The sequence below is a fragment of the Enterobacter sp. NFIX58 genome, assembly GCF_900110475.1.
GTDB classification, from domain to species: domain Bacteria; phylum Pseudomonadota; class Gammaproteobacteria; order Enterobacterales; family Enterobacteriaceae; genus Enterobacter; species Enterobacter quasiroggenkampii.
On record NZ_FODW01000003.1, the window covers coordinates 115,344 to 230,686 of the forward strand.

At 54.0% G+C, this 115,343-nt stretch carries 103 protein-coding genes, 2 tRNA genes, 1 pseudogene, 1 riboswitch and 1 other annotated feature (1 of these 108 only partly in view); of the genes and pseudogenes, 40 read left to right on the plus strand and 66 right to left on the minus strand.

Features of this window, described 5'->3' with window-relative positions:
- Positions 1-23: 23 nt before the first annotated feature.
- From BMW97_RS13955 to BMW97_RS24425, 3 genes are all read right to left on the minus strand, one after another.
- Positions 24-99: transfer RNA gene (locus tag BMW97_RS13955), tRNA-Asn, on the minus strand.
- A gap of 103 nt (positions 100-202) precedes the next feature.
- The gene (emmdR, locus tag BMW97_RS13960; RefSeq protein WP_139177208.1) at positions 203-1,657 is read right to left on the minus strand and encodes a multidrug efflux MATE transporter EmmdR; all 1,455 of its coding nucleotides are present in this window, start codon (positions 1,655-1,657) and stop codon (positions 203-205) included.
- Between the two features lie 62 nt (positions 1,658-1,719).
- Positions 1,720-1,812: a DUF5951 family protein gene (locus BMW97_RS24425; protein WP_222424321.1), complete on the minus strand. Its 93-nt coding sequence runs from the start codon at positions 1,810-1,812 to the stop codon at positions 1,720-1,722.
- Between the two features lie 6 nt (positions 1,813-1,818).
- Here BMW97_RS24425 and BMW97_RS13965 point away from each other — a divergent pair.
- A tRNA-Asn gene (locus BMW97_RS13965) sits at positions 1,819-1,894 on the plus strand.
- Between the two features lie 53 nt (positions 1,895-1,947).
- On the plus strand, positions 1,948-2,283 hold the full coding sequence (locus BMW97_RS13970; protein WP_045908594.1) for a gamma-glutamylcyclotransferase family protein: 336 nt from the start codon (positions 1,948-1,950) through the stop codon (positions 2,281-2,283).
- Positions 2,284-2,330: 47 nt separating this feature from the next.
- Here the strand turns inward: BMW97_RS13970 and BMW97_RS13975 are convergent, their stop codons facing one another.
- The 4 genes from BMW97_RS13975 to dacD all read right to left on the minus strand — a co-directional run bounded on the left by BMW97_RS13975 (position 2,331) and on the right by dacD (position 5,735).
- Entirely contained in the window at positions 2,331-2,666 is a 336-nt protein-coding gene (locus BMW97_RS13975) for a DUF496 family protein (RefSeq protein WP_008499467.1), read from the minus strand.
- A gap of 158 nt (positions 2,667-2,824) precedes the next feature.
- Positions 2,825-3,883: an FUSC family protein gene (locus tag BMW97_RS13980; protein ID WP_045908595.1), complete on the minus strand. Its 1,059-nt coding sequence runs from the start codon at positions 3,881-3,883 to the stop codon at positions 2,825-2,827.
- 92 nt (positions 3,884-3,975) lie between these two features.
- Entirely contained in the window at positions 3,976-4,449 is a 474-nt protein-coding gene (gene sbmC, locus BMW97_RS13985; protein WP_045908596.1) for a DNA gyrase inhibitor SbmC, read from the minus strand.
- A 119-nt stretch (positions 4,450-4,568) separates the two neighbouring features.
- Positions 4,569-5,735, minus strand: coding sequence for a serine-type D-Ala-D-Ala carboxypeptidase DacD (dacD, locus tag BMW97_RS13990; RefSeq protein WP_032646438.1), 1,167 nt, complete (start codon positions 5,733-5,735; stop codon positions 4,569-4,571).
- A gap of 207 nt (positions 5,736-5,942) precedes the next feature.
- Here dacD and sbcB point away from each other — a divergent pair, with 207 nt between their 5' ends.
- On the plus strand, positions 5,943-7,370 hold the full coding sequence (gene sbcB / locus BMW97_RS13995; protein ID WP_175481447.1) for an exodeoxyribonuclease I: 1,428 nt from the start codon (positions 5,943-5,945) through the stop codon (positions 7,368-7,370).
- 127 nt (positions 7,371-7,497) lie between these two features.
- Here the strand turns inward: sbcB and plaP are convergent, their stop codons facing one another.
- The 4 genes from plaP to BMW97_RS14010 all read right to left on the minus strand — a co-directional run bounded on the left by plaP (position 7,498) and on the right by BMW97_RS14010 (position 10,923).
- Positions 7,498-8,856 carry a putrescine/proton symporter PlaP gene (plaP, locus tag BMW97_RS14000; protein ID WP_008499462.1) on the minus strand — a complete coding sequence of 453 codons (1,359 nt, stop codon included), beginning with the start codon at positions 8,854-8,856 and terminating at the stop codon, positions 7,498-7,500.
- Positions 8,846-8,908 (minus strand): membrane protein YoeI, encoded by a 63-nt coding sequence (yoeI, locus tag BMW97_RS24430; RefSeq protein ID WP_139177212.1) that lies wholly within the window; start codon positions 8,906-8,908, stop codon positions 8,846-8,848. The genes plaP and yoeI overlap by 11 nt, the downstream gene beginning before the upstream one ends.
- 219 nt (positions 8,909-9,127) lie before the next feature.
- Positions 9,128-10,057, minus strand: a complete 930-nt coding sequence (locus tag BMW97_RS14005) for a LysR substrate-binding domain-containing protein (protein WP_045908598.1) — start codon at positions 10,055-10,057, stop codon at positions 9,128-9,130.
- 41 nt (positions 10,058-10,098) lie between these two features.
- The gene (locus BMW97_RS14010; RefSeq protein WP_045908599.1) at positions 10,099-10,923 is read right to left on the minus strand and encodes an SDR family oxidoreductase; all 825 of its coding nucleotides are present in this window, start codon (positions 10,921-10,923) and stop codon (positions 10,099-10,101) included.
- Between the two features lie 175 nt (positions 10,924-11,098).
- Between BMW97_RS14010 and hisL the strand changes: the two genes are divergently transcribed.
- The 10 genes from hisL (at position 11,099) to BMW97_RS14055 (ending at position 19,462) form a co-directional block, all read left to right on the plus strand.
- Complete coding sequence (hisL, locus tag BMW97_RS23920) at positions 11,099-11,149, plus strand: his operon leader peptide (RefSeq protein WP_001364200.1); 51 nt, start codon at positions 11,099-11,101, stop codon at positions 11,147-11,149.
- Positions 11,125-11,248: a sequence feature (His leader region), on the plus strand. Its footprint overlaps the gene before it by 25 nt.
- Positions 11,249-11,293: 45 nt before the next feature.
- Positions 11,294-12,193: an ATP phosphoribosyltransferase gene (gene hisG / locus BMW97_RS14015; protein WP_000886595.1), complete on the plus strand. Its 900-nt coding sequence runs from the start codon at positions 11,294-11,296 to the stop codon at positions 12,191-12,193.
- Between the two features lie 5 nt (positions 12,194-12,198).
- Complete coding sequence (gene hisD, locus BMW97_RS14020; protein ID WP_045908762.1) at positions 12,199-13,503, plus strand: histidinol dehydrogenase; 1,305 nt, start codon at positions 12,199-12,201, stop codon at positions 13,501-13,503.
- On the plus strand, positions 13,500-14,561 hold the full coding sequence (gene hisC, locus BMW97_RS14025; protein ID WP_021241431.1) for a histidinol-phosphate transaminase: 1,062 nt from the start codon (positions 13,500-13,502) through the stop codon (positions 14,559-14,561). The genes hisD and hisC overlap by 4 nt, the downstream gene beginning before the upstream one ends.
- A complete protein-coding gene (gene hisB, locus BMW97_RS14030) occupies positions 14,558-15,625 on the plus strand; it encodes a bifunctional histidinol-phosphatase/imidazoleglycerol-phosphate dehydratase HisB (protein ID WP_045908600.1) in 1,068 nt (355 codons plus the stop codon). The genes hisC and hisB overlap by 4 nt, the downstream gene beginning before the upstream one ends.
- The gene (gene hisH, locus BMW97_RS14035) at positions 15,625-16,215 is read left to right on the plus strand and encodes an imidazole glycerol phosphate synthase subunit HisH (protein ID WP_045908601.1); all 591 of its coding nucleotides are present in this window, start codon (positions 15,625-15,627) and stop codon (positions 16,213-16,215) included. Before hisB ends, hisH begins: the two co-directional genes overlap by 1 nt.
- Positions 16,215-16,952, plus strand: a complete 738-nt coding sequence (hisA, locus tag BMW97_RS14040; RefSeq protein WP_023616231.1) for a 1-(5-phosphoribosyl)-5-[(5-phosphoribosylamino)methylideneamino]imidazole-4-carboxamide isomerase — start codon at positions 16,215-16,217, stop codon at positions 16,950-16,952. Before hisH ends, hisA begins: the two co-directional genes overlap by 1 nt.
- Positions 16,934-17,710 (plus strand): imidazole glycerol phosphate synthase subunit HisF, encoded by a 777-nt coding sequence (gene hisF / locus BMW97_RS14045; protein ID WP_045908602.1) that lies wholly within the window; start codon positions 16,934-16,936, stop codon positions 17,708-17,710. Before hisA ends, hisF begins: the two co-directional genes overlap by 19 nt.
- Positions 17,704-18,315: a bifunctional phosphoribosyl-AMP cyclohydrolase/phosphoribosyl-ATP diphosphatase HisIE gene (gene hisIE / locus BMW97_RS14050; RefSeq protein WP_045908603.1), complete on the plus strand. Its 612-nt coding sequence runs from the start codon at positions 17,704-17,706 to the stop codon at positions 18,313-18,315. Before hisF ends, hisIE begins: the two co-directional genes overlap by 7 nt.
- A gap of 142 nt (positions 18,316-18,457) precedes the next feature.
- The gene (locus BMW97_RS14055; protein WP_045908604.1) at positions 18,458-19,462 is read left to right on the plus strand and encodes an NAD-dependent epimerase; all 1,005 of its coding nucleotides are present in this window, start codon (positions 18,458-18,460) and stop codon (positions 19,460-19,462) included.
- A 258-nt stretch (positions 19,463-19,720) separates the two neighbouring features.
- Here the strand turns inward: BMW97_RS14055 and BMW97_RS14060 are convergent, their stop codons facing one another.
- The 34 genes from BMW97_RS14060 to BMW97_RS14225 form a co-directional block, all read right to left on the minus strand.
- Positions 19,721-20,794: an acyltransferase family protein gene (locus tag BMW97_RS14060; protein ID WP_090392952.1), complete on the minus strand. Its 1,074-nt coding sequence runs from the start codon at positions 20,792-20,794 to the stop codon at positions 19,721-19,723.
- 185 nt (positions 20,795-20,979) lie between these two features.
- The gene (ugd, locus tag BMW97_RS14065) at positions 20,980-22,146 is read right to left on the minus strand and encodes a UDP-glucose 6-dehydrogenase (protein ID WP_045908606.1); all 1,167 of its coding nucleotides are present in this window, start codon (positions 22,144-22,146) and stop codon (positions 20,980-20,982) included.
- 231 nt (positions 22,147-22,377) lie between these two features.
- On the minus strand, positions 22,378-23,784 hold the full coding sequence (gene gndA / locus BMW97_RS14070) for an NADP-dependent phosphogluconate dehydrogenase (RefSeq protein ID WP_045908607.1): 1,407 nt from the start codon (positions 23,782-23,784) through the stop codon (positions 22,378-22,380).
- A gap of 240 nt (positions 23,785-24,024) precedes the next feature.
- A complete protein-coding gene (locus tag BMW97_RS14075; protein ID WP_045908608.1) occupies positions 24,025-24,798 on the minus strand; it encodes a glycosyltransferase in 774 nt (257 codons plus the stop codon).
- The gene (locus tag BMW97_RS14080) at positions 24,795-25,703 is read right to left on the minus strand and encodes a glycosyltransferase family 2 protein (protein ID WP_045908609.1); all 909 of its coding nucleotides are present in this window, start codon (positions 25,701-25,703) and stop codon (positions 24,795-24,797) included. Before BMW97_RS14080 ends, BMW97_RS14075 begins: the two co-directional genes overlap by 4 nt.
- On the minus strand, positions 25,687-26,541 hold the full coding sequence (locus BMW97_RS14085) for an NAD-dependent epimerase/dehydratase family protein (protein WP_045908610.1): 855 nt from the start codon (positions 26,539-26,541) through the stop codon (positions 25,687-25,689). Before BMW97_RS14085 ends, BMW97_RS14080 begins: the two co-directional genes overlap by 17 nt.
- Positions 26,542-26,543: 2 nt before the next feature.
- Positions 26,544-28,460 (minus strand): rhamnan synthesis F family protein, encoded by a 1,917-nt coding sequence (locus tag BMW97_RS14090; RefSeq protein WP_045908611.1) that lies wholly within the window; start codon positions 28,458-28,460, stop codon positions 26,544-26,546.
- Between the two features lie 13 nt (positions 28,461-28,473).
- On the minus strand, positions 28,474-29,208 hold the full coding sequence (locus BMW97_RS14095; RefSeq protein ID WP_045908612.1) for an ABC transporter ATP-binding protein: 735 nt from the start codon (positions 29,206-29,208) through the stop codon (positions 28,474-28,476).
- Between the two features lie 2 nt (positions 29,209-29,210).
- Complete coding sequence (locus tag BMW97_RS14100; RefSeq protein ID WP_045908613.1) at positions 29,211-29,987, minus strand: ABC transporter permease; 777 nt, start codon at positions 29,985-29,987, stop codon at positions 29,211-29,213.
- A complete protein-coding gene (rfbD, locus tag BMW97_RS14105) occupies positions 29,984-30,847 on the minus strand; it encodes a dTDP-4-dehydrorhamnose reductase (protein WP_045908614.1) in 864 nt (287 codons plus the stop codon). Before rfbD ends, BMW97_RS14100 begins: the two co-directional genes overlap by 4 nt.
- Positions 30,844-31,380 carry a dTDP-4-dehydrorhamnose 3,5-epimerase gene (rfbC, locus tag BMW97_RS14110; protein ID WP_039266714.1) on the minus strand — a complete coding sequence of 179 codons (537 nt, stop codon included), beginning with the start codon at positions 31,378-31,380 and terminating at the stop codon, positions 30,844-30,846. The genes rfbD and rfbC overlap by 4 nt, the downstream gene beginning before the upstream one ends.
- Positions 31,381-31,610: 230 nt before the next feature.
- Positions 31,611-32,477: a glucose-1-phosphate thymidylyltransferase RfbA gene (gene rfbA, locus BMW97_RS14115; RefSeq protein ID WP_090392954.1), complete on the minus strand. Its 867-nt coding sequence runs from the start codon at positions 32,475-32,477 to the stop codon at positions 31,611-31,613.
- 14 nt (positions 32,478-32,491) lie between these two features.
- On the minus strand, positions 32,492-33,580 hold the full coding sequence (rfbB, locus tag BMW97_RS14120) for a dTDP-glucose 4,6-dehydratase (RefSeq protein ID WP_045908615.1): 1,089 nt from the start codon (positions 33,578-33,580) through the stop codon (positions 32,492-32,494).
- Between the two features lie 386 nt (positions 33,581-33,966).
- Positions 33,967-34,860 (minus strand): GalU regulator GalF, encoded by an 894-nt coding sequence (gene galF / locus BMW97_RS14125; protein ID WP_039266717.1) that lies wholly within the window; start codon positions 34,858-34,860, stop codon positions 33,967-33,969.
- 176 nt (positions 34,861-35,036) lie between these two features.
- A complete protein-coding gene (gene wcaM, locus BMW97_RS14130) occupies positions 35,037-36,428 on the minus strand; it encodes a colanic acid biosynthesis protein WcaM (protein ID WP_045908616.1) in 1,392 nt (463 codons plus the stop codon).
- A gap of 12 nt (positions 36,429-36,440) precedes the next feature.
- Positions 36,441-37,661 carry a colanic acid biosynthesis glycosyltransferase WcaL gene (gene wcaL / locus BMW97_RS14135; RefSeq protein WP_045908617.1) on the minus strand — a complete coding sequence of 407 codons (1,221 nt, stop codon included), beginning with the start codon at positions 37,659-37,661 and terminating at the stop codon, positions 36,441-36,443.
- Positions 37,658-38,938, minus strand: coding sequence for a colanic acid biosynthesis pyruvyl transferase WcaK (gene wcaK, locus BMW97_RS14140; RefSeq protein ID WP_045908618.1), 1,281 nt, complete (start codon positions 38,936-38,938; stop codon positions 37,658-37,660). The genes wcaL and wcaK overlap by 4 nt, the downstream gene beginning before the upstream one ends.
- A 17-nt stretch (positions 38,939-38,955) precedes the next feature.
- Entirely contained in the window at positions 38,956-40,434 is a 1,479-nt protein-coding gene (wzxC, locus tag BMW97_RS14145) for a colanic acid undecaprenyl disphosphate flippase WzxC (protein ID WP_032646471.1), read from the minus strand.
- Position 40,435: 1 nt separating this feature from the next.
- Entirely contained in the window at positions 40,436-41,830 is a 1,395-nt protein-coding gene (gene wcaJ / locus BMW97_RS14150; RefSeq protein ID WP_045908619.1) for an undecaprenyl-phosphate glucose phosphotransferase, read from the minus strand.
- A 46-nt stretch (positions 41,831-41,876) separates the two neighbouring features.
- Positions 41,877-43,247: a colanic acid biosynthesis phosphomannomutase CpsG gene (cpsG, locus tag BMW97_RS14155; protein ID WP_029742028.1), complete on the minus strand. Its 1,371-nt coding sequence runs from the start codon at positions 43,245-43,247 to the stop codon at positions 41,877-41,879.
- A gap of 111 nt (positions 43,248-43,358) precedes the next feature.
- The gene (cpsB, locus tag BMW97_RS14160; RefSeq protein WP_045908620.1) at positions 43,359-44,795 is read right to left on the minus strand and encodes a mannose-1-phosphate guanyltransferase; all 1,437 of its coding nucleotides are present in this window, start codon (positions 44,793-44,795) and stop codon (positions 43,359-43,361) included.
- A gap of 3 nt (positions 44,796-44,798) precedes the next feature.
- On the minus strand, positions 44,799-46,022 hold the full coding sequence (wcaI, locus tag BMW97_RS14165) for a colanic acid biosynthesis fucosyltransferase WcaI (RefSeq protein WP_045908621.1): 1,224 nt from the start codon (positions 46,020-46,022) through the stop codon (positions 44,799-44,801).
- The gene (locus BMW97_RS14170) at positions 46,019-46,498 is read right to left on the minus strand and encodes a GDP-mannose mannosyl hydrolase (RefSeq protein WP_045908763.1); all 480 of its coding nucleotides are present in this window, start codon (positions 46,496-46,498) and stop codon (positions 46,019-46,021) included. The genes wcaI and BMW97_RS14170 overlap by 4 nt, the downstream gene beginning before the upstream one ends.
- Positions 46,499-46,500: 2 nt before the next feature.
- Complete coding sequence (locus BMW97_RS14175) at positions 46,501-47,466, minus strand: GDP-L-fucose synthase (RefSeq protein WP_045908622.1); 966 nt, start codon at positions 47,464-47,466, stop codon at positions 46,501-46,503.
- A gap of 2 nt (positions 47,467-47,468) precedes the next feature.
- The gene (gene gmd, locus BMW97_RS14180; RefSeq protein WP_003863514.1) at positions 47,469-48,590 is read right to left on the minus strand and encodes a GDP-mannose 4,6-dehydratase; all 1,122 of its coding nucleotides are present in this window, start codon (positions 48,588-48,590) and stop codon (positions 47,469-47,471) included.
- A 24-nt stretch (positions 48,591-48,614) separates the two neighbouring features.
- Entirely contained in the window at positions 48,615-49,163 is a 549-nt protein-coding gene (gene wcaF, locus BMW97_RS14185; protein WP_045908623.1) for a colanic acid biosynthesis acetyltransferase WcaF, read from the minus strand.
- Positions 49,164-49,178: 15 nt separating this feature from the next.
- Positions 49,179-49,925 carry a colanic acid biosynthesis glycosyltransferase WcaE gene (gene wcaE, locus BMW97_RS14190; protein ID WP_008499420.1) on the minus strand — a complete coding sequence of 249 codons (747 nt, stop codon included), beginning with the start codon at positions 49,923-49,925 and terminating at the stop codon, positions 49,179-49,181.
- 16 nt (positions 49,926-49,941) lie between these two features.
- Positions 49,942-51,162: a colanic acid polymerase WcaD gene (gene wcaD, locus BMW97_RS14195; RefSeq protein WP_045908624.1), complete on the minus strand. Its 1,221-nt coding sequence runs from the start codon at positions 51,160-51,162 to the stop codon at positions 49,942-49,944.
- Entirely contained in the window at positions 51,137-52,354 is a 1,218-nt protein-coding gene (wcaC, locus tag BMW97_RS14200) for a colanic acid biosynthesis glycosyltransferase WcaC (protein ID WP_045908625.1), read from the minus strand. Before wcaC ends, wcaD begins: the two co-directional genes overlap by 26 nt.
- Complete coding sequence (wcaB, locus tag BMW97_RS14205; protein ID WP_039025009.1) at positions 52,351-52,842, minus strand: colanic acid biosynthesis acetyltransferase WcaB; 492 nt, start codon at positions 52,840-52,842, stop codon at positions 52,351-52,353. The genes wcaC and wcaB overlap by 4 nt, the downstream gene beginning before the upstream one ends.
- Positions 52,842-53,684 (minus strand): colanic acid biosynthesis glycosyltransferase WcaA, encoded by an 843-nt coding sequence (gene wcaA, locus BMW97_RS14210; protein ID WP_045908626.1) that lies wholly within the window; start codon positions 53,682-53,684, stop codon positions 52,842-52,844. Before wcaA ends, wcaB begins: the two co-directional genes overlap by 1 nt.
- Positions 53,685-53,833: 149 nt before the next feature.
- Entirely contained in the window at positions 53,834-55,996 is a 2,163-nt protein-coding gene (gene wzc, locus BMW97_RS14215; RefSeq protein WP_045908627.1) for a tyrosine-protein kinase Wzc, read from the minus strand.
- A 2-nt stretch (positions 55,997-55,998) separates the two neighbouring features.
- Positions 55,999-56,442 carry a low molecular weight protein-tyrosine-phosphatase Wzb gene (gene wzb / locus BMW97_RS14220; protein ID WP_045908628.1) on the minus strand — a complete coding sequence of 148 codons (444 nt, stop codon included), beginning with the start codon at positions 56,440-56,442 and terminating at the stop codon, positions 55,999-56,001.
- Positions 56,443-56,448: 6 nt separating this feature from the next.
- Positions 56,449-57,588, minus strand: a complete 1,140-nt coding sequence (locus tag BMW97_RS14225) for a polysaccharide export protein (protein ID WP_008499413.1) — start codon at positions 57,586-57,588, stop codon at positions 56,449-56,451.
- A gap of 684 nt (positions 57,589-58,272) precedes the next feature.
- On the opposite strand from BMW97_RS14225, the gene BMW97_RS14230 reads away from it, so the two are divergent.
- Positions 58,273-59,856 (plus strand): TerC family protein, encoded by a 1,584-nt coding sequence (locus BMW97_RS14230; protein WP_045908629.1) that lies wholly within the window; start codon positions 58,273-58,275, stop codon positions 59,854-59,856.
- Positions 59,857-59,931: 75 nt separating this feature from the next.
- On the opposite strand, the gene asmA is transcribed toward BMW97_RS14230, so the two are convergent.
- The 3 genes from asmA to udk all read right to left on the minus strand — a co-directional run bounded on the left by asmA (position 59,932) and on the right by udk (position 63,119).
- Positions 59,932-61,782, minus strand: a complete 1,851-nt coding sequence (gene asmA, locus BMW97_RS14235) for an outer membrane assembly protein AsmA (protein WP_045908630.1) — start codon at positions 61,780-61,782, stop codon at positions 59,932-59,934.
- Between the two features lie 22 nt (positions 61,783-61,804).
- Positions 61,805-62,386: a dCTP deaminase gene (dcd, locus tag BMW97_RS14240; protein WP_024908111.1), complete on the minus strand. Its 582-nt coding sequence runs from the start codon at positions 62,384-62,386 to the stop codon at positions 61,805-61,807.
- A 91-nt stretch (positions 62,387-62,477) separates the two neighbouring features.
- Entirely contained in the window at positions 62,478-63,119 is a 642-nt protein-coding gene (gene udk, locus BMW97_RS14245; RefSeq protein ID WP_008500855.1) for a uridine kinase, read from the minus strand.
- A 343-nt stretch (positions 63,120-63,462) separates the two neighbouring features.
- Here udk and BMW97_RS14250 point away from each other — a divergent pair, with 343 nt between their 5' ends.
- Complete coding sequence (locus BMW97_RS14250) at positions 63,463-66,792, plus strand: diguanylate cyclase (RefSeq protein WP_045908631.1); 3,330 nt, start codon at positions 63,463-63,465, stop codon at positions 66,790-66,792.
- On the opposite strand, the gene alkA is transcribed toward BMW97_RS14250, so the two are convergent.
- Positions 66,751-67,629, minus strand: a complete 879-nt coding sequence (alkA, locus tag BMW97_RS14255) for a DNA-3-methyladenine glycosylase 2 (protein WP_045908632.1) — start codon at positions 67,627-67,629, stop codon at positions 66,751-66,753. The two genes, BMW97_RS14250 and alkA, sit on opposite strands and share 42 nt — an antisense overlap.
- A gap of 130 nt (positions 67,630-67,759) precedes the next feature.
- On the opposite strand from alkA, the gene yegD reads away from it, so the two are divergent.
- The 8 genes from yegD (at position 67,760) to yegQ (ending at position 81,848) form a co-directional block, all read left to right on the plus strand.
- Positions 67,760-69,112: a molecular chaperone gene (yegD, locus tag BMW97_RS14260; protein WP_045908633.1), complete on the plus strand. Its 1,353-nt coding sequence runs from the start codon at positions 67,760-67,762 to the stop codon at positions 69,110-69,112.
- Between the two features lie 268 nt (positions 69,113-69,380).
- Positions 69,381-70,583, plus strand: a complete 1,203-nt coding sequence (locus tag BMW97_RS14265; protein WP_045908634.1) for an MdtA/MuxA family multidrug efflux RND transporter periplasmic adaptor subunit — start codon at positions 69,381-69,383, stop codon at positions 70,581-70,583.
- The gene (locus tag BMW97_RS14270; protein ID WP_045908635.1) at positions 70,583-73,705 is read left to right on the plus strand and encodes an MdtB/MuxB family multidrug efflux RND transporter permease subunit; all 3,123 of its coding nucleotides are present in this window, start codon (positions 70,583-70,585) and stop codon (positions 73,703-73,705) included. The genes BMW97_RS14265 and BMW97_RS14270 overlap by 1 nt, the downstream gene beginning before the upstream one ends.
- Complete coding sequence (gene mdtC, locus BMW97_RS14275; protein ID WP_045908636.1) at positions 73,706-76,783, plus strand: multidrug efflux RND transporter permease subunit MdtC; 3,078 nt, start codon at positions 73,706-73,708, stop codon at positions 76,781-76,783.
- The gene (locus tag BMW97_RS14280; protein WP_045908637.1) at positions 76,784-78,199 is read left to right on the plus strand and encodes an MFS transporter; all 1,416 of its coding nucleotides are present in this window, start codon (positions 76,784-76,786) and stop codon (positions 78,197-78,199) included.
- The gene (gene baeS / locus BMW97_RS14285; RefSeq protein ID WP_039025016.1) at positions 78,196-79,599 is read left to right on the plus strand and encodes an envelope stress sensor histidine kinase BaeS; all 1,404 of its coding nucleotides are present in this window, start codon (positions 78,196-78,198) and stop codon (positions 79,597-79,599) included. Before BMW97_RS14280 ends, baeS begins: the two co-directional genes overlap by 4 nt.
- Positions 79,596-80,318, plus strand: coding sequence for an envelope stress response regulator BaeR (baeR, locus tag BMW97_RS14290; RefSeq protein ID WP_024908120.1), 723 nt, complete (start codon positions 79,596-79,598; stop codon positions 80,316-80,318). Before baeS ends, baeR begins: the two co-directional genes overlap by 4 nt.
- A 168-nt stretch (positions 80,319-80,486) precedes the next feature.
- Positions 80,487-81,848, plus strand: a complete 1,362-nt coding sequence (yegQ, locus tag BMW97_RS14295) for a prephenate-dependent tRNA uridine(34) hydroxylase TrhP (RefSeq protein ID WP_008500866.1) — start codon at positions 80,487-80,489, stop codon at positions 81,846-81,848.
- A gap of 161 nt (positions 81,849-82,009) precedes the next feature.
- On the opposite strand, the gene BMW97_RS14300 is transcribed toward yegQ, so the two are convergent.
- On the minus strand, positions 82,010-82,510 hold the full coding sequence (locus BMW97_RS14300; RefSeq protein WP_045908638.1) for a 2-thiouracil desulfurase family protein: 501 nt from the start codon (positions 82,508-82,510) through the stop codon (positions 82,010-82,012).
- Between the two features lie 141 nt (positions 82,511-82,651).
- On the opposite strand from BMW97_RS14300, the gene yegS reads away from it, so the two are divergent.
- The gene (gene yegS, locus BMW97_RS14305) at positions 82,652-83,551 is read left to right on the plus strand and encodes a lipid kinase YegS (RefSeq protein ID WP_045908639.1); all 900 of its coding nucleotides are present in this window, start codon (positions 82,652-82,654) and stop codon (positions 83,549-83,551) included.
- A gap of 53 nt (positions 83,552-83,604) precedes the next feature.
- Here the strand turns inward: yegS and fbaB are convergent, their stop codons facing one another.
- The gene (fbaB, locus tag BMW97_RS14310; protein ID WP_008500869.1) at positions 83,605-84,657 is read right to left on the minus strand and encodes a class I fructose-bisphosphate aldolase; all 1,053 of its coding nucleotides are present in this window, start codon (positions 84,655-84,657) and stop codon (positions 83,605-83,607) included.
- Between the two features lie 250 nt (positions 84,658-84,907).
- Here fbaB and BMW97_RS14315 point away from each other — a divergent pair, with 250 nt between their 5' ends.
- The 3 genes from BMW97_RS14315 to BMW97_RS14325 are packed head-to-tail and all read left to right on the plus strand — an operon-like array spanning position 84,908 to position 88,136.
- Complete coding sequence (locus BMW97_RS14315; protein ID WP_045908640.1) at positions 84,908-86,185, plus strand: nucleoside permease; 1,278 nt, start codon at positions 84,908-84,910, stop codon at positions 86,183-86,185.
- Complete coding sequence (locus BMW97_RS14320; protein ID WP_045908641.1) at positions 86,182-87,186, plus strand: ADP-ribosylglycohydrolase family protein; 1,005 nt, start codon at positions 86,182-86,184, stop codon at positions 87,184-87,186. The genes BMW97_RS14315 and BMW97_RS14320 overlap by 4 nt, the downstream gene beginning before the upstream one ends.
- Positions 87,183-88,136 carry a PfkB family carbohydrate kinase gene (locus tag BMW97_RS14325; protein WP_045908642.1) on the plus strand — a complete coding sequence of 318 codons (954 nt, stop codon included), beginning with the start codon at positions 87,183-87,185 and terminating at the stop codon, positions 88,134-88,136. Before BMW97_RS14320 ends, BMW97_RS14325 begins: the two co-directional genes overlap by 4 nt.
- Here BMW97_RS14325 and BMW97_RS14330 read toward each other — a convergent pair.
- The 3 genes from BMW97_RS14330 to thiM are packed head-to-tail and all read right to left on the minus strand — an operon-like array spanning position 88,110 to position 90,466.
- Complete coding sequence (locus tag BMW97_RS14330; protein WP_045908643.1) at positions 88,110-88,856, minus strand: GntR family transcriptional regulator; 747 nt, start codon at positions 88,854-88,856, stop codon at positions 88,110-88,112. The two genes, BMW97_RS14325 and BMW97_RS14330, sit on opposite strands and share 27 nt — an antisense overlap.
- 42 nt (positions 88,857-88,898) lie before the next feature.
- Complete coding sequence (thiD, locus tag BMW97_RS14335; RefSeq protein ID WP_045908644.1) at positions 88,899-89,699, minus strand: bifunctional hydroxymethylpyrimidine kinase/phosphomethylpyrimidine kinase; 801 nt, start codon at positions 89,697-89,699, stop codon at positions 88,899-88,901.
- The gene (gene thiM / locus BMW97_RS14340) at positions 89,696-90,466 is read right to left on the minus strand and encodes a hydroxyethylthiazole kinase (protein WP_045908645.1); all 771 of its coding nucleotides are present in this window, start codon (positions 90,464-90,466) and stop codon (positions 89,696-89,698) included. The genes thiD and thiM overlap by 4 nt, the downstream gene beginning before the upstream one ends.
- Positions 90,467-90,501: 35 nt before the next feature.
- Positions 90,502-90,598: riboswitch (TPP riboswitch) on the minus strand.
- A 344-nt stretch (positions 90,599-90,942) separates the two neighbouring features.
- Between thiM and BMW97_RS14345 the strand changes: the two genes are divergently transcribed.
- The 5 genes from BMW97_RS14345 (at position 90,943) to BMW97_RS24125 (ending at position 94,501) form a co-directional block, all read left to right on the plus strand.
- Positions 90,943-91,407 carry an STM2901 family protein gene (locus BMW97_RS14345; protein WP_072052267.1) on the plus strand — a complete coding sequence of 155 codons (465 nt, stop codon included), beginning with the start codon at positions 90,943-90,945 and terminating at the stop codon, positions 91,405-91,407.
- The gene (locus BMW97_RS14350) at positions 91,401-91,727 is read left to right on the plus strand and encodes a DUF1493 family protein (RefSeq protein WP_072052268.1); all 327 of its coding nucleotides are present in this window, start codon (positions 91,401-91,403) and stop codon (positions 91,725-91,727) included. The genes BMW97_RS14345 and BMW97_RS14350 overlap by 7 nt, the downstream gene beginning before the upstream one ends.
- Before the next feature lie 18 nt (positions 91,728-91,745).
- Positions 91,746-92,231: an Hcp family type VI secretion system effector gene (locus BMW97_RS14355; RefSeq protein WP_045908646.1), complete on the plus strand. Its 486-nt coding sequence runs from the start codon at positions 91,746-91,748 to the stop codon at positions 92,229-92,231.
- 588 nt (positions 92,232-92,819) lie between these two features.
- Complete coding sequence (locus tag BMW97_RS14360) at positions 92,820-93,827, plus strand: YadA C-terminal domain-containing protein (protein WP_082087742.1); 1,008 nt, start codon at positions 92,820-92,822, stop codon at positions 93,825-93,827.
- A 443-nt stretch (positions 93,828-94,270) separates the two neighbouring features.
- On the plus strand, positions 94,271-94,501 hold the full coding sequence (locus tag BMW97_RS24125) for a hypothetical protein (protein WP_045908648.1): 231 nt from the start codon (positions 94,271-94,273) through the stop codon (positions 94,499-94,501).
- An 84-nt stretch (positions 94,502-94,585) separates the two neighbouring features.
- Here the strand turns inward: BMW97_RS24125 and BMW97_RS14365 are convergent, their stop codons facing one another.
- Together BMW97_RS14365 and BMW97_RS14370 are read right to left on the minus strand one after the other, a co-directional pair.
- Positions 94,586-96,019: a glycoside hydrolase family 32 protein gene (locus tag BMW97_RS14365; protein ID WP_045908649.1), complete on the minus strand. Its 1,434-nt coding sequence runs from the start codon at positions 96,017-96,019 to the stop codon at positions 94,586-94,588.
- A gap of 15 nt (positions 96,020-96,034) precedes the next feature.
- Positions 96,035-97,276 carry an MFS transporter gene (locus BMW97_RS14370; RefSeq protein ID WP_045908650.1) on the minus strand — a complete coding sequence of 414 codons (1,242 nt, stop codon included), beginning with the start codon at positions 97,274-97,276 and terminating at the stop codon, positions 96,035-96,037.
- Positions 97,277-97,514: 238 nt separating this feature from the next.
- Here BMW97_RS14370 and BMW97_RS14375 point away from each other — a divergent pair, with 238 nt between their 5' ends.
- The 3 genes from BMW97_RS14375 (at position 97,515) to BMW97_RS14385 (ending at position 101,717) form a co-directional block, all read left to right on the plus strand.
- Positions 97,515-98,522, plus strand: a complete 1,008-nt coding sequence (locus BMW97_RS14375) for a LacI family DNA-binding transcriptional regulator (RefSeq protein ID WP_045908651.1) — start codon at positions 97,515-97,517, stop codon at positions 98,520-98,522.
- A gap of 333 nt (positions 98,523-98,855) precedes the next feature.
- Entirely contained in the window at positions 98,856-100,232 is a 1,377-nt protein-coding gene (locus BMW97_RS14380; protein WP_014884533.1) for a diaminobutyrate--2-oxoglutarate transaminase, read from the plus strand.
- An 18-nt stretch (positions 100,233-100,250) separates the two neighbouring features.
- Positions 100,251-101,717 (plus strand): pyridoxal phosphate-dependent decarboxylase family protein, encoded by a 1,467-nt coding sequence (locus tag BMW97_RS14385; protein ID WP_090392956.1) that lies wholly within the window; start codon positions 100,251-100,253, stop codon positions 101,715-101,717.
- A 36-nt stretch (positions 101,718-101,753) separates the two neighbouring features.
- On the opposite strand, the pseudogene BMW97_RS14390 reads toward BMW97_RS14385, so the two are convergent.
- The 4 genes and pseudogenes from BMW97_RS14390 to BMW97_RS14400 all read right to left on the minus strand — a co-directional run bounded on the left by BMW97_RS14390 (position 101,754) and on the right by BMW97_RS14400 (position 105,793).
- Positions 101,754-102,262: pseudogene (locus BMW97_RS14390) on the minus strand (protein disulfide oxidoreductase).
- 75 nt (positions 102,263-102,337) lie between these two features.
- Entirely contained in the window at positions 102,338-104,518 is a 2,181-nt protein-coding gene (locus BMW97_RS14395) for a polysaccharide biosynthesis tyrosine autokinase (RefSeq protein ID WP_045908653.1), read from the minus strand.
- A 22-nt stretch (positions 104,519-104,540) separates the two neighbouring features.
- A complete protein-coding gene (locus BMW97_RS24435; RefSeq protein ID WP_205246186.1) occupies positions 104,541-104,654 on the minus strand; it encodes an arsenate reductase/protein-tyrosine-phosphatase family protein in 114 nt (37 codons plus the stop codon).
- Positions 104,654-105,793 (minus strand): polysaccharide export protein, encoded by a 1,140-nt coding sequence (locus BMW97_RS14400; RefSeq protein ID WP_045908654.1) that lies wholly within the window; start codon positions 105,791-105,793, stop codon positions 104,654-104,656. The genes BMW97_RS24435 and BMW97_RS14400 overlap by 1 nt, the downstream gene beginning before the upstream one ends.
- 488 nt (positions 105,794-106,281) lie before the next feature.
- Between BMW97_RS14400 and BMW97_RS14405 the strand changes: the two genes are divergently transcribed.
- Positions 106,282-106,614: an RcnB family protein gene (locus BMW97_RS14405; RefSeq protein WP_008500887.1), complete on the plus strand. Its 333-nt coding sequence runs from the start codon at positions 106,282-106,284 to the stop codon at positions 106,612-106,614.
- Positions 106,565-107,044, plus strand: coding sequence for a GNAT family N-acetyltransferase (locus BMW97_RS14410; RefSeq protein WP_045908655.1), 480 nt, complete (start codon positions 106,565-106,567; stop codon positions 107,042-107,044). The genes BMW97_RS14405 and BMW97_RS14410 overlap by 50 nt, the downstream gene beginning before the upstream one ends.
- 95 nt (positions 107,045-107,139) lie before the next feature.
- Here the strand turns inward: BMW97_RS14410 and apbC are convergent, their stop codons facing one another.
- The gene (apbC, locus tag BMW97_RS14415; protein WP_045908656.1) at positions 107,140-108,249 is read right to left on the minus strand and encodes an iron-sulfur cluster carrier protein ApbC; all 1,110 of its coding nucleotides are present in this window, start codon (positions 108,247-108,249) and stop codon (positions 107,140-107,142) included.
- Positions 108,250-108,386: 137 nt separating this feature from the next.
- Between apbC and metG the strand changes: the two genes are divergently transcribed.
- The gene (gene metG, locus BMW97_RS14420; protein WP_045908657.1) at positions 108,387-110,420 is read left to right on the plus strand and encodes a methionine--tRNA ligase; all 2,034 of its coding nucleotides are present in this window, start codon (positions 108,387-108,389) and stop codon (positions 110,418-110,420) included.
- A gap of 105 nt (positions 110,421-110,525) precedes the next feature.
- Here metG and BMW97_RS14425 read toward each other — a convergent pair whose 3' ends face one another.
- Genes BMW97_RS14425 through BMW97_RS14435 form a run of 3 tightly spaced genes read right to left on the minus strand, consistent with a single transcriptional unit; the run spans position 110,526 to position 113,441 of the window.
- Entirely contained in the window at positions 110,526-110,996 is a 471-nt protein-coding gene (locus BMW97_RS14425) for a YehS family protein (protein WP_045908658.1), read from the minus strand.
- A 46-nt stretch (positions 110,997-111,042) separates the two neighbouring features.
- Positions 111,043-111,762: a two-component system response regulator BtsR gene (btsR, locus tag BMW97_RS14430; RefSeq protein WP_045908659.1), complete on the minus strand. Its 720-nt coding sequence runs from the start codon at positions 111,760-111,762 to the stop codon at positions 111,043-111,045.
- Positions 111,756-113,441 carry a sensor histidine kinase gene (locus BMW97_RS14435; protein WP_024908145.1) on the minus strand — a complete coding sequence of 562 codons (1,686 nt, stop codon included), beginning with the start codon at positions 113,439-113,441 and terminating at the stop codon, positions 111,756-111,758. The genes btsR and BMW97_RS14435 overlap by 7 nt, the downstream gene beginning before the upstream one ends.
- Before the next feature lie 217 nt (positions 113,442-113,658).
- On the opposite strand from BMW97_RS14435, the gene mlrA reads away from it, so the two are divergent.
- Together mlrA and BMW97_RS14445 are read left to right on the plus strand one after the other, a co-directional pair.
- Complete coding sequence (gene mlrA / locus BMW97_RS14440) at positions 113,659-114,399, plus strand: HTH-type transcriptional regulator MlrA (RefSeq protein WP_045908660.1); 741 nt, start codon at positions 113,659-113,661, stop codon at positions 114,397-114,399.
- Between the two features lie 69 nt (positions 114,400-114,468).
- Positions 114,469-114,582: a protein YohO gene (locus BMW97_RS14445; protein WP_008500895.1), complete on the plus strand. Its 114-nt coding sequence runs from the start codon at positions 114,469-114,471 to the stop codon at positions 114,580-114,582.
- Here the strand turns inward: BMW97_RS14445 and BMW97_RS14450 are convergent.
- Both BMW97_RS14450 and BMW97_RS14455 read right to left on the minus strand, forming a co-directional pair.
- Positions 114,557-115,294 (minus strand): ABC transporter permease, encoded by a 738-nt coding sequence (locus BMW97_RS14450; RefSeq protein WP_045908661.1) that lies wholly within the window; start codon positions 115,292-115,294, stop codon positions 114,557-114,559. The genes BMW97_RS14445 and BMW97_RS14450 overlap by 26 nt on opposite strands.
- Positions 115,278-115,343 carry the 3' portion of an ABC transporter ATP-binding protein gene (locus BMW97_RS14455; protein ID WP_045908662.1) on the minus strand. Its footprint extends 885 nt past the window's final position, so the window shows 66 of its 951 coding nt (coding positions 886-951); its start codon lies off the right edge, out of view; its stop codon occupies positions 115,278-115,280. Before BMW97_RS14455 ends, BMW97_RS14450 begins: the two co-directional genes overlap by 17 nt.

Sequence of the window (115,343 nt, forward strand, 5' to 3'; positions counted from 1 at the left end):
TTTAAAAGCAGGCTTTTCAAATTTGGCTCCTCTGACTGGACTCGAACCAGTGACATACGGATTAACAGTCCGCCGTTCTACCGACTGAACTACAGAGGAATCGTGTGAACGGGGCGCATATTATCGATGCGCTCCCGGGATGTCAAAGGCAGAATGCATATTTCCGATCGTTTGACGATTTATTCTCCACTTCGCACAATTGTCAGGCATTTTGTCGCGGATATTTCCACAGCCAGCGCCCGCTGACCATACGCCAGTAGAACAGCCCGCCCCGCACGGCCCAGTCCAGGAACATCCCCAGCCAGACGCCGATCACACCCCATCCAAGCATTACACCAAGCGTATACCCCGCCACGACGCGACATCCCCACATGCCAAGCATCGACACCCACATCGCAAAGCGGGCGTCGCGCGCGCCCTTCAGCCCGGCAGGCAGTACCCATGAGGCCGCCCAGATAGGCATAAAAGCCGCATTGAGCCAGATGAGGACTTTTACAACCTCTTTAACGTCGTCTTCATGGGTATAGAACGAGGCCATCAGCCCGGCAAACGGCGCGGTTCCCCAGGCAATCATGGTCAGTCCAATGGTCGACAGCCAGAAAACGTGGCGCAGCTGTCGCTCAGCCTGGCCGATCTGCCCTTTCCCGAGCCGTTTGCCGGTGATAATGGTCGATGCAGAGCCCAGCGCGTTACCCGGCAGGTTAATCAGCGAGGCAATGGAGAAGGCGATGAAGTTACCGGCGATCACGTCGGTGCCCATCCCGGCGACAAACATCTGCGTCAGCAATTTCCCGCCGTTAAATAGCACCGACTCAATGCTTGCGGGAATGCCGATCCCCATCACTTCCCAGATAATGGCGAAATTAAAGGGGCGGAAATAGCTCTTCAGCGTGAGGCGCAGCGAGGGGGTGATCCCCGCCATCAGCACGCCGATAATCGCCGCCGCACCGATATAGCGTGAAATGGTTAGCCCCAGTCCTGCACCGACGAAGCCCAGCCCGCCCCACGAGAACACGCCGTAGATCAGCACGCTGCTGATGATAATATTCAGGATATTCATTCCGCCGTTGATCAGCAGCGGAATTTTAGTATTCCCTGCCCCGCGCAGCGCGCCGCTGCCAATCAGGGCGATGGCCGCCGCCGGATAGCTGATGACGGTCATCTCCAGATAGGTCAGCGCCAGGTCCTTAACCTCGTTCGTGGCCTCCCCGGCGACAAAATCGATGATCTCTTTGCCGAAATAGTGGATCACCGCCGCCAGAACGGCCGAAAAGACAGTCATGATCATCAGCGACTGGCGTGCCGCCTCACGCGCACGTTTGGGATCCAGCTTGCCGAGGCTAAAGGCCACCACCACCGTCGTGCCGAGGTCAATGGCGGCAAAGAATGAGATCACCACCATGTTAAAGCTGTCCGCCAGACCAACCCCCGCCATCGCCTCTTTTCCCAACCAGCTCACCAGGAAGGTGCTCAGCACCCCCATCAGCAGAACGCAGGTATTTTCCAGGAAGATAGGCACGGCAAGAGGGGTGATTTCACGCCAGAAGAGAACCCGATAGCTTTTACGTTTTGCATACCATGGCGTGCGCGCGATCGCCTGGCGTAAGGAGGCAGTGACGTTCAAAATGGACCTTAGCGAGAAAAGTTGAAACTCCATTTCAAATAATGGGGGAGAAATGCTCATCCTGCAAAGTATTTTCCGGAAAAAGATGTGTGGATTTACAACAAACTGACGACAGAATCAGCAATCAGTCGCTTTTCCCTAAGATCAGGTTTGACAAAAGTTTTTTCGCCGCTAAGATAAGCCTCCACAACGATTCCTCTGTAGTTCAGTCGGTAGAACGGCGGACTGTTAATCCGTATGTCACTGGTTCGAGTCCAGTCAGAGGAGCCAAATTTGAAAAGCCTGCTTTTAAAGCAGGCTTTTTGCTTTGCGGATGAGGGAAAATGAACGCTCTGTTTGTCTACGGCACGCTGCGCCCGGGCCACTCAAATGCGCATATTCTTGAAAACATTGGCGGCGAATGGCTGGCCGGTTTCGTATCCGGTACGTTTTACGAACGCGGCTGGGGCGCTGCGGCGGACTTCCCGGGGATCGTACTCCACCCCGATGGCCCCCGCGTCGAAGGCTATCTGTTTATCTCTGATCACCTTGCCGCACACTGGTCAATGCTGGATGAGTTTGAAGACGGCTACGATCGGGTTGAGGTCACGGTGACCACCTCTGAAGGCGAGCAGGTTCAAGCCTGGATTTACCAGCTACAGCCGCGTTCTGAACCATAAAAAAAGGCTCTCTGTCACCAGAGAGCCTTTTTCACTATTCGCTGCGATTACTCGCTTTTTGCTTCGCCGTTTTTGATTTCGCCCATCACTTTCAGCTTTTTAGAGATGTCACGACGCTCTTTGGACAGCTCAGCATTTTTGATGATGTAGTCATCAACACGGTCTTCATAGTCGCTCTTCATGCTGGCGATGATGCCCTGAATAGCTTCAACGCTCATGCCTGGCTTGATGTAGTCGCTCAGGTTGTCGAGCAGCAGAACACGTTTCTGGTTGTCACGGATCTTCTTCTCAACGTCCTGGATTTCACGCTGCAGTTTGTTTTTGCGGCGGAACAGGCGGACGAATTCCAGAACATCCTGGAACGAAGGCTTGGTAGTTTCCATTTTTACACCCCTGATAATGTGAGATTCGGATTCGTTAAAGCAACCGTTGTAACAATAACCTTACTGACAGCGGCCGCGAATGACAATGAGTATATCGTTTAAAGCTATCATAACCCCAATTGCTGCTGAATCGAAGCAGCAGGCGTCACATACGCCTTTTATTTGCGCAGCGCCCGGCAAATCAGGTGCGATAACAGCTCAAGCTGCCGCGCCAGTTCCATGCTCAGCCAGACGTAGCCATGAATAGGCGTTTCCGCCACGTTATCGCTCTGGCGCTCATTGATTAACTGCTTCAGTTCCGCGACGATCTCATTCAGACGTTCGCTGTTGGCCAGGATCGGCTGCGGGTTACCTTCGTAGAGCGCATGGGCGATGGTCAACAGCGTTTGCTGCGTCATCTGCTGGGTCTCTTTGAGAGTCTGCGCGTTAAGCATCAACAGATGGCTGGGTCGCGTGGCCCAGTGTGCGTTGATTTGCAGTTCAAGCATGCAGACCAGATTGCGGCTCACCGTCTGAATAGCTTCGAAAATTGATTTCTGAATATGGGTTTCTTTGCTGGCTGGCGTGATCAAGCCGCGCATTTTGACCACGTCGTTAAGAATGGTTTGCAGGTGCTTTTCCAGGCGCGGGCGCTCAACCAGATTCGGGGAAAAACCGGCCTGATAGACGCGGTTAAACGCGGTGACGTAGCTAGCCATCTGAATACGCCAGTGCAGAAAAGCGCGCTGCGGCCAGATACCGGTGAAGAGCATCGCCAGCAGTGAACCCAGGATGACATCCCCGCTTCGCCAAAGCGCCGTGGTCATATCCCCGGCGGGTGCACCGACCACCACCGCGAGAGTAATACCGATCAGCAGCGCCTGATACGGTTTTTTACCCAACGCCAGCCAGCCGCACAGGAACATGGCGGCACCGCACCATGCCAGCATGACCGGGAACGAGATGAGCTCCAGCTTCAGGGCAATAAGCCCCAGGGCCGAACCTAACACGGTCCCGCCAATACGCTCCAGAGCGCGCGGGACAACGTTGCCCCAAAACGAGATGGGCCCCATCACCACCACCAGCGTGATCAGCGGCCACGTTCCTTCCGGAACCTCCAGCAAACGCACCAGGACAAACGTCAACACGAACGCCAGCGCGATGCGACACCCGTGCACCACGCGGTAGTGTTTGTACAACCGAATTTCAAAAGGGGTTAATGATTTGTCGGGACGCACACCCGCTCTCCAGCTACACGGCAAAGCACAATTGTACTGTGTTTTCAGCCGGGCGGATCGCTCCCGGCTGAAAAACCCTTCATTTAGCAGGCTTAAACCGTTTTGTGCTCGACGGCGATATACATTTCGATATCCCAGTAGCCGTCCGCATTGCCGTCATTGAGATAGCGCTCGAAGCAGGGTTTGAGCGCCATCTGGTACTTATTGTCCTGCAGCAGGGAATTGAAGAACTGATACCACGGCGTGGCGAAGTCGTAGTTTTCCACGCGCGCCGTCGCTACGGCATAATCCCCGGCCGCGATTTCCGTCATCATGACGCCTTCGCTGTTTTCCGGGATGACGAAATCATCCGGTACCGTCACGGCCGTATCACAGCGTAGTTTTTCTGCCGGGACTTCATCCGGGTTATCGTAATAGACCGCCACCCACTCCAGCGGCTCAATGTGACGCCCGTCGACCCACATGACCAGCTGTTCAAAGCCCTGTTTTACCGTGTGTTCCCACGGGCCGACCAAATGAAAACCGGCAATCTTACGTTTCTGTTGCTGCGTAATGCTGTAGTCCATACTGCCTCCGCTCATCACTGTATATTTATACACTATAAAACGGGATTATGATTATCAGCAAACGAGGAGTGTTTATTATGTGAGCAGACTCGCAACCCTGCCAGTCTGCTCATCTGCCGTTAGAGCGTGTGGTGCAGATAATCGCTCAGACGAGAGAACAGGCCGCCTTTATCAACGGCTTCCAGCGTGACCAGCGGCCAGTGGGCTACCACCTTGTCGCGGTCATAGAGCTGAATCTCCCCGACCCGCTGATGCGCAGCAATCGGCGCTTCCAGTTCTTTCTTATCCAGCACGTACTTGGCTTTGATGTTGGGAACCTCTGCTTTCGGCAAGGCCAGCCAGAAGTCCTGATCGGTGCCCAGTTTCACCTGCTCCTTATCGCCATACCAGATGCGCTCTGTCCCCACTTTTTTACCGCTATGCAGGATCTGCACCGTATCGAAATTCTGCTGCCCCCAGTGCAGCAGTTTCCGGGCCTGGTCTTCGCGCCCTTTCGGACTGTCCGCCCCCATCACCACCGCGATTAACCGGCGCTGGCCGTCTACGGCAGACGCAATCAGGTTAAAACCGGCCCCTGAGGTATGCCCCGTTTTCAACCCGTCCACGTTCATGGTCTTATCCCACAGCAGGCCGTTACGGTTTTGCTGGGTGATTCCGTTCCAGGTCAGGCTCTTTTCGCTGTACATATGATAAAACTCAGGCTCGCCGTGGATGATGGCCCGGGAGAGAACGGCCAGGTCATACGCCGAGCTGTGCTGGCCGGGCGCGTCCAGCCCGTGGACGGTTTCAAAATGCGTATCGCGAAGGTTCAGCTTCTGCACGTAGTCGTTCATCATCTTCACAAACTGCGGCTGCCCACCCGCCACGTGATCGGCCAGCGCCACGCAGGCGTCGTTGCCGGAATCGACAATCAGGCCGCGGCTCAGATCGCGCACGGAGACGCGATCGCCCTCCTTCAGGAACATCAGCGATGAACCGTCAAACACCGGGTTCCCTTTTGCCCAGGCATCACGTCCTACGGTGACGATGTCATCCGGGGTAATGCGGTGGCTATCAATGGCCCGATCCACCACATAGCCCGTCATCAGCTTGGTCAGGCTCGCCGGATTACGTTGTTGATGTTCGTTGCCCGCCGTTAAAATCTGACCAGTCGTGTAATCCATCAGCACCCAGGAGCCAGCCTGAATGGCCGGAGGCTGCGGCGAAAAATCCAGTGGTTCGGCCGCAAAAGCAGATGAGACACTCGAAGCGAGTAAAGAAACAGCAATAAACAGACGGCGTTTCAACGGTATATCCTCAAGTCATTAAAAATCGATGACCTTTTTACGGGAGTTCTGATGTCGTTACCTGGCTTAATTGCAAAAAAATGTGACAGAACGCAGATTTTTCTCTGAAGCTGGCGCGCAAATTTGCGACGCGGCGGTGCTTTTTATTCGGTCTGACCCGCACGATCGTTTACCATAGTGACGTCATTTTTTAACAGGATGGTATTACTGGTGTCTGACTCTGCCGCTCGCCCGACTTTTTTGTTCCACGATTACGAAACCTTTGGCACGCACCCGGCGCTGGACCGACCGGCGCAGTTTGCCGCCATCCGTACCGACGACGAATTCAACATCATTGGCGAGCCCGAGGTCTTTTACTGCAAGCCTGCGGATGACTATCTGCCGCAGCCCGGCGCGGTCATGGTCACCGGGATCACCCCTCAGGAAGCGCGGGAAAAAGGCGTTAACGAGGCAGAATTCGCCCGACGCATCCACGACTTGTTTACCGTCCCCAACACCTGCGTGGTCGGTTACAACAACATCCGCTTCGATGACGAAGTGACGCGCAACATCTTTTATCGTAACTTCTACGATCCCTATGCCTGGAGCTGGCAGAACCGCAATTCGCGCTGGGATTTGCTCGACATCATGCGCGCCTGCTACGCCCTGCGTCCTGAGGGCATTCACTGGCCAAAAAATGAGGAAGGGCTGACCAGCTTCCGGCTGGAACACCTGACGCGCGCCAACGGCATTGAGCACAGCAATGCCCACGACGCGATGGCGGACGTCTATGCCACCATTGCCATGGCGAAGCTGGTGAAAAGCGCACAGCCCCGGCTGTTTGAGTATCTGCTGAGCCATCGCAGCAAGCAGAAGCTAATGACCCTTATCGACGTACCGCAGATGAAACCCCTGGTGCATATTTCCGGCATGTTTGGCGCATGGCGCGGCAATACCAGCTGGGTCGCGCCGCTGGCCTGGCATCCGGACAACCGTAATGCGGTCATCATGGTGGACCTGGCGGGCGATATTTCGCCGCTGCTGGAGCTCGACAGCGATACCCTGCGTGAACGGCTGTACACGCCGAAGAATGAACTCGGCGATCTGCCTGCGGTGCCGGTCAAACTGGTGCATATCAATAAATGTCCGGTCCTGGCGCAGGCGAATACGCTACGCCCGGAAGATGCTGACAGGCTGGGCATTAACCGCCAGCACTGCCTCGATAATCTCAAAGTGCTGCGTGAAAATCCGCAGGTGCGCGAGAAAGTCGTGGCCATTTTTGCCGAAGCCGAGCCGTTCGTGCCGTCTGAAAACGTGGACGCCCAGCTCTATAACGGTTTCTTCAGTGATGCCGATCGCGCGGCCATGAATATCGTTCTGCAAACCGAGCCGCGCAACTTACCGGCGCTGGATATCACCTTCGCTGATAAGCGCATCGAAAAGCTGATGTTTAATTACCGCGCGCGTAATTACCCGGGAACCCTGGATGAAGCAGAGCAGGAACGCTGGCTGCAGCACCGTCGTAACGTGTTTACGCCAGAATATCTGCACAGCTACGCCCAGGAGCTGGAAATGCTTTATGGCCAGTATGAAGGGAATGCTGAGAAACAGGCACTGCTGAAATCCCTGTACCAGTACGCGCAAGAGATAGTTTGATCGATGGGTATAAAAAAGCCGGAGGCGATCGATGTCTCCGGCTTTTTTTTTGCCCGGTGGCGCTGCGCTTACGCGGGCCTACGGGGTATGTAGGTCGGGTAAGGCGTAGCCGCCACCCGACACAGTCTTACGCGACGTCTTCGTACTGAGGAACCGGGTTACGGAAGCTCTTCGTGACGCAGGCCAGATAAACCAGGCCGATACCCGCCCAAATAAGGCCAAGCACCATCGAGCTCTCTTCCAGGTTAACCCACAGCGCGCCCACGGTCAGGGCACCACACATCGGCAGGAACAGATACTGGAAGTGATCTTTCAGCGTCTTGTTACGCTTTTCACGGATCCAGAACTGAGAGATAACCGACAGGTTAACAAAGGTGAACGCCACCAGCGCACCGAAGTTAATCAGCGCCGTTGCCATCACCAGGTCAAAGTTAATCGCCAGAAGCGCGATCGCACCGACCAGGATAATGTTCATCGCCGGGGTACGCCAGGTTGGATGCACGTAGCCGAAGAAGCTTTTCGGGAATACGCCATCGCGGCCCATTACGTACATCAGACGCGCAACGCCTGCATGCGCGGCCATACCGGACGCCAGTACGGTGATGGTGGAGAAGATCAGCGCGCCGACCTGGAACGCTTTACCCGCCACATACAGCATGATTTCCGGCTGAGACGCATCCGGATCCTTGAAGCGAGAGATATCCGGGAAGTACAGCTGCAGGAAATAGGTCGAGAAAATAAAGATCAGACCGCCAATCAGCGCCGTCAGGAAGATGGCACGCGGGATCACGCGCTCTGCATCTTTCGTTTCTTCAGACAGGTTGCTGATCCCGTCAAAACCGGTAAAGGAGAAGCACAGAATGGTTGCCCCGGTAATCATCGGGATCACATGCGCATCACCAGACCAGAACGGTTTGCTGCTCGCCAGGGTGCCCGCGCCTTCGCCGTGGAATACGCCGTAAATAACCATGCCAAGAATAACCGCAATCAGCACAACCTGAAGCACAACGATAACAGAGTTAAAGTTGGCAACGGACTTGATGCTGCGCAGGTTAAAGGCCGTCATAAAGGCCACCAGCGCCACGACGAACATCCACGAGGGAATCGATGGCACCAGCGCTTCAAAATAGATTTTTGCCAGCAGAATGTTGATCATCGGCGCGAACAGATAGTCGAGCAGCGAAGACCAGCCCACCATAAAGCCAACCGTCGGGCTGATGGATTTCTGGGCATAGGTGTAGGCGGAACCCGCAGACGGATAGCGACGCACCAGTTTACCGTAGCTCAGCGCGGTAAAGAGGATCGCAATCAGCGCGAAGCCGTAAGCCGTCGGCACATGACCGTCGGTGAGGCCCGATACGATACCGAATGTATCGAACAGCGTCATCGGTTGCATATAGGCCAGGCCCATCATAACAACCGGAATCAACGTAAGCGTTTTACGTAATTCCACGCGAGAGGTGTTTGGAGTTGCGTTATGCGACATAGTTAATCTCCTTTAAGGTGATAACCGCCACGTAAGCGAAAAATTGCCCCATTTCTTTCTTCCTCAGCGACAACAACTGTCGGATTTTAGTAAATATCTATCCGGTACGAAGCCCGGCCTCTTGGTTTTTAGTTTCGTTTCGTACATGCAAAAAAAAATAACCGACGCCTTTTATATCGTCGATTATTCATTTGGTTGCAGCGGCCGCATTTTGCCCCACATCGGATACAAAAGGCAATACTTTGCAACGCAGCGGGTAATTTTCTTTTTTCTAACTGGCTGATTTCTCGGCACTGCCCTGAGCATATACAGCAGCGATAGCACTATTTGCTAAAATTTCGTCCCGCCACCAGGCGCTGGCGAGCCCGGCGGTCTGTTCATTCCAGCCCACCCATACCGATTCATGGCTGTTTTGAGCAAGTACCTGTTTTTCAACAAGCGCACCGCTGTCAATGTACCGCTGTGCCAGATAGCGGGGCAAATAACCGCAGCCCAGACCGCTGATTTGCAGCTCCAGCTTGGTTTTAAAGTCGAAAACGGTGATGGCCTCCTGCTCGTCGAGCAGCTGCGAGGAAACCGCACATTCCGGGCGAGAGCTGTCCCCGACCACGATGGCGCGGTAGCCTTTAATCACGCGGCGGTTAAGCGGCTCAGCTTCCTGAGCCAGCGGATGATGGGGCGCTACGGCGAACACCTGCTCCAGCACGCCCAGACGCGCAAAGCCAAACTCACTCAACTGGGGAGGCTCGTGGAGTGCACCGACAAAAATATCCGCCCTGCCCTGGGTTAGGGCATCCCAGGAGCCCCCCAGCACGCCGTTGATAAAGATCAGCCGCGTCACGCTGTGGTGTTGATAGAAGGCCTCAATCAGCGGCGTCAGGAGAGAAAACGGGAAAGTGTCATCCACGCCAATCACCAGCTCGTTTTCCCATCCCTGGTGAAGTTTGACGGCCTGTTTTTCGAGTTCACGAACGGTATGGAGGACTTCACGGCCTTTTTCCAGCAGCATCTGTCCGGTGCGGGTAAAACGGGCGCGATGCCCGGAGCGATCGAGGATCTGGATATTGAGGTCGCTTTCCAGTTTTTGGACGGTATAGCTCAGGGCCGAAGGGGTTTTGTAGAGCTTTGCCGACGCAGCGGCAAAGCTTCCCTCTTTTTCCAGTGCATCCAGAATAATAAGAACATCCAGCAGCGGTTTCATGCTCGCCCCCTTTCGGTGTGCGACGGTCTCCGCTGCGGGATTTATTCCATGGGCATCACCAGCGGATCGGGATACTGATACTCAAACCCCAGCTCATGACAAATGCGATTGCCATCAACAATTTTGCCTTTACTGCCATCCTTTGCCTCACCAAAGACCGGCGGAGCCAAGCCCAGCTGACGTGCCATCAGCGGGTAAAACGTGCTGCGCGCCGGATGAGACGGTGCACATATATTATAGATGTGTCCGCCTTTCGGAGCCTGTAAGAGTAGCTCAATCGCGCCAACCACATCATCAAGATGCACAAGGTTGACAACATGTTGGCCATCTGGCGCCGACTTCCCGGCAAAAAAGCGTCCCGGATGACGACCCGGGCCTACCAGCCCCGCCAGACGTACGATATCAACCTGAGTGCCGGGAAGATGATGCAGCCAGTCTTCCAGCTCTTTCAGAACCTGACCGCTCGCTGTAACGGGACGGCGCTCGGAAGTCTCTTTTACCACGCCCTCAACCTCACCATACACCGACGTCGAACTGGTAAAAATAATGCGCGGAACATGATGCGCCAGCGCGCTGTCGACGATCTCCTGCATCGCCTGCAGGTAAAATGATTCGCCCGGGCCGCTGCGCCGCGCGGGTAGCGTAATCACCAGCGCATCGACGTTCATCAGGGTGTCCAGATCGTCCGCATCACACACCAGTTCCGGCTCCAGACGCAGTTCAACGCCATCAATACCGCACATGCGCGCCGCTTCGACCCCATCTCGGGTGGTCTTGCTCCCGGTCACCTGCCAGCCTTTCGCGGCTAATGACATCGCCAGCGGCATTCCCAGCCATCCTAAACCGACAATCGCGACCTTTTTCATGCGAATTCTCCTGACTCTTACTCGTCTTTCATAAGGCTACGCCAGCCCGGCAGAACACACAATTCATAGCATCAATATGAAATGAATTAATGATCAAAAAAAGCCCTTGCAATATGTCGCACAACTGGTTTAGGTTAAAAGACATCAAATGAATAAGCATTCATCGAGAATTTATATGACACGCGTTCAATTTAAACACCACCATCATCACCATCATCCTGACTAGTCTTTCAGGCGATGTGTGCTGGAAGACGTTTGGATCTTCCAGTGGTGCATGAACGCATGAAAAAGCCCCCGGAAGATCTTCTTCCGGGGGCTTTTTTTTGGACCGCTTTCAGACAGGTTAAAACAGGTTAACGAGGAATAAAGAATGTTAGATAACTCACGTTTACGCATAGCTATTCAAAAATCAGGCCGTTTGAGTGACGATTCACGCGAACTGCTGGCCCGCTGCGGGATTAAAATTAACCTGCACACCCAGCGCCTGATTGCTCTGGCTGAAAACATGCCCATCGACATTCTGCGCGTGCGTGATGACGATATTCCCGGCCTGGTCATGGATGGCGTCGTTGACCTCGGCATCATCGGCGAAAACGTGCTGGAAGAAGAGCTGCTAACCCGCCGCGCGCAGGGCGAAGACCCGCGTTACTTCACCCTGCGTCGTCTGGACTTCGGCGGCTGCCGCCTGTCGCTGGCAACGCCGGTTGATGAAGCGTGGGACGGCCCGGCCGCGCTGAACGGCAAACGTATCGCCACCTCCTACCCTCACCTGTTAAAGCGCTATCTGGATCAGAAAGGCGTGCAGTTTAAATCCTGTCTGCTGAACGGTTCTGTTGAAGTGGCGCCGCGTGCGGGTCTCGCGGACGCCATCTGTGACCTGGTCTCTACCGGCGCGACGCTGGAAGCAAACGGTCTGCGCGAAGTGGAGGTGATCTACCGCTCCAAAGCGTGCCTGATTCAGCGTGACGGCGAGATGGCCGACGCTAAGCAGCAGCTGATCGACAAACTGCTGACCCGTATTCAGGGCGTCATTCAGGCGCGTGAATCCAAATACATCATGATGCACGCCCCAACCGAGCGTCTGGATGAAGTCATTGCCCTGCTGCCGGGCGCCGAGCGCCCAACCATCCTGCCGCTGGCGGGCGATCAGCAGCGCGTGGCGATGCACATGGTGAGCAGCGAAACCCTGTTCTGGGAAACCATGGAAAAACTGAAGGCGCTGGGCGCAAGCTCCATCCTGGTGCTGCCGATTGAGAAGATGATGGAGTAATGGCCATGAGCTTTAACACAATCATCGACTGGAATACCTGTAGCGACGCACAGCAGCGCGAGCTGCTGATGCGCCCGGCGATTTCCGCCTCTGAAAGCATCTCGCGCACCGTGGCGGAGATCCTGGATAACGTCAAAGCCCGCGGCGATGACGCGCTGCGTGAATACAGTGCAAAGTTTGATAAGACGGAAGTTGGCGCATTACAGGTTACCGAGCAGGAAATGACTGATGCCAGCAATCGTCTGGGAGATGACATCAAACAGGCGATGGCCGTTGCGGTGAAAAACATTGATACTTTCCACACCGCGCAAAAGCTGCAGACCGTAGATGTGGAAACCCTGCCCGGCGTGCGTTGCCAGCAGGTGACCCGCCCGGTTGCCTCCGTCGGCCTCTATATTCCTGGCGGCTCTGCCCCGCTTTTCTCCACCGTACTGATGCTGGCGACACCCGCGCGCATTGCCGGGTGTCAGAAAGTGGTGCTGTGCTCGCCGCCACCGATAGCCGACGAGATCCTGTATGCGGCGAAGCTGTGCGGCGTGCAGGCGGTCTATAAAGTGGGCGGCGCGCAGGCGATTTCAGCCCTGGCGTTCGGCACGGAATCCATTCCCAAGGTCGACAAAATCTTTGGCCCGGGCAATGCGTATGTAACCGAGGCTAAGCGTCAGGTCAGCCAGCGTCTGGACGGCGCGGCCATCGATATGCCTGCCGGCCCGTCTGAGGTGCTGGTGATTGCCGACAGCGGCGCCACGCCGGATTTCGTCGCGTCTGACCTGCTTTCCCAGGCGGAACACGGCCCGGATTCGCAGGTCATCCTGCTGACGCCGGATGCCGATATGGCGAAACGCGTGGGCGAAGCCGTGGAGCGTCAGCTTGCCGATCTGCCCCGCGCCGACACGGCACGCCAGGCGTTAGCGGCCAGCCGCCTGATTGTGGCGCGCGATCTTGAGCAGTGCATTGCCATTTCTAACCAGTACGGCCCGGAGCACCTGATTATTCAGACCCGCAACGCGCGCGATCTGGTCGACAGCATTACCAGCGCGGGCTCGGTGTTCCTCGGCGACTGGTCCCCGGAGTCCGCAGGCGATTACGCCTCCGGCACCAACCACGTGCTGCCAACGTATGGCTATACCTCAACCTGTTCCAGCCTGGGACTGGCGGATTTCCAGAAACGCATGACCGTGCAGGAACTCTCCCGCGAAGGGTTTGCCTCACTGGCGTCCACCATTGAAACCCTGGCCGCCGCCGAGCGCCTGACCGCCCACAAAAATGCCGTTACGCTGCGCGTTGCAGCCCTGAAGGAGCAAGCATGAACATTGAAGAATTAGCCCGCGAAAATGTCCGTCGCCTGACGCCCTATCAGTCTGCGCGTCGTCTGGGCGGTAAAGGGGATGTCTGGCTGAACGCCAACGAATATCCAACGGCGGTGCAGTTTGAGCTGTCGCAGCAAACGCTGAACCGTTATCCGGAGTGTCAGCCGAAGGCGGTAATCGAAAACTACGCCCAGTACGCGGGCGTGAAGCCAGAGCAGGTGCTGGTCAGCCGCGGCGCGGATGAGGGCATTGAGCTGCTGATCCGCGCGTTCTGCGAGCCGGGCAAAGACGCCGTCATGTACTGCCAGCCGACCTACGGCATGTACAGCGTCAGCGCGGAAACCTTTGGGGTGGCGTGCCGCAACGTGCTCTCCCTGGAGAACTGGCAGCTGGATCTGCAGGGCATTGCCGACAATCTTGACGGCGTAAAAGTCGTCTTTGTCTGTAGCCCAAACAACCCGACCGGCCAGATTATTAACCCACAGGATATCCGAACCCTGCTGGAGATGACGCGCGGAAAAGCGCTGGTGGTCGCCGACGAAGCCTACATCGAGTTCTGCCCGCAGGCAACGCTGGCAGGCTGGCTGGAAGAGTATCCTCACCTGGTGGTGCTGCGTACGCTGTCGAAGGCTTTCGCCCTCGCGGGTCTGCGCTGCGGATTCACCCTGGCGAATAAAGAGGTAATCGACCTGCTGCTGAAGGTGATCGCTCCGTACCCCCTCTCGACGCCGGTTGCCGATATTGCGGCACAGGCGCTGACGCCTCAGGGGATTAACGCGATGCGCGAGCGCGTGGCGCAAATTCTGGAGGAACGTCAGTACCTGGTAACGGCCCTGAAGGATATCCCGTGCGTGGAGCAGGTATTCGACTCGGAAACCAACTACATCCTGGTGCGCTTTACCGCCTCCAGCGCCGTATTTAAATCTTTGTGGGATCAGGGCATTATCTTACGAGACCAGAATAAACAACCTTCTCTGAGCGGATGCCTGCGCATTACCGTCGGCACCCGCGCAGAGAGCCAGCGCGTAATTGACGCCCTGAAAGCGGAGAAAGTATGACCCAGAAGATCCTTTTCATCGATCGTGACGGCACCCTTATTTCGGAGCCACCAGCTGATTTTCAGGTCGACCGATTCGACAAGCTGGCGTTTGAACCTGACGTGATCCCGGTGCTGCTCAAGCTGCAAAAAGCCGGATACAAGCTGGTGATGATCACCAACCAGGACGGTCTGGGTACCGACAGCTTCCCGCAGGCAGACTTTGACGGCCCGCATAATTTAATGATGCAGGTGCTGACCTCTCAGGGCGTGGTGTTTGATGAAGTGCTGATTTGCCCGCACATGCCAGCCGACGAGTGCGACTGCCGTAAGCCAAAGGTGAAGCTGGTCGAGGGCTATCTGGCAGAGGATGTGCTGGATAAGGCTAACAGCTATGTCATCGGCGATCGCATCACTGATATTACGCTCGCGGAAAACATGGGCATCGCAGGGCTTCGCTACGACCGTAACAACCTTAACTGGGCGATGATTGGCGAACAACTGACAAAACGTGACCGCTACTCGCACGTTGAACGTAACACCAAAGAGACGCAGATTGATGTGAAGGTCTGGCTGGACCGCGAAGGCGGCAGCAAGATCCACACCGGCGTGGGTTTCTTCGACCACATGCTGGACCAGATTGCCACCCACGGCGGTTTCCGCATGGAGATCACGGTAAAAGGCGATCTTTATATTGACGATCACCATACCGTGGAAGATACCGGCCTGGCGCTGGGTGAAGCCCTCAAGCTGGCGCTCGGTGATAAACGCGGCATCAACCGTTTTGGCTTTGTCCTGCCGATGGACGAGTGTCTGGCACGCTGTGCGATGGATATCTCCGGACGTCCGCACCTGGAATATAAAGCAGACTTCAATTACCAGCGCGTGGGCGATCTGAGCACCGAAATGGTGGAGCACTTCTTCCGTTCATTGTCCTACACCATGGGCCTGACGCTGCACCTGAAGACCAAAGGCAAGAACGACCACCACCGCGTAGAGAGTCTCTTCAAGGCCTTCGGCCGCACGCTGCGCCAGGCAATCCGCGTGGAAGGTGACGCCCTGCCCTCATCAAAAGGAGTGCTGTAATGAACGTGGTGATTCTGGATACCGGATGCGCCAACCTGAACTCCGTAAAGTCGGCGATTGCGCGCCACGGCTACGAGCCGGTGGTCAGCCGTGACCCGGACGTGGTGCTGCGTGCCGATAAGTTATTCCTGCCGGGCGTGGGCACTGCGCAGGCGGCGATGGATCAGATCCACGCGCGCGAGCTGGTCGATCTCATCAAGGCTTGTACCCAGCCGGTGCTGGGGATTTGCCTGGGCATGCAGATTCTTGGCCGCCGTAGCGAAGAGAATAACGGCGTTGACCTGCTGGGCATTATCGACGAAGACGTGCCGAAGATGACCGACCACGGTCTGCCTCTGCCGCATATGGGCTGGAACCGCGTGTACGCCAAAGCGGGCGACAGGCTTTTTCGCGGCATTGAAGACGGCGCGTATTTTTACTTCGTACACAGCTACGCCATGCCGGTGAACGCGAATACGATCGCCCAGTGCACTTACGGCGAGGCGTTTACCGCAGCCGTGCAGAAAGACAATTTCTTCGGCGTACAGTTTCACCCGGAGCGCTCAGGCGCCGCGGGCGCGCAGCTGCTGAAAAACTTCCTGGAGATGTGATGATTATTCCCGCGTTAGATTTAATTGACGGCACGGTTGTCCGTCTTCATCAGGGCGATTACGGGCAGCAGCGAGACTACGGAAACGATCCGCTGCCGCGTCTGCAGGATTATGCCGCCCAGGGGGCTCAGGTGCTGCATCTGGTCGATTTAACAGGTGCGAAAGACCCGGCAAAACGCCAGATCCCTCTGCTGAAAAATCTGGTTGCCGGTGTTGATGTGCCGGTACAGGTGGGCGGCGGCGTACGTACAGAAGATGACGTTGCGGCACTGCTGGACGCGGGCGTAGCGCGCGTGGTGGTCGGTTCAACCGCGGTGAAAGAGCCTGAGATCGTAAAAGGCTGGTTCCGCCGCTTTGGCGCCGACGCGCTGGTACTGGCGCTGGACGTGCGCATTGATGAACAAGGTAATAAGCAGGTGGCGGTCAGCGGCTGGCAGGAAAACTCTGGCGTGACGCTGGAGGCGCTGGTCGAGATGTATCTCCCCGTTGGCCTGAAGCACGTGCTGTGCACGGATATCTCCCGTGACGGCACGCTGGCGGGCTCCAACGTCTCGCTGTATGAAGAGATCTGCGCGCGTTATCCGCAGGTGGCGTTCCAGTCTTCGGGCGGAATTGGTGATTTAAACGATATTGCCGCGCTGCGCGGAACGGGCGTACAGGGCGTAATTGTGGGCCGAGCCCTGCTGGAAGGTAAATTTACGGTGACGGAGGCGATTCAATGCTGGCAAAACGGATAATCCCTTGCCTGGACGTACGTGACGGCCAGGTCGTGAAAGGCGTACAGTTCCGCAACCACGAGATCATTGGCGACATCGTCCCGCTGGCAAAACGCTATGCTGATGAAGGCGCAGACGAGCTGGTCTTTTATGATATCACCGCCTCCAGCGATGGACGCGTAGTCGACAAAAGCTGGGTAGCTCGCGTGGCGGAAGTGATCGATATTCCGTTCTGCGTGGCGGGCGGGATTAAATCCGCTGACGATGCGGCCCAAATTCTCTCGTTTGGTGCCGACAAGATTTCCATCAACTCCCCTGCCCTGGCCGACCCGGAGTTAATTACTCGCCTCGCCGATCGTTTTGGCGTGCAGTGTATTGTGGTTGGGATCGACACCTGGTATGACGCCGCAACGGGCAAGTATCACGTCAATCAATATACGGGTGACGAAAGCCGCACGCGCGTAACGCAGTGGGAAACGCTCGACTGGGTGCAGGAAGTGCAGAAGCGTGGCGCGGGCGAGATTGTGTTGAACATGATGAACCAGGATGGCGTGCGTAATGGGTATGACCTCGAGCAGCTGAAAAAAGTCCGTACAGTCTGCCACGTTCCGCTGATTGCCTCCGGCGGCGCGGGTACCATGGAACACTTCTTGGAAGCCTTCCGCGATGCGAACGTGGACGGCGCGCTGGCCGCTTCCGTGTTCCACAAACAGATTATTAATATTGGTGAGTTAAAAACGTACCTGGCCGACCAGGGCGTGGAGATCAGGGTATGTTAACAGAGCAACAACAGGCGCAGCTGGACTGGGAAAAAACGGATGGATTACTGCCGGTGGTTGTCCAGCATGCCATCTCAGGCGAAGTGCTGATGCTGGGCTATATGAACCAGGACGCGCTGGCGAAAACAATCGAAAGCGGCAAAGTGACGTTTTACTCCCGCACGAAACAGCGCCTGTGGACCAAGGGTGAAACCTCGGGTCATTTCCTGAACGTGGTCAGCATTACGCCTGACTGCGATAACGATACCCTGCTGGTACTGGCAAACCCAATCGGCCCGACCTGCCATAAGGGCACCAGCAGCTGCTTCGGCGAGGCGAGTCATCAGTGGCTGTTCCTGTATCAACTGGAGCAGTTGCTGGCAGAGCGTAAAACGGCAGATCCTGAGAGTTCTTATACTGCGAAGCTGTACGCCAGCGGAACCAAGCGTATTGCGCAAAAGGTGGGTGAAGAAGGCGTTGAGACTGCGCTGGCCGCGACCGTGCATGACCGCGAGGAGCTGACGAATGAAGCCTCTGATTTGATGTATCACCTGCTGGTGCTCCTGCAGGATCAGGCGCTGGATTTGACGGCGGTGATTGAGAATTTACGTAAAAGACATAAATAAACATCCTACCGGGGGAGCGCTCGCTCCCCTTTTCCTGTAATAAAGCAGTTATCATTCCTTCCGTGAGCGGGTATCATCAGCCGATAGTGTAAACGCACGATTCTATGCGTTAAGAGTTACTCATTTAACATTGAGGTTGAAGATGAAATTTCTGGTCACCGGCGCTGCCGGCTTTATCGGTTTCCACGTCAGCGAGCGCCTGCTGCAGGCAGGACATCAGGTTGTAGGAATTGATAACCTTAATGACTATTACGATGTCAATCTGAAGCAAGCGCGACTGGATCTGCTTACATCCGACAATTTCACTTTCCATAAGCTGGATCTGGCCGATCGCGAAGGGATGGCCTCGTTGTTTGCCGCTGAGAAGTTTGACCGCGTGATCCACCTCGCCGCGCAGGCTGGCGTACGTTACTCTCTGGAAAATCCGCACGCTTACGCGCAATCAAACCTTATCGGCCATCTCAACGTACTGGAAGGCTGCCGACACAACAAGGTGCAGCATTTACTGTATGCTTCTTCCAGCTCTGTTTACGGCCTGAACCGAAAGATGCCTTTCTCCACCGATGACTCGGTTGATCACCCGGTTTCCTTGTATGCCGCGACGAAAAAATCCAACGAACTGATGTCGCATACCTACTCTCATCTTTACAATCTCCCGACGACCGGCCTGCGCTTTTTCACCGTGTATGGGCCATGGGGCCGTCCGGACATGGCGCTGTTTAAATTTACTAAGGCCATGATTGAAGGCAAAAGTATTGATGTTTACAACTATGGCAAGATGAAGCGCGACTTCACCTATATCGATGATATTGTTGAAGCGATTATTCGCCTGCAGGATGTTATCCCTCAGGTCGATGCGAACTGGACCGTTGAAACAGGGTCCCCGGCGTCCAGCTCTGCGCCGTACCGTGTTTACAACATTGGCAACAGTGCGCCCGTAGAGCTGATGGATTACATCACCGCGCTGGAAGAAGCGTTAGGCAAAGAAGCGGATAAAAATATGATGCCTGTTCAGCCAGGTGACGTGCTCGAAACAAGCGCGGATACCACGGCGCTCTATGACGTGATTGGGTTTAAGCCGAAAACGTCGGTGAAGGAAGGCGTGAAGAATTTTGTGGACTGGTATCGGGCTTTTTATAAGCTTTAAAACTATACACAGGCATAATATTTAAAAACCCTCTCTATCCACCTTTTTAAAGGTGGATTTTTCATTTTGGGTTAATAATATAACACCGCCAACATCAGCATGTTTTAATTATATATCACAAGTCATTCCTGATAGCTTTGTCGTGGTTGCAGTATTTTTATTTCTGGCTATTTAAAAATAAGACAACTTACTATCAAAACTCCAATAAACAACGTAAAAGACGCATCCGTTTTCCCAGATGCGTCTTCATGAGTATAATTAACGACTGGAAGTCGAAACAGAAGGTAACAAGATAGCTCTCATTTTTTTAGTTAAGATCCTGACTAAGGGCTCCGTCAATATTGCCATAACAACACTTGAGAAAAGTATAAATAAAAACACACACAAAGACTCAAGCCCTGAAGAAATACGCCCGCCAATTTTACTCATGACAAAATAGAGAATCTGATGATGAAATAAAAATGCAACGAATGCATGTTTTGCAAAATAACTGGTAATGTTTCTGAGCCAGTCTATACTTCCCAAAAACTCAATCAAATAAACAGCTATTGAAAATAAAGAAACACCAAAAATTAACATGTACAGTTGCGGCATTATGCTTTCACGAGCAGGAACTGCAATAGCTAAGGCTAACATTCCTGCTAACATTGCATAGAGACGATTTTTTTTGTCCTTTAAAATAAAATAAGCATAGCTCATGCCAAATAAAAAATCTGGCAACCGCATAAGAGGATTACAATTAATATAAACAGAGAACAGTTTTTGATAGTTAAGTCCAACAGCAAAAAATATAGCTGACACGACTCCCCATGCAATTACTGGCATTTTCTTGAGAGCTTCATACAGCACAGGAAAGAATAGATATGTGATAATCATATAACCTGTATACCATTCCCCCACCAGATAATAGTTCTGCATCCGATAAAGAAAAAAGCCATCAAGACCAATTATTGAGAGAATAAATTTCCAATAATGCCCATCTCCAACAAAACTGCCTTTGATAATTAGCATAAGTGCAGCAACAATTAAATAACTTATCCAAAACGATGGGAATATTGCAAGCACTCTTTTTTTCAGAAAAAGAACATAGTCATTATTGTCTTTGGTGCTGATAACCAAAGACAACCCGGAAATAATGATAAACATAGAAATGCCAACATCACCCATTGTCTGACCGAAATAGGACAATTCACCGAGCTTTAAAAAACCGGGGTAGTTATAATATATTTCCACATTATAATGGAACAATACGATCATAAAAAATGATATCACTCTTATGAAATCTGGCGCAAATAGACGCATATTTGAAGTTGTTACATTATTATTGTTCATTTATCATATTCCAGTGGTCATTTCAAAAACAGAAATATAGATAGCGAATGTAATACTATTGAATAAATATCAGCAATTCAATGGACATTCGATATGAGAAATCACTTAGGTAGGAACGATGCGCATAATTATAAATAGACAGCTCAAACTGGCACCACCATAGGTTGGGGTGCCAGAATGTTCAATCAGTCACTACCAAATAAATCGCGCGTGTAGACTTTATCTGCAACATCCGCCAGTTCTTCAGCCATGCGGTTAGAAATGATTACATCGGCTTCTTGCTTGAATGCATTTAGATCCCGCACAACGCGCGAATGGAAGAACTCGTCCTCCTGCATGACAGGTTCATAAATAATGACCTGTACACCCTTGGCCTTGATACGCTTCATGATCCCCTGAATGGATGAAGCGCGGAAGTTGTCGGATCCACTTTTCATAATCAGACGATAGACGCCCACCACTTTAGGCTGACGGGAAAGAATGGAGTCCGCCACGAAATCTTTACGTGTGCGGTTGGCGTCCACAATCGCCGAGATAATATTGTTTGGAACGGAGTGATAGTTTGCCAGTAGCTGCTTAGTATCTTTAGGCAGACAGTAACCGCCGTAGCCAAAAGAGGGATTGTTATAATGGTTACCAATTCGTGGATCGAGGCAAACACCTTCGATGATCTGACGACTGTTAAGTCCAAGGCTCTCAGCATAGCTGTCCAGTTCATTGAAGTAAGCAACACGCATTGCCAGATAGGTGTTGGCAAAGAGCTTGATGGCTTCCGCTTCTGTTGAGTCGGTAAAGAGCGTCGGAATATCTTTCTTCGTCGCGCCCTCCTGCAACAGTGCCGCAAAGCGCTCTGCACGCTCAGAGCGTTCGCCAATCACGATTCGTGATGGATGCAGGTTATCGTAAAGCGCACGACCTTCACGCAAGAATTCTGGCGAGAAAATAACGTTATCGATACCGTACTTCTCTTTAACCGACTGGGTAAAACCAACCGGAATGGTGGATTTAATGATCATGACCGCATCTGGATTGAACTCAATGACATCACGGATGACCGACTCAACGCTTGAGGTATTAAAATAGTTGGTTTTGGGATCGTAATCTGTAGGGGTGGCGATAATCACATATTCTGCCCCCACGTAAGCATCACGCTTGTCAGTCGTAGCGCGGAAGTTTAACGGCTTCGTTGCCAGATACTCTTCAATCTCTTTATCTACAATCGGGGACTGCTTCTTATTGAGCATATCCACTTTGGCCTGAACGATATCTAGCGCGACCACTTCGTGATTCTGAGCAATAAGAATACCGTTGGAGAGACCTACATACCCTGTACCGGAAATAGTTATTTTCATTTGCGAGTAACTTCTGTAAGTGAACTGTTAAGATGACCCGAGGACCATCATGATAACCAATGACTGTTGGGCTTTTTACCTCCTGCCTTGTGGGACTGTCAAGGCGAAGCCAGAGGATTAGCCCGTCTCGTGACAACATTCAGACTACTTCGAACATTTGGTGATTATTTTGATGTAAAAAAAACCCGGAGAATATCTCCGGGTTTGCATACAACCTGAGGTTAAATCAGATTAATCCAGCCATTCCGTGTGGAACACACCTTCTTTATCAGTACGCTTGTAAGTATGTGCGCCGAAGTAGTCACGCTGTGCCTGAATCAGGTTAGCCGGCAGTACCGCAGAACGATAGCTATCGTAGTAGGCTACTGCAGCAGAGAAGGTCGGAACCGGGATACCGTTCTGCACAGCGTAGGCAACCACGTCACGCAGCGCCTGCTGGTATTCGTCCGCAATTTTCTTAAAGTACGGTGCCAGCAGCAGGTTGGCGATACCGGCGTTTTCAGCATAGGCATCGGTGATTTTCTGCAGGAACTGCGCACGAATGATGCAGCCCGCGCGGAAGATCTTCGCGATCTCACCATAGTTCAGATCCCAGTTGTTCTCGTCTGATGCCGCACGCAGCTGAGAGAAGCCTTGCGCGTAAGAAACGATTTTCCCCAGGTACAGTGCACGACGCACTTTCTCAACGAACTCCGCTTTATCACCCGCTGGTTTAGCCTGCGGGCCAGACAGCACTTTAGATGCCGCCACGCGCTGCTCTTTCAGGGAAGAGATGTAACGCGCGAAAACAGATTCGGTGATCAGAGACAGTGGTTCACCCAGATCCAGAGAGCTCTGGCTGGTCCATTTACCGGTGCCTTTGTTCGCTGCTTCATCCAGAATCACATCAACCAGGTATTTACCCTCTTCATCTTTTTTCGTGAAGATATCTTTGGTGATGTCAATCAGGTAGCTGTTCAGCTCGCCTTTGTTCCACTCGGTGAAGGTTTCCGCCAGCTCTTCATTGGTGAGGTTCAGGCCGCCTTTCAGCAGAGAGTATGCTTCCGCGATCAGCTGCATATCGCCGTATTCGATGCCGTTGTGCACCATTTTCACATAGTGACCTGCACCGTCCGCACCGATATAGGTTACGCAAGGCTCACCATCTTCAGCCACGGCTGCGATTTTGGTCAGGATAGGTGCAACCAGCTCGTATGCATCTTTCTGGCCGCCAGGCATGATAGATGGGCCTTTCAGCGCGCCCTCTTCACCACCGGAAACACCGGTGCCGATGAAGTTGAAGCCTTCAGCAGACAGTTCACGATTACGACGAATGGTGTCCTGGAAGAAGGTGTTACCGCCATCAATGATGATGTCGCCTTTTTCGAGGTAAGGCTTCAGGGAGTCGATAGCAGCATCGGTACCTGCACCTGCTTTCACCATTAACAGGATACGACGAGGCGTTTCCAGAGACTCAACGAACTCTTTCACCGTATAGAAAGGAACCAGTTTCTTGCCTGGGTTCTCGGCAATCACTTCTTCGGTCTTATCACGGGAACGGTTGAAAACGGAAACGGTATAGCCACGGCTTTCGATGTTGAGCGCCAGATTGCGCCCCATAACAGCCATACCGACAACACCGATTTGTTGTTTGGACATTACGTACTCCTGTCAGGTGTGGATACGCCAGCGGATTCTTCCCGGCGATACAAAGTGTAAACATGTTAACTTAAAATTTATTGCGATGAACAGTAGCCATGTAAACTTCTTGTCCCATCTGTTTAACCTTAAGTGCACATTTCGGAAAACATTTCAGACCAAAAAATGTTACGCAGCGAGGCATACTGAATTACCATCTGAAGTAATTGCAATTTACACGTTCTCCGATCGCCTTTAATTTCAGCAAACTTTTAAAACATGTTTACGAAACATGTACATAACGCTTTTCAGATGCCATAGAAAATGTCTGCTAAACAATGTTCTATTATCATTTTGACTAAAATGTACTACTTTTAATTCAGGAAGATAGACTAATTTATAACCTGCATTTTTTGCTCTGATACAAATATCGATATCTTCACAGTACATAAAAAATTGCTCATCGAAGCCATTGATTTGATTAAAAACCGAGCATTTCATCCCTAAAAAAGAACCGGCGCACCAGTCAACAACCTGATGAGTGTTAATATCAGAGCGATCTATTATACTTTTATTATAACCCAGAAAATACGAAGTAAAGAAGTTAACTAATTTGGGAAAATGTCTGACTGAGGGATCTCGTACAGTCAAATTCTGATCTTTGTAGAGATCAGCTGTAAAGAGATCATATTTATGGCATGCAAGTATTCCACTTAATTGTTTAAGCGTGTCAGCATCGACCAAAACGTCTGGATTGAGAAATAAGAAATAATCTTCCTGAACATCAACGCAATAATCTTCAATTATCTTTGCAACAGCATGATTGTTATTGCGTGAAAACCCCGAACGCTCAAGAGATGGAATATAACAAATCTTTTCGCTCGCGCAAAACTCTCGCAATCCAAGGCTATTTACATTATCTTTTATGTATATTCTAAATAGAGAGCTCGCATCAAACTGAGAATCATTAATTTTATTAATTAATGACTTGATATAATCATCATGAAAATGACTTACTACTATTATGTGTATCATAATAATTTTCTGACTGCATCTGACATTGCACGGAAATATACCTTCAGGTATTCAATGTTTTTACTTTTAAAAAGTAAAATCATTTGATGCACAAAAGAAAAAACAATTTCCCGAATAGCTAATAGCTTTGGAATGTGAGGCATTTTTAACATAAAAACACCATTCCTGACTCGATAATAACGGCGCCATGCAGAGTGCACAGGAATAACAAACCCCAACATTTCAATATGAGCATCACCTATTTCATGCTGCATAATGACATTTGGAGTAATAAAGATTTTAAAACCACGGCTAATAACTCTTAAACACCATTCAGTATCAACATAATCAATGAAAAGTGAATCGTCCATAAGGTTGTCTAACAATAAAACCTTATTATCGACAAGACATCCTGAGGCAATAATGCATGACACTTCAACAGGTTTAGATGATGTTATATCGGGAATGATTTTAGTGCGTAAGCCATGCCTGGACATTCTAATTACAGGATATATTTTTTTATAGCGGCTATCCTGCAGTGTTGGTCCAAGAGCAGCAATATTGTAACTCTGCTTAAGAGATACAAAATCTTCGACCATTTTGCTGACAAAATCTTCAGCTATACTGCTATCTTGATCAAAGAATAATGTAAAATCTCCGCCAAGAGTAAGACCATGGCGGATACCTTTGTTTTGAGCAGCGGCAATACCGATATTATCAGAAAGGGACAAAAGCTCAACGTTAGAGCAGGAAGTCTGAAGCCTGGAAATATCCTCAATATTGTCACTACCATTGTCGACGATAATAGTTCGATAGGATTGTGTCTCTAACTGAGAGACAAGTGACGATAGATTGGTTGTTACAGGATTAAAGGTTACAACAATTGCTATAACCTTGTGTGGCTGAGAATTATCCCTGCTTGTCATCAGTGCAACCATTTGCCATGATTTGCTCAATTTTATTACTATTACCCCAGATAGCTGGAGAGTCATAGGCACGAGCTGGGAATACATTATAAACTGGTTTAATTTTGAGTCTATGCTGTTCTATAAACTCTTCTACTGCTGTACGTAAACTTTTCGGTTTGCCGCTACTGCAGTTAATCACTCCAGCAACCTCTGTCTGGATAGTCGCTGTCGCGATTTGTTTTGCAAGGCATTCAACGTCGATAAAATCATACAGCATTTCTCCACTGTTAAGTGGGAAAGTTTCTTTACCGGCATCTTCTGCAGCCATTATTTTTGAGAAAATTGAATTACTGTTTCTGTCATCACCAGTTATGTAATACATACGCAGCCATTTTAATGAAATTCCGGCCTTTTCCATTTCATAAGTGCAGATCTGGCGTAAGAAATTTTTCGCGATCCCATAAGGGTTACTAGGATTACAAGCCGTCTTTTCAGTAATCTCCCCAACATGATAACCTATTTCATGCATGGTTCCGGCCACTGAAATATTTTGTACACCTGCGCTAATCAAGGCTTTTAAAAATCGATAGTGGTTCATAACATTAGCGATATGACCCTGGTCGTGATGGTTAAAACCAGCACTCCAGGCTAGATGAAGCACAGCATCAAAGTCAGAGAAAACTTCAATGATTTTATCATCACTCGCATCTAAAATATCCATTTCAAGAACTTCCGATGTAATCGTATTTCTTGAACCGGGATATGTTATTGCGACAACATCGTGATGCATTGAAGTCAATGCTTTCACGACATGTTTACCTATGTAACCACCAGCACCAGTAACAGCAATTTTCATAATCAGTTGTTCTTCTTAAATTTTACAAGTTTATAGGCTTTTTTCGTTAAACGATATGGTCCATATAGCGTTTTAGCCACACGAGGATATTTATCCCAAACCGTACGTCTAAACGAACTAAACAGCAGTCTTGAACATCCGCTTAATACAGCAAGGAAATCCGGTTTACCCGATTTAGTTTCGGTAAACAACCTAAGCAAGCTTGAATATTGCCAGTAAACGTCACCATTAGGCAGGGCAGACATAATTTTCTGATGCTTAAATTCTAACTTAGCATAATTCTTTTCTGCTTGAGTTGGTGTCATTACACTATAAACACTAAATCCTTCATTTTTTGCCACATAACTAATAATGCGCTCAAGAACATGCGATAAACTACCATCGACATGCGCTGGCTCAGCATTAAAATCTGTCCATTTCCAATTATGCTCAAATAAAGGACGTAAAGCAGCGGGCCTGAACCAGAACATCGTCCCATATACTGCAACAGGAGTGTCATCATCCAATGGAACAACAATGCCAAGCTTCTTACATAATTCACTTGTTGGCCAATAGTTTGCAAACCAGGCATGACCCATTGTAGGGAAACCGATGTGAACAAGCGGTGGACAAATTATTCCTATATCATTACGCTTGTTCATCAAACCAATAACGTTGGTGATATATTCTGGTGACCCGAGAAGGTTCTCATAGAGATGTTTTTTAAACGAATCAGCACGTGCAAATCCATTCTGCGGGGATTTTTTAGAGTGTAAGCGACAGATATAATCATATTTATCACTGGTACCAATGTCCTTAAATGTGATAAATAATGAGGACATATCACGTCCTCTGTTTTCTTCAACGACGCGAACCTCAACATACTGCCCGATATCTTTCGTTTTTTCTCTTAGTATGGATGCATCTTTTTCGCTTGAGGTTGAAATATACAAATCATATTTATAAGGAATATTTTTTATATAAGAATAAATTTCTTCCCACATATCTGAATAAAATACATGAGCAAGAACAGCAATTTTTGGTTCCGGATTCTCTACGTTGTTATACTCTGGAGAAGGATAATTATCAGGCAAGATCCTTAACTGTTCCAGATTTGTGTAAAGAATGCGTGGTTTTACTGTGCGATTAATATTTTGATTGATAAGACCAATATCGTAATCACTTGTCTTCTCGATGGTCTCCACAGCTCCGCGTAGATCTACACAGTTAATGTCAAGCCACATTGGATCATGGAAAAATAAACGACGTTTAAGAATTGGACATCTATTTTCAATAGTTCGCTTAACGTCAATGAATGTTGGGTAATCTGATGGGTAGTTATCATTGCTTATATAAACAGATGATGTGAAGCCCATTGCCTGGAAATGAGACGTAAAGCGTGATTCATGACTTAAAACAGAATCAGTATAACTATTAATCATTGGCATATCTTGCCAATATTTTTTAAACTCAATGGAGTTTAACATTTTCTTGCGAATTGCAATGAAATGAGATTGTATATGACGAGGCAAGACTCCAGTTCCTGTAAAGGGATTTGGAACCATTTCGTTATGTTCGCTAATCCCCCAGAAATCACACGCCCTGCTATCCATTTCATTGAAAAGTTCGGAAAAAGGGAAAATCGGGGCAAAGAAGGTGTAATTGAGTAAAATAACCTCATCGTATTTACTGGCTAATTCATCATAGCCAATAGTTTCCATTCCTTCTTTATAACCCCAAACATCGAAGCCCACATTTTCTCGGCAGAAAACAGTAGCCCCAATCTTTTCAAGCTTTGCCCTTCCTGCGACGGTCATTTTCGAATTCGAAACAACAACAATATCTTCGACAAATTCCTTTAATGCAGTCAGCTTGGTTGGGATATAATCATCAACTTCACCAAATTCGTCATAAAAAAGATAAAAGGCAATCCTGCGCATTAAACATTACCACTCATTTTTTCAAATATTGATTAATAATTTCATCAGGTTTGCCATCAGCAATGATATTGCCATGGTCAACCCAAATAACTCGATTGCAAAGTTCAAGCAAAAGATCCATTTGGTGAGAAACAAACACCATAATATTGGAATCTTCTATCATCGCTTTCATTCTTGCCTGTGCTTTTTTGATAAAATCGGCATCACCGCCAGCGAAAAGTTCATCAAGAATTAGAATATCAGGCTGAGTAGCGGTAGCGATTGAGAACGCCAGCTTCATATACATACCAGTCGAATAATATTTTACCGGCGTGTCAATAAATTGTTCAAGCTCAGAGAAATTAATGATATCTGGCTCAATTTCTTTCAATCTTTTTAAATTATAACCAAGAATCGTTCCATTGAGGTAAATATTTTCTCTACCACTCAACTCCGGATTAAAACCTGCACCTATCTCAAGTAGTGGTGCTACTTTACCTTTTATATCAATCGTACCACTCGTTGGCGTATAAATTTTGCACAAAATTTTCAATAAAGAGCTCTTACCTGCTCCATTGTGTCCAATAATGCCTAACCTATCACCGTGGTTAATTTCCAAATTAATATTATTTAGAGCTAAAAAGGTATCATTTTTTTTCTGATGAGTTCTGGAGAATAAATCAGCGAACAACTCTTTTAAACTTGAATTTTTATTGTGATGCAGTGCAAACTGCAATCCAACATTTTTAAGAACTATTTCAGAATTCATATTTACAACCTAAATATAACTTTTGCGTCATTGCGTCTAAAATAGATGATACCGAAGATAATACTCAGCAACGAACAAACAGAGCATATTATTAGCGATTGAGTTTCAGGTAAGGTTCCTGAATAAATTGGCGAACGGAAGAGGTCAATATAATATACAAGTGGATTCCATGTAAATATCACATGGAACTTTTCTGGTATAGCAGTTATCGGATAAATGATTGGTGTGGCAAAATATAATGCTTGTAATACAACCCCAATAAGATATTGTACGTCCCTATAATAAACAGTCACAATTGAAAGTATAAACGTGACGCCAAGGGAAAACATGACCAAAAGCAGAAATGCAACGGGCAGGAAAAATAGAGCAGACGATATTTTAGCACCCAGTATCAAAGCTATAATAAACAAGCAAGCAGTGCTAAGCAGTGAATCCACCAATGTTGAGATAACTACGGATATTACAAACAATTGTTTTGGTAGATATATTTTTTTAAACAAAGATTCATTCGCCAGTAATGCTCCCCCCCCCTGGTTAAGAGAGTTAGAAAAAACTGACCAGGGTATCATCGCGGCAAATAAAAATATAGCGTATTCATTAACCTGAAACTTCATTACCAGCGAAAATACCACTGCGATAATCGCCATATTTAGTAATGGATTCAGTAAGGTCCAGAGAAAACCAAAGAAAGTCCTTCTGTACCTCATAGTAATCTGTTGATGAATTAGTTGTCTTAAAACTTGTCGATACTCAACTATCTCATTAATAAACGAATTCATAATTTTTTACTTTCATCAATTAGAGCACGAACACTTTGTTCAAAGCCTTGTGAAAAACAGGAACGTTTGTAACCAAACTTTTCTATTTTATCGCAATTTAAAACACTATATTTGGGTCTCCTGGCGATGGCTTTATATTCTGCAGTACTAATTGGTTCAACTTTAGATTGTGAAAATGTTATAGCTGCAGCGATTTTATTGGCAAAATCATACCAGCTCATTACAGTATCACCGCTGTAATGATAGAGACCAGGTTGGAGTGTTCCTTCTTTGATTATATCAATAATCAAATTTGCAATATCCGGCGCATATGTAGGCGCGCCAACCTGATCGTATACAACTTTAATATCTTTATTTTTCTCAACCAAATTAAATATGGTTTTTAAAAAATTCTTTCCATATTCACTATATACCCAAGATGTTCTTATTATAATAGCACCAGCATGATTTTTAAGAACCTCCAGTTCCCCCTTGTGTTTTGTACTGCCGTATACGTTAAGTGATTTTACGGTGTCTTTCTCGGTATACGGTTCACTGCTGTTACCATCGAAAACATAATCTGTGGAAACATGGATAAGTTTAGCACCATATTTTGATGATGCCTGAGCGACATATTTAGCGCCTAAATTATTCACGTTTTCAGAAAAATCAACATTAGTTTCAGCATCATCAACGGAAGTGAAAGCAGCAGTATTTATTACGACATCAGGCTTAAAATCAGAAATGACATCATAAACATTGCGTTCGTTAGCAATATCGAGGAATATTTTATCTGCCGCTAGTAAAATCCAGTCTTGCGGGATACGTCTGCTAAGACTTTGTCCTAACTGACCTTGAGCTCCGGTTAGCAGTACTCTCATTTATAAAGATTCGCCAAAGTAAGACCTTTTTTATCCTTTTCAGAAAGTTTTGGATTGGTCACGGGCCATTCAATACCGACCTCTTCATCATTCCAAAGCAAGCATCCTTCATGTTCCGGATAATAATAATCAGTACACTTATATTCAAAGTCGGCGGTATCCGTGAGAACGCAAAAACCATGCGCGAGTCCAGGTGGGATCCAAAGTTGATTTTTATTCTCGGCTGAGAGCTCAACACCAACCCATCGGCCATAAGTTTTTGAATCCGGGCGAATATCAACAGCAACATCAAATACTGCACCACTTACAACACGAACTAATTTACCCTGTGGATTATTTTTTTGAAAATGTAGACCACGAAGGACATCTTTAGTTGAACGCGAATGGTTATCCTGCACGAAGTCGAGATCTATATTGAGCATTTCTTGATAACGCTTCTTCTCAAAGGTTTCCAGGAAAAAACCACGTTCATCCCCAAAAACTCTTGGCTCAATAATTTTCACGTCGTGTATAATTGTATCAATGACTTTCACGAAACTGCCCCTTCATAAGAAATTATTTATAACACTTGATTGTTGCGTTTATACACAATCCCTGCAGATGTTTTCTTTCCTTAGTGAATTCAATTTTGGCAGGTTTCATATGTATTTCTTTCAATTCTAATATCAATATATATATTGATAAAACATATCGAAAATGCCAAACAATATATCTCCCTGTGTAAATTAAACGATAACTTTAACAGCAGGGAGGCAAATATTATTTATTCGCTAATTAATACTTTGAGATAACGGCCATATTCAGTTTTAGCAAGCTTTTTAGCTTGTTCCTCAACCTGGTCCTTGCTCATCCATCCATTACGATATGAAATTTCCTCAAGGCAAGCCACTTTCATCCCCTGACGTTTTTCAATGGTATGAATAAATTGGGAAGCCTCGACCAGGCTGTCGTGAGTACCCGTATCCAGCCATGCAAAACCACGCCCCAGCAATTCAACCTGCAATTTCCCCTGCTCGAGATACATCTGGTTAAGGGTCGTAATTTCAAGTTCACCACGGGCGGAAGGTTTAACCTGTTTGGCCATTTCGACTACATGCTTATCGTAGAAATAGAGACCGGTCACCGCCCAGTTTGATTTTGGTTTTAACGGTTTCTCTTCGATGGACAGCGCTTTGTAGTTCTCATCGAATTCAACCACGCCAAACCGCTCAGGATCCTGCACCTGATAACCAAAGACCATTGCTCCGCTGGTCATTTGTGAAGCCGCTTCCAGTTTTTTACCAAAGCTCTGACCAAAGTAAATATTATCACCCAGCACCAGTGCACAAGGTTCATTATTGATAAACTCTTCACCAATAATAAATGCCTGCGCCAGGCCATCCGGGGATGGCTGAACCGCGTAAGATAAACTAATCCCAAATTGCGAGCCATCGCCTAACAGGCGTTTGAACGAAGGCATATCTTCCGGGGTAGTAATGACCAAAATCTCACGGATACCTGCCAGCATCAGTACAGAAATTGGGTAGAAAATCATTGGCTTATCATAAACAGGAAGCAACTGTTTAGATACACCTTGCGTAAGCGGATAGAGACGGGTTCCGGAACCACCAGCAAGTACAATACCTTTCATCATATTTTCCTTTATTATTCCGCCAGTCCCAGACGTTCGCCCGCATAGGAGCCATCCATTACCCGCTTCCACCAGTTTTCGTTGCTCAAATACCACTCAACCGTTTTACGGATACCTGATTCGAAGGTTTCCTGAGGCACCCATCCCAGATCGTTTTTAATTTTGCTGGCATCAATGGCGTAGCGCAGGTCATGTCCCGGACGGTCGGTTACATAGGTAATAAGATCGGCGAAGTGAGTAATGCCTGCAGGCTTATCGGCAATAATTTCATCCAGAATGGTGCAAATTGTCTTCACGACTTCAATATTTTTACGCTCATTGTGACCACCGATATTGTAGGTTTCGCCCACAGTACCTTCAGTTACCACTTTGTATAACGCGCGTGCATGATCTTCGACAAACAGCCAGTCGCGAATCTGCTCACCGTTCCCGTACACAGGAAGCGGTTTACCTGCCAGAGCGTTCAGGATAATAAGCGGAATCAGTTTTTCCGGGAAGTGGTATGGACCGTAGTTATTCGAACAGTTCGTCACCAGCGTCGGAAGACCGTAGGTACGACGCCACGCGCGCACTAAATGATCGCTGGATGCTTTAGAAGAGGAGTAAGGACTACTTGGCGAATATGGCGTGGTCTCGGTGAACAGCGGAAGATCGCTACCGGCAGGTACTTCATCAGGATGCGGCAAGTCACCATACACTTCATCGGTGGAGATGTGATGGAAACGAAACGCCGATTTGCGGCCGTCGTCCAGTTGAGACCAATACTGACGCGAAGCCTCCAGCAATACATAGGTACCGATAATGTTGGTTTCGATAAAGGCTGCAGGGCCTGTGATTGAACGGTCTACATGGCTCTCGGCGGCAAGATGCATTACAACATCAGGCTGATGCTCAGCGAAAATGCGCGACATAGCACTGCCGTCACAGATGTCAGCCCGCTCAAAGGCATAACGGGGATCATTTTCGATTTCTGACAGAGATTCCAGGTTCCCCGCGTAGGTTAATTTATCTACGTTAACGACAGAATCCTGAGTGTTATTAATAATATGACGAACTACTGCAGATCCAATAAAACCTGCACCACCAGTAACAAGTATTTTCACGAGACTATTCCGTATTGCATCGCCATGTTAAATCGCGAACATTATTTTTGAGTGGTTACCTTGCAACGCGCCAAATTTTAAACACGCTACCGCCCCTGGCTCTCCAGCTACCAGTGCACTGAAAACAATAAAAATGTTAGCTACTATGCAATGAGAACCAGTGCCTGTTGTTATCAAATAGGCACAGAATGCTAATCTGATATTCTCCACTTAAATAGGTTTGAAGACAAGGGAAAATCTCAGACTAAACCATCATGTCAACACTCAGCAAAAAGTGCCTTAGACATTGATTCTATTACAATAAAAAAGGTAGCAAGAGTAATTACAGAAGCTGGAACAGCCTCCTCGTACTCGTTGCTACCCGATTCATTTGTTAAGGATTTGACTTACTGTTCCAGAAGTTTCTCAATTCTCTTGCGGAACTTCGCCCCTTCCTTCAGGTTACGCAGTCCATAGTTCACGAACGCCTGCATATAGCCCATCTTCTTACCGCAGTCATAGCTCTCGCCGGTCATCAGCATCGCATCGACAGACTGCTTCTTCGCCAGCTCAGCAATCGCGTCGGTGAGCTGAATACGGTCCCAGGCGCCTGGCTCAGTTTTTTCCAGCTCGGCCCAGATATCCGCGTTCAGAACATAACGGCCCACCGCCATCAGGTCAGAATCCAGCGTCTGCGGCTGATCCGGTTTTTCGATGAACTCAACGATGCGGCTAACCTGCCCTTCCGTCTCCAGCGCTTCTTTGGTCTGAATTACGGAGTACTCGGAGAGATCACCTTTCATGCGCTTCGCCAGCACCTGGCTACGGCCCGTTTCGTTGAAACGTGCCACCATTGCCGCCAGGTTGTAGCGCAGCGGATCGGCAGACGCGTTATCAATAATGATATCCGGCAGCACAACGATGAAGGGGTTGTCACCCACAACCGGACGGGCACAAAGAATAGAGTGTCCCAGACCCAGCGGCTGCGCCTGACGCACGTTCATGATGGTCACGCCCGGCGGACAAATAGACTGCACTTCCGCCAGCAGCTGACGCTTAACGCGCTGCTCAAGCAACGCTTCGAGTTCGTAAGAGGTGTCGAAGTGGTTTTCTACCGCATTCTTGGACGAGTGCGTAACCAGGACGATTTCTTTGATCCCTGCAGCAACAATTTCGTCGACAATGTACTGAATCATTGGCTTATCGACGATCGGCAGCATCTCTTTAGGAATGGCTTTTGTGGCTGGCAGCATATGCATGCCCAGGCCTGCTACCGGAATGACTGCTTTCAAATTAATCATTATTTCTTCCACCTTAAAATGGTTGACGAATTATAGCTCTTAAACCTGTTTTCGCCAGCATGATTTGCCGTAACCCTGAAGCAATGTTACGCCTTAGCATCACATATTTCTGTAGTTGTAATCTGATTCGATCGCGCTTTTATGCCAGGAATAGTCTCAAAACAGATTATTGTCGATTATCTGTGCGGAAGCGCAAAGTTCAGCCTTTCCACATTCACCACCTGCTGGTCGACCCGGTCAATATCCACCGAGCTTTGCCCTTTCTCATTAACGGCTTTTATGTTCGCCAGCGACAGCAGCGTCTCGTCTTTCGCCATGAATTTTCCTCGCACATCCTTGCGCAGGTCGAAGTTAATCTTCAGGGCAGGCCCCACGGCGGCTTCCTGCATGACATTGATATTGCGTAAAAAAAGATGCTGCGGCTTGTTGTGTAATTCAAGCGTAGCACGCTGCATATCCACGTTGGTTATCGCCACAAACGAGGTCGCGTTACCGGATGAAATCTGTATTCCGCGCAATTTATACGCAAGCTGGCGGTTATCGAGGTGAATATTATTGAGCTTAAAGTTCTGCGGGATGGACAAATAATCGCCTTTTATCACCCCATAGCCGATTAACATTCCCGCACTATTGACCATGTCGACATTATCAATAATGAAATTATCACAGCCATAAATGGCCACCGTGGCGTTGTCTATTCCTGCCTTTTTACTGAAGTCAGGGGTGATATTTTTGGCCTTAATATTGCGGATAACAAAGTGTTTCCCGTTTTCCACGTGCACCAGCTGACGACAGTTACTGCCGGTGATGTTGGCCACCACGAAGTTCTTAACAGTTTGCTTTTCCGGGTAGTCGTTGTCGTAGGTGCTGCCGGCGAGGCCAATGCCGATGCCCCAGTTGATCTTGCCGTTGGTGCAGTTGATGTTATCGATGACATGGTCGGAAATCAGGATATTGCGATCGTTGATAGCAACGTTCCACTCGATCGCATCGCCCTGCAGATGGCTAAATTTGCTGTTGGTGATGCGGGCGCCGTCCACCTGGTTGTGGAAACCCTGGCGCAGGATAGCGTAGTTGGCCTGACTCACGCTGATGTTATCAATCAGCAAATTTCGCATCACGCTGGGTTTCGTACCGCCGATGTAGATCTGCGTTACAGGGCCAAAACCGCTCATGGCCAGCCCTTTAATTACGCAGTCGGAGCCACGTACATCGAGAGTGATATTCTCTGTCCGTCCCTCGCCTTCCCCTATCACTTTGCTGCCTTCCTGCAGAACAAAGCGGCCGCGGCCGTTGCCGGTTAGCGCCCCGCGGATTAGCAGCGTTTTACCGTCGGGAATGAAAATACCCGTGTTGATGTTTTCACAAGTCAACCCGGCAGGGACAACGACCGTGTCCCCGTCATTAAACGCCTGCTTAAAGGCCGCGATCCAGTCGTTGTTATTGTACTGTTTAACAGAGACCGTTCTTCCGCTCGCCGCCCGCGCAATGCGGGACGACAGCAGCGGCGTGGCCGCCAGAACGGACAGAGACGAGACAAAGGTGCGTCGGGTAATCTTTTTCAGCATACATCCTCGGCGTTACAACGTTTGCAGCAGGCTGGCTAACTGACGGTTTATCACCTGCTGGTTAAAATCGGTTTCAACTTTTTGTCGGGCATTGTGCAGTACGGGCTCCAGCGCCTGCTGGTCGATGTCGCTGAAAGCAGCTAACCGATCGGCGAGCGCCATGGCGTTATTCTCGGGCACCAGCCAGCCGGAATGGTCAGACTTAATGAGCTCCGGGATCCCGCTGTGCAGGGTCGAGACCACCGGTATACCCACGGCCATTGCCTCCATCAGCGCCACCGGAATGCCTTCCATATCGCCATCGGCCCCCGTGACGGAAGGCAGCAGAAATACATCTGCCTCATCGAGCATGGCCTTGACCTCGTGGCTCGGCTTGAAGCCCGGCATCTCTACGACATCTTCCAGCTGATACTGTTCGATCAGCGTGCGCAGACGACGCTCCCACGGCCCAATCCCGAGAATGCGGTAGTGGAAATCCACCCCACGCGCTTTCAGCTGGCGGCAGGCTTCAATCGCCACATGCAGCCCTTTCTTCTCGGTCAGACGCGCGACGGAGATGATCTGCAGCGGTTTACCCGGCACTTTCACCGGACGGCGGGTAAAGCGCGTTAAATCCACGCCCATGCGCGAAACGGCAATTTTCTCTCCCGGGCAGCCCATGTTTTTCAGGCGTCCGGCCCACAGTTCGCTGATAGGCAGCATCATGTCGCCACGCAGGAAAAGCTGCTGGTATTCCGGCGTGTAGTGGTTCAGCACTTCGCGGCTGGAGATGTCGATACCGTGGAAAATGGTCGCAATTTTACCGTCAATTACGCCCAGTTCGCGCAGCTTCGCGGCGGTGACGCCTGCCGGGCCAAAGTGGGCGATAAACACGTCGGCACGATACGGCTGCGCCGTTTGCCCGCAGATGGCCGACAGGATCAGATTGCGTGATTCTGATCCATAGCGGGAGACATTCAGCGCCCGCCACGTCGACGCGCGATGGATCCCACGTAAGGTCTGGCTGGCGCGGTGGCGCAACTTACTCAGCTTCCCGGACGGCTCATCCTGCAGCCAGCGGGTTTTTGCCTCCAGCCCATACTGGGTATACGCCGCATGGGTATTTTGGGTATCGCCCTTTTGCAGGGCGATAATCTCCACGTCATATCCCATATCGATAAACGCGGTGATTTGGTTCAGAACAAACGTTTCGGACGACAGTGGAAATTTCAGTAAGAAGAAACCAACCTTCATTTCCCCTCCCGTACGCGATCGAGTACCGATTTCACCATTCCAATGCCCTTCTCGCGCTCGGCTTTCACCGCCACCGCCAGACGTTCATTGATAGCAGGCAGTTGGCCAAGCGTGTCCCCCACCATGGCGCCGAGCGATCCGTCCAGCAGGTGACGAATATCCACCGCCATTTCCGGCATACCGAGCTGCTGCATAATCCCGGCGGACTTGTGCTCATAGTTAATGGCAATGGCCGGCGTGCCAAAGTTCATGGAGATAATGGCCGAGTGCAGACGGGTGCCCACTGTCAGGTCGCAGGCGGAGAGCAGCTTGCCCATCTCCAGGTCGTTCAGCTCATCCATCACCACGTGATAACGTGACGGGTCATTGACCAGGTTGCGCAGGTTCAGCGCCACCATGCGGTCATCTTTGTTGTAGCTGTCGATACCGGTACAGGTGGACAGCGCCAGCACCTGGTACCCGCTGTCCAGCACGCGGTTCACCACGTCGGCGAACGCTTGCTCATACGCCGCCTGCGTCGTGCCTAAACGTTTATCGAAGGGCGCCAGCTCGCGCAGGGTAATGGCGACGGTTTTCTGTTTCGCCGCCACGTCGAGCCAGTGCTGCACCGCATAGCTCGGCTGGAAGCTGTCGTCCTGGTGATCCACCAGCCAGGCGGTATCCACGCCGTGCTCAACTTTTGACGTGTCAATCTCGCTGCGCTTCATCATCTCAAGGCTGACCGACTCGCGCAGGATCAGCGCGTCGCAGTGGCCGAAGACATAGTTTGCGAGCTGGTTAAACTGCGGATCCTGGAAAGGCCCCACGCTGTGGCCAATCATAAATAGCGGCTTTTTCGCCATGAACGTGCAGAGCGCATGCTCAAACTGCGGCACGCCGTAGAGATCGACGAAGAATGAACCGCCGACCTGGATAATGGCGTCATAGCCGGACAGCAGACGAACAAAGTCAGTGAAGCCCTGCGCGATGGCGATGTTGCGCAGCTTGCCGGTATCGGTCACCCGGGAAAGCAGCACCTGATGCTGGTAGCGACGACGCAGCACTTTTTTCACGCGGCCCATCACGCCCGCGGCGTTGTTGTGCTGTTTCATCTGGCTATAAAGCGGGTCGCCCATCACCGGGCGGTTCAGTAACCAGGATGAGCTGACCGGATAACGGCTCATCACGTCCACTTCGGTCTCAGGCTTAAGGGTGTTAATCGCATCCAGTAAACCGCGCAGGATGGCGCTGTCGCCACGGTTGCCGCAGGTATGGTTGCCAAGAATTAATAATTTCATAATGGCCTCTTAAAGAACTAGCCTGCGCGAAGCAGCGTTTTCATTTTTTCGTTACGGCAAAACTGGCGCTTCATCTCAACGACCAGCGCATTGCGAGAAAGTACGATCATCACGACGAAGGCCAGCGCCCCCGCGGCAACCTGCACCGCCAGCAGCGCGGCCAGCGGCAGATGGCCGCTGAGGATCGCACCCAGACCGTAGCTCACCGCCAGGGTCGGCAATGAGAGATAGAACGGCAACCACAGGCTCAGGATGTACTGACGGTAGCTGGAGCCCAGCACCGGTTTAATCATGATGAAGTAGCTCAGGACGGTATTGACGATCTGCACCAGCAGGAAGCCCAGCGTGACGCCAATGGCGCCCGCCATGTGTCCGCCGACGATAATTGCCGGAATAAACAGGAAGGTTTTGAATACGTTGAATTTAAAGCTGATGTCCACGCGCGCTTTAGCCATCAACAGGGACCCAATCGGGTTCCCCACGGAGCGCAGCAGCCCTACCACGCACAGCAGCTGAAGGATCGGGATAATACCGTTCCACTTCTCGCCAAACACCAGCGGCACGAAGTTGCTGGACACCACCATCAGCCCCAGCAGCACCGGGAAGTTGATAATCCCCACCACCGAAAGCAGCTTGTAAAAGTTAACGCGCAGCTTCTCGGTGTCGTCCTGAATCTTGGCAAACGCCGGGAACAGCACGCGGGTGATTATTGGGTTCAGCTTCATCGGCGGCACCACCGCGACGTTGTAGGCCAGGTTGTAGCCCCCCGCCACGCTCGCACCGAGAATACGTGCCAGCACCAGCGTCGAGAGGTTGGTATTAACATAGTTGATAATGCTGTCCGCCGTCAGCCACGCGCCAAAGCGCAGGTTGGACGAGACGGACGCAAGAGAGAAATGCAGTCCCGGACGGTAAATTTTACGTCCAAAGTAGCCGAACAGCAGCGTACGCACGGCAGAGTTCACCAGGTAACCGAGGATGGCGGTCATCGCCAGCGGCCAGAAATGGGCGCTCACGACTGTAAAGGTAAAGCCCGCCAGCACGGCGCTGGTCTCGATCATACCGATCTTATTGAACTCCAGCTCTTTCTGCATCAGCGCGCGGAACTGCTGCCCGTGCGGGATCACCACGAACGCAAACGACAGCGTGCGCATCAGCGGGGCGAGATCCGGGTTGTGCAGCACGCTGGCGATGGTGTCGCTCAGCAGGAACACCAGCACAAACACGAAAATCCCCAGCCCCACGTTCAGCCAGTAGAGCGTGGTCAGCTCAAGATGGCTGATCTCTTTGCGCTGGATAATCGAGTTGGCGATACCAAAGTCAGACAGCGTATCGGCCAGCGCGATGATCACCAGCGAGACGGTCAGCAGGCCGAACTGGTGATTATCGATAATGCGCGCCAGCACCGTCATCTGCACCAGGCCGAGGCCAATGATGACGATGGTCGCCATCGCTGACCACTTGGCGCCGCTGATGGTTTTTTCACGTAAGCTCATCTTAGTACGCCGCTTTGTTCACGAAACCTTTGAAGATAGTCAGAAAAACAATCTTGATATCGAACCAGAGGCTCCACTCGCGGATGTACTCCAGATCGAACTCGATGCGTTTTTCCATTTTTTCCAGCGTGTCGGTTTCGCCGCGCCAGCCGTTGATTTGCGCCCAGCCGGTGATGCCCGGCTTCACCTTATGGCGCAACATGTAGCCTTCAATCAGCGAGCGGTACTGCTCGTTATGCGCCACCGCGTGCGGACGCGGGCCAACAATCGACATCCCGCCGGTAAAGACGTTGATAAACTGTGGCAGTTCATCCAGCGAGGTGCGACGCAGGAAGTTCCCGACGCGGGTGACGCGCGGATCGTTCTGCGTGGCCTGGGTCACGACCTTGTCGTTCTCCATCACCTTCATGGAGCGGAATTTCCACACCATAATCGGCTTACCGTCCATGCCGTAGCGGGTCTGACGGAAGATAACCGGTCCTGGTGAGCTCAGCTTCACCGCGAGGGCAATGCAGCACAGCACCGGAGAGATGAGCAGAAGAATCAGCGAAGAGAGCACGATATCTTCCAGACGCTTCAGCACGCGGTTAATACCAGACAGCGGCGTGTCGTACAGCGGTACGACCGGCACGCCGTTCACCTCTTCAATACGCGAATGAAGGATGTTAAAGGTAAACACGTCCGGGATCAGGAGCACTGAACAGGTCGTATCCGCCAGCTCGCGCATCAGCTGCTTAATGCGGGAGTCGTCTTTCATCTGCATGGCGATGTAGACGTTGTGAATTTTGCCGGCCTTCGCATCGTCAATCAGCTGGTCGTAGTTGCCCGCCCAGTCGGCAGGCACGCCGCCAGGCTTCGCGTCGTGATAAATCCCGACCACTTCAAAGCCTAACCACGGCTCTTTGCGGAAGCTGTCGAGCAGCACCCTGCCGACGGGCAGATCGCCTGCTACCGCCACAAAGCGACGATTATAGCCACGGTTGCGCAGCCAGCCTGCGCCAAAGCGGATCAGGGAGCGGCACACTACCATGCCGACGCTGCTCAACAGATACCAGCAGAGATAGGTCACGAGGCGATTATCAAAATCATGGCTGAACGCCACCAGGCCTGCGCTGAAGATCAGGCTCAGGGTCCAGTTCTGCAGCAACAGCATCAGTTCGGTGGTCATTTTGACGCCGCGCCACGAGCGGTAGAAATCGGTCATTCCGCCGATCATCTGAAACACGACCAGCGCAATCAGGGCCATCAGAAGATGCATATATAAGAACGGCAGCCCGCTGATCCGACACACCGCCCACAATCCACCGACCATGATGGTGATATCAGAAAAACGCTGCACCATAGAGATTAACGATGCATTCGTTCTCGCTCGTTCGCGTTTTTTTAGATTCGTCATCGTTGTTCCTGTATTCGGTTCCCCCTCCCACCGGGAGGGGCAGTTATTACTGATTCAACAGCGCCAGAATGTCCTTCGTTCGGGCTTCCATCAGCGCGGTGTCCGCACGGGACTCCACGTTCAGGCGCACCACCGGCTCGGTGTTGGACGAGCGCAAGTTAAAGCGCCACTGCGGGAACGCCATGCTGATGCCGTCGGTACGATCAATTTCCAGCGCGTGAATCGCAAAGTGCTGCTCCACGCGGGCAATCGCCTCGGCCGGCTGCGCCAGCTTGCTGTTGATCTCCCCGCTCGCCGGGAACGCCGCCATACGGTCGCGCACCAGCTCGCCCAGGGTCTGCCCCTTCAGGCACAGCAGCTCGGTGACCAGCAGCCACGGGATCATTCCGCTGTCGCAGTAGGCAAAGTCCCGGAAGTAGTGGTGGGCGCTCATCTCGCCGCCGTAGATGGCGTCTTCTTCGCGCATGCGCTCCTTAATGAAGGCGTGGCCGGTTTTGGACATCACCGGCGTGCCGCCTGCGGCAGACACCACGTCGACGGTGTTCCAGGACAGACGCGGGTCATGAATAATTTTCGCGCCCGGGTTTTTCTCAAGGAACGCTTCTGCCAGCAGGCCAACAATGTAGTAGCCCTCGATGAACTGCCCTTTCTCGTCGAACAGGAAGCAGCGGTCGAAATCACCGTCAAAGGCGATACCCATGTCCGCGCCGTGCTCAATCACCGCGTTACGCGTGTCGTCGCGGCACTCCGGCAACAGCGGGTTAGGAATACCGTTCGGGAAGTTGCCGTCCGGGGTGTTATGCACTTTCACGAAGGTCACCGGCACGTTCAGTGCCTTAAAGCGCGCTTCAAGGGCATCGACAACCGGGCCGGCCGCGCCGTTACCGGAGTTAATCACCAGCTTCAGCGGCTTCAGGTTCGCCACGTTGATGTAGCCCAGCAGGTGGTCGATGTACTCTTTCTGCAGGTTGATTTTTTTGTAGCTGCCGCGCTTCGCCTCGTTCACCGGCGGGAAATCGTTGGCTTCCGCCAGGCGCTGCACGTCGCGCAGGCCGGTGTCGCCGCTGATCGGGCGGGCGCCCTTGCGCACCAGCTTCATGCCGTTGTAGTCCATCGGGTTGTGGCTGGCCGTCACTTCAATACCGCCGTCCACCCCCAGGTGGAAGGTGGCAAAGTAAATCTCTTCGGTTCCGGAAAGACCGATGTCCAGCACGTCCACGCCCGCATCCTGCAGCCCTTTCGCCAGAGCCAGCTTCAGGGATTCGCTGGTCAGACGCACGTCGCCGCCCAACACGATGGTCTGCGGTTTTAAATATTCGCCGTACGCACGACCAATGCGCCACGCAATGTCTTCATTCAGCTCTTCGCCCAGCTTGCCGCGAATATCGTAGGCTTTAAAACAGGTTAATTTTTCCATGATGACCCCTTTTTCAGGCAACAGTCGGTCCTGACCACTTAATGGCCAAATTGATTTTTTTGTCATTCGTAGGCCCGGTAAGCGCAGCGCCACCGGGCATGATGCTGAGGGCTACACCCGTCCGTAGCGGTCCTGGAAGCGCACGATATCGTCCTCTTCCAGATACGAACCGGAGCGCACCTCAATTAAATCGAGAGGAATTTTCCCCGGGTTCTCCAGACAGTGCGTAGCCCCCAGCGGAATATAAATGGACTCATTTTCACCCAGCAGTTTGACTTCACCGTCGATCGTGACTTTAGCGGTACCCGCGACCACCACCCAGTGCTCGGCGCGGTGATGGTGCATCTGCACCGACAGCCCCTCGCCCGGCTTCACGGTGATGCGTTTCACCTGATAACGGTCGCCTGCGTCAATGGAGTCATATTTCCCCCACGGACGGTAGACTTCGCGATGAATGTGGTGCTCGTGACGGCCATCCGCCTTGATCTTCTCCACCACTTTTTTAACGTCCTGCACGGCGTTACGGTCGGCAATCAGCACGGCGTCTTTGGTCTGGACCACCACCAGATCTTTCACCCCGACCGTGGTGACCAGGCCAGACTCGGCGTAGACGTAGCTGTTTTCCGTTTTGTGGCTAATGACATCACCGTGATGGACGTTACCCTCCGGGGTATGGGCGCTGATCTCCCACAGGGAGGACCAGGAGCCGACATCGCTCCAGCCCGCATCCATCGGCACCACAACGGCATCTGCCGTGCGTTCCATCACCGCATAGTCAATGGACTCTTCCGGACAGGCGAGGAAGGCCTCTTCATCCACGCGGATAAAGTCGAGATCCGGGTCCACCACCGCCATCGCTTTCTCGCAGGCTTGCAGAATATCCGGGCGATATTTGCTCAGCTCTTCCAGATAGCGTCCGGCGCGGAACAGGAACATCCCACTGTTCCAGTAATATTCCCCGCTGGCGACATACGCCTGCGCGGTTTCAAGATTGGGTTTTTCAACGAACTGCGCCACGTCAAACGCCACGCTGTCGCCTTCACCCGGCGTCACGTTGCCGCGACGGATGTAGCCGTAGCCGGTTTCCGGCAGATCCGGCACGATACCGAAGGTCACCAGCTTGCCGCTCTCAGCGTAAGGAATGGCCGCACGCACTGCGTCACGGAAGGCCTCTTCCTGCTGGATAACGTGGTCTGCCGCCAGCACCAGCATCAGCGGGTCACAATCCGGGCTGCTGCGTTTTGCTGCCAGCGCCGCCAGGGCGATAGCCGGTGCGGTATTGCGTCCGGCAGGCTCCAGGATGATATTTTCTGTGAGTTTGTTCAGCTGGCGCAGCTGCTCGGCAACGATAAAGCGGTGCTGTTCGTTACAGATCACCACCGGGCTTTCACACTCCACGCCGTGGAGACGGTTTACCGTCGTCTGCAGCATGGTGAGATCCCCTTTCAGGCAGAGGAACTGTTTTGGATAGAGCACGCGGGACAGCGGCCACAACCGGCTACCAGAGCCACCAGCCATCACAACCGGATACAAAGTGGTTTGACTCATGATTTATCCCCGTATATCTGCAATAAATTGGCTCAGCACGTTCTCTTTCTCGAGCGTGCGTTCGGCATATTCACGTGCCACCGTGTTCATTTTTGGCATGGCAAGTGCCTGTTCAATGCCAGTGACCAGCGCCGGGACCGATTCCGGCTCTACGCACACGGCAATCCCCGGATAGCTGTCACACAGCTGGCCTAATTCAGTTTCGGCTTCGGCCGTAATCACCGCGTTACCGCCCACTGCCAGAATGTTGGTCAGCTTGGACGGCAGCACCGCATCCGCCGCGCCGCGTTTTTGCACCACCAGATGGCAGTCGCCCATCTTCAGCAGCGCAGGCAATGCCTCGTAAGACTGAAGCGGGAAGAATTTCACGTTGGTCAGGCCGCGTTCGCTGACCATTTTTTCCAGCCGCGCTTTTCCACCCCCCTGCCCGACAATCACAAACATCCATGGATGTTCGTTCAGCAGTTGAGCCGCCTCGATCACGCTCTCCAGCCCCTGCTTTTCGCCGATGTTGCCTGAGTAAAGAATGATTTTTTGATCTTCAGGCAAACCGAGATGCGCGCGCAGCGCCTGAGCGTCTTGCTCAGTCACGTCGCGAAAACGCGCCACTTCGGACCAGTTCGGGAAGAAGATCACCTTCTCCGCCGGGACGCCTTTCTCTTGCGCCTTGTTCATCATCGAGCGCGAGATCGTTGAGACGTAATCCACGTTGTGTAAGCCACTGCGCTCAAACGCGCTGGCGAGCTTCGCCACCTTGCCGCCTTTGCTTTTGCCTGCCATCCCCAGGCCCAGCATGGCGTCAACTTCATAATCCTGAATGTGCAGCAGGGTGCGCGCCCCGGAGAGTTTGCCCAGCAGACGCATGCCCGGCGTGCAAAACAGCGTCGGCACCACGCCGATGATGCGATCCGGCTTCCAGCGACGCTGCGCCATCAGCGGGAAGAAACTACTCAGAGCAAAGCTGCCGAGATGAATCAACCGTTTAAGCGTTGAGGGCTGCTTAGGCACATACAGCGGGCAGCGCCAGACGGTCGCTGCACCCTCTTCGCGACGGTAGCGCCAGCTGGAGTAGCGCTCCCCCACTTTCCATTCCGGGTAGTACGGCGGCGCGGTAATGACCCGCACGTCATGTCCCTGGCTCGCCATCCACTCGACCATCTCGCCGGTGTATTTCCCGATACCGGTTAGCTCCGGCGAGTAGTTGATTCCGTATACGAGGATCTTCATAAGCCCGGCACCCCGGACTGACGTTCAGCGAGGAAATAGGCGCGACTGTTGTCATGCACATTGTTGCTCGCCAGCAGCACCTCTGGCGTCTGCCAGCGGTAGTCGTCGTGCTGAGAATCAGGCAGACGCAGGTCTGCCTCACTCACCTTCAGGCGGAACCCCAGCACGATGTAGTGCGTGGTGAACCCGGTGCCTGAAAAGTTATCGTCATAGAAGTGCTGCCAGACCCCGTAAAACTGGCCCGCTGCCATCGGCAGCTGCAGACCCAGTTCCGCCAGAGTGAGACGCTCAAACGCATCGGTAAGCGTCTCATCCTTTTGCACGCGCCCACCGGGCACGAACCAGAAGCCCTGCGCAGGACGGTTGGTTCGTTTCCCCAGCAAGAACTCGCCGCGTTCGTTCTCCACGATCAAATCAATCGAGATGAGCGGAGTGGAACGCACCACCGTGGCAAAATCTTCCTGACTTAAAAACATCATTACCCCCGGAAGCGGTGCTGGTTTTCCAGGAACCACTGATAGGTGCTTGCCAGCCCCTGCTCCAGTGACACCTCGTGATACCAGCCCAGCTGATGCAGACGGGTCACGTCCAGCAGTTTGCGCGGCGTGCCGTCCGGTTTCGTGGCATCAAACACCACGCGGCCTTTGTAGCCCACCACCTGCGCGATGGTCTGCGCCAGCTCGCGAATGGTGCAGTCCACGCCGGTGCCCACGTTGATGTGCGACAGCATCGGCTCGGTGTTCTCCTGCCACACTTCGCGATCCAGCTCCATCACGTGAATGCTGGCCGCAGCCATGTCGTCCACGTGCAGGAATTCACGCATCGGCGTACCGCTGCCCCACACCACCACATCCGGCGCGTTCTCGGCGGTTGCCTCGTGGAAACGACGCAGCAGCGCCGGGATCACGTGCGAGTTGCTCGGATGGAAGTTGTCGTGCGGTCCGTACAGGTTGGTCGGCATCACCGAGCGATAGTCGCGGTTGAACTGACGGTTGTAGGACTCGCACAGCTTAATCCCGGCAATCTTGGCAATGGCGTACGGCTCGTTGGTCGCTTCCAGTGTGCCCTGCAGCAGCTCGCTTTCGGCGATCGGCTGTTTCGCCATTTTCGGGTAAATACAGGATGAGCCGAGGAACAGCAGCTTGTTCACGTTGTGCAGATGCGCCGCGTGAATGATGTTGCTCTCAATCATCATGTTTTCGTAGATGAAATCCGCCGGGTAGGTGTTGTTGGCAACAATGCCGCCCACCTTCGCCGCCGCCAGATACACCTGGTCAATGCGTTCGTTAGCAAAGAAGTCCTGTACCGCACGGCTGTCGAGCAGGTTAAGCTCATCGCGCGTGCGGACAACCACTTCGACGTCACCGCGCTGTTCGAGCTGGCGAACAATCGCGGAACCCACCATTCCGCGATGACCGGCGACAAAAATACGTTGTTTTGTCATTCTCAGGACTCCAGGGCGATGGCAACCTCGTAGCCATGAGACTTGAGCAGGGAGTGTTTTTTCGCTGCTTCAAGATCTTTGGCTACCATCTCGGAAACCATCTCCTGCAGAGTGGTTTCTGGTTTCCAGCCCAGCTTCTCGTGTGCTTTGGTTGGGTCGCCCAGCAGGGTTTCCACTTCAGCAGGACGGAAGTAGCGCGGGTCAACCTGCACAATCACGTCGCCTGGCTTCACGCCCGGTGCGTCATGGCCGGTCACGGAAACCACGATGCCCTTCTCTTCCACGCCGGTGCCTTCGAAGCGCAGCTTGATGCCCAGCTGCGCGGCAGCCATTTCAACGAACTGACGAACGGAGTACTGCACGCCGGTGGCGATCACGAAGTCTTCTGGCTGTTCCTGCTGCAGCATCATCCACTGCATTTTCACGTAGTCTTTGGCATGGCCCCAGTCACGCAGGGAGTCCATGTTGCCGAGGTGCAGGCACGATTCCAGACCCTGCGCGATGTTGGCGATAGCGCGGGTGATTTTGCGGGTCACGAAGGTTTCGCCGCGACGTGGAGATTCGTGGTTGAACAGAATGCCGTTACAGGCGTACATGCCGTAGGATTCACGGTAGTTCACGGTGATCCAGTAAGCGTACAGTTTCGCTACCGCGTACGGAGAGCGCGGATAGAATGGCGTGGTCTCTTTCTGTGGAATTTCCTGCACCAGACCGTACAGCTCAGAGGTGGATGCCTGGTAGAAACGGGTTTTCTTCTCAAGGCCGAGGAAGCGAATCGCTTCCAGCAGACGCAGCGTACCCATGGCATCCACGTCAGCGGTGTATTCCGGAGACTCGAAGGAGACCGCAACGTGGCTCATCGCGCCCAGGTTGTAGACTTCATCCGGCTGCACTTCCTGCAGGATACGGGTCAGGTTGGAGGTATCGGTCAGGTCGCCGTAGTGCAGGTGGAATTTCGGGTTCGCCGCGTGAGGATCTTGGTAAATATGATCGACACGTTCGGTGTTGAAAGAAGACGCACGACGTTTAATACCGTGTACTTCATAACCTTTTTCCAGCAGTAACTCTGCCAGGTAAGAACCATCCTGCCCGGTAACGCCGGTGATGAGAGCGACTTTAGACATGTTTATATTCCTCTACTTATGAATTTAATCAGTTTCAACGCGTTCGCGTATCACCACTGCGGGGTTGCCACGGCAAACTTTATTTGCCGGTAGCGATTTAAAAACGCTGCTGCGGGCACCAACGACCGTGCCATCGCCAACAGAAACACCCGGTGCAACAAAAACATCCGTTGCCAGCCAGCATTTTTCGCCAATCACAATAGGCGAAGCGGTAATATCAAAATGCTGACTCATAAAGTCATGACTGCCGGTGCACAAATAACATTTCTGTGAAACCACCGAATTTGCGCCAATCGTAATCTCGCCCAGGGTATATAACACCGCGTCATCCCCTACCCAGGCGTAATCCCCAAGCGTTAATTTCCAGGGGTAGGTAATTTTCACCGAAGGCCGAATGACTACGTTTTTTCCTATTTTTGCGCCAAACAGACGCAATAAAAATGCTCGCCAGCGGTACAGTATTTGTGGTGACCAGGCAAATAAGGTGGCCTGAACGGCCCACCATAGCTGCACTTTAATACCGCCCGCCCCCCGAAAACCTTTCGGTACGGAGAAACCGTTCAGATCCTGCATTACGTTTCCTTATATTCAGGCTTTGTTATATAAGGCTTTCGTTTTACTCGTGGTGCGCACGCGTAAAAAATAAGATAATTCCGCCCAGAACCCCGGCACGCGTAATATTTTACGCTGCACGTTTTTGGCATCCTGGCACAATTCCAGATTATTCGAGGTTGACACGCCACCCATTGAAAATTCAGATACCAGCCCTTTAATTCGGCGGAACGGGTAACCTGACTTATAGAGACTGGCGGCCAGCGCATAATCGGAAGACACTTTATACTGCAAATCGTAAGGCTGTTTTTTCAGACCTTTTACCGGAAAGAAAATGGCCTGATGGCTGGCGGGTAAACTGTGATAGATATACCAGCCCGGCTTCGCGCTGCGACACACTTTATGTCCGTCGCCAAAATCGAGCAGCGCATCGCCAATATACATGGCGTCCTCTTTCTGGCGCGCCAGTTGACGGGCAAACAGCGCCACGTCATCATGGAAAATATCACCCGAATTCAGAAAGATGGCATAACGGCCCTGCGCCATATTGATGCCTTTGTTCATCGCATCGTAGATGCCTTTATCTTTCTCGCTGATGTAACGTAAGTTGAACTCACCGTTGAGTTTTTCCAGAAACTCCGCCGTGCCATCGTTCGAGCCGCCGTCGACCACAATCCACTCAAAGGTGAGGCTTGGATCGCGCGCCAGGTTGCGCAGCGAGCGCCAGGTTTTTACCACCCCTTCGTAATTACGAAAAGCGACAGTAATGACGCTAAGAAACATAAATCACCTCATTTCGTCATACGTTCGTAATATTAAGCGCTTTGCGCAGAATAAACGGACAGACAATCAAGAAAGCATATTCCGGACTAAATATTGACCCGGTAAAAAACAGCGACACCGGCGTAAACAGATAAAGCTGCACGCGAAAGTTCTGGTTATCCCCGAACGCGTTAATCATCATTTTGAAAACTTTAAACAGATACCACAGCGTCAACAGTACGGCGAACCACGAAAAATAAATAATTAACAGATACAGACCATTGTCTATGGTTTTACCGACATCCGCACCGTTAAAGATTCCGAATGATGCAACATATTCGTAAAGTGAGCCGAATCTTACTACACCATCTATATGGGTTAAGGAATAACCCACCATCACCAGCGGTCCAATGATACGATAATAGGACGATGAGCCTTCCGTTCCCAAATCACCCAGTCGTTCTGAGATGTATGGGAAGGCAAATATCACGCCCACCATAAATACCGTCAGGGAGATAATCGCCAGCGGCAGTTTTTTCTTAATCGCATCTTTGTTCAGGTACTGAAACGCCCATTCCAGCAGGTAAAACAGGATAAATGTCATTACCCCTGAGAACGATCCAGACAGAACGATTCCTGCAAGAATCATAGCATCGGTCTTAGGCGTTTTGATACCAAACTGTTTGATGCTGAGCCAAATTGAGATTAACGCCAAAGCGAAAAACGCCGGTTCAAAATAGAGGGCCGTGGTACGCTTCCCGCCGAACTTGATGAAGTTCAAAACATAGCTGTTGCTGTAAATGAGATATTTCGAAATTATCTCCATCAGGCTACTGCCGCCGGTAAGAATAATTTGCGCCATCTCCATGGCAGCAAGCATAACAATTAACGCAACGGCAATATAAAAGAACCTGAGGATTTTCCGATAATTGTGCGGAGAAATCGTTTTGAAGCGAATACTCCAGACCATTCCGATAATAATAACGATATAAACAAACAGCATGGTCGAGGTGACGTATTTACTGGCATCCAGCGACTGACCAAAGATGTAGTTAAACAGCGTCAGGCCCGTGCCCAACCCTAAGGCAATCATCAGCTTCTTCAGGTTGATTTTATCGACATACAGCAGAAGCAGAACGGGCAAGAAGGTGACGATGGTTATCGGAAAGCTTTCGCCGAGCTGGGCAATTTTGACGTTGACCAGCAGATAGATCAGCGGCAGCAGCAGATAACTACAGATTCTGATAGAACGAGACATACTCCTCCAGCATCTGTTGTCCACTGTAGGCCTTGCGGCTGCGGTTGCGGAACGATTCCAGGTCAGTGCCAAAAACAGCCTGAGCGATCTGCGCCTTTGGCAACTGCACCAGCGGCAGGACCTCCTGCTCGGCAAAAGTTTTCCCACCCGATTTTTCCAGCACTTCGCGTGCCGCATCGCTGTGGGTGGCAATCACCGGCACGCCGATGGAGAGCGCTTCACAGAGGATCAGCGGGTAGTTATCCACGCGGGAGCTGAATACCAGCGCATCCATTTCATTCAGCGCGCTCATCAGCTTGCGCTTATCGGTTTCAAACCCGTGGTTCACCACGTTAGCCCCTTCGAACGGTGAAAATTTGCCGAAGGTATGGAGCTCAATTTTGTCACCCAGCGCCATCATGTCGCGCACCAGCTGCTGGTTGGTTTTCCCGTCGTAACGCAGGTCATGCGCAACGATAGCGATCTTCGGTTTGCCCGCGGTTTCTGCCACCGGCGTCAGCTCGGCGAGAATGGCTTCCGTCGCTACGTCGATGCCGTTGTTAATAATCTGGCAGCGCCCTGCCCCGTACAGACTGTTGAAGGCATCGGCCACGTGCTGGCTCGGGGAGATAAACGTACAGCCGAGCGAGAGCATGTCGCGAAACAGCTGGCGCTTGCCGGCCACCAGCGTATGCGCGCGATCCACCTTCACCGGCGGGTAGTTGCTCAGCGTCGGGCATTTCTGGCAGTTGTTTTTCCAGCCTTCGCAGCCGTCGGTAAACGCGCAACGGCCGGTTACGCTCCAGTGATCGTGCAGCGTCCAGACAAAGCGGGTGTCGGGCTTGTGGGCCTGCACCTTCTGGCAGAACGCCACCACCTCTTCCAGATTTAGCCAGTAGCTGTGCAACACGTGAAAATGCAGCACAACCGGGCCGGTAGTGCGGGTCACCGTGCGATAAAGCGTATTCAGGTTGCCAAACAGATCGCGGTTAAACAGACGGAACAACGCAATATTGGCAATCGAGGTCAGGCGCGGCGTGTGCTTATGCACCTGCGGGAAGTTATCGTGACTGACGCTTTTCTTGCCGCCCTTGCCATAGCCATAAATAAAACGAGACTGAAGTCCTTTTTGCAGCGCGCGCTGGTGCAGATCCAGCGCCACCCCTGCCGCTCCGCCTTCTGCGAGGCGTACGTTAAATTGCAAAATATTCATTTAATCACCTTCACGCGGGCTTTTTCTCCCACCACCAGCGCGTTATCCGGAATGGTGTCCAGCACCACGCTGCCCGCACCAATTGTGACGTTGTTACCAATCGTAATGTCACCAATGATCACCACGTTTGCGCCCAGCTCGACGTTATTGCCAATGACCGGGCAGGCCAGGCTGTCTGGCCCACGGTTGCCAATGGTCACCCCATGGCGGATGGTGAAATCATCCCCGGCGACCACGAACTTGTTGATCACCACCGCATAGCCGTGATGGATGGTAAAGCGGCGGCCAATGGTGGCCGCGGCCTGAATTTCATAGCCAAAAAAGCATTCGGTGATGATGCGATACAGCACCAGCACGGGTGCCGCCCAGATGTTGTTCAGGACATTTTTCTTACGCCACACCGAGCAAAAATGCGCGATGCGGTACGCCAGAACCATGCAGCACGGACGCAGGCTCCAGCTGTTAGCGCGGCAATCTTCCAGAAACATTATTTCCCCCGAAGTCCATCAGCCAGGCGCTTGCCGTTACGAACGGACAACAGCGTCAGCAGCGTGCGCCAGTTCATGCGCTTATTGCGGATCTGATAGAGGGTAAAAAGCTGATATTTACGGCTGGCACGGTCAAACTTGTCCTTGTGCTTGCGGTAAAAATGGAAGTAGCCCGAGAATTTTTTCGGCGAGGAGGTAATCTGCATCTCCCCGTGGTTGATGTGCAGGATCTGCGTGGCCTCTTCGACCTTCCACGGTTCGCCGTATTCCACCACCATGCGCAGAAAGATATCGTAATCCTGCGCAGCCTTCAGTTCGGTATCGAACAGGCACTCTTTAAAGCGCCACGCCCAGGTGAAGACCTGGTTACCAATGATGTTGCGCTTGTAGAACAGGCGTCGAGAATACGGAGATTTCGGATACAGCGGCAGACTCGCGGGCTGCGAGTACACCTCGCCCTGACAGACATAGTCGTTGGCATACAGGAACGCGTGCGTGACCAGCTGCTCTTTATGCGACAGGAAGACAGACAGGCGATTCGGCGTCCATTCGTCGTCGTCGTCGATGCCGGTCAGATACTGCCCTTTGGCCTGCATAATCGCCTGGTTACGCACAGCACAGGCGCCGGAGTTAATGGCGTTATGTGTATAAACCACCCGCGGGTCGTTGAGGTCAGTCACAAATTTTTGCAGCTGTTCATACGAGGAAGAGCAGTCATCCACGATGATCAGCTCCCAGTTATCGTAATCCTGACGTAACACCGACTTGATTGCGCGGATCGCCAGCTGCTGACGATTCCATGTCGGCATATAGATAGAAATCAAAGGGCGTTGTGTGGTCATTTTTTCCCCTCACCCCGGCCCTCTCCCCAAAGGGGAGAGGGTGAAAGGCAGCCAGTGGTTATCATTACGTTCGTCCCCCAAATCCAGCACCGAACAGTCCCCTCTCCCCTTTGGGGAGAGGGTTAGGGTGAGGGGTGTGGGGGGTTTTGTTATTTACTGTCAGACTTATATTCGTACTCGTAATAGCCATAATCCTGATAGCCGGTCGCGCGACGGAAGATGGAGTTCAGGATCACCCCTTTTACCTCAATCCCGTTCTGCTCGAAGCGGCTCAGGCTGGTTTCCACCTCTTTCAGGGTGTTCACCGCGTAACGCGCCACCATCAACGTGGTACCCGCATGGCGGCCAACAACGGCCGCGTCGGTCACGGCCAGAATCGGCGGCGTATCGATCAGCACCAGGTCGTAGTTTTTGCTCGCCCACGCCACCAGTTCGCTAAAGCGCTCGCTCATCAGCAGCTCGGACGGGTTAGGCGGCACCTGCCCACGTGGGATCAGGTCAAATTTCGGCACCGTCGTGGGCTTCGCGCTCTGGCTGATATCACCTTTGCCAAGCAGGATTTCCGACAGACCGTTAACGTTGTTGGTACCCAGCAGTTCGTGGGTGTAGCCTTTGCGCATATCGCAGTCGATCAGCAGCACACGCTTGTTGGTCTGGCTGACCACTGCCGCCAGGTTGGCGCAGACAAAGGTTTTACCGATTGACGGGCTGACGCCGGTTAACATCAGGACGTTATTTTTAGCCTGCATCATGGCGAAGTGCAGACTGGTGCGCAGGCTGCGGATCGCTTCGATAGCGAGGTCGGTTGGATTACCCACCGCCAGCAGCTGGCTCTGTTTGTAACGCTTAACGCCTTTGATGGTTTTGACGCTATCACGGGATTTTTGCCACTCAGACAGCGGAATGCTGGCATAGACGTTGATACCGTTTTCTTCCAGCACCTGCGGGCTTTCGATACCGCGGTTGAACAGCGAACGCAGCAGCACGCCAACGATGGAGAGCATCAGGCCGAGAATAATGCTGCCGAGAATGATCAGCGCTTTCTTCGGCTTCAGTACGCCAGGCTGGGTAATGGCCGGGTCGACGATGCGCACGTCACCCACGGTGCTTGCCTCGGTGATTTTCAGCTCCTGCTGCTTGTTCAGCAGCTGCATATAGACCTGCTGTCCGGACTCCACGTCGCGGGTCAGACGCACGATCTCCTGCTGAGTTTTCGGCATCGCGGTCACGCGGTCATTGAGCTTCGCCTTCTCCTCTTCCAGCGTGCGGCGTTTTTCCAGCAGGGTGCGGTAGGCCGGGTGGCGTTTGGTGTAAAGCTTGGAAATCTCCGCCTCTTTGAAGGTCAGCTCGTTAAGCTGCGCATCAATATTGACCATCGAATCGAGGACCGATTTTGCCTCCAGCGGCAGGTCAACGGAGTCTTTATCCTGACGGTAGGCGTTCAGCTTGTTCTCGGCATCATCCAGACGGCCGCGAACTTCCGGGAGCTGTTTCGCGAGGAAGGCCAGGCTTTTCGCCGCTTCAGCCGACTTACGCTCGACGTTCTGCTCAAGATAGTTGCGGGTAATGCTGTTCAGGATGTCGCGGATCTGATCCTTATCTTCACCGGTAAAGGTCATGCTCAGCACGCCGGTATCCTTACCGTTTTCGGTGACGGTCAGGTTGTTCTGAAGATTGTTGATCATCCCCAGCGTGGAGAATTTCGTGACGGTGAATTCACCGCCCTCCTGGGCATTGATCGCGCTGACCATCATGCTGACGCCATCTTTGGTGAGCATCTGCCCCACTTCACCGCGCGCGCTAAAGCCCGCGTCGCTGGTCAGCTGGTACTGTTTCGGTCCAAGCACCGTCAGGGTAAAGGTCTGATCGGCGGCCCCTTTTGGCAGCACGAAGTCAGTGACCTTGACCGTGTCGTTGTTTCTGCCCATCAACCGATCCCATCCCGCACCAAAGATCGGGAAGGTATTTTTGGTGACGGAGATATCAAGGCCAAGGTCGTGGACCGTTTTACCCAGCACCAGACGTGACTGGATGAGCTGAATTTCAGCATCGGAGGCCGGCGGCTTGTTCGCCAGCGCAGAGCCAATGTCCTGCACCAGCGAGTTACCGGTATTCTGCTCGATCTGCACCAGCGCATCGGCGCTGTAGATAGGTGTGGCAAACAGCGTGTAGACGACGGCCGCCGCGGCAAACACGGCGGTAATGCCCAGCACCCACCACTTTGCCTCGACAACAGTGCCGACCAGGCGTCCAATATCAATTTCATCACTGCCCGAAGTCGGGGCGGCAGAAGGTCTTGTTTTTTCGGTCATTGTTATCCCTGCTGAGCTTTCAGTGCCTGCGCCCACTGTTGGGCAGACTGGTCAAGTAAGGTGTAAACCGCCTCAAAGGCCTCATGGCTTTTGCGGTAGGGATCGGGGATTTCACGTTCATTGTCCCAGTGTCCAAACAGCATCACCTTACCGCGCATCTCCGGAGCGATATCGCACAGCGCATGAATATGGCGTTTTTCCATCGCCAGAATCAGGTCATACTCGCGGCACATGCGGCCAGTGACCTGGCGGGCAACATGCCCGTCGAGAGAGAGGTGATGATCCCGCGCCACGATCGTTGCGCGCTCATCGGCACCTTTACCGACCAGTGCACCCAGCCCTGCCGAATCAACGGTTAGTTCGGGCTGGTAGTGTTTCAACAACCGTTCAGCCGTAGGGGAACGGCAAATGTTCCCCACGCATACCACCAGAATTTTGTTAAACATCGCGGATTACCAGGTATGAATGTCGCGCGCCGTATCCGTCATGTAGCGAACGCCACTGATGGTTGGCAGCAACTGGTTGATCAGACGGTTCCAGCGGGCAACCGGTGCGGTAGTGACATACACCACATCGTATGGCTGGAGACGGAACTCCGTCGCCATCACCAGAGAGGTCGCATCGGACATATCCAGCTGGTAGATGTTGGCAATCTTGCCTTTCGCACTGCCCTCACCTTTCAGCGGACGGATCACGAAGATGCCGGTCGCGTTAGAGGTCGTCAGATCGATACCCTCAGCATTGCCCAGCGCTTCGGTCAGCGTCATACCGCTGAAGTCCATCTTGAGGGTGCTTTGTTTCTTCACTTCACCCATCACGAAGACTTTGAGATCGTCATTGCGTGGTACATAGAGGATGTCGCCCGGGTAAAGCAGGCGGTTCTGGGTCAGATCGCCGTTTTGCATCAGCGCCTGCAGTGAAATGCGCTGCTCCTTCCCGTTGTGGGTCAGTACCACGTTGCGCCAGTCGGCGCCGTCGGTTAATCCGCCCGCGGCGTTAATGGCATCCAGCACGGTCAGAGGAACGTTGGTGATAGCCTGCTGACCGGATTTGTTCACCTGGCCGGAGATGTAGGCTTTTTGCGAGCGGAATGCGGCGATATTAACGTCCACCTGCGGGTCGGCGATGTACTGCGCTAAGCGGCCGGTAATATCACTACGGATCTCGGCAAGCGTTTTCCCTGCCACATGGACTTTACCAATGTAGGGATAGAACATGGTGCCATCTGACTGCACCCAGTTACCGGTGTCGCTTGAGCTACGGTACTGGCCCGCTGGCGTGGTCAGTTCGGGATGGTCCCAGACGGTCACGTTAATGACGTCTCCTGGCCCTACGCGATACTGGTAGGACGCGATTTCCTGGTCCAGTGACATATTCGGCTGGGCAACGTTTGGACGTGGGCGTAATTGTTCGACCAGACGAGGCGTAAGTGGATAAACATTCACCATTTTGTCGAGATCAAAATCGGCATCCTGTTGCTTGATCACATCCTTGCCCATTGTTGACATATTGCTGCCGGGAAAGACAGTGCAACCGCTCATCAAGGTCACAGACACCAATAATGGCATCAATTTCATTTTGGAGTTCATCATTGATTATTTATCACTTTGGCAGAGTAATTATCCTGTGCAATTTAAATACGTGTGAATCTAAAATGCATTAAGAATGTAGCTAATTAAATAAAAATATAACTAGCATCATTCCTAAAAAAAACGTTATTTGGCCAGTCACTGTTGACAACGGAATCATGGCTCATCCACACACATCCAGGCACGCTACCGCCCTTGGCTTCCAGCTACCAATACGCTATAACACGATGAATTGCAGGCAAAAAATCGCCAGATTTTTTGCATTTGAAATAAATGGAGCATTCATAATACGCAGGCACTATTTCGTTAGTCGCTCAAAAAAAAACAACAACCAGTAACAGAAGATATCCTTTTTCAGGCTAATAATCTTGTAACAGCTAATCCCAAAACAGGCAAGAAAACGGGTTCCGAACACCAAATTTTAAGAATTTGTTTAGAAAAGCAGTTTATTTTTAAGAATTTCTTTATATTGACAGCGTTATCATTGAACATCTTTTCATGCGATATTTCTTAATTTTGTTATTTCAGATAAATACAGACTTTCTTGATGAATTAGACTTATTATTCCCGGTATTATTAATTTAATGATTATTGAGAGAAATCTCATACTGACATTGCAATTTCCCCCAGCTTTATCCATGATCGAATTGTGTCATTCGTCATGTTACAGAAGGTATTGCTACTACTATGGAATGGATTGCCGATCCCTCAATCTGGGCCGGGCTGGTTACGCTGGTCGTCATCGAGCTGGTGCTCGGGATTGATAATCTGGTTTTTATCGCCATCCTCGCTGAAAAACTGCCCCCTTCCCAGCGCGATCGCGCGCGCGTAACGGGGCTGCTGCTGGCGATGGTCATGCGGCTACTGCTGCTGGCCTCTATTTCCTGGCTGGTCACGCTCACTCAGCCTCTGTTCTCCATCCACGGTCTGAGCTTTAGCGCCCGCGATCTGATCATGCTCTTCGGCGGCCTGTTCCTGCTGTTCAAAGCTACCGTGGAGCTCAACGAGCGGCTGGAAGGCAAAGACAGCGAGAACCCGACCCAGCGCCGCGGGGCAAAATTCTGGCCGGTGGTCGCGCAAATCGTGGTGCTGGATGCGGTCTTCTCCCTGGACTCGGTGATCACCGCCGTCGGGATGGTGGACCATCTTGTGGTGATGATGGCCGCGGTCATTATTGCCATCACGCTGATGGTTATGGCCAGCAAGGCACTGACCCGTTTTGTGAACAGTCACCCCACCATCGTGATCCTCTGTCTGAGCTTCCTGCTGATGATTGGCTTTAGCCTGGTGGCCGACGGTTTTGGCTTCCATATTCCGAAAGGCTACCTGTATGCCGCCATCGGGTTCTCCGTCATGATTGAAGCGCTTAACCAGCTTGCGATATTCAACCGCCGCCGCTTCCTTTCCGCAAATCAGACGCTGCGTCAGCGTACGGCCGACACGGTCATGCGCCTGTTAAGCGGTAAGAAAGAGGATGCAGAGCTGGACGCCGAATCCTCCGCCATGCTGGCCGACCACAGTGATGGGCAGATCTTTGACCCGCAGGAACGACGGATGATTGAGCGGGTGCTCAATCTTAACCAGCGTACGGTCAGCAGCATTATGACGTCGCGGCATGATATAGAGCATATTGACCTGACGGCCCCGGAAGCGCACATTCGCGCCCTGCTGGATAAAAACCAGCACACACGCGTGGTGGTGACCGGCGGGGAAGCGGAAGAGGAGCTGCTGGGCGTGGTGCACGTCATTGACCTGCTCCAGCAGCAGCTTCACGGCGAGCCGCTCAATCTCCGCGTCCTGGTTCGCCAGCCGCTGGTCTTCCCGGAGGGGCTGCCGTTGCTTTCCGCCCTTGAGCAGTTCCGTAACGCGCGGACCCACTTTGCCTTTGTGGTGGATGAGTTTGGTTCGGTGGAAGGACTGGTCACGCTCAGCGACGTGATGGAAACCATTGCCGGTAATCTGCCAAACGAGGTGGATGAGATTGATGCCCGCCACGACATTCAGAAAAACGCCGATGGCTCGTGGACGGCAAACGGCCATATGCCGCTGGAAGATCTGGTGCAATATGTCCCGCTGCCGCTGGATGAAAAGCGAGAATATCACACCATTGCCGGTCTGCTGATGGAGTATCTGCAGCGTATCCCGCAGCCGGGGGAAGAGGTTCAGGTAGGCGACTATCGGCTTAAAACGCTACAAATTGAAAACCATCGCGTGCAGAAGGTTCAGCTGATACCGCTGCGGGATGAGGAAGAACTGGATTTTGAGGTGTAAAAAAGTCGGGTGGCGCAACGGCGTCAGGCTTTTGTAGGCCGGGTAAGGCGAAGCCGCCACCCGGCGCAACAGGCATCACAGCTTATCCAGCAGCTTCTTCACATCCTTGCCGTCCTGCGAATCTTTATTACGATCCGCCCAGCCGCTCAGCCGACGTTTCGCTTCATCCTGCAGATGCTTACGCAGGATCTGATCCACCTGGAGGCTATAATTCAGAGCCTGCCATTTGCCGTATACGCTCAATGGGACCGGCGTCTCTTTCAGGAAGTCGATGAGCTTACTTTCTCCCTGCCAGCCGGAAAGTACCCGCACGTTAAAGCGCGTGTCCGCCGTCTCTTTGACCAGATCCAGCTTACCTTCGCCCGTCAATGATAAGAATGAAGAGGTACCCTGCATTCCGTCGAGAGAGAGTTGTCCGTTGTCCAGCGTCAGGTCCGTGGTGAAGCTGTCGAGTCGCGTAGCGCTGTCGTAGTTCTCCTGGGCTTTCACATCGCTGCTGCGCTCTACCGCCTGCTGCACCAGCTGCTGGAAATTGAGCCCTTCCATACGGGAGTTTTTCAGATCAAGATGCGCCTGTCCCTGCCACTCGCGGCGGAACGCCTCGGCATCAATTTTCGTGCCGGAGAAGTCCCCCGCCAGCGTCAACTGCCCCGTCAGGGATATCGGGTAGTTAAACGCGTTCAGGATGGTCCCTATCTCAACGTTATCGAGACGCGGCTGGAATTCGGCGCTGGCAACGTCTTTACGGACATCCAGCGTGCCGGGCAGCGAGAGGTGCCCTGCGCCCATCTTGCCACTCAGTTCGGAGATCACCAGCAAACCGTTATGGTTAAACATCTGGCTGCTCACGTCGGTAAAGTCCATGCCGCGCCAGCGCAGGCTATTGGCTTTCAGCAGAATATCCGCCGTGAATCCGCGTAGGACGTTATAGTCAGGCTGATCGAGATTCGACGAAATAACCGGGCGTGATACCGCTGCCTGGCTTTGCCCCGTCTGCGCTGCATTGCTGTCCGTGGCGCTGGCTGGCAGAGGCGGCAACAGATTTTCAAGGTTGAGCTTGTCAAACTGCAGATTCAGCACCCACTTCGGCTTTTCTTCGAGCGTGACGCTGGCCTGCCCTTTCAGGCTACTGTCATTTGCCTGCAGGTTGAGGTTATCCAGCTCCAGCTGTTTTTGTTCCTCGCGCCACACGGCCTGCAGCGTTCCCTGCCCGGCGATCCCCTGGGTGGGAAGATCGGCCCCCGTCAACTGCCAGTCCAGCTGCTGGATGTCGGCGGTGAGCTGGTGCGGATAGTCTGACGCGTTAACGCTGGCATTCAGCGACAGGGTCAGATCGCGCTGATCGCGGTTCACGCGCCCGCTGAATTCCACCGACGCAATATGGTGTGCATCCTGTTCCATCTGCAGGTTAATGTTGCGAACGGTGACCTGCTCTTCGTGCTCATGCTGGAAAACCAGTACGCTATCGGCCACTTTCAGTTTGCCAATATCAAAGGACCAGCCTGTATCAGACGGCTCATCAGGCAGGGTATTTTCGCGCGGTGCCACCGGTGCGTTAGCATCACGCACGGCCTCGGTTTGCGGGGTGAGCTGAATCACCGCGCCTTTCAGCATCACCTGATTCACCTGCAGCTGATGGGAAATGAGCGGGATCAGCGCCACATCAAGGCGCATGTTGTCTGCGGAAACCAGCGGCTGGGATGCCCCCGGCGCCGTGAGCGACATGCGGCCAGAGAGAATACTGAGCTGCGGCCAGACGTGCCAGCGCAGCGGCCCATCAAGCTTCAGTTGATAACCACTTCGTGCCTCGACCTGCCGCACCATGTAAGCACGGAAGTCATTGGGGTTAACCAGCAGAACCAACGCCGAAAGGCCAGCCACCAGCACCACCAGCAAAATCATCAGCGTTGTCAGAACTCTTCTCATGGCATCCTCAATGGACTAACGATCAGTCTTTATCAATACGGCTGGCAACCGCACCCTGCTGGTCGCGATATTTTGCGTCCTGGCGGCGGTTATACGGCCTGTCTGCCGGGCCTGACAGCGGTTCAAAACTCAACGCGCCGATCATCATGCCCGGACGAAGCGCCAGCGGCAATTTACCGGCATTGAAGAATTCCAGCACGATACGTCCTGACCAGCCTGGATCGATACGGTGCGCGGTCACGTGTACCATCAGCCCCAGTCGCGCCAGCGAAGAGCGGCCATCAAGCCAGCCGACGAGGTCCGCAGGCAGGGTGACGGATTCAAATGTGACCGCCAGCGCCAGTTCACCCGGATGCAGATAAAAGGCTTCGCCGTCGTCGATAACGATTTCATCACTCATCACGCGATCGAGCGCGGCGCTGACTTCGTCCTTCGGACCGCTGAGGTCGATGAACGGTGCGGTATGGCCGCTAAAGGTGCGGAATTTATTCCCCAACCGGACATCAACGGTCACCCCATTAATACGCTCAACAGGTGGACGCGGGGTAATAGACAAACGGCCTTCATCCAGCCAGGCTTCTATATCGCGATCACAAAGACGCACGCCTCTTTCTCCTTTCATGCAACGTACCCTGAGTCGGTAAGCGCTCAGGGTAAAACCAGGTTATCTCTGAACGGTACACAATTCACGCGGCTTATTCAAAAAACTGGCTGATTTTCGCTTTTAAGATATCAATCGCAATGCGGTTTTTACCCCCGCGCGGCACGATAATATCGGCGTATTGTTTGGAGGGTTCAATAAACTGCAGGAACATTGGGCGGACCGTTTTCTGGTATTGCGCCATCACGGAGTCCATTGAACGGCCGCGTTCATTAACGTCACGCTTGATGCGGCGCATCAGGCAGATATCCAGCGGGGTATCGACGAAAATCGAGAAGTTCATGGATTCACGCAGGCGGGCATCGGTCAGCAGCAGGATGCCTTCAAGGATAATGACCTTTTTCGGCTCGATGCGGATCGTTTCCTGGGTACGGGTATGTTCGACATAACTGTAAACGGGCAGTTCAATCGCCTGACCGCTCTTAAGCGCTTCTAAATGCTGGAACAGCAGGCTGTGATCCATTGCATTGGGGTGGTCATAGTTCGTTTTAACGCGCTCTTCCATCGACAGATGGGATTGATCTTTGTAATAGCTGTCTTCGGGAATGACGCCGATATGCTCATCACCTACTTGTTCACGCAGTTCGCGATAAAGCGTACTGGCAATTAGACTTTTACCTGAAGCCGATGCGCCGGCGATGCCTATAATGACGCACTGATGAGACTTATCAGTCATAAATTTAGCGACCTGATTAACCTGGATGTTAAGGAAGGACGACGCCGGAGCGTCAAACGCGGCAATTATAGGGATTTCGCGGGCGTGATACCAGTCGAATGCACAGGTTCTGCGAGACTGGCCGAAAAGTGACAACTTATTCCCTGAATGAAATTTAAATGACCATTTTTTCACCGTTTCACCGTTTTTTTTAACGGAGTAAGTATTTAATAAGTCTGTGGTGTCAAATTCTGAGCGGTCACCATATGAATTGTAAATTGTTTGTACTAGCATAAACCAAATTATCAAATTCACGCGTTCGGACATCTTCCCTGACGGCATGGCGTCTCTGGATAAAGCGGTAATGAATAAACAATACCAGCGGGTTTTGGTGACTACCCCACATCCTTTAACACGACTTGTCTGTCTGGGCCTGGTCACCTTTATCTTTACCTTATTTTCGCTGGAACTCACCCGTTTCGGCACCCTGCTGGCTCCGCTCTGGTTCCCCACCGCCATTATGATGGTGGCGTTCTACCGCCATGCCGGAAAAATGTGGCCGGGCATTGCCCTGGCCTGCTCGTTCGGTAATGTTCTGGCCTCGTGGATGCTGTTCTCCTGGGGATCGGTCAGCCTCATCTATCCTTCGATCAACGTCATTGAGGCCGCTATCGGTGCGCTGTTTCTGCGCAAATGGCTCCCCTGGTACAACCCGCTGCAGAATCTGAACGACTGGATCCGCGTGGCCATCGGCAGCGCACTGGTGCCTCCGCTGGTGGGCGGTATTCTGGTGACCCTGCTGGCCCCCGGCCCAGAGCCACTGCGTAATTTCTTCGTCTGGGTATTGTCAGAAGCGATTGGCGCGCTGGCGCTGGTGCCGCTAGGGCTGTTGTTTAAGCCGCATTATCTGCTGCGCCACCGCGATCCGCGGTTGCTGCTGGAAACGCTGACCACGCTGGCCGTGACGTTAGCCCTCAGTTGGGCAGCCATCACCTGGCTGCCGTGGCCCTTCACCTGCGTGATCGTTCTGCTGATGTGGAGCGCCGTGCGCCTGCCGCGGATGGAAGCGTTCATGGTGTTTCTGGTCACCGTGATGGTGGTGTCGCTGATGATTGCCCGCAACCCTCTGGCGCTGACCACCCAGCACGCCGGGCCGATGCTGAACGCCCCCTGGCTGCCGTTCTTGATGCTGCTCCTGCCCGCTAACGTTATGACCATGGTGATGTATGCCTTCCGCGCCGAGCGTAAACACATCACCGAAAGCGAAGAGCGTTTTCGTAACGCAATGGAATATTCTGCCATCGGTATGGCGCTGGTCAGCATCGAAGGAAAATGGCTTCAGGCGAACAAGGCGCTGTGCAATTTCCTCGGCTACAGCCAGACGGAGCTCCAGTCGCTGACCTTCCAGCAGCTCACCTGGCCGGAAGATCTGAATACCGACCTGGAGCAGCTCGAACAGCTCATTAACGGCGACATCAATACCTATACCCTCGAGAAGCGCTATTACACGCGCGATGGAGAAGTGGTCTGGGCGCTTCTTGCCGTCTCCGTGGTGCGCCATGCCGACGGCTCGCCGCTCTATTTTATCGCCCAGATTGAAGACATTAACGACCTGAAGCAGACCGAGTGGGTCAATAAACGCCTGATGGAGCGCATCACCCTGGCAAACGAAGCAGGGGGCATCGGCATCTGGGAGTGGGATCTGGAACCCGACGTTATCAGCTGGGATAAGCGGATGTTTGAACTGTATGAAATTCCGCCGCACATCAAGCCCACCTGGCAGCTCTGGCACGACACGATGCTGCCGGAAGATCGCGCCCACGCAGAGAAGGTGCTGCGGGACTCTCTGATTTCCCGTCTGCCGTTTAAGCTGGAATTCCGCATTCGCGTGAAGGAAGGCGTGCGTCATATTCGCTCCCTGGCGAACCGGGTGCTCAATAAGCAGGGGGAAGTCGAACGGTTGCTCGGTATCAACATGGACATGACCGAGGTTAAGCAGCTTAACGAGGCGCTTTTCCAGGAAAAAGAGCGTCTGCACATTACCCTCGACTCCATCGGTGAAGCAGTGCTGTGCACCGATATCAACATGAACGTCACCTTTATGAACCCGGTCGCCGAGAAAATGAGCGGCTGGCTGCAGACCGAAGCTATTGGTCAGCCGATCCTGAAGGTGTTACACATCACCTTTGGTGAAAAAGGGCCGCTGATGGAGAATATTCACAGCGGCGATATGTCCCGTTCCGATATCGATCAGGACGTGGTGCTGAACTGCCGTACCGGCGGCAATTTTGATATCCACTACAGCATTACGCCGCTCAGCACGCTGGATGGACAGAATATCGGCTCGGTGATCGTGATTCAGGACGTGACCGAGTCGCGCAAAATGCTGCGCCAGCTCAGCTACAGCGCTTCCCACGATGCCCTGACCCATCTGGCTAACCGGGTCAGCTTCGAAAATCATCTTAAACGGCTCCTGCAGACCGTTCGCGAAACGCGCCAGCGTCATGCCCTGGTGTTTATCGACCTCGATCGCTTCAAAGCCGTCAATGACACGGCTGGCCACGCCGCGGGCGATGCCCTGCTGCGGGAACTGGCTTCCCTGATGTTAACCATGCTCCGCTCCAGCGACGTGCTGGCGCGTCTGGGCGGGGACGAGTTCGGGTTACTTTTACCGGACTGCAATCTGGAAAGCGCGCGCTATATCGCCGGTCGCCTGATTCATGCCATCAACGACTATCACTTTATGTGGGAAGGCCGCCTGCACCGGATCGGCGCCAGCGCCGGCATCACGCTGATTGATGAAAATAACCATCAGGCGTCGGAGATCATGTCGCAGGCGGACATTGCCTGTTACGCCTCAAAAAACAGCGGACGTGGCATGGTGACGGTGTATGAACCCCAGCAGGAGCGGGATCACCACACGCGCAGCATGATGTCGCTTGATGAACAGTGGCACATGATTAAAGACAATCATCTGATGATGATTGCCCGCAGCGTCGCCTCACCGCGCATCCCTGAGAGCAGTAATTTCTGGCTGCTGTCGTTACGCCTGTGGACCAGCCAGGGCGAAGTTCAGGAAGAGCATGCCTTCCGCTCGGGCCTGGCGGAACCAGAGCTTCTGCACGCCCTCGACAGGCGGATCTTTAGCGAGTTTTTCCGCACCTCAGCCGCCCAGATCGCCAGTAAAGGCATGGGGGTGGCGCTGCCGCTCTCGGAGGCCGGTTTAGCCAGCGTGACGCTGGTCGATGAACTGCTCGACCTGCTGGATAAAAGCCCGATGCCGGGCCGTCTGCTGCATCTGGTTATCTCTGTCGATGTGGTGTGCAATCCGGATAAGAACCTGCATCGGGGTCTGCAAAAGCTCCGTCAGGCGGGCTGCCGCGTGATCTTCAGCCAGGTGGGACGCGATATGAACGTCTTTACCCACCTGACCGCGAACATGGCCGACTATCTGATGCTGGATGCGGAGGTGGTAACCAACGTGTACGGCAATCTGATGGATGAGATGATGGTGACCATTGTTCAGGGCCACGCCCAGCGTCTGGGAATGAAAACCATTGCAGGCCCCTGTAACCAGCCCATCATGATGGATACGCTCTCCGGTATCGGCATCGATTTTATCTTTGGTGACACCATCGCTGAGCCGCAGCCATTAGATCTTCTTCTCAATACCAGTTATTTCGCGATCAACTGACGGTGCCCAGCCGTCGGTATACCAGATATGCAGCAGCGCATAGGAGCGCCACGGCTTCCAGCGTTCGGCATAGCGACGAATTTGCGCGGGCGTCATTCCGGCGAAGCGTTGTTTAATCAGGTAATCATCCGGCAGAAACACATCTTTCGCCTGCCAGCCGCGCAGGGCCAGATAATTTGCCGTCCAGCGCCCTATCCCCGGCCGCTGCTGTAGCGCCTTCATCCCCTCTTCTATATTCGCGGGCGGGAAAAGCGGAAATGTTCCGTCGATAACCGACTGCGCCAGATGAATCAGCGACTCCGCGCGCTTTACCGGCATGCCCAACGCTTTCAGCGCCAGCGGGTCCACTGCCGCCAGCGCCTGCGGCGTGGGGAAGCAGAGATAGCCCGGGCAATCCGCCACGGGTTCACCGCATAACGCCACCACGCGTGACGCCAGCTTCGCCGCCATCGCCACGCTCACCAGCTGCCCGAGAATCGCCCGGACGCCCTGCTCGTAAGCATCCATCGCTCCCGGCAAACGTAAGCCCGGCCTTGCAGCACCGAGATCGCCCAGCGTCTCTGCGATGTGCTGCGGATTGCAGGCAAGATCGAACAGGCGTTCGATGCGCTCAAGGCACGGCTGCGCAACCGGAATTAACCCCGGGCTGAGGGTCACGACCAGCGTGTGGGTTGCGATATCCGGCGTCACGCGGAAGATCCCCTGATGTCCCTCGCAGGCAAAACTGCGCTCGTAGTAGTCGGGCGTGACGGTTTCAATGCCCGTCACCGCACGCGCGCCAAGAAAGCCAAACATCCACTGCCAGTCGTAAGGGGGAAGCCAGTTCAGGGTGTACATCATCTCTCCTTTTGGGTTCTTCACAGCATAAACGGAAAGGTCCTGTTTCGCCTTGCTTTCATATTCCTGTTGTCGCCATGCGGACATTTCGTTAAAGTCTCGCCCCTTCTCACCGGCATGGGGATTCATCGTGTTTATTGGATTTGACTACGGTACGGCAAACTGCTCGGTTGCGATTATGCAAAACGGGCAGCCACGGCTCCTGAAAATGGAAAAAGAGAGCACGCTACTGCCGTCAATGCTCTGCGCACCGACGCGTGAAGCGGTGAGCGAATGGCTGTTCCGCCACCATCAGGTTCCGGCTTCGGCGGCGGAAACCCAGGCGCTGTTACGCCGTGCCGTCAGCTTCAACCGCGAGGAAGATATCGACGTTACGCCGTCCAGCGTGCAGTTCGGCCTCTCCTCGCTCGGACACTACATTGAAGACCCCGAAGAGGTCTATTTCGTTAAGTCGCCAAAATCCTTCCTCGGCGCCAGCGGCCTGAAGCCGCAGCAGGTCGCGCTGTTCGAAGACCTGGTGTGTGCGATGATGCTGCACATCCGCAACCAGGCGCAGACGCAGGTCCCAGAGGCGATTACCCAGGCGGTGATTGGCCGTCCGATCAACTTCCAGGGGCTGGGCGGCGACGAGGCCAACCAGCAGGCGCAGGGGATCCTGGAACGCGCAGCGCACCGCGCAGGCTTCCGCGACGTGGTATTCCAGTATGAACCCGTTGCCGCAGGGCTGGACTTCGAAGCCACGCTGACGGAAGAGAAGCGCGTATTAGTCGTGGACATCGGCGGGGGCACGACGGACTGCTCGCTGCTGCTGATGGGGCCGCAGTGGCATAACCGGCGCGACCGCGAAAACAGCCTGCTGGGGCACAGCGGCTGCCGCGTAGGCGGGAACGATCTTGACATCGCCCTGGCATTCAAGAGCCTGATGCCGCTGCTCGGCATGGGCGGGCAAACGGAAAAAGGCATCGCGCTGCCGATCCTGCCGTGGTGGAACGCGATTGCCATCAACGACGTGCCGGCACAGAGTGATTTTTACAGCACCGCCAACGGCCGCTTCCTTAACGATCTGGTGCGCGATGCTCAGGATGGCGAGAAAGTCGCCCTGCTCTATAAAGTGTGGCGTCAGCGCCTCAGCTACCGCGTGGTGCGTACCGCGGAAGAGAGCAAAATCGCCCTTTCCGACCGCGCTGAACATGCGGTATCCCTGCCGTTTATCAGTGACGAACTGGCCACCGCCATTTCGCAGGAGGGGCTGGAGACGGCGCTTGCCCAGCCGCTACAGCGCATTCTGGAACAGGTGCAGCTCGCGCTGGAGAACAGCAACGAGAAGCCGGATGTGATTTACCTGACCGGCGGTAGCGCCCGTTCGCCGCTGATCAAGAAAGCGCTGGCCGAACAGCTGCCGGGTATTCCGATTGCAGGTGGCGATGACTTTGGTTCCGTTACCGCTGGTCTGGCACGCTGGGCGCAGGTGATGTTTAGCTAGTGCGGTTGTGCCGGGTGGCGGCTTCGCCTTACCCGGCCTACAAAACGTGTGTTGTTGTGGTGCGGTCTGGTGCTATCTCCCACAAAACACCAAAAACGGCAACTTCCGTTGCCGTTCGCATTTACCTTGTAGGCCGGGTAAGCGAAGCGTCACCCGGCGACACTCAGACAATTCCCGACAGTCTTCCATATTTCCTCCATTTTTCCGCTGTGTTGCCTGACTAAACTAGTATCATTCCCCGAAGTATTCAGGATGAGAACGTATAACGATGAAAGGCAGTCATAAATCCCGCTGGGCAATCGCCGCTGGCATCATTGTGGTGGCCCTTGCCGCCGCCTGGTACTGGCACAGCCAATCCGCGAACTCCGCCGCACCCGCCGGTGCCACCAGCCAGGCTCAGCGCCCCACGGGCGGAGGGCGTCATGGAATGCGCGGCGGCGCCCTGGCGCCGGTTCAGGCGGCGACGGCGGTAAATAAAGCCGTTCCTCGCTATCTCACCGGTCTCGGGACCATTACCGCCGCCAACACTGCCACGGTGCGCAGCCGCGTCGACGGCCAGCTCATCGCGATCCACTTCCAGGAAGGTCAGCAGGTTAAGGCTGGTGACCTGCTGGCGGAAATCGACCCGAGCCAGTTTAAGGTCGCCCTCGCCCAGGCGCAGGGACAGCTCGCGAAAGACAACGCGACCCTCGCCAACGCCCGGCGCGATTTAGCCCGCTACCAGCAACTGGTGAAAACGAATCTGGTGTCCCGTCAGGAGCTGGATACCCAGCAGTCGCTGGTCAGTGAAACGCAGGGCACTATCAAAGCGGACGAAGCCGCCGTGGCCAGCGCCCAGCTGCAGCTGGACTGGAGCCGCATCACCGCGCCGATTGACGGACGCGTCGGCCTGAAGCAGGTCGATATCGGCAACCAAATCTCCAGCGGCGACACCACGGGCATCGTGGTGATCACCCAGACCCATCCGATTGATTTAGTCTTTACCCTGCCGGAAAGCGATATCGCGACCGTCATGCAGGCGCAAAAAGCCGGTAAAGGCCTGGTAGTGGAAGCCTGGGACCGCACCAACAAGCAGAAACTGAGTGAAGGGTCCCTGCTCAGTCTGGATAACCAGATCGACACCACCACCGGCACCATCAAGCTGAAGGCGCGCTTTAATAACCAGGACGATGCCCTCTTCCCGAACCAGTTCGTGAATGCGCGCATGCTGGTCGCGACCGAAGAGAACGCGGTGGTGATCCCCACCGCTGCGCTGCAGATGGGTAATGAAGGTAACTTCGTCTGGGTGCTTAACAGCGACAATAAAGTCAGCAAGCATCTCGTAAAAACCGGAATTCAGGACAGCCAGACGGTGGTCATCAGCGCCGGGCTTTCCGCAGGCGACCGCGTGGTCACCGACGGCATTGACCGCCTGACCGAAGGGGCCAAAGTGGAAGTGGTTGAACCGGCGAAACAGGGAGCGACCTCCTGATGCAGGTGCTGCCGCCGGGCTCTACAGGTGGGCCTTCACGCCTGTTTATCCTCCGTCCTGTCGCCACCACGCTGCTGATGGTGGCGATCCTGCTCGCCGGGATTATCGGCTATCGCTTCCTGCCCGTCTCGGCGCTGCCGGAGGTGGATTACCCAACGATTCAGGTTGTCACCCTCTATCCCGGGGCCAGCCCGGACGTGGTGACGTCCGCCATTACCGCCCCGCTGGAGCGCCAGTTCGGCCAGATGTCGGGGCTAAAACAGATGTCCTCTCAGAGTTCCGGCGGGGCATCCGTCGTGACGCTGCAGTTCCAGCTGACGCTGTCACTGGATGTCGCCGAGCAGGAGGTGCAGGCCGCCATCAACGCCGCCACCAACCTGCTGCCGTCAGACCTGCCTAACCCGCCGGTCTACAGCAAGGTGAACCCGGCGGATCCGCCGATCATGACGCTTGCCGTCACCTCCTCCGCCATCCCGATGACCCAGGTCGAAGACATGGTCGAAACGCGCGTGGCGCAGAAAATTTCTCAGGTGTCCGGCGTTGGCCTCGTCACCCTCGCGGGCGGCCAGCGCCCGGCGGTGCGCGTCAAGCTGAACGCGCAGGCCATCGCCGCGCTGGGGCTCACCAGCGAAACCATCCGCAGCGCCATCAGCAACGCGAACGTCAACTCGGCGAAGGGCTCGCTGGACGGCCCAACCCGCGCAGTGACGCTCTCCGCCAACGACCAGATGCAGTCCGCCGACGAATATCGTCAGCTGATTATCGCCTACCAGAACGGCGCGCCAGTGCGTCTGGGCGACGTGGCGACCATAGAACAAGGCGCGGAGAACAGCTGGCTGGGGGCATGGGCCAACAAGCAGCAGGCGATCGTGATGAACGTGCAGCGCCAGCCGGGTGCCAACATCATCGAAACCGCCGACAGCATCCGCACCATGCTGCCGCAGCTGATCGAAAGCCTGCCGAAGTCAGTCAGCGTGAAGGTGCTTTCCGACCGTACCACCAACATTCGCGCGTCGGTCACCGACACCCAGTTCGAGCTGATGCTGGCGATTGCACTGGTGGTGATGATTATCTATCTGTTCCTGCGCAACGTTCCGGCGACCATCATCCCCGCCGTCGCCGTACCGCTCTCGCTGGTCGGTACCTTCGCGGTGATGGTGTTCCTCGATTTTTCGATCAACAACCTGACGCTGATGGCGCTCACCATCGCCACCGGGTTCGTGGTGGATGACGCTATCGTCGTTATAGAGAACATCTCCCGCTATATTGAGAAAGGCGAAAAACCGCTGGCCGCGGCGCTGAAAGGCGCAGGGGAAATCGGCTTTACCATTATCTCGCTGACCTTCTCGCTGATTGCGGTGCTGATCCCGCTACTGTTTATGGGCGATATCGTCGGGCGTCTTTTCCGCGAGTTTGCCGTGACGCTGGCGGTCGCCATTCTGATCTCCGCCGTGGTGTCGCTGACCCTGACGCCGATGATGTGCGCCCGCATGCTGAGCCACGAGTCGCTGCGCAAACAAAACCGCTTCTCGCGCGCCTCCGAGCGCATGTTCGAGCGCATTATTGCCGGCTACGGTCACGTGCTGGCGAAAGTCCTCAACCACCCGTGGGCGACGCTCGGCGTGGCGCTCGGCACGCTGGCGCTCAGCGTGATGCTGTGGATTTTCATTCCGAAAGGCTTCTTCCCCATCCAGGACAACGGCATTATTCAGGGCACGCTTCAGGCCCCGCAGTCGGTCTCCTTCGCCAATATGGCCCAGCGCCAGCAGCAGGTGTCTGAGATTGTTATGAAAGATCCGGCGGTCGAGAGCCTGACCTCCTACGTGGGCGTCGACGGCACCAACCCGTCGCTCAATAGCGCGCGCCTGCAGATCAACCTCAAGCCGCTGGATGAGCGCGACGATCGCGTCAACGCCGTCATTGAGCGGCTGCAAAACGCCGTGGCCCGCGTGCCGGGCGTTGAGCTTTACCTGCAGCCGATTCAGGATTTGACCATCGATACCCAGGTCAGCCGCACGCAGTACCAGTTCACGCTGCAGGCCACCTCGCTGGACGCGCTCAGCACCTGGGTGCCGCAGCTGGTGGATAAACTCAAAACCCTGCCGCAGCTCTCGGACGTCAGCAGCGACTGGCAGGACAAGGGCCTGGCGGCGTATGTGAACGTCAACCGCGACGCCGCCAGCCGTCTGGGTATTACCATGGCGGACGTGGATAACGCTCTGTACAACGCCTTCGGTCAGCGCCTGATCTCCACCATCTACACCCAGGCGAACCAATACCGCGTGGTGCTGGAGCACAACACCGAAAATACGCCCGGCCTGGCGGGGCTGGACTCGGTGCGCCTGACCAGCAAAGATGGCGGCATTGTGCCGCTGAGCGCTATCGCCACGGTGGAAGAACGCTATACCCCCCTGTCGATTAACCATCTGGATCAGTTCCCGTCCACCACCATCTCCTTTAACGTGCCGGACAATTATTCACTCGGCGAAGCCGTGGAGGCCATTCAGGCGGCTGAGAAAGATCTCAGCTTCCCGTCCGACATTCAGACCCAGTTCCAGGGCAGCACCCTGGCGTTTCAGGCCGCGCTGGGTAACACCATCTGGCTGATCGTCGCGGCGGTCGTGGCGATGTACATCGTGCTCGGCGTGCTGTACGAAAGCTTTATCCACCCGATAACCATCCTCTCTACCCTGCCGACGGCGGGCGTGGGGGCACTGCTGGCATTAATGCTGGCGGGCAGCGAGCTGGATGTGATTGCCATCATCGGCATCATCCTGCTCATCGGCATCGTGAAGAAAAACGCCATCATGATGATCGACTTTGCCCTGGCCGCCGAGCGCGAACAGGGGATGTCGCCGCGCGATGCCATCTTCCAGGCCTGCCTGCTGCGTTTTCGTCCGATCCTGATGACCACGCTGGCCGCCCTGCTGGGTGCGCTGCCGCTGATGCTGAGCACCGGCGTCGGCGCGGAGCTGCGCCGTCCGCTGGGTATCGGCATGGTCGGCGGTCTGCTGGTGAGCCAGGTGCTGACGCTGTTCACCACACCGGTGATCTACCTGCTGTTTGACCGCCTGGCGCTGTGGACCAAAAGCCGCTTCCCGAAACGTGAAGAGGAGGCATAAGTGAAGTTTTTCGCCCTCTTCATTTATCGCCCGGTGGCGACGATATTAATCTCGCTCGCCATTACCCTCTGCGGCGTTCTGGGCTTCCGGTTGCTGCCGGTGGCGCCGCTGCCGCAGGTGGATTTCCCGGTGATCATGGTCAGCGCCTCGCTGCCGGGCGCCTCGCCGGAAACCATGGCCTCGTCCGTTGCCACGCCGCTGGAGCGTTCGCTCGGGCGGATTGCGGGGGTCAACGAGATGACCTCCAGCAGCTCGCTGGGCAGCACGCGCATTATTCTGGAGTTCAGCTTCGACCGGGATATCAACGGCGCGGCGCGCGACGTGCAGGCGGCCATTAACGCCGCACAGAGCCTGCTGCCGAGCGGGATGCCGAGCCGTCCGACCTACCGCAAGGCCAACCCGTCCGACGCGCCGATCATGATCCTGACGCTGACCTCGGATACGTACTCACAGGGGCAGCTGTACGACTTTGCGTCTACCCAGTTGGCGCAGACAATCTCACAAATTAACGGCGTCGGCGACGTGAGCGTCGGCGGGAGTTCCCTGCCCGCCGTGCGCGTGGGGTTAAACCCGCAGGCGTTATTCAACCAGGGCGTGTCGCTGGACGACGTGCGCTCCGCCATCAGCAACGCCAACGTGCGTAAACCGCAGGGGGCGATTGAGGACAACAGCCACCGCTGGCAGATCCACACCAACGACGAGCTGAAAACCGCGGCGGAATATCAACCGCTCATCATTCACTATAACAACGGCGCGGCGGTGCGCTTAAGCGACGTGGCCAGCGTCACCGACTCGGTGCAGGACGTGCGCAACGCCGGGATGACCAACGCCAAACCGGCGATTTTGCTGATGATCCGCAAGCTGCCGGAGGCCAACATTATTGAGACGGTGAACAGCATTCGCGCCCGTCTTCCGGACCTGCAGGAGACCATCCCGGCAGCAATCGATCTGCAAATTGCCCAGGATCGCTCCCCGACCATTCGCGCCTCGCTGGAAGAGGTGGAGCAAACGCTGGTGATCTCCGTCGCGCTGGTGATCCTGGTGGTCTTCCTGTTCCTGCGCTCTGGCCGCGCGACGCTGATCCCGGCGGTGGCCGTGCCGGTCTCGCTGATCGGTACCTTTGCCGCCATGTATCTGTGCGGGTTTAGCCTCAACAACCTGTCGCTGATGGCCCTGACGATTGCGACGGGCTTCGTGGTGGATGACGCCATCGTGGTGCTGGAGAACATCTCCCGCCATCTGGAAGCGGGCGTGAAGCCGCTGCAGGCTGCGTTGCAGGGCACGCGCGAGGTGGGGTTTACGGTGCTCTCCATGAGCCTGTCGCTGGTGGCGGTGTTCCTGCCGCTGCTGCTGATGGGCGGGCTGCCAGGCCGGTTGCTGCGCGAGTTTGCCGTCACCCTCTCCGTCGCGATCGGCATTTCGCTGGCGATCTCCCTAACGCTGACGCCAATGATGTGCGGCTGGATGCTCAAGCGCAGCAAACCGCACTCGCAGCCGCGCCGCAAAGGCTTTGGCCGTTTCCTGATGGCAATGCAGGAAGGCTACGGTAAATCGCTGAAGTGGGTGCTGAACCATACGCGTCTGGTCGGCCTGGTGCTAATAGGCACCATCGTGCTCAACGTGTGGATGTATATCACCATCCCGAAAACTTTCTTCCCGGAGCAGGACACCGGCGTGCTGATGGGCGGCATTCAGGCGGACCAGAGCATTTCGTTCCAGGCGATGCGCGGCAAGCTGCGGGACTTTATGAAGATCATTCGTGAAGACAAAGCCGTGGATAACGTCACCGGCTTTACCGGCGGGTCACGCGTTAACAGCGGGATGATGTTTATTACCCTCAAACCGCGCGGCGAGCGCAACGAAACCGCCCAGCAGGTGATTGATCGCCTGCGGGTGAAGCTCGCCAAAGAGCCGGGGGCAAACCTGTTTTTGATGGCCGTTCAGGATATCCGCGTCGGCGGGCGACAGGCGAACGCCAGCTATCAGTACACGTTGCTCTCGGACGATTTGGCCGCCCTGCGCGAGTGGGAGCCGAAGATCCGCAAGGCGCTGGCCGCCCTTCCCCAACTGGCTGACGTAAACTCCGATCAGCAGGACAACGGCGCCGAGATGGCCCTGACCTACGACCGTGAAACCATGTCACGGCTGGGCATCAACGTTGAAGCCGCCAACAGCCTGCTGAACAACGCCTTCGGCCAGCGCGAGATCTCCACCATCTACCAGCCGATGAACCAGTATAAGGTGGTGATGGAAGTTGACCCGCGCTACACCCAGGACATCAGCGCCCTGGACAAAATGTTTGTGATTAACAACGACGGCAAGGCGATTCCGCTCTCCTACTTCGCCAGCTGGCAGCCTGCCAACGCGCCGCTGTCGGTGAACCATCAGGGGCTTTCGGCAGCATCGACCATCTCCTTTAACCTGCCCGCCGGTTCGTCACTGTCTGAGGCCAGCGATGCAATCAACCGCGCGATGACCCAGCTTGGTGTGCCGTCCACCGTGCGCGGCAGCTTTGCCGGGACCGCGCAGGTATTCCAGGAGACGATGAACTCGCAGGTGATTTTGATTCTGGCCGCCATCGCCACGGTCTATATTGTGCTGGGCGTGCTGTATGAGAGCTACGTGCACCCGCTGACCATCCTCTCGACGCTGCCGTCGGCGGGCGTGGGGGCACTGCTGGCGCTGGAGCTGTTCGGCGCGCCGTTCAGCCTTATCGCGCTTATCGGGATCATGCTGCTGATCGGCATCGTGAAGAAAAACGCCATCATGATGGTGGACTTCGCGCTGGACGCCCAGCGCAACGGCAACCTCTCGCCGGAAGAGGCCATCTTCCAGGCCTGCCTGCTGCGCTTCCGTCCGATCATGATGACCACCCTGGCGGCGCTGTTTGGCGCGCTGCCGCTGGTGATCTCGGGCGGCGACGGCTCAGAGCTGCGCCAGCCGCTGGGGATCACCATTGTCGGCGGCCTGGTGATGAGCCAGCTGCTGACGCTGTACACCACGCCGGTGGTCTATCTGTTCTTCGACCGCCTGCGGCTGCGCTTTTCGCGTAAAAACAGAGAAACGGTAAACGGGTAAATGACTGAGCTTCCCAGCAACGTTCGCTGGCAATTATGGATAGTCGCCTTCGGCTTCTTTATGCAGTCGCTGGATACGACCATCGTCAACACCGCCCTCCCCTCCATGGCGAAAAGCCTGGGGGAGAGCCCGCTGCATATGCACATGGTGATTGTCTCCTACGTGCTGACGGTTGCCGTGATGCTGCCCGCCAGCGGCTGGCTGGCCGATAAGGTCGGCGTGCGGAATATCTTTTTTACCGCCATCGTGCTGTTTACCACCGGCTCGCTGTTTTGCGCGCAGGCCAATACCCTCGACCAGCTGGTGATGGCGCGCGTTCTGCAGGGCATCGGCGGGGCGATGATGGTGCCCGTCGGGCGGTTAACGGTGATGAAGATTGTGCCGCGCGAGCAGTACATGGCGGCGATGACCTTTGTCACCCTGCCCGGTCAGGTGGGGCCGCTGCTGGGCCCGGCGCTGGGCGGTATGCTGGTGGAGTACGCCTCCTGGCACTGGATCTTCTTAATCAACCTCCCGGTAGGCATCATCGGCGCGATTGCCACCCTGGCGCTGATGCCGAACTACAAAATGCAGACCCGGCGCTTTGATTTCTTTGGCTTTATCCTGCTGGCGGCGGGTATGGCCACGCTTACCCTGGCGCTCGACGGGCAAAAAGGACTGGGGATTTCGCCCCTGACGCTCGGGCTCCTGATCGCGCTCGGTGTTACCGCCATACTCTGGTATCTGTGGCACGCCAGAGGAAACGACAAGGCGCTGTTCAGCCTGGCGTTGTTTAAAAACCCCACTTACCGTCTGGGCCTGTCTGGCAGCTTTGCCGGACGCATCGGCAGCGGGATGCTGCCGTTTATGACGCCCGTTTTTCTGCAAATTGGCATGGGTTTTTCGCCATTCCACGCGGGCCTGATGATGATCCCGATGGTGCTTGGCAGCATGGGAATGAAGCGCATTGTGGTGCAGGTGGTGAACCGCTTTGGTTACCGACACGTGCTGGTGGCCGCCACGCTGGGGCTGGCGCTGGTCAGTCTGCTGTTTATGGCCGTGGCGCTGATGGGCTGGTACTACGTCCTGCCGCTGGTGCTGTTCTGCCAGGGGATCATCAACTCCATGCGCTTCTCGTCGATGAATACCCTCACGCTAAAAGACCTGCCGGACGATCTGGCGAGCAGCGGCAACAGCCTGCTGTCGATGGTGATGCAGCTCTCCATGAGCGTGGGCGTGACTATTGCGGGGTTACTGCTCGGCATGTACGGTCAGCACCACCTCAGCGTCGACACGCCGGTGGCGCATCAGGTCTTTATGTATACCTACCTCAGCATGGCGATCATCATCGCCCTGCCCGCTTTCATCTTCGCCAGAGTGCCGGATGATACCAGCAAGAACGTCGTCATCAGGCGCGGCAAAAGGAGTGGCTCATGAAATTCTGGCGTCCGGGTATTACCGGCAAGCTTTTTGTAGCGATCTTCGCCACCTGTATCGTCCTGCTGATCACCATGCACTGGGCGGTGCGGGTCAGCTTCGAGCGCGGCTTTATTGATTACATCAAGCATGGCAATGAGCAGCGTTTGCAGGGACTGAGCGATGCGCTGAGTGAACAGTACGCCCAGCACGGCAACTGGCGTTTTCTGCGCAACAATGATCGCTTTATTTTCCAGATCCTGCGCTCGCTGGAGCACGATACCGGCGACGATCGTCCGGGCCCGGGCATGCCGCCGCACGGCTGGCGCACCCAGTTCTGGGTAATCGACCAGGATATGCGCCCCCTGGTTGGGCCGCGCGCGCCGATACCGCCGGACGGTACCCGGCGGGCGATTAAAGTGAATAACGCCACCGTTGGCTGGGTTATCGCCTCCCCGGTGGAGCGCCTGACGCGCAACACCGACATCAACTTTGACCGCCAGCAGCGTCGGACAAGCTGGCTGATTGTCGCGCTCTCCACGCTGCTCGCCGCGCTCGCCACCTTCCCGCTGGCGCGCGGTCTGCTCGCCCCGGTGAAACGCCTGGTGGAAGGCACGCACAAGCTCGCCGCCGGGGATTTCACCACCCGCGTCGATACCCGCAGCCAGGACGAACTGGGCAAGCTGGCGCAGGACTTTAACCAGCTCGCCAGCACGCTTGAGAAAAACCAGCAGATGCGCCGCGACTTTATGGCCGATATTTCACACGAGCTGCGTACGCCGCTGGCGGTGCTGCGCGGCGAGCTCGAGGCCATTCAGGACGGCGTGCGCCAGTTTACGCCCGAATCGGTGGCTTCCCTGCAGGCGGAGGTGGGCACGCTCACCAAGCTGGTGGACGATCTCCACCAGCTCTCCATGTCCGACGAAGGCGCACTGGCCTACCAGAAGGCGCCCGTAGACGTCATTAACGTGCTGGAGGTGGCGAGCGGCGCCTTCCGCGAACGCTTTGCCAGCCGCAACCTTAAAATCGACCTCTCCCTGCCGGACAGCGCGGTGGTGTTTGGCGACAAAGATCGGCTGATGCAGCTGTTCAACAACCTGCTGGAAAACAGCCTGCGCTATACCGACAGCGGCGGCGGGCTGCTGATTTCCGGCAGACAGGAAAACGGGCGCTTTGCCCTTACCTTCGCGGATTCCGCACCCGGCGTGCAGGACGCGCAGCTGGAAAAACTGTTTGAACGTTTTTACCGTACCGAAGGCTCCCGCAATCGCGCCAGTGGCGGATCCGGTCTGGGGCTGGCGATTTGCGTTAACATCGTCGAGGCGCATAATGGCACGATCCGTGCCGCCCATTCGCCTTTTGGCGGGGTTAGCATTACAGTAGAGTTACCTCTGGAACGGGATTTATCGAGAGAAGTATGACCGAGTTACCGATTGACGAAAACACGCCGCGCATTTTGATCGTCGAAGACGAACCCAAGCTGGGACAGCTGCTGATCGACTATTTACGCGCGGCCAGCTATGCCCCGTCACTGATAAGCCACGGCGACCAGGTGCTGCCTTACGTGCGCCAGACCCCGCCGGACCTGATCCTGCTGGATCTGATGCTTCCCGGGACCGATGGCCTGACCCTGTGCCGGGAAATTCGCCGCTTCTCCGACGTCCCGATCGTCATGGTCACCGCCAAAATTGAAGAGATTGACCGCCTGCTGGGGCTCGAAATCGGCGCGGACGACTATATCTGCAAGCCCTACAGTCCGCGCGAGGTAGTCGCCCGCGTGAAAACCATTCTGCGCCGCTGCAGGCCGCAGCGCGAGCTTCAGGTGCTGGACGCCGAAAGCCCGCTGATTGTCGACGAAAGCCGCTTCCAGGCAAGTTGGCGCAGCAAGCTGCTGGACCTGACCCCTGCGGAGTTCCGCCTGCTGAAAACCCTCTCCCACGAGCCGGGAAAAGTCTTCTCCCGCGAACAGCTGCTGAACCACCTGTACGACGATTACCGCGTGGTGACCGACCGCACCATCGACAGCCATATCAAAAACCTGCGCCGCAAGCTGGAGGCGCTGGACGCCGAGCAGTCGTTTATCCGCGCGGTGTATGGCGTGGGGTATCGCTGGGAAGCGGATGCGTGCAGGATAGCCTAGCCAGCAGAGGGTCAATCCAGGCCGGGTAAGGCGAAGCCGCCGCCCGGCACAATAACTTTACCTCCCTGCCCCGCAGCGCTACAATGCCCGCCCTTAAAGTGGGGGATCTCCCCTTACCGCTGCACCTGGTGCACGCGGATCTGACCTGTCATCAGAACGAGAACAAACATGTTTAAACCGGAACTCCTTTCCCCGGCGGGAACGCTGCAAAATATGCGATACGCTTTCGCCTATGGCGCCGACGCCGTGTATGCGGGCCAGCCGCGCTACTCGCTGCGCGTACGTAATAACGAATTCAACCACGAGAACCTGCAGCTCGGCATCAACGAGGCGCACGCTCTGGGTAAAAAATTCTACGTGGTGGTCAACATCGCGCCGCACAACGCCAAGCTGAAAACGTTCATCCGTGACCTGAAGCCGGTGGTGGATATGGGGCCGGACGCGCTGATCATGTCGGACCCGGGTTTAATCATGCTGGTTCGGGAGAACTTCCCGGAGATGGATATCCACCTCTCCGTACAGGCTAACGCCGTCAACTGGGCAACGGTGAAGTTCTGGAAGCAGATGGGGCTGACCCGCGTCATCCTGTCTCGCGAGCTTTCGCTGGAAGAGATCGAAGAGATCCGCACCCAGGTGCCGGATATGGAAATCGAAATCTTCGTTCACGGCGCGCTGTGCATGGCCTACTCCGGCCGTTGCCTGCTTTCTGGCTACATCAACAAGCGCGACCCGAACCAGGGCACCTGCACCAACGCCTGCCGCTGGGAATATAACGTTCAGGAAGGCAAAGAGGATGACATCGGCAACATCGTCCACAAGCATGAGCCGATCCCGGTAACCAACGTTGAGCCAACGCTGGGCATCGGCGCGCCAACCGACAGCGTGTTTATGATTGAAGAAGCCAAACGTCCGGGCGAGTACATGACCGCCTTTGAAGACGAGCACGGCACCTACATCATGAACTCGAAAGATCTGCGTGCCATCGCCCACGTCGAGCGCCTGACCCAGATGGGCGTGCACTCCCTGAAGATTGAAGGCCGCACCAAATCCTATTACTACTGCGCGCGTACCGCGCAGGTATACCGCAAAGCCATCGACGATGCGGCCGCCGGTAAACCGTTCGATACCAGCCTGCTGGAAACTCTGGAAGGCCTGGCGCATCGCGGCTATACCGAAGGCTTCCTGCGCCGTCATACCCACGACGACTACCAGAACTACGAGCACGGCTACTCCGTTTCCGAGCGCCAGCAGTTTGTCGGTGACTTCACCGGCGAGCGTAAAGGCGCGCTGGCGGCCGTCGCGGTGAAAAACAAGTTCACCAAAGGCGACAGCCTGGAGCTGATGACCCCGCAGGGCAACATGAACTTCACGCTGGAGCATCTGGAAAATGGCAAAGGCGAAGCGATTGAGGTGGCGCCGGGTGACGGGCATACCGTCTGGCTGCCGGTTCCGGAAGAGGTGGAGCTGAAGTTCGCGCTGCTGATGCGTAACTTCAACGGTGAAAGCACCCGTAACCCACACGGCAAATAGTCAATCAGGGAAATTTTTTCGCGCTGGGATAATTCTTAGAATCGGATCACATACCGCTTCGTTCAATACGGGTATTATCCCCCCGCTGAAAAACATAACCCATAAATGCTAGCTGTACCAGGAACCACCTCCTTAGCCTGCGTAATCTCCCTTACGCGGGCTTATTTTTTGCCTTCTCTCTCCTCAATCCAGGCAATGAGTTCGTCGATTTGCTTCTCTGAGAACACGGCGATCCCATGCTCTGCGAGCAACGATGCCGCAACCCCCTTCCCCGCTTTATGTATGCCGCGAAACGATCCGTCATAAATAAACTCACTGCCGCACGTTGGGCTGCCATCGGTTAACAATGCAGCGCTACACCCCGATTCCTGAGCAGCGCGTAGCGCAAGCCAGGCTGCAAGCTGATACTGCTCAGTCACGTCCTGCCCGGTATTTTCAATAATCCTGGCTTGCCCGCGCATTACGTCTTTGCCATCAGCGGACATAATCTCTGCCGGAGGACGCGGTACAGGCAGCCCGGCAGCCAGTTCAGGGCAGTGGATAACCAGACGTTGTTCCTGTTGCCAGCGAGCGAGTTGCGCGTTCATTCTCGCTTTTTCACTTCCGTTATAACGAACCCTGAAGCCCATCAGGCACGCGCTTACCAAAATTTTATTCATCATCACTTTCCTGTGATTACATTCATATTATCGCTGGAGTGTAACGCGCTTTCGGGCTTATTTTGTTCCTTTCATCCTGTTCTTACCCGCTTTTTTTCTCTCTGCTATACACTCTTACTAACGCTAAAAAAGGGAGCAGCGCGGATGGCAACCTATCCAGACAGTTTATTGATTCTCAATGGCAAAAGTGCGGGCAACGATCTCCTGCGTCAGGCAATTCAGGATTTGCGTGACGACGGCGCTCGCATCCACGTCAGGGTAACCTGGGAAAAAGGCGACGCGGCACGCTATATCAATGAAGCCCTCGGGCTTGGCGTCAACACCATCATTTCCGGCGGCGGCGATGGCACCATCAATGAGATCGCGTCAGCGCTGATCGACCTGCCCCCGGCAAACCGCCCGGTGATGGGCATTTTACCGCTCGGCACCGCCAATGATTTTGCCACCAGCGCAGGGATCCCGGAGGCGTTAGAAAAAGCGCTCCAGCTGGCGATCCTCGGTAAAGCCACCGCGGTAGATATTGCACAGGTGAATGACAAAACCTGCTTTATCAATATGGCCACCGGCGGGTTCGGCACGCGCATCACCAGCGAAACGCCGGAAAAACTGAAGGCGGCGCTGGGCGGCGTGTCGTATCTGATCCACGGTCTGATGCGCATGGATACCCTCAAGCCTGACCGCTGCGAAATTCGCGGCGAGGATTTTCAGTGGCAGGGTGACGCGCTGGTCATTGGCATTGGCAATGGTCGACAGGCTGGCGGCGGTCAGCAGCTCTGCCCGGAGGCGCTGATCAATGACGGTCAGCTACAGCTGCGGATTTTCACGGGCGACGGCCTTCTGCCCGCGCTGTTTACCACGCTGACGCAGCCGGAAGAGAGTCCGAATATCATTGACGGGAAATCCGCATGGTTTGAGGTCAATGCCCCGCACGGGATGACGTTTAACCTCGACGGAGAGCCGCTAAGCGGAACACAGTTCCGCATTGAGGTCTTGCCCGGCGCGCTGCAGTGTCGGTTGCCGCCGGACTGTGTGCTTTTGCGCTGATGGTATTGCCGGGTGGCGGCTACGCCTTACCCGGCCTACACTTCGCCCTCAGGTCAGGCAATCGTGACTTTGCTGTCCAGATAGACGTCCTGCACCGCATTGATCAGCTTCACGCCGTCGGCCATCGATTTCTTAAACGCCTTACGACCCAGGATCAGCCCCATGCCGCCCGCGCGTTTGTTAATAACCGCCGTACGCACCGCGTCTGACAGGTCAGTATCGCCGCCCGCCGCGCCGCCGGAGTTAATCAGCCCTGCACGTCCCATATAGCAGTTCGCCAGCTGGTAGCGCACCAGATCGATCGGGTTATCGCTGGTCAGCTTGCTGTAAACGCGGTCATCGGTGTAACCAAAGTTCACCGCTTTATAGCCGCCGTTATTCTCGGCCATTTTCTGCTTCACGATGTCTGCGCCAATGGTCGCCGCCAGATGGTTCGCCTGGCCGGTAAGATCGGCCGACACGTGGTAATCCACGCCGTCTTTTTTGAATGCCGAGTTACGCAGGTACGCCCACAGCACGGTGACCATACCCAATTCGTGTGCGCGCTCAAACGCCGCAGAGATCTCTTCAATCTGACGACGGGACTGTTCAGAGCCAAAGTAAATCGTCGCCCCAACGGCAACCGCCCCCATATTGAACGCCTGCTCGACGCTGGCGTAGAGCGTCTGGTCATATTCGGTGGGATAGCTCAGGGTTTCATTGTGGTTCAGCTTCACGAGGAACGGAATGCGGTGGGCATAGCGACGCGAGACGGAGGCCAGCACGCCGTAGGTGGAGGCCACGCAGTTACAGCCCGCTTCAATCGCCAGCTCAACAATGTTCTTCGGATCGAAATAGAGCGGATTCGCCGCGAAAGAGGCGCCCGCCGAGTGCTCAACGCCCTGGTCTACCGGCAGAATGGAAAGATATCCGGTGCCACCGAGCCGCCCGGTGTTGTAGAGCGTCTGCATATTTCGCAAAACCGCAGGCGGACGGTTGTTATCGACCATCACGCGGTCGACGTAGTCGTGACCCGGCAGATAGAGCTGGTCGGCTGGAATGGTCATACAACGATGCTGTAAAAGGCTGTCGGCGTCTTTGCCAAGCAACTGCGCAATATCAGTCATGTGATACTCCCGTAAGTCCGACGTCGTGTCGGTGTGTGTTTATCCAGTCCCATTATTTATGGGCAGACTAAGCCTGGTACCGACTTAACAGATTTTCCACCTTTTGCATTTTTTTTCAGCACAATCTGCTGGCTCGATTCGTGTACAACAAAACTGTTACATTGATCAAACAATCGCCACAAAGGTATTTAAAAGGTATTATAGAATGGTATGTTAAAGGCGTACCCTCTCTGACATGCAGGATTAAAAAATGAAAACGAAAGTCCAACTGTCATTCATGATGTTTGTTGAATGGTTTATCTGGGGCGCGTGGTTTGTGCCGCTGTGGCTGTGGCTGAGCAAAAGCGGTTTTACCGCCGGGGAAATCGGCTGGTCTTATGCCTGTACCGCCATTGCCGCAATCCTCTCCCCAATTCTGGTCGGATCGCTGACGGACCGCTTCTTCGCCGCGCAGAAAGTACTGGCGGTGCTGATGTTTGCCGGCGCGATTTTGATGTACTTCGCCGCACAACAAACCCAGTTCAGCACCTTCTTCCCGCTGCTGCTGGTTTACTCCCTGACCTATATGCCCACCATCGCGCTGACCAACAGTATTGCCTTCGCGAACGTGGATGACGTCGAGGCCGATTTCCCGCGTATCCGCGTAATGGGCACTATCGGCTGGATCGCCTCCGGGCTGGCGTGCGGCTTCCTGCCGCAGATGCTGGGCTATAGCGATATTTCCGATACCAATATTCCTCTGCTGATGACGGCAGCCAGCTCCGCCCTGCTCGGCGTGTTTGCCCTCTTCCTGCCGAACACGCCGCCGAAAAGTACCGGCAAGCTGGACTTCAAAGTGATGCTGGGGCTGGACGCGCTGATCCTGCTGCGCGACAAAAACTTCCTCGTGTTCTTCTTCTGCTCGTTTCTGTTCGCCATGCCGCTGGCCTTCTATTACATCTTCGCCAACGGCTATCTCACCGAAGTGGGAATGAAAAACGCCACCGGCTGGATGACGCTCGGCCAGTTCTCTGAAATCTTCTTTATGCTGGCGCTGCCGTTCTTTACCAAACGCTTTGGTATTAAGAAGGTCTTACTGCTGGGTCTGATCACGGCCGCCATCCGCTACGGGTTCTTCGTTTACGGCGGTGCGGAACAGTACTTCACCTACGCCCTGCTGTTCCTCGGCATTCTGCTGCACGGCGTGAGCTACGACTTCTACTACGTTACCGCGTACATCTACGTGGATAAAAAAGCGCCGGTGCACATGCGTACCGCCGCGCAAGGCCTGATTACGCTGTGCTGCCAGGGCTTTGGTAGCCTGCTGGGTTACCGCCTGGGCGGCGTGATGATGGAAAAAATGTTCGCATATAAAGAGCCGGTGAATGGGCTGACCTTCAACTGGGCCGGAATGTGGGCATTTGGCGCAATCATGATTGCCGTGATTGCCGTGCTGTTTATGCTGTTTTTCCGCGAATCGGACAAAGAGATCACTGCTATTGAGGTGGTTGATGGCGATACCGCGCTGACACAAGGGGAAGTTAAATGAAACAAGAACGTGTTCTCGGTGCCCTTTACGGGCAGGCGTTAGGGGATGCGATGGGCATGCCGTCGGAGCTGTGGCCGAGAAAGCGCGTCAAAGCGCACTTCGGCTGGATCGACCGCTTTTTACCCGGCCCGGCAGAAAATAACGCGGCCTGCTATTTCGGGCAGGCAGAGTTCACCGACGATACCTCAATGGCGCTGTGCCTCGCCGATGCGATCATTGAGTGCGACGGGGAGATCAACGCGGATGTTATCGGCAAGCATATCCTGAACTGGGCGCTGGATTTCGACGCGTTCAACAAGAACGTGCTCGGCCCGACCTCAAAAATCGCACTTAATGCGATTCGTGACGGGAAGCCGGTCAGCGAACTGGAAAACAACGGCGTGACGAACGGGGCGGCGATGCGCGCCTCCCCGCTGGGCTGCCTGCTCCCGGCGACGCGGCTGGAACACTTTGTTGAGCAGGTGGCCCAGGCCTCCAGCCCGACCCATAAATCGGACCTTGCCATTGCCGGCGCGGTGGTGATTGCCTGGGCGGTTTCCCGCGCCATCGACGGCGAAAGCTGGCAAAACATCGTTGATGCCCTGCCGGGGATCGCCCGCTATGCGCAGGAGATGAAAACCACCACCTTCAGCGCGTCGCTGGCGGCGCGTATTGAGCTGGCACTTAAGACCGTGCGGGAAGCCAACGGTATTGACTCTGCCAGCGAGCAGGTTTATCAGCTGATTGGCGCGGGAACCAGCACCATCGAGTCCGTTCCGGCGGCCATTGCGATGGTGGAACTGGCGGGAACCGACCCGAACCGCTGCGCCATTTTATGTGCCAATCTGGGCGGTGATACGGACACCATTGGCGCCATGGCGACGGCCATCTGCGGTGCGCTCCACGGTGTGCAGGCGATTGACCCGGCGCTCAAAGCCGAACTCGATGCCGTCAACCAGCTCAACTTCGGCCATTATTGCGAGAAACTGCTGCACTTCAGGGAGCAAAGGGAGGGCGTATGAATGCATTTGCCCAACGTCTCGAAAATCTGCACGCCACGCGCCCGGTGACGGTGCTGGGCGCAGCGGTGATTGACGTCATCGCCGACGCCTACGCCCTGCCCTGGCGCGGGTGCGATATCGAACTTAAGCAGCAGGGCGTGAATATTGGCGGCTGCGCGCTGAATATCGCCATTGCCCTGAAGCGGCTCGGCATTACGGCGCAAAACGCTCTGCCCGTCGGTCACGGCGTGTGGGCAGATATTATCCGCAACGCCATGGCGAAGCAGGATCTGCACAGCGCCGTGGAGGCCGAGACGGGCGATAACGGCTGGTGCCTGGCGCTGGTTGAGCCTGACGGCGAACGCACCTTTATGTCCTTTAGCGGCGTGGAGAACCAATGGCAGCAGCGCTGGCTGGATGCGCTTCACGTCCCGCAAAACAGCCTGGTGTATTTGTCCGGCTATCAGTTGGCCTCACCGTGCGGTGAACTGCTGACACGCTGGCTGGAGGGGTTGCAGGAGGTGACGGCATTCATCGATTTCGGCCCCCGTATTGCGGATATCCCCGACGCGCTGATGACGCGGATTATGGCCTGCAGGCCAATCGTGTCCCTTAATCGTCAGGAAGCGGAGATCGCAGCCGGGCGGCTGGGTGTCGTGGCTGAAAACCTGGGTACGGAGTGGCAGCAGCGTTTCCGGGCCGCCCTGATTGTGCGCCACGATAAAGACGGTGCGGCCTGGTATGACGCCGGGAGCTCGGGCGTTGTTCCGGCGTTCCCGGCGACGGTCGTGGACACCATTGGCGCAGGCGACAGCCACGCGGGCGGCACGCTTGCCGGACTGGCGGGAGGATGGTCACTGGCAGACGCGGTTCTGCTAGGGAATGCCGTGGCGTCCCGGGTGGTCAGCCAACGCGGCGGCGATTGCGCACCGACTCGCGAGGAATTACTCCTCGCACACAAAGACGTATAGGTCGCTGCGACAGTAGCTGATGCTGTACTCAATCGGCCGGTGCTGCTGGTCAAGCGCGACCTGCTTGATCACCAGCACCGGTATTTTTTCATCCATCTTAATGTGCGCCTGAAACTCGCTGTCCGGCATGCGGGCGCTCACCCTTGAGCGGGTGCGCTGCGGGAAGATATTCTGGCTGCGGAAGTAGTCGTAGAGCGAAATGCCAATCGCATCCGGGTCGGGAATTAACCCGACCGGGACCCAGGACTCTTCAATGGACACCGCATCGTCATCCACATAGCGAATGCGCTTGAGCAAAAAGACCTCGCTGTCCGGGGAGATCGACAGGTGGTTCGCCACCTCTTCCGGGCATTTCACCACCCGCTTGTTAACCCAGAGCGTATTTGGCGTTTGGCCGCGCAGCACCACCTGCTGTGAGAAGCCGCGCGCCTCTTTCAGCGAATATTCGAAGATATTGTTGATTTGCGTCCCGTAGCCTCGGGCGCGCGTCACCACGCCCTCTTCCTCCAGCGCCTGCATCGCTTTACGCACGGTAATGCGCGACACCCCGGTCAACTGGCTCAGATCGCGCTCGCCGGGCAAAATATTCCCGTGCTCCAGCACCCCGCTGCGCACCGCATTTTTTACCGTTTCGGCAAACTTCAGGTACAGCGGCGTGTTATCGGGCGCGGCGATCCGTTCATTCAGTTGAGCGATTAACCGGGTATGCGCTTGTTCCATCTCTGTTTTCTCAGGCGTGGTGTTTTCTGCCAGTATACTGGCTTACCACCATGCATGAAAATGGTGTACCGGCCCAATACCGTGACCGACTTCCAGAGTATCGGCTTTTGCCAGCGCCGCCGAGAGCCAGGCTTTCGCTTCGCGCACCGTACCGACCCAGCCTTCATGCCGGGGACGCAGCGCCGCCAGCGCGGCCGAGAGCGTACAGCCCGTGCCGTGGGTATTTTTGGTCTGCACGCGTGGCGCGGTAAAGCGCACTTCGCCGTCGCGGGTGAAGAGCCAGTCCGGGCTTTCCGCGTCATCCAGATGCCCACCCTTCATCAGCACCGCCCCGCAGCCCATCGCCAGCAGCGCGTTCCCCTGCGCTTTCATCTCGCGTTCCGTTTGCGCGTGCGATGTGCCCAACAGCGCGGCGGCTTCCGGCAGGTTGGGCGTGATGAGTGCTACCTGTGGCAGCAGCTTTTTGCGTAGCGTCTCCACGGCAGAGGCGGAGAGCAGCGGATCGCCGCTTTTCGCCAGCATCACCGTATCCAGCACCACGTTTTGTACCTGATAGCGTTTAAGCCGCTCGGCCACCGCTTCAACGATATCCGTTTCGGCCAGCATGCCGATTTTGGTGGTATCGATGCGCACGTCGCTGAACACTGAATCCAGCTGCGCGGCAACAAAATCCGGCTCGATACGGTAGACCGACTGCACGCCGCGCGTGTTTTGCGCCACCAGCGCGGTGATGACTGAGCAGCCGTACGCGCCAAGGGCTGAGAAAGTTTTCAGGTCAGCCTGGATACCCGCGCCGCCGCTGGGATCGGTGCCGGCAATGGTCAGGGCGTTAATCCGCTTCATGCCTGCTCCTCCAGCGTGTAGAGTGCATCCAGGAACGCGCTGGCAAAACTCCCTGGGCCACGCGACTGCGCAACCGCGACCGTTCCGGCTCGTTTCATCCATCCGCAGGCGGCAGCGATGTTATCCAGCCGGTCACCCGGCATCGAGCAGCTCGCCGCCACAACGGCAGAAAGCGCGCACCCGGTGCCCACCACGCGCGTCATCAGCGGGTCACCGCCGGTAACCGTTCGGGTACGTTGCCCGTCCGTGATGTAGTCCACCTCGCCGGTGACCACCACAATCGTATTGATCTGCCGGGCCAGCGCCTGGGCAGCAGGCACCGCGCTGGCGGCGGTATCGGTCGTATCGACGCCGCGCCCGCCGGCGCTCATCCCGGCAAGAGCAAGGATTTCGGAGGCATTGCCGCGAATGGCCGCCGGTTTCAGGGCAAGAATTTGATGGCAAAAGCGGGTGCGGAACGCCAGGGCGCCCACGGCAACAGGGTCCAGCGTCCAGGGCTTGCCTGCCGCCACCGCGCTTTCAATTGCCCGACGCATCGACTGGGCGCGCGGCGCGGTCAGCGTGCCAACGTTAACCAGCAGCGCATCGGCTATCGCGGCAAACTGCTCGGCCTCTTCGGCCTCGATCACCATCGCCGGGGATGCGCCAAGCGCCAGCAAAACGTTGGCCGTAAAGGTCTGTACGACGTCATTGGTCATACAATGGGTCAGCGGAGAACGGGTGCGGAAGTGATGTAAAACGTGTAAATCGAGCAGGTCAGGCTGCATGGGTTCGCTCCTGCCTTGCGTGAAGAAGCGATGACCGGGAAGGCATCTGACTTCCCTACGCTGGCATTATCCAGATCAGGTAATACGGGTATTTCTCAGCCTTCACAAAGAAGGGCACCCCGAGTCATTTGGTAAGCATTAGCTTACTTTTTGCCAGATTAGGGGAAGTTGCTGGCTCAAGCAAGCCCACTCTTTCGGATAATGATTCTTCACGCAAGGCAGGAGCGAAAGACTTCGAGTGCTCAAAAAGAACAACGACATTCTATTACACACTGTCTTTTTAGTTAAACAACTAAAAGGTCCTTCCCAGAAAAGAAAATAATTAACATTGTAAGAGATGGTATTGAGCAGTAGCTAATGAATTATTTAGCCAACAGCACTTTGATTTTAAGTGCTTTTTCATAAAAACAGCTTCCCCTTTGTACTTGCACGCAGTACGATTAATAAACATGTTGCCTGAAACTAAAGGGTTACTGATGGATACAGTAGAAGAATTAAATGGAACATATTTCTATGCAGGGAAATCTAATCTTACTGCGTCTGAACTGTTTTTCATGATTTTCTGTGAAAAGGTTGTAGAGCAACTAGGGCTAGGTGTTGCTGACTTCACTGCAGTCGTAGCTATTGTATCTGGGCGTAATTCTCTTCCCACAAGGGCAAAACCTACAGGTGCAGAAAAGGGAACCTCTTACGCTTCTAAAGCAGCACGTAAGGTATTCAAAAAAGCAAAGTTTCCATTTGGAATTAAACTCCCTTCTGTGATTGGTGGTTATCCTCCTTCAACGATAAGAATTAGATCCGTAGCGAATATTGCCGCTTTTACAGGAAGAGCCATACCAGTTTTAGGATGGATTATTTTCGCTTCGGATGTGTCTCAAATTAGTTATAACACAATTCGAGAATATAACACCATTGCTAGAGGTGATGATAAATTATGGTAGATAATCTTGAATCAAAAATTTATGATTTAGTACGTAAATATGATGGTGTTTATATTTTAAATAATAAACACAAGGAATTAACACCTGAAACGGATTTAGATACCGATCTAAATTTTGATGAATATGAAGCAGAAGAGTTATTAGAAAAATTCTTTGCTCAATTCCATGTTGATCGTGGAAAATTTTGTATTAAAACTTATTATCCTGATACACCGACATCATTTAATCCTTTTAGGAAAAAAGAATCTATCCCTGTTCCTCATTTCACAATAGGGATGTTAATTGAATCAGCAAAAGCTAAGCGCTGGTTATATGATTAACAGCAAGGAGCGTTAAAAATGGCTGTGCCAGTACATTTGATTTTAAAAGATGATGGTGGATCTCAGATCATGGGATCTTGTGACGTTCATGGACGTGATGGAAGCATAGAACTGCGTAGCTTACAGCATAGCGTGATCATTCCTACAGACAATTTAACAGGTAAAGTGACAGGAAGCCGACAACATTGCTCATTCAACTTCACTAAAGAGATTGACAGTTCATCACCCTATCTGTTTAAAGCTGTTGCAACGGGGCAGACTCTTAAAAGCGCTGAGTTTAATTTCTATCGTATCAACTACAGCGGGCAAGAGGAAATTTACTACACCATTACATTAGAACGTGTGAAAGTAGTTAGCTTTAGCCCTGTGATGCACGATACCCGAACGGCTACGGGTACAGGCCATATGGAAGATATTTCTTTAGCCTACGAGAAAATCACTCACCTTTATAAAGATGGCAATATCTTGCATTCCGATGCGTGGAACGAAAAGAAACAAGCATAGCAAAAAAAGCTTTAAACATGGGGCTACCCTGCCCCTCCTTCAGACTCTCCATTTTGTATAACAATTCTGTTACTAAGTCATATAAATTTATATCCAGATACATTTCGCTTGAGTTTTCAACAACAATATTTTTAGCAAAAAACTGCAGGATTACTGTTAGGCTCAGCATTGCTTTCATTCAAAACTAAAGAAGGATTCAATAATAAAACAGAGAGAGAAATCCATTAACTGACATTAACTATTCTGCCTATTTTTCATCTTTCCCCGCCAAGAAACTTAAATAATATTAATGAGTTTTTATTTCATACATATCATAAAATCAAACCAAACAAAAACTTATGTCGTTGATATTTAACAGGTAATATCTTTTCTATTACAACGAACTAAATTAGCTATTAATGCGATTTATGATTTAGATCAATAATCATAATTACACATTCATAGATAGTTGCTGCACGTTACGAAATAAGTTATCAAACTTAAATTTTCAACGTTAATCGTGAATTAATACAGATATAACAAGACGTTGTATCTTCCCGCCAGGATAGCGCCCTAATTTTTTCTTGTATTGATGATGAGAGCTTTAATATGAAATGTTTAAATACATCAGCTACCGCTGTTTTTGTATTTGGTATTGTGTTTTCTGGTTCAACATTCGCGGCAACGATCAGCACTGATGATGTTGTAGATTCTTTGGGCTGGACTCAAACCCAAATCAATCAACAAAATGCAGATCGTGAAGAGGCAAATCGTGTTGATATTGGTACAAATCGCACTGATATTATCAACATGCGAGATGAAAATTTATTGCGTGATGATGCAATTAAAAGCGCAACTGATAAAGCTGACGCAGCTTTACAAGGCGTTATGACTAACGGACAAGCAATCATTGATACAAACACGAGAGTAGATAAAGCTGAATCTGATGCTGTGCTTGCTGGTGCAAAAGCTGATACCGCGCTTACTGATGCTACTGGCGCTAAAGCCGCTGCTGATCATGCCGAAATCACCGCCACTAATGCGAACAATAAAGCAGATGCTAATACACAAGCGCTTGCAAGTAAGGTAGATAAAAGCATTTTCAACGCCGATCAGGATAGACAAGATCATGCACTTCAGGATGCCTATGACAAAGCGACTCAGGCATTTAATACGGGCGCTTATGCGCAATCTTTAGCTGTAGATGCACAAACGGTAGCCGCAGCGAATAAAGCTGCTGTTGCTAACGTTCAGTCACGCCAGCAAACGCAGGAAGCGACGATTCAGAATCACAGCGCACAATTAGCGAACCATGAATCACGTATTACTGCGTTAGAGAGTCAAAATAACGCTAAGTTCTCTTCTCTGGAGAATCAGCAGAATGAGGATCGCAAGGAATATCGTGCTGGTATCGCTGGCGCTGCTTCTCTTGCTGGTTTGCATTACGTTGAGACAGATAACGCGGTTGCCGTCGGTGCTGCCAACTTCAAAGATGCGCAAGGTTATGCGATCGGCTACCGTCATAAGTTCGCTGAGAATGTAGCCGCTACCCTCTCTACATCAGGTACATCCAACGGTGATGAAATTGTTGCGGCGTCCGCATCTTACGGATGGTGATGCTAGAGTATTAAAATAAAATGCCAGTAAGCTAAAAAACTCGCCCATGCGTTTTAATCAGCTGGCTATAACTCAATACATTGCTGCTCGCAAAGAAAATGACAAAGTACATTTTTATCTCCGCTGTTTTGTATCTCACTTTTATTTTATTAGGGATATGGATCGGCTTGATGTTAGGCACGTATATTTATAATTGTAATTACTGAGGCAATAATGAAAAAGTTAATGATGGTAGCGGCTATATTATCTCTTGCTGCGTGTTCCTCACCCGCTCAACGGATGGCTGATTGTCAAAGCAAAGGAGTGAGTAAAGATGCTTGTTATATTGCAGAGCAAAACCGCACTACAGCCATTAACGCTGCTGCTGAAAACAGGCTTTAGAGAATGCTGCTCAACTTGCACAGTCAGCGCACAGGCACCTTCCTGAAGGCTGCACTCAGGTAATGGAAGCTGCGGGTCGTTGTGATAGCAAGCCGGCCAAAGTAAGCGGTGATTTAAAAAAGTTCTCAGGTGAAGCGGATCGCGTTATGAATAAGCCAATCTCTGAAGCTGCTGAATATCTGCTTTCGAAAGGCTGGAAGCCAAATAAGGGTTCATGGCACAAGGGTGGCTATATTATGCAGCTGGTTGTCGAAAAAGAGAGAGTTGTAAACGCACAATTATCAAAAATGTGATCTTAGCATTACGCTCTCATCTCATAAGATTTACATAGCCCCATTTGTATGGGGCTTTATTTTAGCTCGTGACTAAATACACATTTACTCTAACTGCCACGCCCCGCCATGAATAAGCGACGCTCCTCCCGTCCAGGCAAATAACGCCAGCTCGCGGCAGCCTGCATCAGGATAGATACGGCTGCTGAGGCACGCCTCACCCTCGTTAACAAACACTTCCACGGAAGAGCAGTCAAAGAACAGGCGCAGGCTGAGCGCGTCGTTCAGGTTAAGCGCGACGCTTCGGGTACCGCACAGGCCATACTGTGGATAGTGTCGCTCCAGCACCAGGCGCTGCATCTGAACATCAACATAGAGGCGTAGCCCGTCGCCGAGACGAATGCCGTATTGCTCCGCGCTGCTGTTTGTGCAATCCCATTGCAGGGTGACCTCCATCGCATCACAGTGTTCCACCAGCGTCATCTGCTGGTTATTAAGCGTACTTATCGGCCAGGGGAACCACGCCCCGCGCAGGGTTTCAACTTCTCTGGCCGGCCGCATTTGCAGATGGTTATCCGCACTCAGCGTCAGCTCGCGCGGTAAAGAAAGCATACCCGCCCAGCCATCCTCCTGTTCCGGCAGCGGGGATTCCCACATGTCCAGCCAGCCGATGACGATGCGTCGGCCATCCGGCGTCAGGAAACTTTGCGGCGCATAGAAATCATGCCCGTAATCCATCTCCACAAATTCACCTTCACGCACAAAGGGCTGACCTGGCTGCCATTCACCTACCAGATAGCCGCTCTGGAAAAGATTGCGATGTTTAAATCCGTCTGCGGTGAGTCCCTGAGGCGAAAACATCAGCACGCGTTTCCCACCGAGAGTGAAGAAGTCCGGGCATTCCCACATATAACCCATCTCTTTTTCCGCCACCGCGAGCACGCCCCTGTCCTGCCATTCGCGCAGATCGGCAGACCGGTACGCACGCACCTGGCCCGTATTACCCTCTCGCGCGCCAACGACCATGTACCACCACTCCCCTTCACGCCATACTTTCGGATCGCGGAAGTGGTGCAGTCCAGGTGGTGTGTCAATGACGGTCCCGTGCCGCACAAAGTGGATGCCGTCACGGCTGGTTGCCAGGCACTGAACCTGGTAGAGATTAGCCTCATCGCCGGGATCGCCGTGGAATTTGTGGCCGGTGTAGATCAGCGCCAGCGTGTCGCCATCCACCACGGCTGAGCCAGAAAAACAGCCGTCCTTGTCGTCTGGTCCTTCCGGTGCCAGCGCAACCGGGAGGTGCTCCCAGTGAACTAAATCTTTGCTGCGCGCATGGCCCCAGTGCATCGGACCCCACTGGGTCGAATAAGGATGATGCTGATAAAAGGCGTGATACCAGCCGTCAAACCAGACCAGGCCATTCGGGTCGTTCATCCAGCCAGCACGCGCAGCGAGGTGGTAACGGGGATACCAGCGCAGGTTGAGCCCTTCGCGTCTGGACTGAATTTCCTGTTCTGCTTTCGTAATGGAATACGTCATTTCTCTACTCTTTGATCAGATGGTGGAAGGTTGCGGCATGAGTGGGTCAGAAGAGGACTTACCCGAGCGCAACAGGAAGATGGAGATAAACGTGGTGCTGAAGACCAGTAGCCCCATGATGAGATAGGACTGGGCAAAGCCGTATTTCTCATAGCTGTAACCTGCCAGCGGCGACAGCACCGAGGCAATCACCGAGCTTGTACAGGCAAAGCCCACCAGATAGAGGGTGGAAGAGAGTCGCTTATCAAAATGCAGGCTGTTGTATTTGAAGATAGAGACCAGCAAAACGGGCAGTTCAACCGCGTGCAATAGCTTGGTAATGGAGATCAATACCGGACCCTCAACCAGACCCGATGCCACCATACGCATCGCCATCACCATTCCGGCGAAAATCAGGCCGTTTTTCGCACCGAGGCGATTCACCAGCCACGGGGCGCAAAACATGCCCGCCGCCTCCAGGAAAACCTGGAAGGAGTTGAGATAGCCATACATGGCGTTTCCTTCCTGCAGCGTCGGGAACTGTGAGGAGAAATAGACCGGGAACTGCTGGTCGTAGACGCCATAAATACAGGTGCCGATAACAAAAAATACCAGCGCCCAGAAGCGCGGCAGCGTCAGCAGGCGCAATGCATCCTCCAGCGTGACCTTACCGCCGGATACCGCCTCCTGCATGGCGTGCGGCGCGGAAGAGACCCGGAGGCGTGCCAGCAACACAAAAAACACCAGCCCGGCGCAGCTCGCCACCGCGAAGTTCAGCTTCGGATTAATGTTGAACAGGAGTCCTGCAAAAAAGGTTGCCACCGCCCAGCCCAGCGATCCCCACATCCTCGCCCTGCCAAACTCAAACTGGCTCTGGCGGGCCACGCGCTCGGTATAGGACTCCAGGACCCCGATTCCGCCGTTAAACGTCAGCCCGATATAAACCCCGCCGAAAATACTGCCGAGTAACACGTTAATTTGCAGCAGATAACCAAACAGCAGGAAGGCCGGACCGGAAAGAATGAGCAGACTGGTCAGAAACCAGAGCAGGTTTTTTCGCAGGCCGAGCTTGTCCTGAATGAAGCCGTAGCAGATTTGCGCGCACAGCGCGGACACGGACAGCACGGCATAGATGACGCCCGTATCCCCTGCCTTTAACCCCACCTCCTGATGGAGCCAGATAGAGAGCAACGAGCCGGAAGATGACCATGTAACAAAAAAGAAAAAGAGTAGTGCACTTAATAAAGGGTAGCTGTGAGAGTGATGCGTTTTCATCATGACATTCTCATGTTGGAGTAATGACGCAATGGTAACGTTAACATTTATCCTTTCTCATGCGGTTTGGTAAAAATTTAAGATGTTAATCACGAAAGTTAACGTTAACATTAAGAGAGTGAGATCGCGATCAAATATTCACCACTGAGGTAAGCCTGACCTGGCCTGTGCATCAGCCTTCCTTTTACATCAGCGACTTAGTTGTATACCCTTTCACACAGAGCATTAACGGAGTAAGAAAATGGCTTCCCTGAAGGACGTCGCAAAGCTGGCTAACGTATCGCTGATGACGGTCTCCCGTGCGCTGAACAGCCCGGAGCGCCTTAAGCCGGAAACGCTGGCGCGCGTTCAGCTGGCTATCGAGCAAACCAGCTACGTGCCCGATCTTTCCGCCAAGAAAATTCGCGGCGCGCATGCCTCGCCTAAAACCATAGGCGTACTGGCGCTCGATACGGTGACGACGCCTTTCTCGGTGGAGATCACGCTGTCGATTGAAGAGACGGCCAGAATGCACGGCTGGAACAGCTTCGTGATGAATATGTTTACCGATGACAACCCGGACGCCATTGTCGACCTTCTCCTTTCTCATCGGCCTGACGGAATTATCTACACCACCATGGGGTTACGTCAGGTTCCTCTCCCGGCCAAATTACTCACCCTTCCCTGCGTGCTGGCCAACTGCGAAAGTGACGGCGAAAAGGTCGCCAGCTATATTCCCGATGATGAACAGGGGCAATATACCGCCGTGCGGGCGTTACTCGCGGAGGGTTATCGACGCCCTCTCTGCCTGCATTTGCCTGAGGGGCATCTGGCCACAACCCGACGTCGTCAGGGGCTGGAACGTGCATGCCGTGAAGCGGGGCTCGATCCGGACGGCCTGGCGCACAGCTATATGGCACTCGGCGATGAGCACTATCGTGACATTCCGTCAGTATTGCTGGCGCACATGCAGAATGGCACTCCCCGGTTCGACGCGGTTATCTGCGGCAACGATCGTATCGCGTTTATGGTCTATCAGACGCTACTGGCGCAAGGGCTTCGCATACCGGAAGATGTCGCCGTTATCGGCTATGACAATATGGTGGGCATTGGGGAGTTGTTCCTGCCGCCTCTCTCGACGGTTCAACTGCCGCACTATGAAATTGGTCGCCTGAGCGCCCTGCATATTATTAACGGTGAAGAACATCAGGAAACCACGCGCGTAGAAAGTCCTTTTTTACCGCGTGATTCCGTTGCGCATGCAACGTAACCGCCGTTTTTTGCCCAGGACGAAGAAACAGGAAGCGTCACCCTCCTTTTATGCCGTTCGATGGCACGATTTGTCACACTCTTTTCTGTGACTTTACACACCAGGTAAACAGCCTGTAACGCGCTGTTTTTATTTGGCATAAAATGCAATTTTCATTTTAAAAATGGGGATATTTCCTCGTTACAGCCCCGTGTCACAAAACAGTAAACAAATTAACCATTGAGCCCCGTGGCAAAAGGCTCTATATTGGCGGCGTTTTTTTCAGGCCCCCATCTGTTTTTTAACTTTTTATTCAATCGTGGCTCATAACGAAGCGGCGGTTGTAGGAGTGATATGATGACGGATAAAGTCCGTATTGACACCGTAGATGCCCACAAAAGCAACGAAACCTATCTGGCCCGTCAGGCCGAGTTTGAATCTAACGTCAGGAGTTATCCGCGCAAACTGCCTTTAGCCATCACTAAAGCAGAAGGCGTGTGGATCACCGATGCAGATAATAAAGAATACCTTGACTGTTTAGCAGGCGCAGGGACCCTTGCGCTTGGCCATAACCATCCTGATGTGCTGAAAAGCATCCAAAATGTCATTACCAGCGGCTTGCCGTTACATACTCTGGATCTGACGACGCCTCTGAAAGACGCGTTTTCCGAATACCTGCTCTCTCTGCTGCCTGGTCAGGGCAAAGAGTACTGCCTGCAGTTCACCGGCCCATCCGGCGCTGACGCAGTTGAAGCAGCGCTGAAGCTGGCGAAAAAAGTGACCGGCCGTAGCGGTATCATCAGCTTCTCTGGTGGTTACCACGGCATGACCCACGGCGCACTGTCCGTGACCGGCAACCTGTCTCCGAAAGAAGCGGTTGACGGTATGATGCCAGAAGTCCAGTTCATGCCTTACCCGCACGAATACCGCTGCCCGCTGGGTATCGGTGGTGAAGCGGGCGTGAAAGCGCTGACGTACTACTTCGATAACCTGATCAACGACGTTGAAAGCGGCGTGCGTAAGCCTGCTGCGGTGATCCTGGAAGCGGTTCAGGGCGAAGGCGGCGTGAACCCGGCTCCGGCTGAGTGGCTGCAGCGCATCCGTAAAGTCACTCAGGAACACGGCATTCTGCTGATCCTCGACGAAGTTCAGGCTGGCTTTGCCCGTACCGGTAAATTCTTCGCCTTCGAACACGCTGGCATTGAGCCAGACATCATCGTGATGTCTAAAGCCGTCGGTGGCGGTCTGCCGCTGGCCGTGCTCGGTATCAAAAAACAGTTCGATGCGTGGGCGCCAGGTCATCACACCGGTACCTTCCGCGGCAACCAGCTGGCGATGGCCACCGGTCTGACGACGCTGAAAATCCTGAAAGATCAGAACATCGCAGGCAAAGTGGCTGCACAGGGCGAATGGCTGAAAGGCCAGCTGAAAGAGATGGCGAAACGTTATCCGGTCATCGGCCACGTGCGCGGTCTGGGCATGATGATCGGTATTGAGATCGTTAAGCCACACGAAGCCGCTGACCACATGGGCTGCTTCCCGGGCGACGGCGAGCTGTCTGCACTGATTCAGAAGAAGTGCTTCGAAGCCGGTCTGATTCTGGAGCGCGGTGGTCGTAACGGTATCGTTCTGCGTCTGCTGCCTTCTCTGCTGATCAGCGATGAAGAGCTGAAGATCTTCCTGGATAAATTCGAGCAGGCACTGCTTGCTGCGGGCGTTCGCCCGGCGTAACCGGAGTTGTTGATTACGATGTCTGATTCAAACCCAATTTTGTTCTCCTCTGCGCAGAGCATTGAAGCTTACCAGCAGGCGATTGAACAAAGCACTCAGGCTGTGATGCAGTGGCTGAAACAGCCTGAGATGTACCAGGGCAAAACGGTCGCGGAACTGCGCGACCGTATTAAGCTGGATTTCAACCCGAAAGGGCTGGGCAACGAAGCGGCGATTGAACGCGCCGTCGAGTTCTTCCTGAAAGACAGCCTGTCCGTTCATCACCCGCAGTGTGTGGCGCACCTGCACTGCCCAAGCCTGGTCGTAAGCCAGGCGGCGGAAGTGCTGATCAACGCCACTAACCAGAGTATGGACTCCTGGGATCAAAGCCCGTCCGCAACCATCATTGAGATCAAACTGATCGAGTGGCTGCGTACCCGCGTGGGTTATCAGGCTGGCGACGCCGGTGTCTTCACCAGCGGCGGAACCCAGAGCAACCTGATGGGCCTGATGCTGGCGCGCGATGCGTTCTTTGCGCGTCAGGGTCACTCCGTTCAGCAGGACGGCCTTGTAGGCGATCTGCGTAAGATCCGCGTACTGTGCTCCGAAAACGCGCACTTCTCCGTGCAGAAAAACATGGCGCTGATGGGCCTGGGCTACCAGTCCGTAGTGCAGGTGAAAACGGACGAATTCTCCCGCATGGATCTGACCGATCTGGCAGCGAAAATTGAGCAGTGCAATGCGAACGGCGAGCAGATTCTGGCCATCGTCGCGACGGCAGGTACCACCGATGCCGGTGCTATCGACCCGCTGCGTGCGATTGCAGAGCTGGCGGCGAAGCAGAACATCTGGGTACACGTTGATGCAGCCTGGGGCGGCGCGCTGCTGATGTCTGAGCAGTATCGTCACTACCTGGACGGCATTGAGCTGGTGGATTCCGTGACCCTGGACTTCCACAAGCAGTTCTTCCAGACCATCAGCTGCGGCGCGTTCCTGCTGAAAGAAGCGCGCCACTATGAGCTGATGCGCTACCAGGCGGCTTACCTGAACTCTGAGTTCGACGAAGAAGCAGGCGTGCCTAACCTGGTCTCCAAATCTCTGCAGACCACCCGTCGTTTCGACGCGCTGAAGCTGTGGATGAGCCTGGAAGCGCTGGGTCAGGAGCAATACGCGGCGATCATCGATCACGGCGTGACCCTGGCACAGCAGGTTGCGGCCTACGTGAAATCGCAGCCTGCGCTGGAACTGGTTATGCAGCCGCAGCTGGCAAGCGTGCTGTTCCGCTTCCGCGGAAAGGTGCAGACGGATGAAGCAGGTATCGCCCTGCTGAACCAGAAAATTGGTGACGCACTGCTGGAATCCGGCCGTGCAAACGTCGGTGTGACCGAGCATAACGGCGTGACCTGCCTGAAGCTGACGCTGCTGAACCCAACCGTGACGCTGGAAGATATTAAAATCCTGCTGTCTCTGGTTGAGCGTACCGCGCAGGAAGTTCTGGCTAAGTAATACAAAACCCCTCTTCCGCCGGGAGAGGGGTTATTTTTATACGCCTGCCCACCACATCCTTAATTTTAATCCCCAGTAGCTCGTCCAGCCCGTTGTGGTACTGACCACGTTTCCCTTCGACACAACCACCAGCGTTGGCGTGACGCTCACCTGCCACTGCTGCGACAAAGCACCGTTTGCATCGTTAATGACCGGCATTTTCAGCTGTTTCTTATCAACCCAGCGCTCAAGCTTTGCGTTGTCACCGGAACGCATGGCGATACTCACCACGTTCCCGCCCTCTTCTGCCAGTTGATTAACCGCAGGCGTCGTGTAGCGGCAAATGCTGCACCAGGTCGCCCAGACGTAGATCAGCAGCGGACGATCCCGGCTGAGCGCCGCAATATCGTGAACGTTGCCGTCGATACTCGTCATCGGCGTTGCACTAAAACTGGCGGGGAGTGTCGGTTTTCGGTATTGATCCACACCACGGCCAGCGTCAGCAGAACGAGTATTATCCCTTCCCGCGCCCAGCGGCGCAGTCGATTGATTTTGCGGTTATCCATTGTGACCTCATGTTTAATGGAGGTCATCTTAACGGGCAATACGCCATGACGCTGTAAAGAAGTGTCGCGTCAGGGTTACTCCGGGCTATAGCCGTAATCGTAATAGCTGTACCCCGAGTTGTAATAGAGCGCGGCAGATTTCACTATGTCATTGAGGATCGTGCCACTCACCTGCACGCCCATCCGTTCCATACGCTTAAGGCTGGTCTCGATCTCTTTAACGCTGGTTTTACCAAAGCGGGCGACCAGCAGCGTGGTGGCGGCGGCTCTGGCTATCAGCAAAGCATCCGTGACGGCAAGCACAGGCGGAGTGTCGATAATCACCATGTCATATCGCTTTTCAATCTGCGACATTATCCCCTGAAGGCATTCACTCATGAGCAGATCGACGGGATGGGCAGGTTGAGGTCCGCAGGTCAGTACATCAAAACCGCCTTTTTCGAAGCGTTGAACCGCCTCCTGCCACTCGACCGTTCCGTCGAGCACGCTGGACAACCCCCGCTGATTATTCAGCCTGAACACGTTGTGGACATAACCCTTGCGCATATCCGCATCAATAAACAGCACCCGCTGTCCGGCCTGCGCCAGAATCGACGCCAGCGAAGAACTGACCAGCGTCTTTCCGCAGTCCTGCGTGGGGCCAGACACCACGACAATCCGGTTTGTGGCATCCATCATGGTAAAATGCAAACTGGTGCGCAGCCCGCGTATCGCCTCGACAAACGAATCAGCCGGACGATCGATGGGCAGAAAAGGCACGTTGGCTATCTTGTGCTTCCAGTGGGAAGTAAACAGGTTTCTCCTGCGCAGGTGCGTTTTTTTCCATAACCATGCCGAGCGCGGAAGCGTCACCAGCAGCGGCATTCCGAGCTCATCCAGTTGTTCTGACGACGTAATGCCCCGCTTAAAGGCTGAACGCACTAAAACCGTTCCGGCAGAAAGTATCAACCCCATCAGCATACCAAACACGATAATGAGTGCTTTGCGCGGTTCAACCGGAGCTGGCTGCGTCATGGCCGGGTCAATGATCCGCACGTTCCCGATCGCGCTGGAGCGCGAGATGCTCAGCTCTTGCTGACGCGTCAGCAACTGCATGTATACGGTACGCCCGGATTCAACGTCACGACTCAGACGTAATATTTCCTGCTGCGTGGAAGGCATGGATGACACGCGGCTATTCAGGCGTGCGCGCTCCCGTTCAAGGGTTTGTTTCTTCTCCCGTAAAGCACGGTAGGTCGGATGATCCTTTTTGAACAGCTGAGAGACTTCTGCTTCGCGAAATATAAGCTCGTTAAGCTGATTTTCCACGTTAACCACCTGATCAAGCACCGATTTTGCCTCAAGAGATAAATCGACCGAATCGCGCTGCTCTCGGTAAGCATTCAGTCGTGCCTCGGCTTCATTCAGTTCGAGACTGATTTTAGGTAACTGATCCTGTAAGAACGCGAGGCTGCGGGAATCTTTAGCCTCCTGGCGCGCAATGTTCTGGCTGAGAAAATGTTCAGCAATCGAATTAAGTATCGTGGCGGTCTTGTCGGGATCGTCGCCCGTTAGCGTTAAGGCGATCATACCGCTCTGTTTCGCCGACTCGGCAATCGTAAGTCTGCTCTGAAGGGCGTTGATCGCGTCAAGCCTGGTCACGGTGTTGAGGGTAAATTGCGTTCCCGGTACCGCACTGAGGGATGTCACCAGAAGCGATACGCCCTCTTTAACCAGCGCTTTCCCGACAACGCCCTCTGCCTCAAGCGTTTTCCCCTCAAGATGATATCGCCCCTGCTCATGAACGGTGAGTAAAAGCGTTTGTGGCTCACCTTCCACAAGGGGAATATTCAGCGAGCCAATCTTGATTTCCGCCGGTTTGCGGCCCTGCACGTGCTGCCAAAGCGCCCCGATAACGGGGAACATGCGCTGGCTAACCTCGTAGGTCAGCCCTAATTGATCAACGGTCTCACCAAGGATCATCCGTGACTTGAGGAGTAAAAGTTCTGGGGCGACATCGGGTGAAAGATCGGGCCTGAACGACGTCAGGTTCTTGAGCAGCGCGTTGCCCTGCTTCGCTTCGACCTGCACCAGGGCATCAGCCTGATAAACTGGCGTGGCGCTGAATGCGTAGATCCCCGCACACACCGTAAACAGAAGTGTCACACACGCGATCGTTACCCGGTGATCGAACATCTCAGCAAGCAGCTGAATAAGATCCATTTCGTTATTCTGCGGCGTCGCAGCACGATATTTGTCTGATTGAGAAGACGACATTACGGCTTCATTCCTTGTTAACTTAAACGGCAGGCCCATTCCTGACGGGCTTTTCCTGATTGCCCGAAAATGGCCGCTCACCAATCGGTGAGCGGCACATATTGCCGGTGCAGACCACTAAGATTGAAGGGAACATTACTGCGGCCACGCTCTGATGTTACGAACGGTTTCGGTCAGGTCATGTACGCCGCTGATGGTGGGTACCAGCTGGGAGATCACGCGATTCCAGCGTGATAGCGGTGCCGTGGTGACATAGACAATGTCATACGGCTCAAGCTGGAATTCCGTACCCAGCACCATGGCTGACGCATCTTCCGCATTCAGCTGATAGATATTGGCGATTTTGTCGGTGTCGCCTTTTTTCGATACCTGCCGAATAACAAAAATGCCGGTTGCATCGGCCATATTTTGGTTAAGCCCCCCGGCATTCCCCAGGGCCTCGGCCAGCGTCATGCCGCTACGATCCATCTTAAGCGTGCTCTGTTTAATCACTTCCCCCATCACGAACACCTTCAGCGCGTCGTTCCGGGGCACAAACAGGATATCGCCAGGATAAAGCAGCTTATTTTGGGTCAAATCGCCATGCTGCATCAGGGCATAGAGGGAAAGGTGCGCGTCCTGTCCATTATGTGTGAGCACGACGTTCCGCCAGTCGGCATCCGCCGAGAGTCCACCCGCAGCGTTAACCGCGTCCATTACCGTCAGCGGAATATTGGTTATCGGTTGTTGCCCTGATTTTTCAACCTCACCGGTGACGTAGGCTTTTTGTGAACGGAAGGCGGCAACGCTGACGTCCACCTGCGGGCTCTCAATAACGTTATCCAGTCGAGCCGTAATCTCGTCGCGTACCTGTGAAACCGTTTTTCCTGCTACCCGCAGTTTACCGACATAGGGATAAAAGAGCGTGCCGTCGGCGTTAACCCAGTTGCCGGCATCGCTCGCGCTACGATATTGTCCTGCCGGCGTCGTTAATTCAGGGTGATCCCAGACGGTGACCGTCAGGATGTCACCCGTACCAATACGGTATTCCCAGCGTTTGATCTGCGCATCCAGATTAGGATTTGCCTGAGATTTCGACACGGGCGGACGCAGTTTTTCAATCAGTTCCGGCGTCAGGGGAAATATTTCCACGCGCTTTTCGAGCTGATAATTTGCCTCTTCCGGCGAAATAACGTTCTTCCCGGACACAGTTAAGTCCAGGCCTGGTGAAAACATACACCCCGTTAACTGACTCATACTCAGAAATAAGAGCGAAAATGCAGTTGTACTTTTCATTAATATAAATATTTCTTTTCAACGTTGCGTTTATCATCAAGACTGTAAAAAGGCTTAAGCTAACATCATGAAATTTAATTGATTACTCTTTCCCGGAGTGAAATTGCTGGCATTATAAAACGCACTCCACCCGCTTTCTAAAAAGCAGAGCCTTTGCCTGATCTTGTTAAAAAAATGGAGGTAAGCACGCTGCACTCGAAGGCGATATTAAATGCTCTTCAGGCGGAAAGCATTCGCATCGCTTTCTAACTTTGATATGAAAAGTTATTTTCAGAATTAATAAATGAAATGATAAATATTAAAAATATAAGACGCTGGCAATATTCCCGACACTGATAAACATCATGCAATTGGGCTACACAAAACCGTCCACTTTTGTTACATTTTTTTTCAAACATACCCTGCGTTGATACTTAAAATGGACTGTCTGCTTCGCTTTGCATGACCCGCAGACGAAAAGTATCTGTAACGATATCACTGGAGAAAAAATGGCTAAGCGTAAACTGCTGCTTCTGGGTGTATTACTGTCTCTGGCGGGATCTGCATTCTCTGCCCCGCAAACGGCCGCTGCACCCTCCGGCATCAAGGCCTATGAAGAACAAGAGTTCATCGCTGACTTCACGAAATTCAAGATTGGCGACACGGCGCCGGCGCAGTATCAAACGCCGGAGTACACCATCAAACAGTACCAGTTGCGTAACCTGCCGGCGCCGGATGCCGGAACCCACTGGACCTACATGGGCGAGAATTACGTGCTGATTGGCGATGCGGATGGCAAAATCTACAAAGCCTATAATGGAGATATTTTCTATCACCGCTAATACCATCCTGATCCGCCCCTGGCAGGAAAGCGATCGCCCTTTCCTGCGCACGCTCTTCCTCCACGCCCGGCGTGAAGCCTGGCCATGGCTGGACAGTTCAGACTGGCAGCTTGAAGACTTTGACGCGGCCACCCGTGACGAAGTGATTTGGGTTGCCACGCAGAACGGCCATCGACTGGGTTTTGCTTCCGTCTGGACGAACGATAATTTTCTGCACAACCTCTTTGTTGACCCGCAGTATCAAAGCCACGGCGTCGGGAAAATGCTCCTGGAACAGGTGCAGAAGACGTTTACCAGTACGGGTTCGCTTAAGTGTCTGGTGAAGAATGCGCGGGCTGTCGCGTTTTACCAGCGGCACGGCTGGCACATTGAGGCGACGGGTGATTCTCCGGAGGGAGAGTATTATTTGATGCACTATCGGTTGGGTTAAAGTCGGGTGGCGGCTTCGCCTTACCCGACCTACGTGATAGTGCCACTTGTAGGCCGGGTAAGCGAAGCGCCACCCGGCAATTCAACGCGAAGGCGTTACACCGCGCGGAACGCGATTTCGCCCGGGATCACTTCGCCCTGCCAGTAAAGCTGCGCCGCAACGCGACCCGCCAGCTGACGATACATCTCTGCAAATTCGCTGTCCGGACGGCTGACCACCGTCGGCTTGCCGCTATCCAGATCTTCGCGCAGGGTAATGTGCAGCGGCATCTGTCCCAGCAGTTGGGTGTGATACTTCGCGGCCAGTTTTTCTGCGCCACCCGTACCGAAGATAGGTTCGTGGTGACCGCAGTTACTGCAGATGTGCATGCTCATGTTCTCCACGATACCGAGCACCGGCACTTCCACCTTCTCGAACATCACGATGCCTTTTTTGGCGTCGATCAGCGCGATATCCTGCGGCGTGGTCACCACAACGGCTCCCGTCACCGGAATGTTTTGCGCCAGCGTGAGCTGTATATCACCGGTGCCCGGCGGCATGTCCAGAACCAGATAATCCAGATCCGGCCACATCGTCTCCTGCAGCATCTGCAGCAGCGCTTTGCTGGCCATCGGGCCGCGCCAGACCATGGCGTTATCGTCAGTCACCAGGTAACCGATAGAGTTGGTCGCCAGACCGTGCGCCATGATTGGCGCCATGTGGGTGCCGTCCGGTGAGGTTGGACGCTGGTTTTCCGCGCCCAGCATATTTGGAATAGACGGACCGTAGATGTCGGCATCCAGAATACCGACCTTTGCCCCTTCCGCTGCCAGCGCCAACGCCAGGTTTACGGCGGTAGAGGATTTTCCCACCCCGCCTTTGCCCGAGCTCACGGCAATGATGTTTTTCACGCCGTTCACGCCAGGCTGGTTTTTCACGCGTTTCAGCGTGGCAATGCTGTGGCTCAGCTTCCAGTCGATCGCCTTCGCGCCGGTCATGCGTAGCAGCTCAGAGCTGGTCTGCTCTTTCAGCGCGTCAAAGGCGCTGGTCCAGACGAACGGCATCTGCAGCTCAATGTGCAGCGTATCATCCAGCCAGGCAACGTGGTGTAACGCTTTCAGCGTAGTAAGATTATGCTTCAGGGTTGGATGCTGAAAGTTAGCCAGCGTCCCGGCGACCATTGCTCGTAAGGCTTCCGGTGATTTGGCCTGGGATTGAGAACTCATCCCGACTCCTTTGTTCTTGTGAATAAGACCTTAGATGAACAAGTTTACCTGAAAGGCCGTGGTTTGTGCTTACTTAATAATGCCCCTTTTGGTAATATCAAAAACCCTTTTCACAGTTAAAAGAAGTAATGCCTACTATGACTCAAGTCGCGAAGAAAATTCTGGTAACGTGCGCACTGCCGTACGCCAACGGCTCAATCCACCTCGGCCACATGCTGGAGCATATCCAGGCTGATGTCTGGGTCCGTTACCAGCGAATGCGCGGCCACGAGGTTAACTTCATCTGTGCGGACGATGCCCACGGCACGCCGATCATGCTGAAAGCGCAGCAGCTGGGGATCTCCCCGGAGCAGATGATTGCCGAAATGAGTCAGGAGCATCAGACCGATTTTGCTGGCTTTGACATCAGCTATGACAACTATCACTCCACGCACAGCGACGAAAACCGCGAGCTGTCGGAGCTGATCTACACCCGTCTGAAAGAGAACGGTTTTATTAAAAACCGCACCATCTCTCAGCTGTACGATCCGGAAAAAGGCATGTTCCTGCCGGACCGCTTCGTCAAAGGCACCTGTCCGAAATGTAAATCCCCGGATCAGTATGGCGATAACTGCGAAGTGTGCGGCGCAACCTACAGCCCGACCGAGCTTATCGAGCCGAAATCCGTGGTTTCCGGCGCCACGCCTGTGATGCGTGACTCCGAGCACTTCTTCTTCGACCTGCCGTCCTTCAGCGAAATGCTGCAGGCGTGGACCCGCAGCGGCGCGCTGCAGGAGCAGGTGGCGAACAAGATGCAGGAGTGGTTCGAATCCGGCCTGCAGCAGTGGGATATCTCCCGCGATGCGCCGTACTTCGGCTTCGAAATCCCGAACGCACCGGGCAAATACTTCTACGTCTGGCTGGACGCGCCAATCGGCTACATGGGCTCCTTTAAGAACCTGTGCGACAAGCGTGGCGATACCGTAAGCTTCGACGAATACTGGAAGAAAGATTCCACGGCAGAGCTGTACCACTTCATCGGTAAAGACATCGTTTACTTCCACAGCCTGTTCTGGCCGGCCATGCTGGAAGGCAGCAACTTCCGCAAGCCAACCAACCTGTTTGTTCACGGCTACGTGACGGTGAACGGCGCCAAGATGTCCAAGTCCCGCGGGACGTTCATCAAGGCCAGCACCTGGCTGAACCACTTCGACGCGGACAGCCTGCGCTACTACTACACCGCGAAACTCTCTTCCCGCATCGACGATATCGACCTGAACCTGGAAGATTTCGTGCAGCGCGTGAATGCGGACATCGTCAACAAGGTGGTGAACCTGGCGTCACGTAACGCGGGCTTCATCGCCAAGCGTTTTGATGGCGTGCTTTCTGCCGAACTGGCCGATCCTGAGCTGTATAAAACCTTCACTGATGCCGCCGCTGCGGTTGGCGAAGCCTGGGAAAGCCGTGAATTCGGTAAAGCGATTCGCGAAATCATGGCGCTGGCCGATGTTGCTAACCGCTATGTGGACGAGCAGGCCCCGTGGGTGGTCGCGAAACAGGAAGGCCGTGACGCCGACCTGCAGGCGATCTGCACCATGGGTCTGAACATGTTCCGCGTGCTGATGACCTGGCTGAAGCCGGTTCTGCCACAGCTGGCAGCCCGTGCTGAAGCGTTCCTGAACACGGAACTGACCTGGGATGCTATCCAGCAGCCGCTGCTCGGCCACAAGGTCAACACCTTCAAAGCGCTGTACAACCGCATCGAGATGAAGCAGGTTGAAGCCCTGGTGGAAGCCTCTAAAGAAGAGGTGAAGGCAGCAGCGGCACCGGTCACCGGCCCGCTGGCAGACGACCCGATTCAGGAAACCATTACCTTCGATGATTTTGCCAAAGTCGACCTGCGCGTGGCGCTGATCGAAAACGCAGAGTTCGTGGAAGGCTCTGACAAGCTGCTGCGCCTGACGCTGGATCTGGGCGGCGAGAAGCGCAACGTCTTCTCCGGCATCCGTTCAGCCTACCCGGACCCGCAGGTGCTGATCGGCCGTCAGACCGTGATGGTGGCGAACCTGGCGCCGCGTAAAATGCGCTTCGGCATCTCTGAGGGGATGGTGATGGCTGCAGGCCCTGGCGGGAAAGATATCTTCCTGTTAAGCCCTGACGAAGGCGCGAAGCCGGGTCAGCAGGTGAAATAACAAAAAAGCCGGATTCTTATCCGGCTTTTTTTTGCCGGGTGGCGGCTTCGCCTTACCCGGCCTACAAAACCCGTAGGCCCTGCAAGCGCAGCGCCGCTGGGCAAATCACGCCTTCGGGTGATGCACCCGGTGGGTCAGCCCACGCAGGAAATTACGCAGAAACTGGTCGCCGCACTCGCGGTAGTTTTTATGATCCGGTGCGCGCATCATAGCGGTCACTTCCGGCACGGATACGCGGAATTTTTGCTCGATCATGATCGCCACGATATCGTCCGTTTTCAGCGAGAACGCGATACGCAGCTTTTTCAGCACCGTGTTGTTGTTCACCCGACGCTCCAGCGCCAGCTCTGGTGCGGCCGGATCTTTGCCACGCTTATCGTAAATCAGGCCGTTCAGGAAACCCGACAGAATGATGTCAGGGCAGCGGACAAAGCCCTCTTCGTCTTCTTTGGTCATCCACGTGTCAAAACTCGCAGACGTGGATTCCATATCGGACAGCGCAAGAATGCGCACCATGTCGTTATTGTTCGCTTTCAGGGTGTAGCGCAGGCTACGGAGAATATCGTTACTTAGCATAGAGCCTTCGAATGTCGATGATGCAATGGCGCGCAGTGTACCAGCTTTACAGCCCAATCGCCTCTTTCAAACTCTTCAGGTAGCGACGGCTGACGGGTACCGTTTGTCCGGCACGCAGCACCAGCTCGGCCTGGCCGTTATCTTCCAGGCGGATCTCCTTCAGATGCGCCATATTCACCAGGTACTGACGGTGACAGCGAATCAGCGGCGTGCGGCTCTCCAGCGTGCGCAGGGTCAGCTCGGTAAACCCTTCGTTCCCTTCCGCGCTGGTGACAAACACCCCGCTCAGACGGCTGCTGACAAAGGCCACATCATCCATCTGCAGAAGATAAATCCGGCTGTGTCCGGTACAGGGGATAAACTTCAGCGGCTGCTGGTTTTCCGGCAGCAGCGTGACGTCCTGGGCCGTGCGCTCCTGGCGTAAACGGGTGAGCGTTTTTTCAAGGCGCTTCTCTTCAATCGGCTTGAGCAGATAGTCAAACGCGTGCTCCTCAAAAGCCTTAACGGCATATTCATCAAACGCCGTCAGAAATACGATGTAGGGACGATGTTCCGGATCGAGCATGCCGACCATCTCCAGCCCGCTGATGCGGGGCATCTGAATATCGAGGAACAGCACGTCCGGGCGCAGTTTGTGCACCGCGCCGATGGCCTCAATGGCGTTCGCGCACTCTCCCACAATCTCAATATCCGGCTGCTCCTGCAGCAGAACGCGCAGGTTTTCCCGTGCCAGCGGCTCGTCATCCACAATCAGCACTCTTAACATGCGTTTTCCTCCAGCGGCAGTCGTACGGTAATACGGGTAAATCGGTCGGGCTCGCAGGCGACGGTAATGCCACAGTCATCGCCAAAATGGGCACGCAGGCGTTTATCCACCAGGCTCATCCCTAAACCGCCGGAGGCGGAAGGCTGATAAAGCCCGGCATTATCTTCAATATCCAGCACCAGGTGATGGTTGAAACGGCTGGCGGCAATGGTTATCTCCCCCGTTCCCAGCAGCTGTGACGTACCGTGCTTAATGGCGTTTTCCACAATCGGCTGCAGGGTAAAGGCCGGAAGGTGCTGATACGCCAGCTCATCCGGTACGGAGAGCGACACCTGCAAACGAGACTGGAAACGCGCCTGTTCAATCTGCAGATAGGCATTCACGTGCTCAATCTCATCGGCGAGGGTGACGATCTCAGACGGACGTTTCAGATTTTTACGGAAAAAGGTCGACAGAAACTGCACCAGTTGGGCGGCCTGATCGCTGTCGCGGCGGATCACCGCTTTAAGCGTATTGAGGGCGTTGAACAGGAAATGCGGATTGACCTGGGCATGCAGCAGTTTAATCTCAGACTGCGTCAGCAGGGCTTTCTGCCGCTCATACTGTCCGGCGAGGATTTGCGCGGACAGCAGCTGGGCGATCCCCTCCCCCAGCGTGCGGTTGATCGAGCTGAACAGACGGTTTTTCGCCTCATACAGCTTGATGGTGCCCATCACCCGCTGATTCTCGCCGCGCAGCGGAATCACCAGCGTGGAGCCCAGCTTGCACTGCGGATGCAGCGAACAGCGGTAAGGCACTTCGTTACCGTCGGCATACACCACCTCGCCGGTTTCAATGGCACGCAGCGTATAGGCTGAAGAGATCGGTTTGCCCGGCAGATGGTGATCGTCCCCGGTGCCGGTAAAGGCCAGCAGCCGCTCGCGGTCGGTGATGGCTACCGCGCCGATATCCAGCTCCTTGTAGAGCACCTGCGCCACCTTCATGCTGTTCTCTTCGTTAAAGCCCTGGCGCAGGATCCCTTCGGTCGAGGCGGCAACCTTCAGCGCCGTGGCGGAAAAGGCCGAGGTGTACTTCTCAAACATGGCGCGCTTGTCGAGCAGAATGCGCATAAACAGCGCCGCGCCCACGGTGTTGGTCACCATCATCGGAGCGGCAATGCTGCTGACCAGGTGCAACGCATCCTCAAACGGACGGGCAATCAGCAGAATGATCGCCATCTGCGCCATTTCGGCCACAAAGGTGATGGCTCCGGCGGTGAGCGGGCTGAAGACTTTATCCGGGCGGCCGCGTTTAATCATGTAGCTGTGAACCAGGCCGCCAAGCAGACCTTCCACAATCGTGGAGATCATACAGCTCAGGGCCGTCATCCCGCCCATGGAATAGCGATGCAGCCCCCCGGTTAAACCGACAAGGCCACCGACGACGGGACCGCCCAGTAGCCCGCCCATCACCGCGCCAATCGCGCGCGTATTGGCAATAGAGTCTTCGATATGGAGACCAAAATAAGTCCCCATGATGCAGAAAATAGAGAAGGTGACGTAGCAGAGCAGCTTATGCGGCAGACGTACGGTGACCTGCATCAGCGGAATAAACAGGCGCGTTTTACTCATCAGCCAGGCAATGACAAGAAACACGCACATCTGCTGAAGCAACAGCAGCACCAGATTAAACTCGTACATACTCAAAACCGCACACGCTAAAAACGCGTAACATACACGGATGTGGCTTAACTTTCTTTGAAGCATCCCATAAAAGCGCAAAATCGTGTCCGTTATCACACCTTTTTCTGAATATCGCGCATGCTTCGCATTGTTTGTTCAAAAATCAATCAATCCTTCCTGGTTCGGAAAAGTGGGTCTACAGTTAAGCTGGGGACGCGTAAGCCAGGGGGCGAATATGGCGCTTTACACGATAGGTGAAGTGGCACTCCTTTGTGATATCAATCCCGTTACCCTACGGGCGTGGCAGCGACGGTATGGATTACTCAAACCGCAGAGAACGGACGGTGGTCATCGTCTTTTCAATGAGGCCGATATCGACCGCATCCGCGAGATTAAGAGCTGGATCGACAACGGTGTGCAGGTCGGCAAAGTGAAGTCCCTTCTGAGCCACGACGACCCGGATACGCTGCATCTCTGGCGCGAACAACAGGAAACCCTGCTGCGGCTCCTGCAGGCGGGCAACCTGCAGCGCCTGCGCGCATGGATAAAAGAGCAGGGCCGCGATTACCCGGCACAGACGCTGATCTCCCATCTTTTCATTCCGCTTCGTCGACGCCTGCAGTGCCAACAGTCTACCCTGCAGGCGCTGCTCAGCATGCTCGACGGGGTGCTGATCAACTACATTGCCGTCTGCCTTGCCTCGGCGAAGAACAAAGCCGGCAAAGATGCACTGGTGGTGGGCTGGAACGTGCACGATACCACCCGCCTGTGGCTGGAAGCGTGGATTGCCACCCAGAAGGGCTGGCGCGTGGATGTCCTGGCGCACTCGCTGGCGCAGCTCAGACCTGAGTTTTTCGACGGCCAGACCCTGCTGGTCTGGTGTGGGGAAGTGCCGTCCGCCACGCAGCAACAGCTGCTGACGGAATGGCGTGAGAATGGTTACCCGGTTTATTCCCTTGGCCCGGATGAGCCATAACGGCATTTAATGGTTCATTAACAGCTGCGCTTCACCGTATAATTGTTCCGTTAACAACAGGAGCACATGATGAAGGCAACCAAACTGGCCATTATTACCCTTTTTGTCCTGATGGCCGTAAGCGGTATCGGCGGCGTAATGCTGGCAGGGTACTCGTTTATTGTTCGCGGCGGTGTCGGCTGAGGTACAGCGCCAGCCGCTCAAAAGCGCGATCGACGACGATTGCCGCCAGCGCGACCAGCACCGCTCCCTGCACAATATAAGCCGTATTAAACCCGCTTAAGCCGATAATGATCGGCGTTCCCAGCGTATTAGCACCGACCGTCGACGCAATGGTCGCCGTCCCGATGTTAATGATGACCGACGTGCGGATCCCGGCAATGATAACCGGTGCCGCAAGCGGCAGTTCAACCTTACGCAGCCGCTGGCCGCGACTCATCCCCATCCCTTCCGCCACGCTCAGCACGGACGCAGGTACCGCCGCGATGCCCGCCAGCGTGCCCTGCAGAACCGGCAGTACGCCGTATAATATCAGCGCAATGATGGCAGGCTGTTGGCCAAAGCCCATCACCGGAACCGCTATCGCCAGCACCGCCACGGGCGGAAACGTCTGTCCGATGGCCGCAATCGTCTCCACCAGCGGACGAAACTCCCGGCCCGCCGGCCGCGTGACCGCGATGCCCGCCCCCACGCCCAGCACAACCGCGATGGCGCTTGAGAGCGCCACCAGCCAGAGATGCGCCAGGGCGAGATTAATGAAGCTCTCCTGCTGATACACCGGCCGAGGCAGTCCGGGAAAGAGGCTGTTAAACAGTGCCGCGCTGTGGGGCATCAGAAACAGTAAAGCGACAAAGAGCGCTACCAGCCAGAGGAGCGGATCACGCAGTGCCTTCACGCGTCACCTCCCCAGCCAGCAGATCGCGAAAGTGTAAGGTTCCGCACGG

Coding starts and splice junctions, on each gene's coding strand:
- emmdR (WP_139177208.1), bottom strand. CDS start 1,657: ATGGAGTTTCAACTTTTCTCGCTAAGGTCCATTTTGAACGTCACTGCC.
- BMW97_RS13970 (WP_045908594.1), top strand. CDS start 1,948: ATGAACGCTCTGTTTGTCTACGGCACGCTGCGCCCGGGCCACTCAAAT.
- BMW97_RS13975 (WP_008499467.1), bottom strand. CDS start 2,666: ATGGAAACTACCAAGCCTTCGTTCCAGGATGTTCTGGAATTCGTCCGC.
- sbmC (WP_045908596.1), bottom strand. CDS start 4,449: ATGGACTACAGCATTACGCAGCAACAGAAACGTAAGATTGCCGGTTTT.
- plaP (WP_008499462.1), bottom strand. CDS start 8,856: ATGTCGCATAACGCAACTCCAAACACCTCTCGCGTGGAATTACGTAAA.
- BMW97_RS14005 (WP_045908598.1), bottom strand. CDS start 10,057: ATGAAACCGCTGCTGGATGTTCTTATTATTCTGGATGCACTGGAAAAA.
- BMW97_RS14010 (WP_045908599.1), bottom strand. CDS start 10,923: ATGAAAAAGGTCGCGATTGTCGGTTTAGGATGGCTGGGAATGCCGCTG.
- hisG (WP_000886595.1), top strand. CDS start 11,294: ATGTTAGATAACTCACGTTTACGCATAGCTATTCAAAAATCAGGCCGT.
- hisD (WP_045908762.1), top strand. CDS start 12,199: ATGAGCTTTAACACAATCATCGACTGGAATACCTGTAGCGACGCACAG.
- hisC (WP_021241431.1), top strand. CDS start 13,500: ATGAACATTGAAGAATTAGCCCGCGAAAATGTCCGTCGCCTGACGCCC.
- hisB (WP_045908600.1), top strand. CDS start 14,558: ATGACCCAGAAGATCCTTTTCATCGATCGTGACGGCACCCTTATTTCG.
- hisH (WP_045908601.1), top strand. CDS start 15,625: ATGAACGTGGTGATTCTGGATACCGGATGCGCCAACCTGAACTCCGTA.
- hisA (WP_023616231.1), top strand. CDS start 16,215: ATGATTATTCCCGCGTTAGATTTAATTGACGGCACGGTTGTCCGTCTT.
- hisF (WP_045908602.1), top strand. CDS start 16,934: ATGCTGGCAAAACGGATAATCCCTTGCCTGGACGTACGTGACGGCCAG.
- hisIE (WP_045908603.1), top strand. CDS start 17,704: ATGTTAACAGAGCAACAACAGGCGCAGCTGGACTGGGAAAAAACGGAT.
- BMW97_RS14055 (WP_045908604.1), top strand. CDS start 18,458: ATGAAATTTCTGGTCACCGGCGCTGCCGGCTTTATCGGTTTCCACGTC.
- BMW97_RS14060 (WP_090392952.1), bottom strand. CDS start 20,794: ATGAACAATAATAATGTAACAACTTCAAATATGCGTCTATTTGCGCCA.
- ugd (WP_045908606.1), bottom strand. CDS start 22,146: ATGAAAATAACTATTTCCGGTACAGGGTATGTAGGTCTCTCCAACGGT.
- gndA (WP_045908607.1), bottom strand. CDS start 23,784: ATGTCCAAACAACAAATCGGTGTTGTCGGTATGGCTGTTATGGGGCGC.
- BMW97_RS14075 (WP_045908608.1), bottom strand. CDS start 24,798: ATGATACACATAATAGTAGTAAGTCATTTTCATGATGATTATATCAAG.
- BMW97_RS14080 (WP_045908609.1), bottom strand. CDS start 25,703: ATGACAAGCAGGGATAATTCTCAGCCACACAAGGTTATAGCAATTGTT.
- BMW97_RS14085 (WP_045908610.1), bottom strand. CDS start 26,541: ATGAAAATTGCTGTTACTGGTGCTGGTGGTTACATAGGTAAACATGTC.
- BMW97_RS14090 (WP_045908611.1), bottom strand. CDS start 28,460: ATGCGCAGGATTGCCTTTTATCTTTTTTATGACGAATTTGGTGAAGTT.
- BMW97_RS14095 (WP_045908612.1), bottom strand. CDS start 29,208: ATGAATTCTGAAATAGTTCTTAAAAATGTTGGATTGCAGTTTGCACTG.
- BMW97_RS14100 (WP_045908613.1), bottom strand. CDS start 29,987: ATGAATTCGTTTATTAATGAGATAGTTGAGTATCGACAAGTTTTAAGA.
- rfbD (WP_045908614.1), bottom strand. CDS start 30,847: ATGAGAGTACTGCTAACCGGAGCTCAAGGTCAGTTAGGACAAAGTCTT.
- rfbA (WP_090392954.1), bottom strand. CDS start 32,477: ATGAAAGGTATTGTACTTGCTGGTGGTTCCGGAACCCGTCTCTATCCG.
- galF (WP_039266717.1), bottom strand. CDS start 34,860: ATGATTAATTTGAAAGCAGTCATTCCGGTAGCAGGCCTGGGCATGCAT.
- wcaM (WP_045908616.1), bottom strand. CDS start 36,428: ATGCTGAAAAAGATTACCCGACGCACCTTTGTCTCGTCTCTGTCCGTT.
- wcaL (WP_045908617.1), bottom strand. CDS start 37,661: ATGAAGGTTGGTTTCTTCTTACTGAAATTTCCACTGTCGTCCGAAACG.
- wcaK (WP_045908618.1), bottom strand. CDS start 38,938: ATGAAATTATTAATTCTTGGCAACCATACCTGCGGCAACCGTGGCGAC.
- wzxC (WP_032646471.1), bottom strand. CDS start 40,434: ATGAGCTTACGTGAAAAAACCATCAGCGGCGCCAAGTGGTCAGCGATG.
- wcaJ (WP_045908619.1), bottom strand. CDS start 41,830: ATGACGAATCTAAAAAAACGCGAACGAGCGAGAACGAATGCATCGTTA.
- cpsG (WP_029742028.1), bottom strand. CDS start 43,247: ATGGAAAAATTAACCTGTTTTAAAGCCTACGATATTCGCGGCAAGCTG.
- cpsB (WP_045908620.1), bottom strand. CDS start 44,795: ATGAGTCAAACCACTTTGTATCCGGTTGTGATGGCTGGTGGCTCTGGT.
- wcaI (WP_045908621.1), bottom strand. CDS start 46,022: ATGAAGATCCTCGTATACGGAATCAACTACTCGCCGGAGCTAACCGGT.
- BMW97_RS14170 (WP_045908763.1), bottom strand. CDS start 46,498: ATGTTTTTAAGTCAGGAAGATTTTGCCACGGTGGTGCGTTCCACTCCG.
- BMW97_RS14175 (WP_045908622.1), bottom strand. CDS start 47,466: ATGACAAAACAACGTATTTTTGTCGCCGGTCATCGCGGAATGGTGGGT.
- gmd (WP_003863514.1), bottom strand. CDS start 48,590: ATGTCTAAAGTCGCTCTCATCACCGGCGTTACCGGGCAGGATGGTTCT.
- wcaF (WP_045908623.1), bottom strand. CDS start 49,163: ATGCAGGATCTGAACGGTTTCTCCGTACCGAAAGGTTTTCGGGGGGCG.
- wcaE (WP_008499420.1), bottom strand. CDS start 49,925: ATGTTTCTTAGCGTCATTACTGTCGCTTTTCGTAATTACGAAGGGGTG.
- wcaD (WP_045908624.1), bottom strand. CDS start 51,162: ATGTCTCGTTCTATCAGAATCTGTAGTTATCTGCTGCTGCCGCTGATC.
- wcaC (WP_045908625.1), bottom strand. CDS start 52,354: ATGAATATTTTGCAATTTAACGTACGCCTCGCAGAAGGCGGAGCGGCA.
- wcaB (WP_039025009.1), bottom strand. CDS start 52,842: ATGTTTCTGGAAGATTGCCGCGCTAACAGCTGGAGCCTGCGTCCGTGC.
- wcaA (WP_045908626.1), bottom strand. CDS start 53,684: ATGACCACACAACGCCCTTTGATTTCTATCTATATGCCGACATGGAAT.
- wzc (WP_045908627.1), bottom strand. CDS start 55,996: ATGACCGAAAAAACAAGACCTTCTGCCGCCCCGACTTCGGGCAGTGAT.
- wzb (WP_045908628.1), bottom strand. CDS start 56,442: ATGTTTAACAAAATTCTGGTGGTATGCGTGGGGAACATTTGCCGTTCC.
- BMW97_RS14225 (WP_008499413.1), bottom strand. CDS start 57,588: ATGATGAACTCCAAAATGAAATTGATGCCATTATTGGTGTCTGTGACC.
- BMW97_RS14230 (WP_045908629.1), top strand. CDS start 58,273: ATGGAATGGATTGCCGATCCCTCAATCTGGGCCGGGCTGGTTACGCTG.
- asmA (WP_045908630.1), bottom strand. CDS start 61,782: ATGAGAAGAGTTCTGACAACGCTGATGATTTTGCTGGTGGTGCTGGTG.
- udk (WP_008500855.1), bottom strand. CDS start 63,119: ATGACTGATAAGTCTCATCAGTGCGTCATTATAGGCATCGCCGGCGCA.
- BMW97_RS14250 (WP_045908631.1), top strand. CDS start 63,463: ATGAATAAACAATACCAGCGGGTTTTGGTGACTACCCCACATCCTTTA.
- alkA (WP_045908632.1), bottom strand. CDS start 67,629: ATGTACACCCTGAACTGGCTTCCCCCTTACGACTGGCAGTGGATGTTT.
- BMW97_RS14265 (WP_045908634.1), top strand. CDS start 69,381: ATGAAAGGCAGTCATAAATCCCGCTGGGCAATCGCCGCTGGCATCATT.
- BMW97_RS14270 (WP_045908635.1), top strand. CDS start 70,583: ATGCAGGTGCTGCCGCCGGGCTCTACAGGTGGGCCTTCACGCCTGTTT.
- BMW97_RS14280 (WP_045908637.1), top strand. CDS start 76,784: ATGACTGAGCTTCCCAGCAACGTTCGCTGGCAATTATGGATAGTCGCC.
- baeS (WP_039025016.1), top strand. CDS start 78,196: ATGAAATTCTGGCGTCCGGGTATTACCGGCAAGCTTTTTGTAGCGATC.
- baeR (WP_024908120.1), top strand. CDS start 79,596: ATGACCGAGTTACCGATTGACGAAAACACGCCGCGCATTTTGATCGTC.
- yegQ (WP_008500866.1), top strand. CDS start 80,487: ATGTTTAAACCGGAACTCCTTTCCCCGGCGGGAACGCTGCAAAATATG.
- BMW97_RS14300 (WP_045908638.1), bottom strand. CDS start 82,510: ATGATGAATAAAATTTTGGTAAGCGCGTGCCTGATGGGCTTCAGGGTT.
- yegS (WP_045908639.1), top strand. CDS start 82,652: ATGGCAACCTATCCAGACAGTTTATTGATTCTCAATGGCAAAAGTGCG.
- fbaB (WP_008500869.1), bottom strand. CDS start 84,657: ATGACTGATATTGCGCAGTTGCTTGGCAAAGACGCCGACAGCCTTTTA.
- BMW97_RS14315 (WP_045908640.1), top strand. CDS start 84,908: ATGAAAACGAAAGTCCAACTGTCATTCATGATGTTTGTTGAATGGTTT.
- BMW97_RS14320 (WP_045908641.1), top strand. CDS start 86,182: ATGAAACAAGAACGTGTTCTCGGTGCCCTTTACGGGCAGGCGTTAGGG.
- BMW97_RS14325 (WP_045908642.1), top strand. CDS start 87,183: ATGAATGCATTTGCCCAACGTCTCGAAAATCTGCACGCCACGCGCCCG.
- BMW97_RS14330 (WP_045908643.1), bottom strand. CDS start 88,856: ATGGAACAAGCGCATACCCGGTTAATCGCTCAACTGAATGAACGGATC.
- thiD (WP_045908644.1), bottom strand. CDS start 89,699: ATGAAGCGGATTAACGCCCTGACCATTGCCGGCACCGATCCCAGCGGC.
- thiM (WP_045908645.1), bottom strand. CDS start 90,466: ATGCAGCCTGACCTGCTCGATTTACACGTTTTACATCACTTCCGCACC.
- BMW97_RS14345 (WP_072052267.1), top strand. CDS start 90,943: ATGGATACAGTAGAAGAATTAAATGGAACATATTTCTATGCAGGGAAA.
- BMW97_RS14350 (WP_072052268.1), top strand. CDS start 91,401: ATGGTAGATAATCTTGAATCAAAAATTTATGATTTAGTACGTAAATAT.
- BMW97_RS14355 (WP_045908646.1), top strand. CDS start 91,746: ATGGCTGTGCCAGTACATTTGATTTTAAAAGATGATGGTGGATCTCAG.
- BMW97_RS14360 (WP_082087742.1), top strand. CDS start 92,820: ATGAAATGTTTAAATACATCAGCTACCGCTGTTTTTGTATTTGGTATT.
- BMW97_RS24125 (WP_045908648.1), top strand. CDS start 94,271: ATGGAAGCTGCGGGTCGTTGTGATAGCAAGCCGGCCAAAGTAAGCGGT.
- BMW97_RS14365 (WP_045908649.1), bottom strand. CDS start 96,019: ATGACGTATTCCATTACGAAAGCAGAACAGGAAATTCAGTCCAGACGC.
- BMW97_RS14370 (WP_045908650.1), bottom strand. CDS start 97,276: ATGATGAAAACGCATCACTCTCACAGCTACCCTTTATTAAGTGCACTA.
- BMW97_RS14375 (WP_045908651.1), top strand. CDS start 97,515: ATGGCTTCCCTGAAGGACGTCGCAAAGCTGGCTAACGTATCGCTGATG.
- BMW97_RS14380 (WP_014884533.1), top strand. CDS start 98,856: ATGATGACGGATAAAGTCCGTATTGACACCGTAGATGCCCACAAAAGC.
- BMW97_RS14385 (WP_090392956.1), top strand. CDS start 100,251: ATGTCTGATTCAAACCCAATTTTGTTCTCCTCTGCGCAGAGCATTGAA.
- BMW97_RS14395 (WP_045908653.1), bottom strand. CDS start 104,518: ATGTCGTCTTCTCAATCAGACAAATATCGTGCTGCGACGCCGCAGAAT.
- BMW97_RS24435 (WP_205246186.1), bottom strand. CDS start 104,654: ATGTTCCCTTCAATCTTAGTGGTCTGCACCGGCAATATGTGCCGCTCA.
- BMW97_RS14400 (WP_045908654.1), bottom strand. CDS start 105,793: ATGAAAAGTACAACTGCATTTTCGCTCTTATTTCTGAGTATGAGTCAG.
- BMW97_RS14405 (WP_008500887.1), top strand. CDS start 106,282: ATGGCTAAGCGTAAACTGCTGCTTCTGGGTGTATTACTGTCTCTGGCG.
- BMW97_RS14410 (WP_045908655.1), top strand. CDS start 106,565: ATGGCAAAATCTACAAAGCCTATAATGGAGATATTTTCTATCACCGCT.
- apbC (WP_045908656.1), bottom strand. CDS start 108,249: ATGAGTTCTCAATCCCAGGCCAAATCACCGGAAGCCTTACGAGCAATG.
- metG (WP_045908657.1), top strand. CDS start 108,387: ATGACTCAAGTCGCGAAGAAAATTCTGGTAACGTGCGCACTGCCGTAC.
- BMW97_RS14425 (WP_045908658.1), bottom strand. CDS start 110,996: ATGCTAAGTAACGATATTCTCCGTAGCCTGCGCTACACCCTGAAAGCG.
- btsR (WP_045908659.1), bottom strand. CDS start 111,762: ATGTTAAGAGTGCTGATTGTGGATGACGAGCCGCTGGCACGGGAAAAC.
- BMW97_RS14435 (WP_024908145.1), bottom strand. CDS start 113,441: ATGTACGAGTTTAATCTGGTGCTGCTGTTGCTTCAGCAGATGTGCGTG.
- mlrA (WP_045908660.1), top strand. CDS start 113,659: ATGGCGCTTTACACGATAGGTGAAGTGGCACTCCTTTGTGATATCAAT.
- BMW97_RS14445 (WP_008500895.1), top strand. CDS start 114,469: ATGAAGGCAACCAAACTGGCCATTATTACCCTTTTTGTCCTGATGGCC.